At 70.1% G+C, this 115,343-nt stretch carries 98 protein-coding genes, 1 pseudogene and 1 riboswitch (2 of these 100 running past the window's edge); of the genes and pseudogenes, 58 read left to right on the top strand and 41 right to left on the bottom strand.

The features are described 5' to 3' along the window. The 3 genes in view from FHU35_RS20055 to FHU35_RS20045 are tightly spaced (at most 35 nt apart) and all read right to left on the bottom strand, a layout consistent with a single transcriptional unit that may run on beyond the window. Positions 1-69, bottom strand: partial view of a hypothetical protein gene (locus FHU35_RS20055; protein ID WP_145742011.1) — the beginning only. The gene continues 1,935 nt to the left of window position 1, outside the view; 69 of the gene's 2,004 nt are visible here — the first part of the coding sequence; the start codon lies at positions 67-69; its stop codon lies off the left edge, out of view. Continuing rightward, positions 66-755, bottom strand: coding sequence for a TIR domain-containing protein (locus tag FHU35_RS20050; protein WP_186459516.1), 690 nt, complete (start codon positions 753-755; stop codon positions 66-68). Before FHU35_RS20050 ends, FHU35_RS20055 begins: the two co-directional genes overlap by 4 nt. Before the next feature lie 35 nt (positions 756-790). Next, positions 791-1,999: an NsdA family TPR-like regulatory protein gene (locus tag FHU35_RS20045; RefSeq protein ID WP_484336725.1), complete on the bottom strand. Its 1,209-nt coding sequence runs from the start codon at positions 1,997-1,999 to the stop codon at positions 791-793. A 211-nt stretch (positions 2,000-2,210) separates the two neighbouring features. Between FHU35_RS20045 and FHU35_RS20040 the strand changes: the two genes are divergently transcribed. Then, a complete protein-coding gene (locus FHU35_RS20040; RefSeq protein WP_145742005.1) occupies positions 2,211-2,492 on the top strand; it encodes a hypothetical protein in 282 nt (93 codons plus the stop codon). 98 nt (positions 2,493-2,590) lie between these two features. Here the strand turns inward: FHU35_RS20040 and FHU35_RS20035 are convergent, their stop codons facing one another. After that, a complete protein-coding gene (locus FHU35_RS20035; protein ID WP_145742003.1) occupies positions 2,591-3,571 on the bottom strand; it encodes a sugar-binding transcriptional regulator in 981 nt (326 codons plus the stop codon). A gap of 130 nt (positions 3,572-3,701) precedes the next feature. Here FHU35_RS20035 and FHU35_RS20030 point away from each other — a divergent pair, with 130 nt between their 5' ends. The 5 genes from FHU35_RS20030 (at position 3,702) to FHU35_RS20010 (ending at position 8,426) form a co-directional block, all read left to right on the top strand. Further along, a complete protein-coding gene (locus FHU35_RS20030) occupies positions 3,702-4,703 on the top strand; it encodes a zinc-dependent alcohol dehydrogenase family protein (protein WP_145742001.1) in 1,002 nt (333 codons plus the stop codon). Beyond that, positions 4,696-6,054 carry an ABC transporter substrate-binding protein gene (locus tag FHU35_RS20025; RefSeq protein ID WP_145741998.1) on the top strand — a complete coding sequence of 453 codons (1,359 nt, stop codon included), beginning with the start codon at positions 4,696-4,698 and terminating at the stop codon, positions 6,052-6,054. Before FHU35_RS20030 ends, FHU35_RS20025 begins: the two co-directional genes overlap by 8 nt. Continuing rightward, positions 6,051-6,977 (top strand): carbohydrate ABC transporter permease, encoded by a 927-nt coding sequence (locus tag FHU35_RS20020; protein WP_145741996.1) that lies wholly within the window; start codon positions 6,051-6,053, stop codon positions 6,975-6,977. Before FHU35_RS20025 ends, FHU35_RS20020 begins: the two co-directional genes overlap by 4 nt. After that, complete coding sequence (locus FHU35_RS20015; RefSeq protein WP_145741993.1) at positions 6,977-7,798, top strand: carbohydrate ABC transporter permease; 822 nt, start codon at positions 6,977-6,979, stop codon at positions 7,796-7,798. The genes FHU35_RS20020 and FHU35_RS20015 overlap by 1 nt, the downstream gene beginning before the upstream one ends. A gap of 217 nt (positions 7,799-8,015) precedes the next feature. Next, entirely contained in the window at positions 8,016-8,426 is a 411-nt protein-coding gene (locus FHU35_RS20010) for an FHA domain-containing protein (protein ID WP_145741991.1), read from the top strand. 1 nt (position 8,427) lies between these two features. Here the strand turns inward: FHU35_RS20010 and FHU35_RS20005 are convergent, their stop codons facing one another. The 3 genes from FHU35_RS20005 to FHU35_RS30445 all read right to left on the bottom strand — a co-directional run bounded on the left by FHU35_RS20005 (position 8,428) and on the right by FHU35_RS30445 (position 10,956). After that, a complete protein-coding gene (locus tag FHU35_RS20005; RefSeq protein ID WP_145741989.1) occupies positions 8,428-9,300 on the bottom strand; it encodes a universal stress protein in 873 nt (290 codons plus the stop codon). A 39-nt stretch (positions 9,301-9,339) separates the two neighbouring features. Beyond that, positions 9,340-10,671, bottom strand: a complete 1,332-nt coding sequence (locus FHU35_RS20000; protein WP_145741987.1) for an MFS transporter — start codon at positions 10,669-10,671, stop codon at positions 9,340-9,342. Positions 10,672-10,875: 204 nt separating this feature from the next. Beyond that, entirely contained in the window at positions 10,876-10,956 is an 81-nt protein-coding gene (locus FHU35_RS30445) for a putative leader peptide (protein ID WP_425474165.1), read from the bottom strand. Positions 10,957-11,199: 243 nt separating this feature from the next. Between FHU35_RS30445 and FHU35_RS19995 the strand changes: the two genes are divergently transcribed. Beyond that, entirely contained in the window at positions 11,200-12,363 is a 1,164-nt protein-coding gene (locus FHU35_RS19995) for an LLM class flavin-dependent oxidoreductase (RefSeq protein WP_145741985.1), read from the top strand. 115 nt (positions 12,364-12,478) lie between these two features. Here the strand turns inward: FHU35_RS19995 and FHU35_RS29975 are convergent, their stop codons facing one another. Continuing rightward, a complete protein-coding gene (locus tag FHU35_RS29975; RefSeq protein ID WP_246110436.1) occupies positions 12,479-12,874 on the bottom strand; it encodes a hypothetical protein in 396 nt (131 codons plus the stop codon). Between the two features lie 327 nt (positions 12,875-13,201). Here FHU35_RS29975 and FHU35_RS19985 point away from each other — a divergent pair, with 327 nt between their 5' ends. After that, on the top strand, positions 13,202-14,221 hold the full coding sequence (locus FHU35_RS19985) for an LCP family protein (RefSeq protein WP_145741983.1): 1,020 nt from the start codon (positions 13,202-13,204) through the stop codon (positions 14,219-14,221). Positions 14,222-14,284: 63 nt separating this feature from the next. Here FHU35_RS19985 and FHU35_RS19980 read toward each other — a convergent pair whose 3' ends face one another. After that, complete coding sequence (locus FHU35_RS19980) at positions 14,285-15,169, bottom strand: formylglycine-generating enzyme family protein (RefSeq protein ID WP_425474159.1); 885 nt, start codon at positions 15,167-15,169, stop codon at positions 14,285-14,287. A 259-nt stretch (positions 15,170-15,428) separates the two neighbouring features. On the opposite strand from FHU35_RS19980, the gene FHU35_RS19975 reads away from it, so the two are divergent. Further along, on the top strand, positions 15,429-16,820 hold the full coding sequence (locus tag FHU35_RS19975; protein ID WP_145741979.1) for a PepSY-associated TM helix domain-containing protein: 1,392 nt from the start codon (positions 15,429-15,431) through the stop codon (positions 16,818-16,820). Between the two features lie 465 nt (positions 16,821-17,285). Then, complete coding sequence (locus FHU35_RS19970; RefSeq protein ID WP_145741977.1) at positions 17,286-18,734, top strand: DHA2 family efflux MFS transporter permease subunit; 1,449 nt, start codon at positions 17,286-17,288, stop codon at positions 18,732-18,734. A 267-nt stretch (positions 18,735-19,001) separates the two neighbouring features. On the opposite strand, the gene FHU35_RS19960 is transcribed toward FHU35_RS19970, so the two are convergent. Together FHU35_RS19960 and FHU35_RS19955 are read right to left on the bottom strand one after the other, a co-directional pair. Next, a complete protein-coding gene (locus FHU35_RS19960; RefSeq protein WP_145741975.1) occupies positions 19,002-20,471 on the bottom strand; it encodes an FAD-dependent oxidoreductase in 1,470 nt (489 codons plus the stop codon). Between the two features lie 10 nt (positions 20,472-20,481). Continuing rightward, a complete protein-coding gene (locus tag FHU35_RS19955) occupies positions 20,482-21,384 on the bottom strand; it encodes an AurF N-oxygenase family protein (RefSeq protein WP_145741973.1) in 903 nt (300 codons plus the stop codon). A 105-nt stretch (positions 21,385-21,489) separates the two neighbouring features. Here FHU35_RS19955 and FHU35_RS19950 point away from each other — a divergent pair, with 105 nt between their 5' ends. Next, positions 21,490-22,179, top strand: coding sequence for a TetR/AcrR family transcriptional regulator (locus FHU35_RS19950; protein ID WP_246110435.1), 690 nt, complete (start codon positions 21,490-21,492; stop codon positions 22,177-22,179). 4 nt (positions 22,180-22,183) lie between these two features. Here FHU35_RS19950 and FHU35_RS19945 read toward each other — a convergent pair whose 3' ends face one another. The 3 genes from FHU35_RS19945 to FHU35_RS19935 form a co-directional block, all read right to left on the bottom strand. Next, on the bottom strand, positions 22,184-23,083 hold the full coding sequence (locus FHU35_RS19945; RefSeq protein WP_145741968.1) for an AurF N-oxygenase family protein: 900 nt from the start codon (positions 23,081-23,083) through the stop codon (positions 22,184-22,186). Between the two features lie 103 nt (positions 23,084-23,186). Further along, positions 23,187-23,651: a hypothetical protein gene (locus FHU35_RS19940; RefSeq protein ID WP_145741965.1), complete on the bottom strand. Its 465-nt coding sequence runs from the start codon at positions 23,649-23,651 to the stop codon at positions 23,187-23,189. 56 nt (positions 23,652-23,707) lie between these two features. Further along, on the bottom strand, positions 23,708-24,118 hold the full coding sequence (locus FHU35_RS19935; protein WP_145741963.1) for a DUF5997 family protein: 411 nt from the start codon (positions 24,116-24,118) through the stop codon (positions 23,708-23,710). Positions 24,119-24,160: 42 nt separating this feature from the next. On the opposite strand from FHU35_RS19935, the gene FHU35_RS19930 reads away from it, so the two are divergent. Then, on the top strand, positions 24,161-24,880 hold the full coding sequence (locus tag FHU35_RS19930) for a LysR family transcriptional regulator substrate-binding protein (protein WP_145741961.1): 720 nt from the start codon (positions 24,161-24,163) through the stop codon (positions 24,878-24,880). Positions 24,881-24,964: 84 nt separating this feature from the next. Continuing rightward, entirely contained in the window at positions 24,965-25,405 is a 441-nt protein-coding gene (locus tag FHU35_RS19925) for a nitroreductase family deazaflavin-dependent oxidoreductase (protein ID WP_145741959.1), read from the top strand. A 62-nt stretch (positions 25,406-25,467) separates the two neighbouring features. Here FHU35_RS19925 and FHU35_RS19920 read toward each other — a convergent pair whose 3' ends face one another. After that, on the bottom strand, positions 25,468-26,904 hold the full coding sequence (locus FHU35_RS19920) for an amino acid permease (RefSeq protein WP_425474158.1): 1,437 nt from the start codon (positions 26,902-26,904) through the stop codon (positions 25,468-25,470). A 1,155-nt stretch (positions 26,905-28,059) separates the two neighbouring features. Here FHU35_RS19920 and FHU35_RS19915 point away from each other — a divergent pair. Both FHU35_RS19915 and FHU35_RS19910 read left to right on the top strand, forming a co-directional pair. Beyond that, positions 28,060-28,743, top strand: coding sequence for a C39 family peptidase (locus FHU35_RS19915; protein ID WP_186459515.1), 684 nt, complete (start codon positions 28,060-28,062; stop codon positions 28,741-28,743). 165 nt (positions 28,744-28,908) lie between these two features. Continuing rightward, the gene (locus FHU35_RS19910; RefSeq protein ID WP_246110434.1) at positions 28,909-29,976 is read left to right on the top strand and encodes a hypothetical protein; all 1,068 of its coding nucleotides are present in this window, start codon (positions 28,909-28,911) and stop codon (positions 29,974-29,976) included. A gap of 169 nt (positions 29,977-30,145) precedes the next feature. Here the strand turns inward: FHU35_RS19910 and FHU35_RS19905 are convergent, their stop codons facing one another. Continuing rightward, the gene (locus tag FHU35_RS19905) at positions 30,146-30,751 is read right to left on the bottom strand and encodes a glycoside hydrolase family 25 protein (protein WP_145741953.1); all 606 of its coding nucleotides are present in this window, start codon (positions 30,749-30,751) and stop codon (positions 30,146-30,148) included. A gap of 356 nt (positions 30,752-31,107) precedes the next feature. Between FHU35_RS19905 and FHU35_RS19900 the strand changes: the two genes are divergently transcribed. Further along, positions 31,108-31,914 (top strand): SAM-dependent methyltransferase, encoded by an 807-nt coding sequence (locus FHU35_RS19900; RefSeq protein ID WP_145741951.1) that lies wholly within the window; start codon positions 31,108-31,110, stop codon positions 31,912-31,914. A 1-nt stretch (position 31,915) separates the two neighbouring features. On the opposite strand, the gene FHU35_RS19895 is transcribed toward FHU35_RS19900, so the two are convergent. Further along, entirely contained in the window at positions 31,916-32,818 is a 903-nt protein-coding gene (locus FHU35_RS19895) for a hypothetical protein (RefSeq protein ID WP_246110433.1), read from the bottom strand. Between the two features lie 219 nt (positions 32,819-33,037). Here FHU35_RS19895 and FHU35_RS19890 point away from each other — a divergent pair, with 219 nt between their 5' ends. Beyond that, positions 33,038-33,799: an SGNH/GDSL hydrolase family protein gene (locus FHU35_RS19890; RefSeq protein WP_145741949.1), complete on the top strand. Its 762-nt coding sequence runs from the start codon at positions 33,038-33,040 to the stop codon at positions 33,797-33,799. Between the two features lie 12 nt (positions 33,800-33,811). Here FHU35_RS19890 and FHU35_RS19885 read toward each other — a convergent pair whose 3' ends face one another. Continuing rightward, positions 33,812-35,281 (bottom strand): sulfatase family protein, encoded by a 1,470-nt coding sequence (locus FHU35_RS19885; RefSeq protein WP_145741945.1) that lies wholly within the window; start codon positions 35,279-35,281, stop codon positions 33,812-33,814. Between the two features lie 162 nt (positions 35,282-35,443). On the opposite strand from FHU35_RS19885, the gene larA reads away from it, so the two are divergent. Continuing rightward, a complete protein-coding gene (gene larA / locus FHU35_RS19880; RefSeq protein ID WP_145741944.1) occupies positions 35,444-36,733 on the top strand; it encodes a nickel-dependent lactate racemase in 1,290 nt (429 codons plus the stop codon). Between the two features lies 1 nt (position 36,734). Here the strand turns inward: larA and FHU35_RS19875 are convergent, their stop codons facing one another. Together FHU35_RS19875 and FHU35_RS19870 are read right to left on the bottom strand one after the other, a co-directional pair. After that, positions 36,735-37,757 carry a methyltransferase gene (locus FHU35_RS19875; protein ID WP_145741943.1) on the bottom strand — a complete coding sequence of 341 codons (1,023 nt, stop codon included), beginning with the start codon at positions 37,755-37,757 and terminating at the stop codon, positions 36,735-36,737. Positions 37,758-37,848: 91 nt separating this feature from the next. Beyond that, the gene (locus FHU35_RS19870; protein WP_246110432.1) at positions 37,849-39,027 is read right to left on the bottom strand and encodes an acyl-CoA dehydrogenase family protein; all 1,179 of its coding nucleotides are present in this window, start codon (positions 39,025-39,027) and stop codon (positions 37,849-37,851) included. Between the two features lie 120 nt (positions 39,028-39,147). On the opposite strand from FHU35_RS19870, the gene ykgO reads away from it, so the two are divergent. After that, positions 39,148-39,270 (top strand): type B 50S ribosomal protein L36, encoded by a 123-nt coding sequence (ykgO, locus tag FHU35_RS19865; protein WP_145741941.1) that lies wholly within the window; start codon positions 39,148-39,150, stop codon positions 39,268-39,270. A gap of 50 nt (positions 39,271-39,320) precedes the next feature. Here ykgO and FHU35_RS19860 read toward each other — a convergent pair whose 3' ends face one another. Then, a complete protein-coding gene (locus tag FHU35_RS19860) occupies positions 39,321-40,217 on the bottom strand; it encodes an alpha/beta fold hydrolase (RefSeq protein WP_145741939.1) in 897 nt (298 codons plus the stop codon). Between the two features lie 216 nt (positions 40,218-40,433). On the opposite strand from FHU35_RS19860, the gene FHU35_RS19855 reads away from it, so the two are divergent. The 7 genes from FHU35_RS19855 to FHU35_RS19825 all read left to right on the top strand — a co-directional run bounded on the left by FHU35_RS19855 (position 40,434) and on the right by FHU35_RS19825 (position 47,895). Then, a complete protein-coding gene (locus FHU35_RS19855; RefSeq protein ID WP_246110431.1) occupies positions 40,434-41,216 on the top strand; it encodes an enoyl-CoA hydratase/isomerase family protein in 783 nt (260 codons plus the stop codon). A 62-nt stretch (positions 41,217-41,278) separates the two neighbouring features. Then, positions 41,279-42,535 carry an acyl-CoA dehydrogenase family protein gene (locus FHU35_RS19850; RefSeq protein ID WP_145741935.1) on the top strand — a complete coding sequence of 419 codons (1,257 nt, stop codon included), beginning with the start codon at positions 41,279-41,281 and terminating at the stop codon, positions 42,533-42,535. Beyond that, positions 42,532-43,866 carry a phosphotransferase family protein gene (locus tag FHU35_RS19845; protein WP_145741933.1) on the top strand — a complete coding sequence of 445 codons (1,335 nt, stop codon included), beginning with the start codon at positions 42,532-42,534 and terminating at the stop codon, positions 43,864-43,866. Before FHU35_RS19850 ends, FHU35_RS19845 begins: the two co-directional genes overlap by 4 nt. A gap of 15 nt (positions 43,867-43,881) precedes the next feature. Next, complete coding sequence (locus tag FHU35_RS19840; protein ID WP_222429437.1) at positions 43,882-45,537, top strand: class I adenylate-forming enzyme family protein; 1,656 nt, start codon at positions 43,882-43,884, stop codon at positions 45,535-45,537. Then, a complete protein-coding gene (locus FHU35_RS19835) occupies positions 45,534-46,565 on the top strand; it encodes a phosphotransferase family protein (RefSeq protein ID WP_145741931.1) in 1,032 nt (343 codons plus the stop codon). Before FHU35_RS19840 ends, FHU35_RS19835 begins: the two co-directional genes overlap by 4 nt. Positions 46,566-46,808: 243 nt before the next feature. Next, positions 46,809-47,657, top strand: coding sequence for a helix-turn-helix domain-containing protein (locus tag FHU35_RS19830; RefSeq protein WP_186459514.1), 849 nt, complete (start codon positions 46,809-46,811; stop codon positions 47,655-47,657). Then, positions 47,563-47,895: a DUF397 domain-containing protein gene (locus FHU35_RS19825; RefSeq protein WP_145741927.1), complete on the top strand. Its 333-nt coding sequence runs from the start codon at positions 47,563-47,565 to the stop codon at positions 47,893-47,895. The genes FHU35_RS19830 and FHU35_RS19825 overlap by 95 nt, the downstream gene beginning before the upstream one ends. A gap of 108 nt (positions 47,896-48,003) precedes the next feature. Here the strand turns inward: FHU35_RS19825 and FHU35_RS19820 are convergent, their stop codons facing one another. The 4 genes from FHU35_RS19820 to FHU35_RS19805 all read right to left on the bottom strand — a co-directional run bounded on the left by FHU35_RS19820 (position 48,004) and on the right by FHU35_RS19805 (position 52,586). Beyond that, positions 48,004-49,287 carry an esterase-like activity of phytase family protein gene (locus FHU35_RS19820; protein WP_145741925.1) on the bottom strand — a complete coding sequence of 428 codons (1,284 nt, stop codon included), beginning with the start codon at positions 49,285-49,287 and terminating at the stop codon, positions 48,004-48,006. Positions 49,288-49,400: 113 nt separating this feature from the next. Next, positions 49,401-50,858, bottom strand: a complete 1,458-nt coding sequence (locus FHU35_RS19815) for an MDR family MFS transporter (protein ID WP_246110430.1) — start codon at positions 50,856-50,858, stop codon at positions 49,401-49,403. Between the two features lie 58 nt (positions 50,859-50,916). After that, positions 50,917-51,705: an LLM class flavin-dependent oxidoreductase gene (locus FHU35_RS19810; protein ID WP_145741923.1), complete on the bottom strand. Its 789-nt coding sequence runs from the start codon at positions 51,703-51,705 to the stop codon at positions 50,917-50,919. After that, on the bottom strand, positions 51,702-52,586 hold the full coding sequence (locus tag FHU35_RS19805) for an SDR family oxidoreductase (RefSeq protein WP_145741921.1): 885 nt from the start codon (positions 52,584-52,586) through the stop codon (positions 51,702-51,704). The genes FHU35_RS19810 and FHU35_RS19805 overlap by 4 nt, the downstream gene beginning before the upstream one ends. 164 nt (positions 52,587-52,750) lie before the next feature. Between FHU35_RS19805 and FHU35_RS19800 the strand changes: the two genes are divergently transcribed. Continuing rightward, positions 52,751-53,638 (top strand): LysR family transcriptional regulator, encoded by an 888-nt coding sequence (locus FHU35_RS19800; protein ID WP_145741919.1) that lies wholly within the window; start codon positions 52,751-52,753, stop codon positions 53,636-53,638. 8 nt (positions 53,639-53,646) lie between these two features. On the opposite strand, the gene FHU35_RS19795 is transcribed toward FHU35_RS19800, so the two are convergent. Further along, positions 53,647-54,216, bottom strand: a complete 570-nt coding sequence (locus FHU35_RS19795; protein ID WP_246110429.1) for a GNAT family N-acetyltransferase — start codon at positions 54,214-54,216, stop codon at positions 53,647-53,649. A gap of 107 nt (positions 54,217-54,323) precedes the next feature. Then, a riboswitch (cobalamin riboswitch) is annotated at positions 54,324-54,495 on the top strand. 167 nt (positions 54,496-54,662) lie between these two features. Between FHU35_RS19795 and FHU35_RS19790 the strand changes: the two genes are divergently transcribed. The 7 genes from FHU35_RS19790 to FHU35_RS19760 are packed head-to-tail and all read left to right on the top strand — an operon-like array spanning position 54,663 to position 62,726. Further along, positions 54,663-55,439, top strand: a complete 777-nt coding sequence (locus FHU35_RS19790) for a Rossmann-like domain-containing protein (RefSeq protein WP_246110477.1) — start codon at positions 54,663-54,665, stop codon at positions 55,437-55,439. Beyond that, on the top strand, positions 55,436-56,581 hold the full coding sequence (locus tag FHU35_RS19785) for a PLP-dependent cysteine synthase family protein (RefSeq protein ID WP_246110428.1): 1,146 nt from the start codon (positions 55,436-55,438) through the stop codon (positions 56,579-56,581). Before FHU35_RS19790 ends, FHU35_RS19785 begins: the two co-directional genes overlap by 4 nt. After that, positions 56,578-57,867: an MFS transporter gene (locus FHU35_RS19780; RefSeq protein ID WP_222429436.1), complete on the top strand. Its 1,290-nt coding sequence runs from the start codon at positions 56,578-56,580 to the stop codon at positions 57,865-57,867. Before FHU35_RS19785 ends, FHU35_RS19780 begins: the two co-directional genes overlap by 4 nt. Next, entirely contained in the window at positions 57,864-59,399 is a 1,536-nt protein-coding gene (locus FHU35_RS19775) for an ABC transporter substrate-binding protein (protein ID WP_145741917.1), read from the top strand. The genes FHU35_RS19780 and FHU35_RS19775 overlap by 4 nt, the downstream gene beginning before the upstream one ends. Then, positions 59,399-60,346: an ABC transporter permease gene (locus FHU35_RS19770; protein ID WP_145741915.1), complete on the top strand. Its 948-nt coding sequence runs from the start codon at positions 59,399-59,401 to the stop codon at positions 60,344-60,346. The genes FHU35_RS19775 and FHU35_RS19770 overlap by 1 nt, the downstream gene beginning before the upstream one ends. After that, complete coding sequence (locus tag FHU35_RS19765) at positions 60,343-61,140, top strand: ABC transporter permease subunit (RefSeq protein WP_246110427.1); 798 nt, start codon at positions 60,343-60,345, stop codon at positions 61,138-61,140. Before FHU35_RS19770 ends, FHU35_RS19765 begins: the two co-directional genes overlap by 4 nt. After that, positions 61,137-62,726 carry an ABC transporter ATP-binding protein gene (locus tag FHU35_RS19760; protein WP_145741913.1) on the top strand — a complete coding sequence of 530 codons (1,590 nt, stop codon included), beginning with the start codon at positions 61,137-61,139 and terminating at the stop codon, positions 62,724-62,726. Before FHU35_RS19765 ends, FHU35_RS19760 begins: the two co-directional genes overlap by 4 nt. Positions 62,727-62,742: 16 nt before the next feature. Here FHU35_RS19760 and FHU35_RS19755 read toward each other — a convergent pair whose 3' ends face one another. Both FHU35_RS19755 and FHU35_RS19750 read right to left on the bottom strand, forming a co-directional pair. Then, positions 62,743-63,621 carry a universal stress protein gene (locus FHU35_RS19755; RefSeq protein WP_145741911.1) on the bottom strand — a complete coding sequence of 293 codons (879 nt, stop codon included), beginning with the start codon at positions 63,619-63,621 and terminating at the stop codon, positions 62,743-62,745. 90 nt (positions 63,622-63,711) lie between these two features. Beyond that, positions 63,712-64,386 carry a TetR/AcrR family transcriptional regulator gene (locus tag FHU35_RS19750; RefSeq protein ID WP_222429435.1) on the bottom strand — a complete coding sequence of 225 codons (675 nt, stop codon included), beginning with the start codon at positions 64,384-64,386 and terminating at the stop codon, positions 63,712-63,714. Between the two features lie 275 nt (positions 64,387-64,661). Here FHU35_RS19750 and FHU35_RS19745 point away from each other — a divergent pair, with 275 nt between their 5' ends. From FHU35_RS19745 to FHU35_RS19715, 7 genes are all read left to right on the top strand, one after another. Continuing rightward, positions 64,662-65,456 carry an enoyl-CoA hydratase-related protein gene (locus tag FHU35_RS19745; RefSeq protein WP_145741907.1) on the top strand — a complete coding sequence of 265 codons (795 nt, stop codon included), beginning with the start codon at positions 64,662-64,664 and terminating at the stop codon, positions 65,454-65,456. Between the two features lie 31 nt (positions 65,457-65,487). Beyond that, positions 65,488-66,636, top strand: a complete 1,149-nt coding sequence (locus FHU35_RS19740; RefSeq protein ID WP_145741905.1) for an acyl-CoA dehydrogenase family protein — start codon at positions 65,488-65,490, stop codon at positions 66,634-66,636. 54 nt (positions 66,637-66,690) lie between these two features. After that, complete coding sequence (locus FHU35_RS19735; protein WP_145741903.1) at positions 66,691-67,437, top strand: SDR family NAD(P)-dependent oxidoreductase; 747 nt, start codon at positions 66,691-66,693, stop codon at positions 67,435-67,437. Between the two features lie 84 nt (positions 67,438-67,521). Then, a complete protein-coding gene (locus FHU35_RS19730; protein WP_145741901.1) occupies positions 67,522-69,195 on the top strand; it encodes a class I adenylate-forming enzyme family protein in 1,674 nt (557 codons plus the stop codon). Between the two features lie 304 nt (positions 69,196-69,499). After that, positions 69,500-70,837: an MFS transporter gene (locus tag FHU35_RS19725; RefSeq protein WP_246110426.1), complete on the top strand. Its 1,338-nt coding sequence runs from the start codon at positions 69,500-69,502 to the stop codon at positions 70,835-70,837. Continuing rightward, positions 70,834-72,054 carry an aminopeptidase P family protein gene (locus tag FHU35_RS19720; protein WP_145741899.1) on the top strand — a complete coding sequence of 407 codons (1,221 nt, stop codon included), beginning with the start codon at positions 70,834-70,836 and terminating at the stop codon, positions 72,052-72,054. Before FHU35_RS19725 ends, FHU35_RS19720 begins: the two co-directional genes overlap by 4 nt. Before the next feature lie 87 nt (positions 72,055-72,141). Further along, positions 72,142-72,960, top strand: a complete 819-nt coding sequence (locus FHU35_RS19715; RefSeq protein WP_145741897.1) for an IclR family transcriptional regulator — start codon at positions 72,142-72,144, stop codon at positions 72,958-72,960. Here FHU35_RS19715 and FHU35_RS19710 read toward each other — a convergent pair whose 3' ends face one another. Together FHU35_RS19710 and FHU35_RS19705 are read right to left on the bottom strand one after the other, a co-directional pair. Next, complete coding sequence (locus tag FHU35_RS19710; protein WP_145741895.1) at positions 72,961-73,839, bottom strand: polysaccharide deacetylase family protein; 879 nt, start codon at positions 73,837-73,839, stop codon at positions 72,961-72,963. It abuts the gene before it with no gap. A gap of 33 nt (positions 73,840-73,872) precedes the next feature. Then, a complete protein-coding gene (locus FHU35_RS19705; protein ID WP_145741893.1) occupies positions 73,873-75,342 on the bottom strand; it encodes a purine-cytosine permease family protein in 1,470 nt (489 codons plus the stop codon). 112 nt (positions 75,343-75,454) lie between these two features. On the opposite strand from FHU35_RS19705, the gene FHU35_RS19700 reads away from it, so the two are divergent. The 7 genes and pseudogenes from FHU35_RS19700 (at position 75,455) to FHU35_RS19670 (ending at position 81,942) form a co-directional block, all read left to right on the top strand. Further along, a complete protein-coding gene (locus FHU35_RS19700; RefSeq protein ID WP_145741891.1) occupies positions 75,455-76,966 on the top strand; it encodes a PucR family transcriptional regulator in 1,512 nt (503 codons plus the stop codon). A 332-nt stretch (positions 76,967-77,298) separates the two neighbouring features. Next, positions 77,299-77,601, top strand: coding sequence for an urease subunit gamma (locus FHU35_RS19695; protein WP_145741889.1), 303 nt, complete (start codon positions 77,299-77,301; stop codon positions 77,599-77,601). Then, a pseudogene (locus FHU35_RS29970) lies at positions 77,598-77,879 on the top strand (urease subunit beta); the annotation flags it as partial. The gene FHU35_RS19695 and the pseudogene FHU35_RS29970, both read left to right, overlap by 4 nt. Positions 77,880-78,064: 185 nt before the next feature. Beyond that, a complete protein-coding gene (locus FHU35_RS19685; RefSeq protein WP_145741885.1) occupies positions 78,065-79,774 on the top strand; it encodes an urease subunit alpha in 1,710 nt (569 codons plus the stop codon). Between the two features lie 9 nt (positions 79,775-79,783). After that, the gene (locus FHU35_RS19680; protein ID WP_145741883.1) at positions 79,784-80,452 is read left to right on the top strand and encodes an urease accessory protein UreF; all 669 of its coding nucleotides are present in this window, start codon (positions 79,784-79,786) and stop codon (positions 80,450-80,452) included. Further along, entirely contained in the window at positions 80,445-81,143 is a 699-nt protein-coding gene (gene ureG / locus FHU35_RS19675) for an urease accessory protein UreG (protein WP_145741881.1), read from the top strand. The genes FHU35_RS19680 and ureG overlap by 8 nt, the downstream gene beginning before the upstream one ends. A 7-nt stretch (positions 81,144-81,150) precedes the next feature. Beyond that, on the top strand, positions 81,151-81,942 hold the full coding sequence (locus tag FHU35_RS19670; protein WP_145741879.1) for an urease accessory protein UreD: 792 nt from the start codon (positions 81,151-81,153) through the stop codon (positions 81,940-81,942). Here the strand turns inward: FHU35_RS19670 and FHU35_RS19665 are convergent. The 4 genes from FHU35_RS19665 to FHU35_RS19650 form a co-directional block, all read right to left on the bottom strand. After that, positions 81,900-82,604: a DUF1028 domain-containing protein gene (locus FHU35_RS19665; protein WP_145741877.1), complete on the bottom strand. Its 705-nt coding sequence runs from the start codon at positions 82,602-82,604 to the stop codon at positions 81,900-81,902. The genes FHU35_RS19670 and FHU35_RS19665 overlap by 43 nt on opposite strands. 52 nt (positions 82,605-82,656) lie before the next feature. After that, positions 82,657-83,076 carry a GreA/GreB family elongation factor gene (locus tag FHU35_RS19660; protein ID WP_145741875.1) on the bottom strand — a complete coding sequence of 140 codons (420 nt, stop codon included), beginning with the start codon at positions 83,074-83,076 and terminating at the stop codon, positions 82,657-82,659. 455 nt (positions 83,077-83,531) lie between these two features. Further along, positions 83,532-84,773: an amidohydrolase gene (locus FHU35_RS19655; RefSeq protein ID WP_145741873.1), complete on the bottom strand. Its 1,242-nt coding sequence runs from the start codon at positions 84,771-84,773 to the stop codon at positions 83,532-83,534. Positions 84,774-84,856: 83 nt separating this feature from the next. Next, the gene (locus FHU35_RS19650; RefSeq protein WP_145741870.1) at positions 84,857-85,492 is read right to left on the bottom strand and encodes a trimeric intracellular cation channel family protein; all 636 of its coding nucleotides are present in this window, start codon (positions 85,490-85,492) and stop codon (positions 84,857-84,859) included. Positions 85,493-85,780: 288 nt separating this feature from the next. On the opposite strand from FHU35_RS19650, the gene FHU35_RS19645 reads away from it, so the two are divergent. Continuing rightward, the gene (locus FHU35_RS19645) at positions 85,781-86,197 is read left to right on the top strand and encodes a hypothetical protein (RefSeq protein ID WP_145741868.1); all 417 of its coding nucleotides are present in this window, start codon (positions 85,781-85,783) and stop codon (positions 86,195-86,197) included. 217 nt (positions 86,198-86,414) lie between these two features. On the opposite strand, the gene FHU35_RS19640 is transcribed toward FHU35_RS19645, so the two are convergent. Both FHU35_RS19640 and FHU35_RS19635 read right to left on the bottom strand, forming a co-directional pair. Then, on the bottom strand, positions 86,415-86,843 hold the full coding sequence (locus FHU35_RS19640) for a hypothetical protein (RefSeq protein ID WP_222429434.1): 429 nt from the start codon (positions 86,841-86,843) through the stop codon (positions 86,415-86,417). Positions 86,844-86,969: 126 nt separating this feature from the next. Continuing rightward, positions 86,970-87,281 (bottom strand): hypothetical protein, encoded by a 312-nt coding sequence (locus FHU35_RS19635; protein WP_145741866.1) that lies wholly within the window; start codon positions 87,279-87,281, stop codon positions 86,970-86,972. Between the two features lie 229 nt (positions 87,282-87,510). Here FHU35_RS19635 and FHU35_RS19630 point away from each other — a divergent pair, with 229 nt between their 5' ends. Continuing rightward, positions 87,511-88,179: an alpha-ketoglutarate-dependent dioxygenase AlkB family protein gene (locus FHU35_RS19630; RefSeq protein WP_145741864.1), complete on the top strand. Its 669-nt coding sequence runs from the start codon at positions 87,511-87,513 to the stop codon at positions 88,177-88,179. 59 nt (positions 88,180-88,238) lie between these two features. After that, positions 88,239-88,610: a hypothetical protein gene (locus FHU35_RS19625; RefSeq protein WP_145741862.1), complete on the top strand. Its 372-nt coding sequence runs from the start codon at positions 88,239-88,241 to the stop codon at positions 88,608-88,610. A gap of 42 nt (positions 88,611-88,652) precedes the next feature. Here the strand turns inward: FHU35_RS19625 and FHU35_RS19620 are convergent, their stop codons facing one another. Beyond that, positions 88,653-89,207, bottom strand: a complete 555-nt coding sequence (locus FHU35_RS19620; RefSeq protein ID WP_145741861.1) for a hypothetical protein — start codon at positions 89,205-89,207, stop codon at positions 88,653-88,655. Positions 89,208-89,381: 174 nt separating this feature from the next. Between FHU35_RS19620 and FHU35_RS19615 the strand changes: the two genes are divergently transcribed. From FHU35_RS19615 to htpG, 5 genes are all read left to right on the top strand, one after another. Then, the gene (locus FHU35_RS19615) at positions 89,382-89,951 is read left to right on the top strand and encodes a TetR/AcrR family transcriptional regulator (RefSeq protein WP_145742608.1); all 570 of its coding nucleotides are present in this window, start codon (positions 89,382-89,384) and stop codon (positions 89,949-89,951) included. An 863-nt stretch (positions 89,952-90,814) separates the two neighbouring features. Beyond that, positions 90,815-91,510 (top strand): PAS domain-containing protein, encoded by a 696-nt coding sequence (locus FHU35_RS19610; protein ID WP_145741859.1) that lies wholly within the window; start codon positions 90,815-90,817, stop codon positions 91,508-91,510. Between the two features lie 252 nt (positions 91,511-91,762). Then, on the top strand, positions 91,763-94,651 hold the full coding sequence (locus FHU35_RS19605) for an AAA family ATPase (protein WP_145741857.1): 2,889 nt from the start codon (positions 91,763-91,765) through the stop codon (positions 94,649-94,651). Continuing rightward, positions 94,648-97,491: a helix-turn-helix transcriptional regulator gene (locus FHU35_RS19600; protein ID WP_145741854.1), complete on the top strand. Its 2,844-nt coding sequence runs from the start codon at positions 94,648-94,650 to the stop codon at positions 97,489-97,491. Before FHU35_RS19605 ends, FHU35_RS19600 begins: the two co-directional genes overlap by 4 nt. Positions 97,492-97,546: 55 nt before the next feature. Beyond that, positions 97,547-99,445, top strand: a complete 1,899-nt coding sequence (gene htpG, locus FHU35_RS19595) for a molecular chaperone HtpG (protein WP_145741852.1) — start codon at positions 97,547-97,549, stop codon at positions 99,443-99,445. A 51-nt stretch (positions 99,446-99,496) separates the two neighbouring features. Here the strand turns inward: htpG and FHU35_RS19590 are convergent, their stop codons facing one another. Together FHU35_RS19590 and FHU35_RS19585 are read right to left on the bottom strand one after the other, a co-directional pair. Next, the gene (locus FHU35_RS19590) at positions 99,497-99,871 is read right to left on the bottom strand and encodes a DoxX family protein (protein ID WP_145741850.1); all 375 of its coding nucleotides are present in this window, start codon (positions 99,869-99,871) and stop codon (positions 99,497-99,499) included. Next, positions 99,864-100,649, bottom strand: a complete 786-nt coding sequence (locus FHU35_RS19585; protein WP_145741848.1) for a thioesterase II family protein — start codon at positions 100,647-100,649, stop codon at positions 99,864-99,866. The genes FHU35_RS19590 and FHU35_RS19585 overlap by 8 nt, the downstream gene beginning before the upstream one ends. A gap of 241 nt (positions 100,650-100,890) precedes the next feature. Between FHU35_RS19585 and FHU35_RS19580 the strand changes: the two genes are divergently transcribed. Beyond that, complete coding sequence (locus FHU35_RS19580) at positions 100,891-102,213, top strand: HNH endonuclease signature motif containing protein (protein WP_145741845.1); 1,323 nt, start codon at positions 100,891-100,893, stop codon at positions 102,211-102,213. A 115-nt stretch (positions 102,214-102,328) separates the two neighbouring features. Here FHU35_RS19580 and FHU35_RS19575 read toward each other — a convergent pair whose 3' ends face one another. Beyond that, positions 102,329-104,185: an ABC transporter ATP-binding protein gene (locus FHU35_RS19575; protein ID WP_145741843.1), complete on the bottom strand. Its 1,857-nt coding sequence runs from the start codon at positions 104,183-104,185 to the stop codon at positions 102,329-102,331. Continuing rightward, positions 104,169-105,950, bottom strand: a complete 1,782-nt coding sequence (locus FHU35_RS19570) for an ABC transporter ATP-binding protein (protein ID WP_145741841.1) — start codon at positions 105,948-105,950, stop codon at positions 104,169-104,171. Before FHU35_RS19570 ends, FHU35_RS19575 begins: the two co-directional genes overlap by 17 nt. 231 nt (positions 105,951-106,181) lie before the next feature. Between FHU35_RS19570 and FHU35_RS19565 the strand changes: the two genes are divergently transcribed. Next, positions 106,182-115,343: the 5' end (the start) of a type I polyketide synthase gene (locus FHU35_RS19565; RefSeq protein ID WP_246110424.1), read on the top strand. The gene runs 17,907 nt beyond the window's last position; only the first 9,162 of its 27,069 coding nucleotides appear in the window; it begins with the start codon at positions 106,182-106,184; its stop codon lies off the right edge, out of view.

The raw sequence follows: 115,343 nt of genomic DNA, 5'->3' as shown, positions 1-115,343 counted from the left end.
GATCGCGGTGGCCGTCACCTCGTCCTTGAAGTGGGTCTCCGCAGTGGCCTCCTCCGCGTCCTCGCTCACCGGCGGTCGCCCTCCTCCGGCTCTCCGTGGATGTGCTGGTCCCCCGACCCGCTGTGGTGGGTCCCGTGCGTCGGCGCGTGGAAGTGGGTGGTGGACGAACCGCCGAAGGAGATCCCGCCCGAAACATCTCCTCCTTGAAAGAGGTTGCCGCCGACGTCGCCCGCGTTGTGGTTGTGGACCCCGCCGGAGCGCGGTGGTGCTTCGGCGGCGCGGTCGTCCTTGAGCGCGGGCACGAGTTCCACCAGCTTGGTGGCGAGCCGGTTCAGGTCGTCGCGGGCGTTGCGGACGTCGAAGTCCAGCGCGTTGAGGTAGGCGAGCGCTTCCAGCTCCTCGGGCAGGTCGGACGGCTTGAGCTGGGGGAGCCCGCGCCCGCAGTGGACCGGGATGACCAGCGCGCCGGCGCGCATGGCGTTGAGGATCTCGTTCCTGGTGAAGTCGTCCTCCATGGCCAACCGCAGGTTTCCCTCCGCGTCCCGCGCGTGGGCCCAGCCCGCGCCCATCAGCACCAGCAGGACCGAGGTCGTGGACGACGCCCGGTTCAGGACGGTTCGGTAGTCCTCGCCCGGTGCTCCCTTGGCATCGCGGAACACCAGCTCGTCGCCGAAGCGCTCCGACAGGTAGCTCTCGATGTGCGCGGCGGCGAACTCGCCGTCCCCGCTCCGGTAGTTGACGAAGATCTCGGGCACAGCGCGTCTCCTCTTCCTCTCGGGGGTGGGAACGTTCATGCGGTCTGGTGGTGCAGGGAGGCGATCAGAGCGGGCTGCAGCGCTTGGACCGCTGGAACGCGGTGGTGGCGGGCCAGCAGCTGGCTGAGCTTGCGCAGGTCGGTGAGCACGGTCGCCGAGGTGACGGCGTCCACGATCGGCAACGTCTCGGTCGTGAGCGCGCAGGCGTGCTCGATCTCGCCCGCCGTGGCGTGGGCCAGCGCCCGGCGGATGCCGTAGCGGGCGCGGGAGCGCAGCGCCTGTTCCGGCAGCGCGCCGACCTCGCGATCCAGGACTTCGGTGGCCGCGCCGGTGCGGCCGAGGTCGTGCAGGCACCACCCGGCGATCATCGCGACCGGGTCGCTGAGGTTGCTCGCCCCCAGCGTCGGGCCAGGCTCCGGTTGCGCCGCGCTGAGGTGCTCGCCCGCCACGTCGAGGATGCGCATGCAGGTGTCGTAGTCACCGGCCAGCGCGTGGCCCTGGGCCTCGTGCAGAGCGGCCCAGCCGCGGATGCGGTCGGTGATCGCGTTCTGCCTGGCCAGCTGCGCGACCTCGATGGCCTGGCGGGCGTCGTGCCGGTAGATCTCCACCAGCGCGCGGCGCACCAGGGCGTAGGCGCCGAGCCTGCGGTCGCCGCCGGCCTCGGCCAGTTCGACCGACTTGTCGGTCCACCACATCGCCGCCCGGTCGTCCCCGGCCTCCTGCGCCATCCACCCCGCGAACTCCGCGTACCGCGCCGTGAGCGCCAGGATCTCCGGCGCTCGCCGGGGGTGGGCGTTGAGCGCGAGCTCGCGCAGCGAATGGGTCTGGGCGATCAGGCCCGGCAGGACCAGGGACGGACTCGTGGTCTGCCCGAGCTTGCGGAGCTGGTCGAACATCACCTGGAACGGCTCCACGGAACCGGTTCCCGCGACGGCTGCGCGCGTGCCGCCCATCCCGAAGGCCACCGCCGACGCGGCGCCCGCGGTCAGCACGCTCCGGCGGTCCATCGGCTGGAAAGAGCTGCTTCCGCTCGAATCGAGTCGCAACACCCACACCTCATCACCGTTGGTCGTGATTTCGGATGGCGGAGGCGTTTTCGGCGACTGGTCGGGAACGAGTGCGGACAGCTTTCCACCGGCGTCGAGTTCGGCATCGCAGCGACGGGCGAAATCGGGACTCGGTCGTTTGCCGCCGGTTTCGATTTTGCTCAGGTAGCCCTTGCTGTAATGCAGAAGTCCAGCCATCCGGGAGAGCGACAGTCCAGCCTCGGTCCGCAATCGTCGAAGCTCCGCCCCGAACAGTGTGGGCCGCTGGGTCAACTCGTCCTCCGGGTTGCCCGTTTCCCGATTCTCTCGGCGCTGGGAAACGGGTGTTCGGCCAGGCCTACCACGGCACATGGTGGTGGTAGCGGGTCCAGTCAGATCACTGGAGCTCCGCCTGACCATAGGAGAAGTGATGATCACCGACGACCTCTCCCGTGAATTGACACCCGAACAGCGCAGCCCGTCGTCCGAGGTTCTGCTCGGGCGCGCGGCCATGACGCTGGGATTCACCGCGGTCCAGTTGTGGGCGTTCTTCGAGCTCACTCCTTGGGAGCTGTCCGGAACCGCGTTGGTGGCGCTCGTCGTCGTCATGGCCGCCGCATTCCTCGTCGTCGTCGAATCCTGGGAACAGATCTTCAGGAACGCAGCAGCAATGCTGCGCACATCGACGGATCTTGACCGAGAAGCGAGCTGATCGGCGGGCGATTGGTCCGGTTTCCCGTTTCCCGTCGTGCGCTGAACGGGAAACGGGCGCGAAGGGGTGGAGCGAGGCTGGGGGTCTCGCTCCACCCCTTATTTCAGCGGCCGGTCGGTGACCAGTTGCAGGAGCAGGTCGGCCGCTTCGGCATCGGTGATGAGGGTGTTGACGATCCCGGAGCGCAGCACCGCGTCTATGGCGCGGGCCTTCGGCGTGGTGTAGCCGACCGCGATCACCTCGGGGACGTCGCGGAGCTGTTCGTGCGGGATCGCCAGGACGTGGTGGGCCAATCCGGTGGACAGGGCGTTGCCGTCGGCGTCGAAGAGCCGCGCGGCGATCTCGGCGGCGGCACCGCGCTGGCGGATCGACTCGCGTTCAGCGGGGCTCAGCGCGTCGTAGACGGTGGACTCGTTCTCCTGCCAGGCGCCGATGCTCACCACGGCCTTGGTCAGGTGCTGGAACTGCTCGAAGGTCTCGGCGATGCCCGGCTGGTTGCGCAGGATCTCGGTGGTCCGGCGGTCGGGCAGCACCAGCGGGCCGTAGATGGGGTAGGAGTCGCCGCCGCTCGCCGCCGCCACCCGGCCGACCGTCTCCACCGAGCGGTCGCGCATGTCCATTCCCGCTTGCACGCCGCACAGCTGCACGATCGGGCACTTCGGCAGGATTCGGATGGCCTCGGCCATCGCGTTGACCGATCGCGCCCAGGACAGGCCGATGACGTCGCCCGCGACGGTGATCTCGGTGAGCAGCTGCGCCGCCAGAACCCCCACGCGGCGGCGGAGTTCGGGGCGATCGACCTTCGTCTGCGCTCTGTTGAGCACCAGGACCCGCCGCAGGCCGTAGGCCGTCCGGAGGCGTTCGGACTGCTCGACGTCGACCGGGAACGGTAACTCGAACGAGATCTTGATCAGGCCGTTCTCCTGCGCGGATGCCAGGATCCTGGCGACCTTGAAGCGGCTGATGCCGAACTCCTCGGCGATCTCCAGCTTCGAACGTCCGGCCACGTAGAAACGGTGCGCGATGGACGCCGCGGTCATGGTGTCGATCAGTCCGCTTCGTGGCCGAGGGGTGCTCATATGAGCACTATAACGGGAAAACCTCGCGGAAGGTTGACGCACTTAGCACTGAACCTCTTCAATGCGGGTCAAGTTCAGAGCAGAGTACAGCGCAGTTCGCTCATGTGAGCGCTCTTGAGGCGGAGGTTTGATGCGCGCCGCGATCATTGACGAACCCGGTTCGATCCGGGTTGGCGACGTACCGGATCCGGTACCGCGCGAGCGGCAATTGGTGGTGAAGGTCGGTGCCACGGGTATCTGCGGGACCGACGTCCACATCGCCGACGGGCACTTCCCGCCGACGCCCTATCCGATCGTGCCGGGCCACGAGTTCGCCGGTGAGGTCGTCGAGGTCGGTCCGGACGTGCCGGGGGAGTGGAAGGTCGGCGAGCGGGTCGCTGTGGATCCCTCGCTGTTCTGCGGCTACTGCGGACCGTGCCGCAACGGGCACGGAAACCTCTGCGCGAACTGGGGCGCCACCGGCGACACCGTCGACGGAGCGTTTGCCGAGTACGTCGCGGTTCCCTCCGCCAACTGCTACCGGATGCCCGAGGGGCTGAGCTGGCAGCAGGGGGCCCTGGTCGAGCCGGTTTCCTGCGCGGTGCACGGCGTTCGCCAGATCGGCGTCGAATCCGGCGAGAAGTTCCTCGTGATCGGCGCGGGCACGATGGGCCTGCTGATGCAGCAGCTCCTGCAGCGCGCGGGCGCGCAGGTCACCGTCGCCGACCGCAACGCGGCGCGACTGCCGCGCGCGCAGCGCTTGGGCGCCGTCGCCGTAGCGGAGGACGCCGCCGAGCTGGACGCGGACTTCGACGCGGCGGTGGACTGCACCGGTGCGGCGCCGGCCATCGAGACGGCCTTCGACAAGGTGCGTCGAGGCGGCCGGCTGCTGGTCTTCGGCGTCGCCCCTGCGGAGGCGCGGATCTCGCTGTCCCCGTTCCGCATCTACAACGACGAGATCAAGATCGTCGGGTCGATGGCGGTGCTGCACAGCTTCGGCCCGGCGCTGGACCTGATGGCGATGGGCGCGATCGACAGCGGCGAGCTGCTCACCGACGCGCTGCCGCTGGAGGAGTTCGGCAAGGCGCTCGAGCTCATGCGCAGCGGCGCCGGTCTCAAAATCCAGGTCCTGCCCGGAGGTGCGGATGCCTAAGCGTTTGTGGCGCAGCCGAATACGGCTCGCTCTGCTGGCGATGGTCGGCGTACTGCTGACCAGCTGCGCCGGAGCCGGTGCGATCGGTTCCGGCGGGCGAACCCTGGTGATCGCGATCGTCTCCAACCCGCAGATGGAGGACGCGGTCGCGCTCAAGGGCGAGTTCGAGAAGGAGCACCCCGGCATCAAGCTGAAGTTCGTTCAGCTGCCGGAGAACCAGGCCCGCGCGAAGATCACCGCCTCGACCGCCACCCAGGGCGGCGAGTTCGACGTGGCGATGATCAGCAACTACGAGACCCCGCAGTGGGCGGCCAACGGCTGGCTGGAGAACCTGCAGCCCTACATCGAGAAGACGCCGGGCTACGACGCGGACGACTTCATCCCGACCATCCGGGAATCGCTGTCGCACCAGGGTTCGATGTACGCGGTGCCCTTCTACGGCGAATCGTCGTTCCTCACCTACCGCAAGGACCTCTTCCAGCAGGCCGGGCTGGTCATGCCGGAACACCCGACGTGGCAGCAGATCGCCGACTTCGCCGCGAAGCTCGACGATCCCGCGAGCGGGCTCTCCGGCATCTGCCTCCGCGGCAAGCCGGGTTGGGGCGAGAGCCTGGCGCCGTTCTCCACGGTCGCCAACACCTTCGGCGCCCGGTACTTCGACGAGCAGTGGAACCCCCAGCTGACCTCGCCGGAGTTCAAGGCCGCGGCGAACTTCTACGTCAACCTCGTCCGCGAGCACGGTGAGGTCGGTGCCTCCAGCGCCGGGTTCTCCGAGTGCGGCACGCACTACGCGCAGGGGCAGGCCGCGATGTGGTACGACGCCACGGTCATGGCTGGCACCAACGAGGACCCGGCGGAGAGCAAGGTCGTCGGCAAGAACGGCTACGTGTCCGCACCGGTCGAGCGCACCCCCGAGGCGGGCTGGCTCTACACCTGGTCGCTGGCGATGCCCAAGGTCGCCAAGGACAAGGACGCGGCCTGGCAGTTCATGAGCTGGATGACCTCCAAGCAGTTCGTCAAGGACGTCGGCAACACCTTCGGCTGGAACCGGGTTCCGCCGGGCGTGCGCAAGTCGACCTACGAGATCCCGGAGTACCAGCAGGCGGCTTCCGCCTACGCCAAGCCGACCCTGGACGGGATCGACAAGGCGCAGCAGGCCAACACGATGGTGAACCCCGTGCCGTACCCGGGGATCCAGTTCGTCGGCATTCCGGAGTTCCAGGACTTGGGGACCCGGGTCAGCCAGCAGTTGTCGGCGGCCATCGCCGGGCGGGTCACCGTCGACGAGGCCTTGGAGCAGTCCCAGGAGTACGCCGAGTCCGTCGGCGAGTCCTACCGGGAGACCCGATGAGCCAAACGGTGGTCGAAGAAGTCCAGGCACCCGCGGTGCCGAAGAAGAAGGAACAACGGACGTCGGGTCGCTGGCTGCGCCGCGCGCCGCTGCTGCCCGCGCTGCTGTTCACGGTGCTGGTGACGCAGATCCCGTTCCTGATGACGGTGTTCTACTCGTTCCAGTCCTGGAACCTGGTGCGTCCGGGTTCGCGGCACTTCGTGGGTCTGCGCAACTACGTCGACGTCTTCGCCGACAGCCAGTTCCGCGGCGCGCTGCTCAACACCGTGGTGCTGACCGTGGTGTGCGTGCTGGTGTCGATGCTGCTGGGCCTGGGCCTGGCGATCCTGCTGGACCGGAAGTTCACCGGGCGCGGCGTGGTGCGCACCCTGCTGATCACGCCGTTCCTGATCCTGCCCGCGGCCGGTGCGCTGCTGTGGAAGACCACGATGTTCGACCCCACCTACGGGTTGCTGAACTTCGTGTTCGGCGGCGACACCGACTGGCTCGCCGAGTACCCGCTGGCGGCGGTGATGACCCAGGTCATCTGGCAGTGGACGCCGTTCATGATGCTGCTGATCCTGGCGGGCCTGCAGGCCCAGTCCAAGGAGGTGCTGGAGGCCGCCGCGGTCGACGGCGCCGGGCGGTGGCGGACGTTCCTGTCGATCACGCTGCCGCAGCTGGCCCGCTATTTGCAGCTCGCGGGGCTGCTGGGGGCGATCTACATCGTCAACAGCTTCGACGCGATCTTCCTGATGACGCAGGGCGGTCCGGGTACCGCGAGCACCAACCTGCCGTACTACATCTACCAGCGCGCGTTCGAGGGCTTCGACATCGGTCAGTCCTCGGCGATGGGTGTCGTCGTGGTCATCCTGACGCTGATCGTGGCGAACTTCGCGCTGCGCTTGATGTTCCGGACCTTCGGCCTGAGCGAGGTGCGCTGATGACCACCGCGAACCCGATCGGCCGGTGGGCGCTGACCGCGTTCACCTGGGTCGTGGCGATCCTGTTCGTCTTCCCGCTGCTGTGGATGGTGCTGACCTCCTTCAAGGAGGAGGCCGACGCCTACACCGACCCGCCGCGGCTGCTTTTCACGCCGACGCTGACCCAGTTCGCTGGGATCATGGAACGCGGATTCCTCCCGTACCTGGGCAATTCTGCCTTCGTGACGGTGGTGTCGACGCTGCTGGTGCTGCTGCTCGCGGTGCCCGCGGCCTACGCGCTGTCCATCGCCGCGGTGCCAGGAACCCAAGGGGTGCTCGGCTTCTTCCTGTCGACGAAGATGCTCCCGATCGTGGCGGCGATCATCCCGCTGTACGTCATCTCGCAGAACATCGGTCTGCTGGACAACGTCTGGTCGCTGGTCATCCTCTACACGGCGATGAACCTGCCGCTGGCCGTGTGGATGATGCGGTCGTTCTTCCTGGAAGTGCCCAGTGAGATGGTCGAGGCCGCCCGGGTCGACGGCGCACCGCTGCCGGTGCTGCTGTTCCGGGTGATCCTGCCGGTCGTCGCACCCGGCATCGCCGCCACGGCGCTGATCTGCGTGATCTTCTCCTGGACGGAGTTCTTCTACGCGGTCAACCTCACCGCCGCGCAGGCGGGCACGGTGCCGGTCTTCCTGGTCGGCTTCATCACCAGTGAAGGCCTGTACTGGGCGCAGTTGTCGGCGGCGGCGCTGATGGCCTCGCTGCCGGTGATGATCATCGGCTGGGTCGCGCAGAACCACCTGGTGCGCGGTCTGTCGATGGGCGCGGTGAAGTAAGTCCTCCCGCAGGGGCCGCCGGAGCGCCTTCGTGGCGTTTTCCGGCGGCTCGCGGGAAATCTTTCGGAGACTTAGGTCACATGAACGAATCAGGTTCGGTGAATTAAGGACGTTGGTCCTAGCGACGGCGGCCGATCCTTCGGCATTCTGTGTGTAGCCACCCGGTTACGGGCAGGTGCATTCGGAGGTATCACGCTTGTTGGCTAGGGAGACGACGATGGAACAGACCAGGATCGGCACGACCGCATCGAATCCAGTGCAACCGCAAGCCGATGCCGCCCGAGCGTCTGCTCCTCACGAGGTTCCGGCTCCTCGCTCCGCTGACGAGCTCAGCGGCCGGCCCCGGTTGATGATCAACCGCGGGAACGCCGCCGGAAGCGGGTTCGTGCTCCAGTCGGAGCGCACCACCATAGGGCGGGACGCGATATCCGACATAGTCGTCGACGACATCACGGTGTCCAAGCAGCACGCCGAGATCCGGCGTCGCGGCAACGGCTTCGTGCTCGTCGACGGTGGCTCGCTCAACGGCACCTACCTCAACCGCCTGCCCGTCGACATCGCGGAGCTCAACGAGGGCGACGAGATCTGGGTGGGCAAGGCCCGTTTCACCTACCGCACCGGGCTGTGAGTCATCCGGTGACTGCGACGGCGCAGTCCGCGTAGTGCACCAGAGCGTGGCTGGTGGACCCCAGCGTCGTGGAACGCACGATGTGGCGTCCCCGCGCACCGATCACCAGGAGGTCGGCCTTCTCCGCGGCTTGGAGCAGCGCTTCGGTCGGCAGTTCGAGGCTGACCTCCTGGTGCAGCTCCACGTCCGGGTCCGACCGCGCCACGCCCGCCAGGCATTCGGCCAGCAACCGCTGGTTGGCCTCGACGATGTCGGACTCGTGGCGCCAACCCCGGCCCGGGGGCAGCGCGTCCGGTGCCCGCGCGGCATCGGCCAGCAGTGCGGTGAGCGTCGCCGAGTGCCTGCGCGCCGCGTCGTGGGCGAAGGCGATGGTCCCGGCGCAGGACGGTGAGCCGTCGACGCCGACCACCACCCGCCGGAGCGGCCGGTCGGCTTCCGGGCCTCGCACGACCACCACCGGTGTGTGCGAGGTTCGGACCAGTTCGCCTGCGGTGGACCCGAGCAGGACCCGGCGGGTGCGGCTCAGCGGCGGCGGGCCCAGCACCAGCAGCCCCATCTGGTCGGTCTCCTCGCGCAGCACCGACGCCGGGTGCCCCATCTGCACCTTGGTGCGCACCAGCAGGTCCGGGAACATCCGCCGGCACTCGGTGGCCATCGCCGCCAGCTCCTGCTGCGCGCACCCGTGCCGCATCACCGGCTGGTCGCCGGTGGTGTGGGTGCGCGTGAGGTCTTCCAGCGGGATCGGGACCGCCCGGACCAGCAGCAGCGCCCGATCGCGGGAGAGCGCCTCCCGAGCGGCCCAGCGCATCGCGAGCCGCCCGGCGTCGGAGTCGTCCGCTCCGACCGCCACGTCTCGGTGCTCTCGGGTTCCCATCGCGGTCCAGCTCACCACGAGAGCCCGCGGCGGGCATGGTCAGTCCGCCGAGGCCGACGTCAGATCCGCGGGACGCAGGGCGATGGTGGCGGTGAGGCCGATGAGGCCGGTGAGCACCAGGTAGCCGCACGCCAGCCACGGCGAGCCGCCACCGGCGGCGATGAGCGCGGTGATGATCAGCGGGGTCAGGCCCGAGGCGTAGATCCCGGAGAACTGGTAGACGAACGACATCCCGGTGTAGCGGGAGCGCACGGGCGCCAGCTGCGCGTAGAGCGTGCCCTGAGGCGCGTAGAGCAGCGCGTGGACCACGCCCAGCACCAGGACGATGATCAGCCCGGACAGCAGGAGGTCCCGGGTCTGGAAGGCCAGGAACGCGGGGTAGACCGACGCGGCGAACAGGCCCGCGCCGAGGGCGTAGGCGCGACGCGGCGTGATGCGGTCGCTGAGGCGGCCGAAGACCGGCAGCAGCACGGCGAGCACCCCGGAAGCCAGCATCACTGAGATCAGCACGCCGTTGCGAGGCAGGTGCAGCGTCGCGGTGGCGTAGGACAGGAAGAACACGGCCCAGGTGTTGAACGCCGCGCCCTCCGCCCACCGGGAGAGCAGGCCCAGCAGCGTGTTCCGGCGGGTGATCCGGTCGCGGAACAGCTCGACCAGCGGGGCCTTCGCGGCACCTTGCGTTTCCCGCATCTTCTCGAACGCCGGGGTTTCGGCCACGCGGAGCCGGATCACCAATCCGATGAGGACCAGCAGGATGCTCACGCCGAACGCGATCCGCCAGCCGTAACCCAGGAACTGCTCGTCGTCTAGGACGTTGCCCAGGAACGCGAACAGCCCGGTCCCCAGGCCGAGTCCGAGCGCGAGACCCACCTGCGGCCACGCTCCGTACCAGGAGCGCTTGCCGGGCGGCGCGTACTCGACCGCCATCAGCACCGCGCCGGCCCACTCGCCGCCGATCGCCAGGCCCTGGACCACGCGCAGCAGCACCAGCAGCAGCGGAGCGAGCAGACCCACCTGCTCGTAGGTCGGCAGCGCACCCATCGCCGCCGTGGACAGGCCCATCAGCAGCATCGTGCTGACCAGCGTGCGCTTGCGGCCGATCCGGTCGCCGATGTGTCCGAAGAGGACACCGCCGAGCGGGCGGGCGACGAATCCGACGAAGAACGTCACGAACGCCAGCATCGTCGACACGGTGGGGTTGTCGGTGGGGAAGAACAGCTTGTCGAACACCAGGCTGGCGGCGGTGCTGTAGAGGAAGAAGTCGTACCACTCGACGGTCGTGCCCATCAGGCTCGACACGATCACGGTGCGCACGTCCTTGCGGGACACGGCGCGCACGTCAGGAGCAGGCTGCTGCAGGCCCGCGGTCATCACTGCCTCCGGTTGAGGTGCGGGGAGGGGGAGGGGGATCACCCGGTCCGCTCGCCAGGGGTCAGCACCCGCGTGAAATCCGTCGAGCGACGGGACGGGCGAGGATCGAGGACCCCGGGACGCGGTGATCCGATGCGGCGCCCGGTTCTGCGCGTCTGGGAACCCGGGGTTTCGGGCCGGGTCCTGGCGGCCGGGCGTCGGTGTTCAGGAGGCGTGACAGGCCGCGGAGGCCACGCGGAGCAGGTCGACGTGGTGGCGCGAGGTCAGCAGTGCGGGAGCGGGCACGCGGCCGAGCTTCGCCGTCCGGTGCCCGCGCGGTCAAGCGGAGCCGCGAACGTCCACGGGCTGAGACCCCGAGTCCGGTCGTTGACATCGTCCGTCGGGCTGACCAACGATGGCGCTCGTGGAACCTCTGACCCGGCGCCGCCACGTGGACTTCCAGCGCGTGGTCACGCAAGCGTGTCGCAGCTGACTCCTTCCTCGTTCACGTCCCATGAACACGTCCACACCGGACTGTTGGAGAAGCAGATGTCCTTGACGTTCCACTGGTTCTTGCCCACCTACGGCGACAGCCGCTACCTCGTCGGTGGCGGCCACGGCACGCCCACGCACACCGCGGGCGGTGCGCGGCCCGCGACGCTGGGCTACCTGGGGCAGATCGCGCGCAGCGCCGAGCAGCTCGGCTTCGAAGGCGCGCTGACCCCGACCGGCGCGTGGTGCGAGGACGCCTGGCTGTCCACCGCGATGCTCGCCGAGGTCACCGAGCGGCTGAAGTTCCTGGTGGCGTTCCGGCCCGGCCTGCTCTCGCCGACGCTCGGTGCGCAGATGGCCGCCACCTTCCAGCGGCACTCCGGTCAGCGCTTGCTGCTCAACGTCGTCACCGGTGGTGAGAGCCACGAGCAGCGCGCCTACGGCGACTTCCTGGACAAGGAGGCCCGCTACGCCCGCTGCGACGAGTTCCTGGAGGTCGTGCGCGGTCTGTGGCGCGGCGACCGGGTCGACTTCCACGGCGAGCACGTCCGCGTCGAGGGCGCTGAGCTGACCCGGCGGCCCGACCCGGTTCCCGCGGTGTACTTCGGCGGTTCTTCGCCCGCCGCGGGCGATGTCGCCGCCAAGCACGCCGACGTGTACCTGACCTGGGGCGAACCGCCCGCCAAGGTCTCCGAGAAGATCGAGTGGATCCGCAAGCTGGCCGCTGCGCGGGGGCGGACGCCGCGCTTCGGCATCCGGCTGCACGTGATCAGCCGCGACACCAGCGCACAGGCGTGGGCCGAGGCGGAGCGCCTGCTCGACGCGCTGGACCCGTCGGTCATCGAGCAGGTCCAGAAGGGGCTGGGCCGCAGCGAGTCCGAAGGCCAGAAGCGGATGCTGGAGCTGCACGAGGGCGCGACCTCGGAGCTCGAGATCTACCCGAACCTGTGGGCCGGAGTCGGTTTGGTGCGCGGCGGCGCGGGCACCGCCCTGGTGGGCAGCCACGCCGAGGTCGCCGAGCGCATCGAGGAGTACCACGCGCTGGGCATCGACGAGTTCGTCCTCTCCGGGCACCCGCACCTGGAGGAGGCCTACTGGTTCGGCGAGGGCGTCCTGCCGATTCTGGAGCGCAAGGGCCTCTGGCGGCACCCCGCCCGCGCCGAGGCCGAGCCGGCTCCGTCCAGCATTCCCTTCGCGGGAACCCCGGCTGCGACGTCCTGACCCGCGCTGACGGATTTCAATGGAGATCGGGGTTCCGATTTCCATTGAAATCCGTTCTCAGGCGCGGCGTGCCGTTGCGAAAGGCATCGCCGGGTCACCTCGAATTCGAGGGCGGTCAGCGGCGCAGCGATTTGATGATCAGCTGACCGATGACCACGTAGACCAGTGCGGCCAGGCCGTAGTTCAGGACGACGCCGAGCACCGCGTCGTCCGGGGTGAACACGTCGCCGAGGCCGAGCACGAGGGTCTTGGCGAGGACGTAGACGACGGAGACGAACTCGTTGCCCTGGTTCGCGTCGAAGACGACGAACAGCACGTGGAGCAGGAAGATCGTGAGCACCACGCTGACCACGACGCGGACGATGTTCGCGATCCGAGCCGAGGTGTCCTCGCGGCGACGCCGTTCTTCGTAGTAGTCGTCGTGCGGAGGCCGGTCGTGGCCGTGCGGCGGGTACGGGGAGCCCTGGTGGGGCGGGTACGGGCCGTGTCCGTGGGGCGACGGGTAATTCATGGGGTCGGATTATGAGTAGTCGGGAGCGGCCGGAACAACCCCGCACCGACGTGATTCTCAGTCGATATCGCGAAGAATTCCTTCCACTTAAAGCGAATTTTCGTCAGAAATCGCGCAGGCCTGGACTTTCCAGAAGTTGGTCCGATTCAACAATCGAACGGGATCCGGAGAACGTTGTCCCGGCGTGATTTCGGAGTTCTCCATTCGTTGCCGGGAAATGTGGGACAGCTCCTATTCGGACGTCGGGGATTGCTGTCATGCTCGCCCGCCGCAGCAGGTCGGGGATGCGAAAAACCGTGCCGGACAACCTACTTCTTCGGATGGCAGATGAACTACGCTCAGCAACAAATGGTGCACGCGCGGCCACCGCATCACCGGCCCAGGAGGCGTCCTCGCGCGGGCAGGAAGATCCTGATCGTGCTGCTGGTCCTCGTGCTGGCGCTGGCCGGTTTCCTGCTCTACGTGGACTACTCGCTCAAGCGCGAGCCCGCGATCCCCGCCTCGGGTGAGCGCCCCGCCGACGGTCCTGGAACCAACTGGCTGCTCGTCGGTTCCGACAGCCGCGAGGGGCTGGACGCCGACCGCCAGGCCGAGCTCGGCACAGGTGACACCGCCGGTCGTCGCACGGACACCGTCATGCTCGTGCACATCCCGCAGGCAGGCGGCAAACCCACGATGGTCAGCCTCCCGCGCGACTCCTACGTCACGATTCCCGGGCGGGGGAAGGACAAGCTCAACTCCGCCTTCGCCTACGGCGGTCCGCAGCTGCTGGCCCAGACCGTCGAAGCATCGACCGGCGTGCGCGTGGACCACTACGCCGAGATCGGACTCGGCGGTTTCGCCGACATGACCGATGCGATCGGTGGCGTCGACGTCTGCGTCAAGGAACCCATGCAGGACCCGAAGGCCAACCTCGACGTGCAGGCCGGGTGCCAGGAGCTCACCGGCCCGCAGGCGCTGGGTTACGTGCGCACCCGCGCTTCGGCGCGCGGCGACCTCGACCGCGTCGAGCGCCAGCGCGAATTCCTCGCTGCTCTGACCGAGAAGGCCTCGTCCCCGGAGGTCTTCCTCAACCCGATGCGGCTGTTCCCGCTGATCCTCAACACTTCCGGTGCGTTCCTGGTCGACTCGGGCGATCACGTCTGGCACCTCGGGAGCCTGGCGTTCGCCATGAACGGGATCGCGTCCGGTCAGGGCGTGACGACCACGGTCCCGATGTCCGGCTTCGGTGAGACCGATGGGGGTGCGTCGGTCGTGAAGTGGGACAAGGAGAAGGCGGGAACGCTCTTCGGCGCCCTGGCCCAGGACGCCCCGGTGCCGGAGGACGTCATCGTCACGGGGATGTGAATCCGGGGAACCGGCGCCTGATCGGAGGACTCCTTTCCCGGTCAGGCGCCGGTGCCTCGTCCCTCAGGCGTCGGCGGCGCAGCGGAAACCGAGGTTGCCGCTCGCGCTGTCCGGGGTGTTCGACGTCCTCGCCGCGACCCGGTAGCGGTTGCAGTAGGAGTCGTGGCACAGGTACGAACCGCCGCGCATCGCGCGGTTCTCGGAAGCCCCGGTGAAGCGGTCCGCGCACCACTCCCAGACGTTGCCCGACACGTTGTGCAGCCCGAAACCGTTGGGCGCGAACGCCTCCACCGGAGCGGTGCCGACGTGCCCGTCCTCGGCGGTGTTGCGCACCGGGAACTGGCCCTGCCAGATGTTGCAGCGGTGCTCGCCGCCTGGAGTCAGCTCGTCACCCCACGGGTAGCGGGCCTGGTCGAGCCCCCCGCGGGCCGCGTACTCCCACTCGACCTCGCTGGGAAGCCGCTTGCCCGCCCACTTGCAGTAGGCGGCGGCGTCGTGCCACGAGACCTGCACGACGGGGTGGTCCCACCGGCCGTCCAGCTCGCTGCCGGGGCCTTCGGGGCAGCGCCACCAGGCGCCGCTCACCCCGCACCACCACGGCGCCTGCTCCGGACGCGGCGACTCCTTGCGCAGGTGTCCCGGCAGGAACTTCGCGAACACGTAGGACCAGCCGAACCGCTCGGACTCGGTCACGTAACCGGTGTCCGCGACGAACTCCGCGAAGCGCGCGTTGGACACGGCGTGCGGGTCGATGGCGAAGCCGCCGACCCGGACCTCGCGGATCGGTCCCTCGGCGTCGTCGGGGAAGCCGTCGGGGTCCTCGGTTCCCATCCGGAACGCGCCGCCCGGCAGCACGACCATGCCGTCCAGGTCACCGCTGCCCCGGGTGACCTGCTGCTGCGGTCCGGTCGTCGGACCGGACCGCGACGGAGGGCAACAGCCCGTCACTCGCCCACACCTCCCGCACTCGAAACGCTCGCGCCGATCGACGTTACCCGCGCAGGCCCTGGTCCGGTCGCTGAGGACTCCAGGGCCACATCCGTGATCCACCCGCCGGCCGCTCCTGATGCCTCGACGCGGCCACCACCGATGCGCGACGAGCGGGCTGGTGCGCGAGGTGCCGGCGTGACGGCGGTTACTCCCGGGAACCAGCGGTGAGCTTGATCCGACATCTCATCCGACGCACCCACTCGCGGATGGAGATGAGATGAGCACCGAGGCGCCCGCCGCTGCCGAGCAGAGCAGCGGCCCCGCCGGGACGTGGGCTGCGCTGCGGCCGCTGGTACTGCGGCTGCACTTCTACGCCGGACTGCTCATCGCCCCGTTCCTGGTCGTGGCCGCCGCGACCGGGCTGCTCTACGTCTTCACGCCGCAGCTGGAGCAGCTGGTCTACGACCGGGAGCTGCACGTGCCCGCGAACCCGGGCACGACACCGGTCGACGACCAGCTCGCGGCCGCGCGCAGCGCGCATCCCGGTGCCTCCCTGATGGCGATCCGACCGGCGCCCACCGCGACCGACACGACCCAGGTCATCTTCACCGCGCCCGATCTGCCGGAGAGCTTCCGCCGCACGGTGTTCGTCGATCCGCACACCGCGGAAGTCCGCGGAATCCTGGAAACCTACGGCGACGGGCAGGCGCTGCCGCTGCGCACGTGGGTGGACAACCTGCACCGCGGCCTGCACCTGGGCGATTTCGGCAGGCTCTACAGCGAACTGGCCGCGAGCTGGCTCTGGGTGGTGGCCTTGGGAGGCCTGCTGCTGTGGTTCCGGCGTCGCCGCACCTCCCGCAAGCGGCTCCTGGTCCCCGAAATCGGCGCAGGCGGGCGCAAGCGCCTGCTGTCGTGGCACGGCGTCATCGGCACCTGGATCGCGCTGGGTCTGCTGTTCCTGTCGGCGACCGGACTGACCTGGTCGCTCTACGCCGGAGCGAACGTCACCAAACTCCGCGAGGTGATGGCCTGGGAGACGCCGACGGTGTCCACCAGCGCGGTTCCGCCGGAGCACCAGGGACATCAGGGCCACCACGGCCACCACGGCCACGGCGGGCACACCGCGCACACCGGCGGCACCGACGTCGGGCCGGAACGGGTGTTGCGAGCTGCTGAGGCGCAGGGCGTGACCGCGCCGGTCGAGCTGACGCCGCCGACCTCGGGCGGTGCCTACGTCGTGAAGCAGGTGCAGCGGCAGTGGCCGACGCAGCAGGACTCGGTCGCCGTCGACGCCGCGAGCGGGCAGGTCACCGAGACCCTGCGCTTCGCCGACTGGCCGGTGATGGCGAAGCTGGCGCGCTGGGGCGTCGACGCGCACATGGGTCTGCTGTTCGGCCTGGTCAACCAGCTGGTGCTGGCGGCGCTGGTGGTGTCGCTGCTGACCACGATCTTCCTCGGATACCGCATGTGGTGGCGCCGCCGGCCCGCCGGTTCCTTCGGCGCTCCCGTCGCGCGCGGGACCTGGCGGCAGGTACCGCTGCGCGTACTGCTGCCGCTGGGCGCCGCGACGCTCGTGGTGGCGTTCTTCCTCCCGCTGCTGGGGATCTCGCTGCTGGCGTTCCTGGTCCTCGACGCCGCGCTGGGGCGGTGGCGGGCCGCGCGCGGCTGACGCGGAACCGTCGGTGCCGGGGGAGTGATGTTCGTCATCCGCTCCCGCGTCACCGGCCCGCGTTCACGGGTGCGCGATCTCGTCGGCGAAAAATGGTTTGACCAGCGTGGATGATTGAAGGCGTCGCGTGCGTTGAAGCCGGAGGTCCGCGCCTGCGCGGACCGTCGCGACGGACGCTCCTGTCAGGACCGGGCGCTAGGCTGTACGGGAGCTCTTGGGGGATGAGCATGTTCGTGATGGGGGCCGTTCGCGCGGCATCCCGGCACCGGATCATCTGACCCTCGGCCGACGAGGCCGGGCTCGAAGCCGTCGTGGTCCCCACCGTCGAGTGGGTCGACCCGGCACGTGATCCGGGCGCCCACCGCCCGAGCGCGCAGAACGCGACGTCGAATCGTCGGCCGGCACCCCGGTCGGCAGGAACAGCGGCCGGACCAGGCCACACACGAGCGAGGTGCACGACAACCCATGACCGAGACGGCCGCTGTCGCCGAGCCTGACCGGCACGCCAGTCCACCGAGAGCCACCGTGCTGCTCAGCGTGCTGGTCGCCTCGGCGTTCGTGATGATCCTCAACGAGACGATCCTGAGCGTCGCCCTGCGCGACCTCACGGTCGACCTCCACGTCTCCACCACCACCGTTCAGTGGTTGACCAGCGGTTTCCTGCTGACGATGGCGGTGGTCATCCCGATCACCGGGTTCTTGCTGGAGCGCTTCACACCGCGTCAGGTGTTCCTGACCGCGATGACCCTGTTCAGCCTCGGCACCCTGCTGAGCGGACTGGCACCCGGCTTCGGGATGCTGCTGGTGGGTCGCGTCGTGCAGGCGTCCGGCACCGCGGTGATGATCCCGCTGCTGATGACCTCGGCGATGCGGCTGGTCCCGGTGGAGAAGCGCGGCGCCACGATGGGCACGATCACGATCGTCATCGCCGTGGCCCCCGCCGTGGGACCGACCATCGGCGGCGCGGTGCTGGCCTCGCTGGGCTGGCGCTGGATGTTCTGGATCGTGCTGCCGCTGGCGCTGATCGCGGTGGCCGTCGGCGCGGTGTGGATGCGCCTGGACAGCGAGACCCGCGTGGTCCCGCTGGACCTGCTGTCGGTGCTGCTGTCGGCGGCAGGCTTCGGCGGCCTGCTCTACGGGCTGTCGGCGATCGGTGAATCCGGTGGCGGGCACACCGTTCCGCCGTGGGTGCCGCTGGTGGTCGGGGCCGTGTCGCTCGTGGTGTTCGTGGCCAGGCAGCTGCGGCTGCAGCGCGAGGACCGCGCGCTGCTGGACCTGCGGCCCTTCACCTACCGGCCGTTCGTGGTGGCGTTGGTGCTGGCCGCGCTGCTGTTCATGTGCCTGCTGGGCGCGGCGGCCATCCTGCTGCCCCTGTACCTGCAGACGGTGCTCAAGACCAGCACGTTCGTCAGCGGTCTCGCGGTCCTGCCGGGAGGTCTGCTGATGGGTCTGATGGGTCGGCCGGTCGGCCGGCTGTTCGACCGCATCGGACCGCGTCCGCTGGTGATCCCGGGTGCGGCTGCGATGGCGACGGCGCTGTGGCTGTTCGCCACGCTGAGCCCGGATTCGCCGCTGGGAGCGGTGATCGGCTTCCACGTGCTGCTCTCGCTGGGACTGAGCCTGATGATGACGCCGCTGATGACCGCGTCGCTGGGGTCGCTGCCCGACCACCTGTACTCGCACGGCAGCGCGATCCTCGGGACGCTGCAGCAGGTCGCGGGCGCGTTCGGCACGGCGGTGTTCGTCACCGTGTCGTCGCTGTCGTCGGCCAACCCGGCGGGCATCCCCGACGCGGCGGGCCTGCGCACGGCGTTCGTCGTCGCGGGTGTCATCGGCCTCGCGGCCTTCGGCACGGCGCTGTTCATCCGCAAGGTCGACGGAGCGAGCACCACAGCCGCGGCCGCGGCGCACTGACCGCCCAGCACCGAAAGCCGCTGGCACAACTCGAAGACCGCACGGACGAGAGAACCGGGGACGCGTGTTCACCCACGCGTCCCCGGTTCTCTTCGCACTGGGGTGCCCTTCCCGCCTCCGGCAGATCCTTCCTGCCCTCGATCGGGTTCTTCACGTCTCCGATCGGGTGCTTTCTCTCACCAATTCCCAGTTTTAGTCCAAATTGGGCGCCTTTCGTGCCCGAAATGTCCACTCAGTTATGACTAAAACTGGGGTGCTCCAGGGACGTCATCGCCGGGAGCGGAGGAGCTTGTTGAAGGACTTGGCGTTCTTGGGAGCCTCGTGGAGGCGGCCCGCGGTGGCGTCGTCGATGAGGGAATCGATGGTCTCCGACGCGCACCCGCGGTTGGCGCCGATGCCGCCGGCCGCACCGCGTTTCGCCCAGCCGACCACGTAGGTGCCCGGCTGCACCCGGCCGCCGGTGTTCGGGATGACCCCGCTCTCCTCGTCGAACGGCAGTTGTGGGATCCGCACCCCGCGGCTGCCGACCGACCACAGCACCATCCCGGTCTCCACTTCGCGGCTTCCCGGGCCGTCGCCGACGCGCAGCGCGCGGACCTGCGGGTCGCCGACGACCTCGGCCGGGGCCGAGGAGAACCGCAGCACCAGCCGGCGGTCCTCGGCCGGAGGCCGGTCCCAGTCGACGTCCTCGACCGGCAACCCGCGCAGCAGCGCAGCCGTGGAGTCGTGCTCGGCCGAGGTGATCGCCTCCGCCGCGCCGCCGTGACCGTCGATGACGATGCGGTCCTGCAGCCGGTGCTGGATGCCGACCCACTCCGACCGCGTGAAGGCCGCGTGCTCGGGGCCCCGCCGCGCGAGCAGCACGACCTCGCGGACCTTGCTGGTGCGCAGAGCCGCGAGGGCGTGTTCGGCGATGGGGGTGCCGGCCAGCTCGTCGGGATCGCTGAGCAGCAGTCGTGCGGCGTCCAGCGCCACGTTGCCGTTGCCCACGATCACGACCCGTTCCGACGACAGCTCCACGGCGTCGGCGGGGATGTCCGGATGACCGTTGCACCAGCCGACGAACTCGCGCGCGGCCAGCGTCCCGGGCAGGTCCTCGCCGGGCAGTCCGAGCGTGCGGTGGCCGGGCGCGCCCACGGCGTAGACCACCGCGTTGTGGTGCTCGGTCAGCTCCGCGTGGCTGACGTGCCGCCCGACCTCCACGCCGAGGTGCATGCGCACCCGCGGGTGCTTGAAGCTCGTCGCGAAGGTGTGCTCGATCTGCTTGGTGCTCGGGTGATCCGGCGCGACCCCGAACTTGATCAGCCCGCCCGCGGTCGTCATCCGGTCGATCAGCGTGATCTCGGCGTCGGTGGAGCGCAGCAGGGATTGCACCGCGTAGCCGGCCGCGGGGCCGGTGCCCACGACGGCGACGCTCGGCGCCGCCGCGTGCGTGGGCAGCGATCGCGGGAACTGCGGCCGTCCCCAGGAGTGGTCCGCCGGGATCTCGGAGAACCGCTCCCGGTTGATCTCGGCGTGCACGGACAGCTCCCCGGTGAGCTTGTCGATCGGGAACACCGCGTCGACCGGGCACGCATCGGCGCAGGCGCCGCAGCCGATGCAGGCGCGCGGGTCGATGTAGAGCCGATCGGTGGTCCCGAAGTCGGGCTCGTCGGGGGTGGGGTGGATGCAGTTGACCGGGCACACCGAGATGCAGGATGCGTCGGCACAACAGGACTGCGTGATCGCGTAGGTCATCGTCGTGGGCTCAGATCATGTGCACGCGCTTGTAGAGCGCGATCGCCGGACGGGTGAGCAGCCCTGCCTCGTCGAGGAACTCCATGAGGCCGGCGCAACCGTTGCGCATCAGCGACTTCCGGTGCTCGTTGTCGCGCACGGCGGCTGCCGCCCGCTTGCGGTCCATGCCGATGGAGTCGTAGACCTTGGGGCTGACCAGGCTGGAGACGATCACGTAGGCGACCACGGCGATCAGCGCGGCGCTGAAGTGGCGCTGCAGCTTGCTCTTGCCCTGGACGTGCTCCTTGATCTCCTCGCGGGCGAACTTCATGTGCCGGGACTCCTCGACCACGTGGATCTTGGAGCTGGTCTGCACGACGTCGAGGACCCGGTCGTCGCGCATGAAGTCGCGCTGGACGACGTCGAGGACCTCCTCGGCGACCAGGGTTCCGCCGTAGGCGACCTCACCGGTGGCGAGGGTCTTGAAGCCGCGGGCGAGCTCGACGACCAGCTTGCTGGGCAGGTAGGCGGGCACTTCGAGCTTCTGGCAGATGCGCGCGAACATGATGGAGTGTCGGCATTCGTCGGCGATCTCGGTGAGCGCGAACTGGAACTCCGAGTTGGCGGGGTTCTTCACGTACTGATCGCGCAGGATCATCTGCTGCAGGATCATCTCGAACCAGATGCCGGTGCTCATCATGGAGCAGACTTCGTGCCTGGTGAGCGTCACGCGCTGCTGCTCGGTGAGCTCGTCCCACAGCGGCGTGCCGTAGAGGGTGCTCCACTCCGGGCTCAAGCCGTACTGGTCCTCGGGCAAGGGCCCGTCCCAGTCGATCTCGGTGATCGGGTCGTAGGACAACGTCTGCGAGGACTCCAGCAGGCGGCTGGAGAAGTCCTGCTCGGCGCTCTGGCCGGCAACGCCGACGGCGGTCATGGGCGCACCTCCGCAGTGAGTGGTACTCGAAGTAACAGGAACAAACTGTACCCCATATATCCGTGGATGCGGAGTCCCTTTTTCGCAACCGATAGACTCCCGAGGGTGACCGCATCAACGACACGGCAAGTGGACGGCCGGAGCGCCAGGTGGGCCGGATACCGCGAGAAGCGCCGGAAAGAGCTGGTCGATGCGGCGTGCAACGCGATCGCCAAGCACGGCCCCGACGTGTCCGTCGAGCAGATGGCCGAGGAAGCCGGTGTCGCCAGGCCACGGCTGTACAAATACTTCAACGACACCGGCGACCTGGGCGCGGCCATCGCCGAGCGCGTCGCCGAGATGGTCACCGACGAGCTCGCGCCGATGTTCAACCCGAGCGGCACGCCGAGGGAGATGATCCGCGCCGCGATCGGCGCGCACACCAACTGGCTGGCCGAGCACGGCAACCTCTACCGCTACCTGAGCATGAACTCCGCGACCGGCGAGGCCGGGCAGAACGTCATCACCGACGTGAAGACGGTCATCGCCCGCCAGGTCATCGGGCTCTTCCAGCACTTCCTCGACCAGTTCGGGATTCAGCCCCCGGTCATGCAGCCGCTGGCCTTCGGCATCGTCGGGCTCGTCGAGTCCAGCGCGGGCAGCTGGCAGGAGGACCCGGACGGTCTGACGCTCGACGAGCTCACCGACTGGCTCTGCGACTGGACCTGGTGCCTGCTCGACCGCTCGCTGCAGTCCTACGGCATCGAGATGGACCCGGACCTGCCGCTGCTGGAAGGGGATTCGGCCGAGGAATAGGGCCTCAGATCATGTGGACGCGCTTGTAGACCGCGACCGCCGGTCGCGTCAGCAGGCCCGCCTCGTCCAGGAACTCCATGAGACCCGCGCAAGCGTTGCGCAGCATGGACTTCCGGTGCTCGTTGGCCCGCGCCGCGGCGAGCCCGCGCCGGGGTTCGATGCCGACGGCCTTGTAGACCTGCGGGCTGACGAGGTTGGACACGATCACGTAGGCGACCGCGGACACCAGCATCGCGCTGGCGTGGCGCTGCGCGGTGCCGACGCCGCGCATGTGCGCGCGGGTCTCCTCGCGGGCGAACTTCATGTGCCGGGACTCCTCGACCACGTGGATCTTGGAGCTGGTGCGCACGACGTCCAGGACGTTCTCGCCCCGCATCCAGTCGCGCTGCATCACGTCCAGGACCTCTTCGGCGACGAGCGCGCCCGCGTAGGCCACCTCTCCGCCGGCCAGGCTCTTGAAGGCGCGGGCGAACTCGATGACGTTCTTGGGCGGCAGGTAGGCCGGGAGTTCGAGCTTCTGGCAGATGCGCGCGAACATGATGGAGTGTCGGCATTCGTCGGCGATCTCGGTGAGCGCGAACTGGAACTCCGAGTTGGCGGGGTCCTTGACGTACTGATCGCGCAGGATCATCTGCTGCAGGATCATCTCGAACCAGATGCCGGTGCTCATGATCGAGCCGACCTCATGCCTGGTGAGGGTGATCCGCTGCTGCTCGGTGAGCTCGTCCCACAGCGGCGTGCCGTAGAGGGTGCTCCACTTCGGGTTCAGCCCGTACTGGTCATCCGGGAGCGGGCTTTCCCAGTCGATCTCGGTGGTCGGGTCGTAGGACAGCGTCTGCGACGACTCCAGCAGGCGACGGGAGTCCTGCTCCACGCCTTGACCGGCAACATCGACGGCGGTCATCGGGCACCTCCGCACTAGGTGGTACTAGAAGTAACAGGAACACGAACGTACCCCATACATGGCCGTCCTGTCCCCACCTCTTCTCGTGCGGAAGTGGCGCTCGTCAGTTCCCGTGCCGCTCCGCCACCCGCTTGGCGGAGGCCAGGATCCGGCGGACGGCCAGGACGTGCCCTCGCGTCCCGATCACGGCCGTCCGGTACGCCCGGCCCGCCGCTCCCGGGAACAGCGCGCGAGTCTCGGCCCGCAGCAGGCTCGTGCCGTCCTCCAGCTCGTCGACGCGGAAGACCAAGGCGTAGGAGGAGAAGCGGTGCCGTCCCACGAGAGCGAGCTCGCGCGGCCCGGCGGCGACGACGTGGAAACCCGGGATCGTCGATCCCGCCGCGAGCGGTCGGGGGCCGGAGTTCGACGTGTCCTGGCACCCCAGCACCCGCGCCACGGCGCCGGCCCAGGTGGGGGAGAAGGCGTTCTCGCCGACGCGGGTGATCGCGCGCAACGCGGCGGCCGGGGACGCCGCGACGGGGGTGGAGTGCTCGTCGACGTGCGGAAGATCGGAACCGGTTCCGGTCATGCCCGCGACGCTAATCCCGAGAGCCGCATCGCGTCCGGCTCTCGGGCGAAAGCGGGTCAGGAGTTCTCGCGCGCCTTCTGGGCCTTCTCCGCCTTGGCGGCCTTGCGCGCCTGGGCGCGCTCGTCCTCGTGGCGGGCTTCGACGCGGGTGGTGCGCTCCTGCTGGAGCCACTCGGGGTTCTCGTCACGGATCGCGTTGATCTGCTCGGTGGTCAGCGGGTCCGCATAGCCGTTGCGGGTGAGGCCGCTGATCGACACGCCCAGCTTCGCCGCGACCACCGGACGCGGGTGCGGGCCGTTGCGGCGGAGGTCGCGCAGCCACTCCGGCGGCTCGGCCTGCAGCGCGTTGAGCTCGTCGCGCGAGACGACGCCCTCCTGGAAGTCGGCGGGGGTGGCCTCCAGCAGGACACCGAGCTTCTTGGCCGCCGTGGCGGGCTTCATCGTCTGGACGGATTTGCGCGACGTCATCCGACCAGCGTAACCGGCGACTCCGGCCGGTAGTCTGGGCAGGTGACAGAGTCGGCCCCGTCCTTCGATCTCGCCTACGTCCCGGGCGTCACGCCCGACAAGTGGGCGCGCAAGTGGCAGGAGCGCGAACCGCTGGTTCCGCTCAACCTCGTCCCGGTGCCGGACGAGGGCGCGAGCGAGCTGGTGCGCGACGGTGAGGCCGACGCCGCGCTGCTGCGGCTCCCGATCGATCGCACCGGCCTGCACGCGATTCCGCTCTACACCGAGCAGACGGTGGTCGTGGTGCCCAAGGACCACGTGGTCGCCGCGGCCGACGAGGTCACCTCCGAGGACCTGGCCGACGACGTGGTGCTGCACCCGCTCGACGACAGCCTCGACTGGCAGCGCCCGCCGGGACAGCCGGCGGTCGAGCGCCCCGCCACCACCGGTGACGCGATCGTGCTGGTCGCGGCCGGGGTCGGCGTGCTGGTCGTGCCGCAGTCACTGGCCCGGTTGCACCACCGCAAGGACCTCACCTACCGGCCGATCACCGATGCCCCCGAATCCACCGTGGCGCTGACCTGGACCGACGACGAGACCAGCGATCTGATGGAGCAGTTCATCGGGATCGTTCGCGGCCGCACCGTCAACAGCACGCGGGGCAAGCAGCAGCCCGAGCCTGCCAAGGCGAAGAAGAAGGCTCCCGCCAAGAGCCAGGTGCGCAAGCCCGGCATTCGCCGCGGTCCGGCACCCGGCAAGGGGCGCACACCTCGTCGCCGGTGACCCCGGTCGGGTGACCGGCGGAATGCGTCCTGGACGACCGGCGTTGTCCTGAGCACGTCCCGACTGTGCGATGGAGGTACGACGATGCCGTTGACCGGCGAGTACGCCCCGAGCCCCACCGATTTCGTGCGCGACCAGGTCGAGACCTACGAGAGATCGGGCGGTACCGAGGGCACGACGATCCACGGCCTTCCCGTGGTCGTGCTGACTACGAAGGGCGCCAGGTCCGGCAAGATCCGCAAGACCCCGGTGATGCGCGTCGAGCACGACGGGCGCTACGCGGTGGTCGCCTCGCTGGGTGGCGCACCGCAGAACCCCGTCTGGTACCACAACATTCGCGCGAACCCGACCGTCGAGCTGCAGGACGGGCCGGTGCGCAAGGACTACGCGGCCCGCGAGCTCAGCGGCGAGGAGCGCGAGCTGTGGTGGGATCGCGCCGTGGCGGCGTTCCCGAACTACGCGGAGTACCAGACCAAGACCGACCGCACCATCCCGGTCGTCCTGCTGGAGCCCGTCGAGTCCTGATCTGAAGCGGGAGAACGGCTTCCGGGGATCCGTTCCCGGAAGCCGTTCTCGTCACGCGCTGATCACGAACCGGTGGTGGCCATCGGCTCGGAGTTCGCGCGCTTCTTGCGGCCGCGCGTGATCAGCCACCAGCTCAGCGCGATCACCGCGACGATGGCGGGGATCGAGAGGAACGCGATCCGCTCGGGGCCGTCGGAGAAGCCCATCAGAGCGATCACCATGGCCAGGAACGCCAGCGTGATCCAGCTCGTGTACGGCGCACCCGGCATCCGGTAGCTCGGCCGCTCGATCTCGCCGCGCAATGCCCTGGTGCGCAAGCGCATCTGGCAGATCACCAGCGTCGCCCAGGTGGCGACCACCCCCAGCGAGGCGATCGCCGTGGCGATCTCGAACGCCTGCTCCGGGACGATGCCGTTGAGGATGACGCCGAGGACGAAAGCACCTGCGGTGAAGAGGATTCCGCCGTAGGGGGCGCGGTGCTTGTTCATCTTCGCCGCGAACTTCGGTGCCTCGCCGTCGTTCGCCAGCGCCCGCAGGATCCGGCCGGTCGAGTACAGACCCGAGTTGCACGAGGACAGGGCGGCGGTGAGCACCACGGCGTTCATCAGGTCGCCGACGCCGGGGACGCCCAGGCGGGAGAACACGGTGACGAACGGGCTCTCGTCGGCGTTGAAGACCGTCCACGGGAGCAGCATCGCCAGCAGCAGCACGGAACCGACGTAGAAGATCGCGATCCGCCACACGACGCCGTTGATGGCCTTGGGCAGCACCTTGTGCGGGTCCTTGGCCTCACCCGCGGTGATGCCGACCATCTCGATCGCCGAGTAGGCGAAGACCACCGACTGCATGGCCATCAAGGTGACGCCGAAGCCGGCGGGGAAGAAGCCGCCGTGCGAGGTGAGGTTGGCCGGTCCTGCCGGTGCCCCGCCGATGTCGGTGGCGGTGAACACCAGGCCCAGGCCCACGACCAGGAACACCAGGATCGCCACGACCTTGACCAGCGAGAACCAGAACTCCAGCTCGCCGAAGAGCTTCACGGACACGAGGTTGACCGCCAGCAGCACGGCGAGCGCGATCAACGCGGTGATCCACTGCGGCAGGTCGGGCAACCAGCGGTGCACGTAGATCGCGACCGCGGTGATCTCGGCGATGCCGGTCATCGCCCAGTTCAGCCAGTACATCCAGCCGGAGGCGAAACCTGCCCAGGGGCCGATGAACTCGCGGGCGTACTCCACGAAGCTGCCTGCGACCGGGCGGTACAGCACCAGTTCACCGAGGGCGCGCATGACGAAGAACCCGGCCAGGCCGCACAGCGCGTAGGCGATCACCAACGACGGGCCGGCCGTGGCGAGCTTGCCTCCTGCGCCCAGGAAGAGCCCGACGCCGATCGCGCCGCCGATAGCGATCATCTGCACCTGGCGGTTGCCGAGCGATTTCGAATAGCCCTCGGCGTCGGTCGTGGGCGCAGGATCCTGCCCCGACCGCAACGATGAATCCACGAAAATCAAGTCCTTTCGTGACCAGGACATGCCGGAGAAAAGCGACGTCCAGGCGTTTTTCGTGCCGGTGCTAGGTCATCCGGCGGGGCGATACTAGTCACCGGGAATCTGCATCCGCGTTGCGCACGAGTCATTTCTGCGTGGCGGCGAACCCCCTTTCACAGAACCCACGCGCGGTGGCGCAGGTCTGGTCGTCCCTGGTGGACGGTTGTTTCGGCGATTCGGTGAAAGATCGACTCCGCCGTCCAGCTGCGTGCCGCATCGGCGTTCGTCCTCATCGCGTGCCCGGCAAATGGGAATTTCCCGCGCGCAATCCCCGCGCACCAAAGGGAAGAAACGGACGAACAGGTTCACTGTGGATCAATTCGGGGTGTTCCGAATTGCTCTCGGAGCGCATTCGCTTCGTCACCACGAGCGCATCCCGGTGCGCGGGCGGACGTTGCTCACGCGCGGTGCTCGGAGAAGCCTGCCGGGACGTCTGCGCCATCGTCGCCGGGGGCCGTGACCGTCGGTCACTCGGAGCTGTCATCGGCCCGGCCCGGGGTGACCCTCGCGCACCGTCATCACGCGTCGTGGCGGCCCGCGGCGAGTCGGCCGGCCAGGCCTGCGAGAGGGGGTGGCCGCGGTCACTCGACGTCGTCCGCAGCGGCCGCGACCGCCTCACGCGGAGGCGCGGACCCGGGCGGAACACGCGGCGGAAAAGTGACGCTGGTCACCGAGTCGACAACGAGTATTCGACTGATTACTCGCCGGGAACATTATTCGGCCACGCTGCGTCAATTGCCGGTTCGCATTTCGCTACGCAGTTATCGCATTGCGTGCCCGGCCGTTCACGGACAGTTTTTCAGCGGCGAAGTCGATCGCTTCGGCGTGATCGTCCGTTGTGCCTGTGACCTGGGGAGACGATCAGGTGACGCGGAGTGAGATGGTGGTGCGGGCCTCATTAGATTGCTCCATTCAGCCCATTAAAGGATCGTCGCTTGGCGTAAGGATATGAAGTTGTAATGATCCCGCCTTGAAACGGAGACCTAGATGCCCCGGCTCGCAGTTGCGGTTGTCCCCGTCGGATTGGCCGCAGCACTGGGCCTCGGTGCATTGGCAAGCGCCGAAACATCGACCCCGCACAGCGTTGACGCTGCCACGCAACCGGTTGGTGTGCAGAGCCCCGCCCCCGCCGCCCTGTCCCCGGCAATCCCCGAAGCCCACGCCCCCGTTGCTCTGAGCCCCGCCGCTGTCCCCGCAGCGCCGGCCGCCCCGAAGGCCGACAAGGCTGAGCACAAGGGTGAGAAGAAGCCCGCGGAGGTCAAGCCGCGGGAAGCCTCCAAGACCCTGCCGGTCAACTACGAGAAGCAGCTGACCGGTTACTGGTGCGGCCCCGCCGCCACGCGCATCGCCATGTCGAGCAAGACCGGGGACCTGCCTTCCCAGGCCGAGCTGGCCAAGGCCCTGCGCACCACTGAGAACGGAACCGACCACGTCGGTCAGGTCGCGGACGGCCTGAACAAGCTGCTGGCCCCGACCGGCGCGCACTACGTGGCCAAGGACCTCAGCGAGCGTGAGCAGTCCCCGGAGATGAGCAAGGAGCTGTGGAACGACACGGTTCGCAGCATCGACGACGGCAAGGCCATGGTCGCCAACATCGTGGCCGAGCCCGGCAACCAGCCGCCCGGGTACCCGTCGAGCCAGACGATCTACCACTACGTGTCCGTCGTCGGGTACGACGCCGAGCACAAGAACGTCAAGATCGCCGACCCGGCCAACTTCGGTGGCAACAAGGAGTACTGGCTGAGCCTCGACCAGCTGACCTCGCTGGTGAAGCAGCGCGGTTACGTGTCCTGATCAGTCGGTCCCCAGGCCTCCCCGCCTGGTCCGATGCGAAAAACATCGCTGCGGCGGTCTCCGGAAGCGGAGGCCGCCGCAGCGATTTTTGCGCACCGGGCAGGACAACCTCGTCGTGGTTCACGGCGTCTGCTGGGTGGTGCGACCAATCGGAGGGGGAAGACCGTGCTGAAGAGGACTGCGATCATCACCGCGCTCACCGCGGCGAGCGCGCTGGTGGGAGGCGTCGCGAGTGCCCAGGAGACGTGGACGTCGGAGCCGTTCCCGCAACGGCCGGACGTCTCCTCGATCATCTCCACCGCATCGAGCGGCAACGGCGAGACCTGGGCGTTCGGCTCGTTCGGTCAGGCAGGCGGCACCTCGTCGACCTCCCAGGCCTACCGCCGCGGCGCCGACGGGAGCTGGGCGGAGGTCCCGGTGCCCTCCGTCGGCCGGCTGGTGTCCTCGGCCGTGGTCGGTCCGAACGACGCGTGGACGATCGGCTGGGGGTACAAGAACACCGCGGGTGCCCTGCTGCACTGGGACGGTGCCGCGTGGAACGAGGTCCCGGTGGAGGTCCCGGGGGCGACCCGGGTGCGGCCCGACGACGTCACCGTGGCCGGCGACGAGGTCTGGAGCATCGGTAAGGGATTCGCCGACGGCCAGGAATCCCGGCAGTACAGCTTCGCCAAGCGCTGGGACGGGGCTTCCTGGCAGGACCTGCCGCTGCCGGCATCGGCCCAGGACGCCGCGGTGAACGCGATCGGCGGCAGCCCGGACGACCTGTGGATCGTGGGCACGAGGGGATCCGCCCCGCTCTCGTGGCACTGGGACGGAACTGCGTGGACCGAGGTGCCCGTGCCCCCGGTCGAGATGCCCGAGGGCGCCTACTTCCGGGTGGACGACGTGGCCGCTCACGCGCCGGACGACGTGTGGGTCTCGGCCGCCGCCCACGTCTACGACCAGCCCGAGCGGACCGAACCCGTTCTGCTGCACTGGAACGGCGCGGAGTGGAGCGAAGCGCCCGACCCGGACGCGGGTGTGCCCGGCGAGTTCGTCCACGCCGAGGGCGCGCTCTGGAACCTCGCCGACTCCGGTCCGCTGCGCTACGACGGCACCACCTGGCAGGCCGTCGCCGGACCGGCCGAAGGTGCTCCGCTCACCGGAGCGGAGGTCGACGGCCACCTGCTCGGCATCGGCAACGCCGGGTCCGACATCAACTCGGCGCCGTTCGCCTCGATCCACAACGGCTGAGGCGTTCTGCCCGCGGCACCCGACCGGAACTTCCGGGCGGGTGCCGTTCTGCTTCCCGGGGTGGGGGAAGTTCTCATGAAAACGTCCCCCACCCCAGGAAACGGGGTGCGAGACGAGAACGCCCTCGCCACCGGTCTTGGTGGCGAGGGCATCCGGCCGGAGGTGCGGGTCAGAGGATGAACGCCGCCTGGGTGTAGCCGCCGACGGTGGCGTTGCGGTCGACACCGGCGGGGATGCCGGGGACCTGGCCCGCGTCGCTGTGCTGGTGCAGCGCGAGGCGCGGGTGCGACCAACCGGGGTTGCCCGGGTCGCCGTTGTAGCGGGCGATCCACAGCAGAACGTCGTCGCCGGCCCACAGGTTCGGGTCGATGATGTTCTGGAACCAGTTCAGGCTCGCGTACACCAGCACGCCGCGGACGCCGGTGGCGATGCGCAGCAGCCGGATGAACTCGGGGATGAAGGTGTTCGGATCGGCGATCTCGGAATCCTCCATGTCGAGCATCGGCCACATGTTGCCCGGCTCCTTGAGGCCGTGCTGGCCCATCCACCAGGCGAAGTGCCCGACCTGCGGGTCGATGGCCCCGGGGCGGGCGAAGTGGTAACCGCCGGTGGCGATGCCCGCGCCGCGCGCTCCGCCCACGTGGGCTCCGGCGGCGTCGTCGACCCAGGTCTGCCCTTCGGTCAGCTTCATGCTCGCGAAGGTGATGTTGTTGCCGCGGACCGCAGCCCAGTCGTCGACGGCGTTGTGGTGGCTGATGTCGATTCCGTAGTCCATGGGGCCCCTCAATCCTGTTGTGCTCGGGTTGCGCAACGCTCGCGAGGGCACCGCCGGTGTTCCCCAGGCCGGACGGTCGGCTGCGCTGGTGATCAACCCAGGTTGGGCACACGGTCTCAAGAACGGATCGCCCTGTGGGGTGAACGCCTGGAATTCCCACGTATGGAGCACCCGGACGGCGCAGTCGCGATTGGTGCTCCTGCGATCGGTCGCTGCGGCCGCCCGGCGCAGCCGCGGCTGCGGGCCGTCGGCAGGCGGCGCGAACGCGGTTATCGTGACCTTCGTGGTGCGCTGGACGCGTGGACCGGGCTGTTGATCTTTGACACGATCCGGCTGGAGTCTTCGGGAGGGGCGGTATGAGCGACGGCGTTCAAGACCTGCGCACGGACGTGGCGCACGGCGCGCGGATCTACGACTACATCCTGGGCGGCAAGGACAACTACGCCGTCGACCGCGCGGCCGCGGAGGCGTCCCAGCAGGTCTGGCCCGCGCTGCCGGTGCACATGCGCGCCAACCGCGAGTTCATGCACCGCGCAGGCCGGTTCCTGGCCACCGAATGCGGCGTCGAGCAGTTCCTGGACATCGGCACGGGCATCCCGACCCGGCCGAACCTGCACGAGGTCGTCCACGAGGTGACGCCGGAAGCCAGCGTCGTCTACACCGACAACGACCCGATCGTGCTCGCCCACGCTCGCGCGCTCATGTCGCGCTCAGGTCAGGGCAGCACGGCCTACGTCGACGCCGACCTGCGCGATCCCGACACGATCCTCGACTCGCGGGAGTTCCGGGACACCCTGGACCCGAGCCGGCCGATCGGTCTGATGCTGATCGCGGTCGTGCACTTTATCGAGGAGGACGACGAGGCGCTCGACGTCGTGCGCCGCATCGTCGACGTGCTGCCGTCGGGCAGCTACGTGGCCGCCACGATCGCCACCGACGACTACGCCCCCGAGCTGCTGGCGGAGGTCCGCCGCGCGTACCGCGAACACGGTGAGACGCTGAAGTTCCGGACGTACGCGACCGCTCAGCGCTTCTTCTCCGGCCTCGATCTCGTCGACCCCGGTGTCGTCCAGATGCACAAGTGGCGGCCCGACGACCCCGCATCGCTCGAGGTCCCCGAGGCCGACATCGCCATGTACGCGGGGATCGCCCGCAAGCCCTGAGTCAGCTCCTGGTCGGCCTGTTGCCGAGCTGCTGCGTCGGGGGTTCCGCCGGGGTCAGCGCCCGGTTCTGCGTGGGCTGCTGGGCGCCGTCGGTCCGGCCCGCGCTCGGCGGCACCGCCGGCGTGAGCTGGGTCTGCTGGGAGGCGTTGATCTGGGCGGCCTTGCTCTGCGGCGGGCCGGCCTGAGCCGCGGTGCCGTTGGTCTGCGTGCCCTGGGGCGCCGGAGCGGACAAGCTCGTGCTCACGATGCGCTGCAGGTTCCGGTGCGCGTTGTTGAGCTCGTGGCGCATCCCGTGGACCTGCTTGGTGAGCGTGTCGCCTTCGGTGAGCGTGTTGGTCTCGACGGCGCGCAGCAGCACGCCGAGCTGGCCGTGCAGCCGCTGGTGCACCTCGGCGAAGGTGGCGACCTGCTGCTGCATCTCCAGCGGCGGCTGAGTGCGGGCGATCGCCTTGATCATGGTGTCCTGCCAGCGCTGACCGGCCTGGCGGTAGTGCCGGTCGGCTGCGGTGCGGTAGTGCGGGGCGACCTGCGTGTCCAGGGACATGCGGATGAGCTCGTGGCAGCTGTTGACCAGCTCCCGAGCGGCGGTGGTCAGCGCGTAGGCCCACTCCCACTGCTCGGCCTGCGTGCTGGCGTGGCGTTCCTCGCGGGCCTCGTCGAGCTGGCTGCGGGACAGCTTCACCTGCTCCCAGGCGCGCTCGGCCTGCTCGGTCGCGGTGGTGGCGGCGTGGTTGGCCTTCTCCGCGTTGGCCTCGACCGCCGCCGTCATGCGGCGCACGGTCTCGGAGCGCCGAGTGGTTTCCTCAGCGGTCTTCCGGGCAGACCACAGCAGCCAGCCGGAGACCCCGGCGGCCACCAGCGCCAGGACGGCCGGGATCCACGTCACCCATACCTCGGTCCCCATGGGTGTGACGATGACACACACGCGCTTACGCCGGTTGGCCGCATGAGCAAAAACTCCCGACGACTACCCGCCGTCGCGAGAGGTGACTCTGCGAAACCGCCGACCGGCCGCGGGGCCTCGGTCGCGCGTCGGTGAAACCCGGTACGGTCCGCGTCCTTTCGCCCCTCGAGTGGTTTGCTGTGCCACGAGGACGATGTCGACCACGCAGGGAGGCGAGGCATGTACGTGCGGTACGTGGCGATCGGGGACAGCCAGACCGAGGGCGTGGGGGACGGCGACGACCGGCGCGGCCTGCGCGGCTGGGCGGATCGGCTCGCCGAGAAGCTGGCGGGGCTCGATCCCGACTTCCGCTACGCCAACCTGGCCGTGCGCGGACGGCTCATCGGCGAGGTGCGCGCCCAGCAGCTCGGGCCCGCTCTGGAGCTCGAGCCCGACCTGGTCACCGTCGTCGCAGGTCTCAACGACGTGCTGAGCAGCCAGTACGACGCCGATGCGGTCGCCGCGCACCTGGAGGAGATGGTCAGCGCTCTGCGCGAGGCGGGAGCGCACGTCGCCACCGTGACCTACCCGGACATCGGCGAGATCGCCCCGATGGCGCGGGCGCGCCAGCCCAGGCTGACCGAGTTCAACGCCCGGATCCGCGAGATCGCCGCGAAGCACGGTGCCGCCGTCGTGGAGGCGGACCAGCACCCGGTCTGCGCCGACCGGCGGATCTGGAGCGGCGATCGCCTGCACCTCAACCCCGCGGGGCACGCGCTGCTGGCCGACGGCTTCGGGCACGCGCTCGGACTGCCCGGCGCGGACGAGTCCTGGAGCGACCCGCTTCCGCCGCTGCCCGCGCCCGGTCCGGTGCGGACGGTCGTCGCCGAGCTCCGCTGGGCGGCGGTGTTCCTGGCGCCGTGGCTCTGGCGGAGGATCACCGGCCGCTCCTCCGGAGACGGACGAATCGCCAAACGTGCCTCTCTGCAGAAGATTTCGTGACGAAGGGGACGTTCATCCCACAGTGGCCGATGTGGTGCACTCCGCGCTGCCGCGGCAGGTGGCGAGCTCGGTGAGGGTGCGATGGAGCTCGTCACGGCGCTGCGGGGGCAGGCTCTCGTAGGTGTTGGTGAGCTGGAACGGGTCGGCCCTGTCGTCGTAGAACTCCCGCTCGCCGGTGGCGTACTCGACGTAGGTGCCCCCGGCTGTCCGGATCGCGGTGTAGGTCGGTGGGACCCCGTCGGGCCGTTCCTGGTGGTCGGGATCCTTCCGGGAGGCGCGCGGTTCGTGGTGCTCGACGAGCGCCACGTTCCTGCCGGTGCCGGGCTCACCGCGCAGCAGCGCCGCGAAGCCGACCCCGTCGATTCCGGGATTCGGTGGCGCACCGGCGATTTCGGCGAACGTCGGGCGCAGATCGATGTTCTGCACCGAGTCCGGAACCTCGCGTCCGGCCGGAACGCCGGGGCCGGTCGCGACCAGCGGGACTCGCACGTCGGTGTCGAACGCGGTCTGCTTGCCCTCGGGCAGCGCGTGCTCGCCGAGGTGGAACCCGTTGTCCGAGGTGAAGATGACGTGCGTGCGCTGAGCCTGTCCCGTCTCGGCGAGCGTGCGCCGGAACCCTCCGAGCATGTCGTCCACCGCCAGCAAGGATTGCGCGCGCTTGCGGAACTTCGCGTCCGCAGCGGCGATCTTCCCGGCGGGAAGCGGCGGGAGCCCGCGCAGCCAGGCCGGTTTGTCCGAGCGGTCCGGTTCGTCGAAGGCGGGAGTGCGCGGGGCGGTCAGCCCGGGGAACGCGTCGGCGTGCCGGGGCGCGGGGGTCGAGGGGCCGTGCGGCGCGAACGGCGCGACCTCCAGGAAGAACGGCGTGCCGCGGGCGGCGTTGGTGCGGATGAAGTCGTTGCCGCGCTTGGCCAGCACGTCGGTCAGGTAGTCGCCGGGCCGGTGGCCGTGCGAGCGCACCTGGCCGTTGACGTTGAGCTTGTAGTCGTACTCGGGATAACCGTTGCCCGCCACGGCCCACTCGTCCCAGCCCGGCGGCACGAACGGTCCGTCCCCGCCCAACGCCTTCCCCGGCTGGTAGCCGTTGAGGTACTTGCCCATGAACCCGGTCCGGTACCCGGCCTGCTGCAACTGGGTGCCCACGGTGTCGCGCTCGTCGCGCCGGTGGAACACCGCGAACCCGCCGTCCGGTGGCTCGTTGGTGAACACGCCGGTGTTGTGCGGGTACTTCCCGGACAGCAGCGACGCCCGCGACGGGCAGCACAGCGAGTCGGTGACGGTGAAGTTCGAGAACGTCACGCCCTCCCGCTGCATCCGCTGCACCTGCGGCATGAACCGCACCAGGCCCTGGTCCATGTCGTCGACGAGGACGAACACGATGTTCGGTCGCCCGGGGTCGCTCACCGGTTGAGGCGGGGGAGCGGTGCACCCGGCCAAGATCACGCCGATGGCGGCCGCGAACACGGCCAGCCGCGGACGCGGCATGTCGATCACCCTCCCACGACGGCGGCAGGCCACAGCATGCCCGCCGAAGCGCTCTCGACCAAGGCGATGACCGGAATTGGACCGTCGCGGGCCGGGCCGAACTCCCGGTGCGCCGTTCGCGAGGTCAGGATGGGGGGAACCCGAGTGGACCTGGAGCGAGGAATGACGAAGACGGTGTCGGTCGAGCTGGCCTACGGCAGGACGGGGCTCACGGTCGAGCTGCCGTCCGATCGCACGACCGTGGTCGCGCCCGCTCAGCCGGCGGCGGCGCCCGACGCGGCGGCGGCGCTGCGCGACGCGCTCGCCGAGCCGGTGGCCGGACCTCCGCTGCGGGAACGGGTGCGCCCGGGCCAGCGGATCGCGGTGTCGATCTGCGACGCCACCCGTCCGCAGCCCAGGGAAGCGATGGTCCGGGCGCTCCTGGCGGAGCTGGAGGGCATCGCCGGACCGGACGACTTCACGCTGCTCGTGGCGACCGGGACGCACCGGGGCAACACCGACGAGGAGCTGCGCGGGATGCTCGGCGACGAGTTGGTCGACACCCTCCGCATCATCAACCACGACGCCCGGGACCCCGAGGTGCTCCGCCCGGTGGGGACTTTCGGCGACGGGGTGCAGGTGCTGCTCAACCGGCACTGGGTGGAGGCCGACGTCCGGATCACCACCGGATTCGTCGAACCGCACTTCTTCGCCGGTTTCAGCGGTGGGCCCAAGCTCGTCGCCCCCGGACTCGCGGGCCTGGACACCGTGCTCACGCTGCACGACGCGGCGCGCATCGCCAGCGAGCGGGCGACCTGGGCGGTGTGCGAGGGCAATCCCGTGCACGACGACGTCCGCGCCATCGCGGCCGGAACAGGCGTCGACTTCGCCTTCGACGTCGTGCTCGACCGCGAGCAGCGGATCGTCGAAGCGTTCGGCGGGGACCTGCTGCCGATGCACGCCGCCGCGCGCGAGGTGGTCCGCGAGCTGTCCATGCAGCCGGTCCCGCAGCGCTACGACGTCGTGGTGACCACCAACTCGGGATATCCGCTCGACCAGAACGTCTACCAGGCGGTCAAGGGCATGTCGGCGGCCGCGACCGTCGTCAAGCCCGGCGGGCTGATCATCTGCGCGGCCGAGTGCAGCGACGGGTTCCCCGATCACGGCTCGTTCCGCGAGGTCCTCGCATCGGAACCGACGCCCGAAGCGCTGCTGCGGGCGATCTCCGGGCGCGCCGAGCCGGTTCCGGACCAGTGGCAGGTGCAGATCCTCGCCCGGGTGCTCACCACTGCTCGCGTCGGCGTGCACACCACCGAGCTCACCGACGAGCAGCTGCGCACCGCCCACCTCTACCGGGTCGACGACATCACCACCGCCGTCGCCGACGAGCTCGCGGCCCGCGGTCCGGAAGCCCGCGTGTGCGTCCTGCCCGAAGGCCCGCAGACCATCCCGTACGTCTCGGACCAGGCCTGAGTCAGGACGCGAGCGCGGCCTCGACGATGCCCGCCGCGGTCCCGGTGCGCACGTGCCGGATCGTGCGCAGCCCGGCTTCGGCGAGCAGCTCGCCGTACTCGGCGGCGGTGCGCTCGCGGCCGTGGGTGAGGGTGGCCATGACCAGGTCGAGCCGCTTGCCGAGATGTGGTTCGTCGTCGTCCGGCAGGACCTTCTCGACGATCAGCAGGCGGCTGTCACCGGTCATCGCCCGCGCGCACGAGCGCAGCACGCGCACGCAGGTCTCGTCGTCCCAGTCGTGCAGGACGCGCGAGAGCAGGTAGGCGTCCGCTCCCGGCGGCAGCGTTGCGAGGAAGTCGCCTTCGACGACCTCGCACCGCGCGGAGAACCCCGCCGCCGCGATGGTGCGCCGCGCCTGCTCGGTGACCCCGGGCAGGTCCACCAGGACCCCGCGCAGACGCGGGTGCTCGCGGAGCACTTCCAGCAGCACGGTGCCGATCCCGCCGCCCACGTCGACGAGTCGCTCGAAGGACGAGAAGTCGTAGGCCCGGGCGACGGCCGCGGCCTCGCCGCCGTTGGTGGCGACCATCATGCGGTTGAACCGGGCAGCCTCGTCGGGTCGTTCCGACATCAGGTCGAAGAACGGTTTCCCGCAAGCGATCTCGGGTCCCGTCCGCCCCTCGGCCACCCGTTGCGGGAGCACCCGCAACGCGCTCCAGAACAGCTCGCCCTGCATGGTCAGCACCAGGTCCCTGGTGCCGGACGGGTGCCCGTCCTGCAGCGTGCGACCGGATTCGGTGAGCGCGAACCGCTGGTGCGGGCCGGTTTCCGCGCCGGGCACGGTGCGGAGCAGGCCGGTGGTCGCCACGGCGCGCAGCACCTGGTGCAGCGGTTCCGGCTCGACGTCCACCCGCGCCGCGAGGTCCGCGCAGGACATCGGAGCCGCTGCGAGCACGTCGGCGATCCCGAGCTCGGCGACCACGAACATCGCCCGGGCGAGGAAGGTCGCGTGCATCGTGTCGAGCACGACCGGGGGCGTTCGCAAGGGGTCTCCTGTCGGTGTCGGACGGCTGTCAGCGGGGACGGCTTCGGTGGCGATGATTCCCCGGTAGCCGCCAATGCGCGCTCCGGGGCGTTCAGACCATGTCGCTGATGTTCGGTTCCACGCCCAGCAAGGCGCGTCCGAAGATCTCGGAGCACGTCGCCGGGTTGGCCACCGCGTGCCGGGACGCCGCGTGGATGTCGCGCACGTGCGCCTGCAGCGGGCTCGATTCCGAGAACGCCGCTGCGCCGTGCGCGGTGACCAGATCGTCGACTGCCTGCCTGCACAGCTGCACGGCGTGACCGGTGTGCTGCCGGATCCTGGCGCGGGTCAGGTGGTCGGGGAAGGTGCCCGACTCGGCGTGGCCGTCGACGACGGCTGCGGAGTTCTCCGCGATCAGCCGGGCGACGTCGATCTTCGTCGACGCGTCGGCGACCGCCAGCTGGAACGCCGTGGAGTCGCGCTGCCGCTCGTAGTGGGTGAAGGCGATGCCCTTGACGCCGGATTCCGCGACGACGTGCTCCAGCACGGCGGAGGCGATGCCGAGGCAGGGCGCGATCATGTAGGTGGCCAGCGTCGGCATGACCGCGGCGCGGTAGCGGGTTTCGCTCGGCGCACCGGCGGGGTAGCGGCCGTGGACGGCGGCGTGCAGCGGCAGGACCCGGTGCTCCGGCACGAACAGCTCCGCCGCGCTGAGCAGGTTGCTGCCGGTGCCCCGCATCCCGGTGGTGAACCAGGTGTCCTCGACGGTCAGCTCCGCCATCGGCACCAGCGCCAGCGCCTTCTCGCCGTCGTGGCCGGGGAAGCCGATCATCGCCCACTGCGAGTGCAGGCAACCGGAGGCCGGCGCCCAGCGGCCGGTCAGCACCCAGCCGCCGTCGACGGGCCGCGCCTCGGCCCTCGGCGCGAGGACCGTGCACGCGAGGTTGTCGGGGCCGTCGACGTAGAGGTCCTCCTGCGCGCGGGCGGGGAAGATCCCGCTGATGAAGGCTCCCGAACCGAGGATCATCACCACCCAGCCGGCGGAGGGGTCGGCTTTGGAGACTTCGCAGGTCGCGTCGATCGCGGTGCGCAGCGAGCACTCCCCGCCGCCGAACCGCGCCGGGACCAGGGCCCGCATCAGTCCCGTCTCGGTGAGGCAGGAGACCGTCTCGTCGCTGAGGCGGCGCAGCCGGTCGTTCGCCTCGCGGTGACGCTCGAGCACCGGCCGAGCCGCCGTGACCAGGCCCAGCAGGTCCGGGGTTGCGGCCGCGTCGGCGCCCTGCTCCTGCACGGAGCCGATGCTACCGCCGCAGGTGATCTCGGAGCGCTGCCTTTTCCAGGACGACAGATGACAATGGTTACCATTATCGATAGTGTGGAGTCCGTCGTCCCGTCCGGAGGTGGAGGAAACGTGAAGGTGCGCAAGTCGTTGAGGTCGTTGAAGTCGAAGCCGGGCGCGCAGGTGATCCGGCGGCACGGCAAAACCTTCGTGATCAACAAGAAGAACCCGAGGTACAAGGCCCGGCAGGGCTGAAGTGGGTCACGGCGCGACTAGATGAGGTTGGTCGACGCGGGGCTGGTGCCCTAAGCGGGTCCTGCGGACCGGAGCACGTCGCGGACCGCATCGGCCACGGCGTCGGCTCCTGCCCAGAGTGCGGTCGAGTGTCCGGCGTCGTCCAGTCGGCGCACCTCGGCGCGGGGGAGAGTGGCGGCGAGGTCGCAGTAGAGCCGGTGCTTGGCCAGTCCGCGTTCGGCGGCCGGTTTCCGAGCTTCTGGCGGTACCAGCTCGTCGGCCACTGGATCGGGGCCCATGGCGGACAGGAAGATCGTCGGCAGGTCCGGGTCAGGCCCCGCCTGTCGCACCTCGTCGAACACGCGCGGCAGGTTCAGCGGTTCCAGCGAGGAGTTGCGGTAACCGTCGCGGCTGAACCCGCGTTCCAGCAGCGGCTCTCGGATCTCGGCGGGCCACTCTGCCATGGCTCGCTCGAACGCGGCGCGGTAGCGGGCGCGGACCGGGTCCAGGTGCTCGTCTCCGGGGAGTGCGTCGGGGTTCAGGGCGTCGAGGCGCTTCGCCTCGGCTTCCGGGAGGTAGCCGGTGATGTCCTCGTGCGTCGGATCGAGCAACACGAGGCCGGCGACCTCCCCGGCGAAGCGCTTCGCGTGCAGCCGCGCGTGCAGGCCGCCGAGCGAGTGCCCGACCAGCACGAAAGGTCCGGGGGCTCGCGCCGTCCGCAGCAGTTCGCGCAGGTCGTCGCTCACCTGCGTTCCGCTGCGCGGGAGCTCCACGGCATCGCTCCACCCGAGCCCGAGCCTGTCGTAGCTCACGGCCGTGGCGAACTCGGCGACGAGGGCGTGCGCCTTCCAGCAGTGCGCCCCGGACATCCCGCCCCCGGGGAGGAACACCACGCTCGGGCCGCTTCCCGAGCGGTGCACCGGCATCGCTCCGCTGGAGATCTCCACGCGCTCCCCGAACGGGGTCACGTCCCGCTCCTCCCGTGGAAAGCTGGTCCTGCCGAATCCTCCCACGCGGCGAAGGGCCAGGGCACAGGCTCGCCGAAGTTGCCCGGGGGTGCGCGTGTCCGGAGTGTTGTCCCCGCATGGGGTGGTCGCGGATGGTTCTGTTCTGGTGTTCCGGGTGCTAACTTAGCGACCGCTCAGTACGTGGAGTTCTCGTTCGGCGAGGAGCGTATGAACACAGTGGACAGTGACACCGTTCTGGTGGAGCGGCGTGGGCACGTGCTGACGCTGACTCTGAACCGGCCGCACCGGAAGAACGCCATCGACGTCGCGACCTGGGACGCGCTCTACGAGGCGATCCGCGACGCCGAGCGGGACGAATCCGTGCGGGTGGTGGTGCTGACCGGTGCGGGAGGTGACTTCTGCGCCGGTGCGGACCTCGTCGCCGGCCGGGGCGGGCACCCGCTCGCCCGGATGCACCGGGTCAACGACGTGGCGCTGGCGCTGCACGAGCTCTCCAAGCCGGTGATCGCCAAGGTGCGCGGCGTGGCCGTGGGTGCTGGCTGGAACCTGGCGCTGGGCTGCGACCTGGTGGTCTCGACCCCGGAGGCGCGCTACTCGCAGATCTTCGCCAAGCGCGGCCTGTCGCTGGACTTCGGCGGGTCCTGGCTGCTGCCGCGCGTCGTCGGGCTGCAGCAGGCCAAACGGCTGGCGCTGCTCGGCGAGATCATCAGCGGTGAGCAGGCGCTCGAGCTCGGGCTGGTGACCTGGGTGAAGGACGACGGCGAGCTGGACGGCTTCGTCGACGAGCTCGCCGACGAGATCGCCGCCGGGCCGCCCGTCGCGCTCTCGCAGAGCAAAGCGATGCTCAACGCCGCTGGTCAGCAGACCTTCCGGGAGGCGCTGGAATCCGAGGCGCGAGCCCAGAGCGTCAACTTCGCGACCGCCGACGCCCCGGCGGCGTTCAAGGCCTTCGCCAACAAGACCGAACCGGAGTTCACCGGCGAATGGCTGGTCGACTGAACTCCTCTTGTGCCACCGAAGCCGTGTGCTTAAGGTCACTGAACGGGCGCTAAGGAGGCGGCATGGACTTCTCGATGCCCGGCGAGCTCGTCGCTCTGCTCGGTGAGCTCGACGAGTTCATCGACTCGGAGATCGTCCCGCTGCAACGGCAGGACGACAACGAGCGCTTCTTCGACCACCGGCGCGAGTTCGCCCGCACCGACTTCGAGGCGGGCGGAACACCGCGGCCGGAGTGGGAAGACCTCCTGCGCGAGATGGCGCGTCGCGCCGATGCGGCCGGGTGGCTGCGCTACGGGCTGCCCGGCGAGGTCGGCGGCGGTGGCGGCGGGAACTTCGAGATGGCGGTGATCCGCGAGCACCTCGCGGCGAAAGGCCTTGGTCTGCACAACGATCTGCAGAACGAAGCCTCGGTGGTCGGCAACTTCCCGGTCGTGCACATGATGCTGGAGTTCGGGACCGCCTCCCAGCGCGAGGAGTTCCTGCAGCCGATGCTCACCGGTGGTGCCCGGCTCGGATTCGGGCTCACCGAACCCGACCACGGCAGCGACGCCACCTGGTTGGAGACCACGGCGGTCCGCGACGGCGACGACTGGATCCTCAACGGCGGCAAGCGGTTCAACTCCGGGATGCACTCCGCCACGCACGACGTGATCTTCGCGCGCACCTCCGGCGAACCGGGTGATGCGCGAGGCATCACCGCGTTCATCGTGCCGACCGACACCCCGGGCTTCTCGGTGGACTTCCACTGGTGGACCTTCAACATGCCCACCGATCACGCCGAGGTGTCGTTGCACGACGTGCGGGTGCCCGCTTCGGCGATGTTCGGCGAGGAGGGCAGGGGCCTGGAGCTGGCGCAGTGCTTCGTCCACGAGAACCGCATCCGCCAGGCTGCTTCGGGCGTCGGCGCGGCCCAGTTCTGCGTCGACCGGAGCGTCGACTACGCCCGCCAGCGCATCACCTTCGGTTCACCGCTGGCCAGCAGGCAGGCGATCCAGTGGCCGCTGGTGGAGCTGCAGACGGAGGCCGAGCTGGTGCGCGGCCTGGTCCGCAAGACGGCCTGGGAGATGGACCGGCGGCCGAACTTCGAGATCAGCGACAAGGTCTCGATGTGCAACTACCGGGCCAACCGGCTGGTGTGCGACGCGGCGGACCGAGCGATCCAGGTGCACGGAGGCCTCGGGTACACCCGGCACACGCCGTTCGAGCACATCTACCGGCACCACCGCCGCTACCGGATCACCGAAGGCGCCGAAGAGGTGCAGATGCGCAAGGTCGCGGGCTACCTCTTCGGTTTCGCCGGGCCAGGGAAGCGCGCATGAGCGCTGCGGAACTCGACGAGCTCCTGGCCCGCCGGCTGAGCGAGATCCAGGGGACGCCGGTGCGGGTGACGCGGTTGGGGAGGGCCAGCGGCGGGGCGAGCCGGGAGACGTGGTTCGTCGAGCTCGACCGGCCGCCGCACGAGCTGGTGCTGCGTCGCGACCCGGTAGGCCTGGCCCGGCCGGAGGTGATGGCCCGCGAGGCGGTGGTGCTCGAAGCCGCGGAGAGAGCGGGGGTTCCGGTGCCGCACGTCGTCGACCACAGCACCGACGCATCGGTGCTCGGATCGCCCTACGTGCTCACCGGGCACGTCGACGGCGAGACGATCCCGCGACGCCTGCTGCGCGAGGAGAAGTACGCCGCCGCCCGCGAGGGCTTGGCGCGCGAGCTGGGCCGAGCCGCTGCGCGGATCCACCAGATCCCGGTGCCCGCGGGGATGCCGGATCACGATCCGCTGGAAGCGCTCATCGCCGACTACGACGCCCTCGGCGATCCGATCCCGGCGCTGGAGATCGCCTTCCGCTGGCTGCGGGAACACCGCCCAGAACGCTCCGGAAACGCGCTGGTGCACGGGGACTTCCGCAACGGCAACCTCATCGTCGACGAGACCGGACTGCGGGCCGTGCTGGACTGGGAGCTCGTGCACGCCGGTGACCCGATGGAAGACCTGGGCTGGCTGTGCACCACCGCCTGGCGGTTCGGATCACCGCTGCCGGTAGGGGGTTTCGGCCCGATCGACGAGATGCTCGACGGCTACGCCGAAATCGCGGGCGTGCGGCCGGATCCGGATGTGGTGCGCTGGTGGGAGATCTGCGGCGCCGCCAAGTGGGGCGTGATCTGCCGTTCCCAGGCCGAGCAGCATCTCAGCGGTGCCCACCCGTCGATGGAGCTCGCCGCGATCGGACGCAGGGTCTGCGAGCAGGAGCTCGACCTGCTGAGGGCGTTGGGAGTGCCGAGACCACCGACCCAGGAGCAGGCCGAAGCCGCGCCGGATGACCTGCACGGACGCCCGTCGGCCGCCGAACTCGTCGCCGCGACCCGGGATTTCGTCCGCGACGAGGTGCAGGCCGGTGCCGAAGGCCGGATGCGCTTCCAGTCGCTGGTGGCCGTCAACGTGCTGTCCACAGTGGAACGCGAGTTGCGGTTCGGTGCCGAGCAGCGACGACGGCATCAGGAGCAGCTGGCGGAGCTCGGCTTCGCCGATCGTGCGGCGCTGGCCGCCGCGCTCCGGTCGGGCGAGGCGGACCCGCAGGACGAAGGAGTGGCCGCGCTGCTGTGGTCGGAGGTGCTGGACCGGCTCGCGGTCGCCAATCCGAAGCACGCCGAGCGATGAGGAGGAGAGGCAACGGTGTCTGACGAGCTGCGCGAACGTCTGCTGGACGAACTCACCGGACCCGGCGGCGATTTCGAGATGACCGATGCCGTGGTCCGCGGCATCGCGATGCGCGTCTACGCGAAACCGCTGCGGACCCTGCGAGACGCGGCGCTGGTCAGCGCGTTCCACGGCGACGCGGACTTCCTCGTCTACGAGGACTACCGCTGCACCTTCACCGAGCACCAGCGGATCGTCGCCGGACTGGCCAGGGTCCTGCGCGAGGAGTACGGGCTGACCAGCGGGGACCGGGTCGCCATCGCGATGCGCAACTTCCCGGAGTGGGTGCCGATCTTCTGGGCGACCCAGGTCGCCGGGCTGGTGGCCGTCCCGCTCAATGCCTGGTGGTCGGAGGACGAGCTGCGCTACGGCATGACCGACAGCGGCGCGAAGCTGGTCTTCGCCGACCCGGAGCGCACTGCGCTGCTCGACCGCGAGGTCCCGGTCGTCGAGGTGCGCGGCGGTGAACCCGGTGACGGCGTGCGGGCCTGGGCGGAACTGCTGGCAGGGCTCCCGGAGGACGCGTCGCCGCCGGAGGTCGTCATCGAACCGGACGACGACTCCACGATCCTCTACACCTCGGGCACCACCGGCCGCCCCAAGGGCGCGGTCGCCACGCACCGCAATCACGTCACCAACCTCCTCAACACGGTCGTCAGCAGGAAGATCGGCACGGCCATCACCAACGGCGGCGCCCTCACCGATCCCGACCCGAACGATCCGCAACCCGGTGTGCTGCTGACGTTCCCGATGTTCCACATCGCCGGGATCACGGTGCTGTGCTTCGCCACGCTCGCGGGAGCGAAGCTCGCCACGATGTACCGCTGGGACCGCGAGCAGGCCGCGGAGCTGATCCGCGACCACGCGCTCACCAGTGCCGCCGGGGTGCCCACGGTGATGCGCGACCTGGTCGAGAACGATGACCTCGTGCGGGGTCTGGACGGCGTCACGATGGGCGGTGCGCCCATCCCGCCTGACCTGGTGGAGCGCATCGGCGGGCTCGGCAGCAGCGCGTCGAGCGGGTACGGGCTGACCGAGACGACGTCCACGGTCGTCGGCAACTCAGGCGATGACTACCAGGAGCGCTCGAACAGCGTCGGGAAACCCGTCCCGGGAGCCGAGATTCGCGTCGTCGACCCGGCGACCGGGGACGACCTCGCCGACGGTGAGATCGGGGAGCTGTGGTTCCGCGGTCCGAACGTGGTGCGCGGCTACTGGAACCTGCCCGAGGCCACCGCGGAGTCCTTCGTCGACGGGTGGTTCCGCACCGGCGACCTCGGATACGTGGACGACGACTGGGTGTACGTGGTGGACCGGCTCAAGGACGTGGTGATCCGGGGCGGCGAGAACGTCTACTGCGCCGAGGTCGAAGCCGCGTTGCACGAGCACCCGGCGATCGCCGACGTCGCCGTGATCGGGCTCCCGCACCCCACCTTGGGCGAGGAGGTCGCCGCGGTGGTGAACCTCAAAACTCCTGCGGACGTGGAGGAACTGCGCGCGTACGTGCGGGAGCGGTTGGCGGGGTTCAAGGTGCCCGCTCACGTCGTGGTGCGGGAGGATCCGCTGCCGCGCACGCCGACGGGCAAGGTCCTCAAGCGGAGGCTCCGCGAGCAGATCGTCCAGCAGGGGTGAGTGCGGTGGAACTGCCCGGCATCGAACTCTCGTCGGTCAGCCGCTGGCTGGCCGAGCGCGGCGTCCCGACGCCGGTGGAGTTCTCGCTGGTCTCCGGCGGCAGGTCCAACCTCACCTACCGGGTCAGCGACGCCGACGGGGTGGTGCGCGCGCTGCGCCGGCCGCCGACCGGGGGAGTGCTGAGCACGGCCCACGACATGAGCCGCGAATGGCGCTTCCTCTCCGCGCTGCACGGCACAGGAGTCCCCGTCCCCGAGCCGTTCGCCTACTGCGAGGACACCGACGTCACCGGCGCCTCGTTCTACGTGATGGACTTCGTCGACGGCACGGTCCTGGCCGACCGCGCTTCCGCCGCGCCGCTGTCGCGCGCGGCTCGGCACCGCGCGGGCACGGCGACGGTCGAGTGCATGGCCGCGCTGCACAACCTCGCCCCGGACGAGGTCGGCCTCGGCGACGCGGCCCGCCGCGACGGCTACCTGCGGCGGCAACTCCAGCGCTGGCAGAAGCAGGTCCACGCCTCAGGAGCCCCGGACCTCGCACTGCTGGACCAGGTGCACGACGCACTGCTGGCCCACGTCCCGGAACAGGTCACCGGAATCGTGCACGGCGACTTCCGCCCAGGAAACCTCTCCTACGACCGCGACGGAGAGGTCCTCGCGGTCCTCGACTGGGAGCTGGCCACCTTGGGCGAACCGCTAGCGGACCTGGGCTGGCTCATCGCCACCTGGGAAGAACCCGGCGACGACCTCCCCGCAGTCACCCCCGGCCCCACGGCGGAAGACGGCTTCCCGACCCGCGACGACCTGGTCGCCCGCTACGCCGAACTGACCAGCAGGGACCTCACGAACCTGCCGTTCTACGTGGCGTTCCAGCGCTGGCGCTCCTGCTGCATCACCGCCGGAGTCCGAGCCCGCTACCAAGCCGGCCACATGGCCGACGACGGCTACGACGCAGAAGCCCGAGCCGACACAGAACAACGCCAAGCCCACCTCGCCTGGCAAGCGGTCAAAGACCTCGGCCTGACGTAGTCGGCCGGTTCGGCACCATCCACCAGCTCTCGCGGATGTCCCTCGCTCGGCATAGAAACGCGGTGATGCAGTCGGGGCGCTCGTGGGCGGAGGCCAGCACTCCCGTGGTTACTGGGAGTGAGGCATGGCTGGGTTGGGTTTGGTGGGTTGTATCTGGTGGCTGATTTGCCTCCGATTGCCTTACGTGCCGGGTGGGCAAGTGCCGATCGTGTTCGCGTTGATGGCCTTGGTCAGGAGGGCGGAGTGAGCGATCGGGTGGGTGTTCCGGCTCGGGTGCGGCGGGTGTCGAGTGAGTTGCGGGAGCTTCGGCTGCGGAATGGTCTGGGTGCGGAGGAGGTCTCGTCGGCGCTGGGGATGTCGATGAGCAAGTTGTCGCGGATGGAGACCGGGCAGCGGGGGCTCCAGGTCGATGATGTGGCGGCTCTGCTCGGTCTCTACCGGGTGCGCGCGGAGCGGCGTGTGGAACTGCTGGGGTTGGTGCGCGAGGCCACGAAACCCAACTGGTGGCGCGTGGGGGACCGACGACTTGCGCAACTCGACGGGCTGGTCGCGTTCGAGAGCTCGGCGTCGGCATTCCGGAACTACGAGACGATCCTGATCCCCGGTCTCGTGCAGACGCCGGAGTACATGGTGGCGGTCGCCGAAGCCGCCGGTCGCGGCTACACCGCGGATGAAGTCGACCGCCTGGTGAGAGCCAAGGCCGACAGGCAGAACATCCTGCGCACACGGCCGCACCAGCAGTTCGAGTTCGTGATCGAACAGCATGCGCTCGAACGCGGCACGGGTGGGCCGGGCGTCATGTACCGGCAACTGCGGCACTTGAGCTCGATCCTGAGTCGCGAGAACGTCGACATCCGAGTGCTTCCCGCAGAGCTGGGGGCGCATGCCGGGATGGCGGGCTCGTTCGTGATACTCGAATTCGAGACCCACCAGGACCTGGTGTACTTCGAAAATCGGGGTGCGAGCGCATACCTCGAAGAGTCGCGTTACATCACAGATGCCAAGGAAGTCCTTGTCAACCTGCGTAACCTTGCTTTGTCACCACGTGAATCGGCGGCGCTCATCACCGAGTTCGCCGACAGGATGGCGTGAAGGGAGACAGCGCGTGTCCGCAGACGATCTCCGGTGGAAGAAGAGCAGCAAGAGCGAGCCCGAGCGCAACTGCGTTGAGGTCGCGTTCGCGGGGGAGTCCGTATGTGCTCGGGACTCGAAGACTCCAGAAACGGGACACCTCTCCTTCGGCGCATCCAACTGGAGGACCTTCCTGCACGGGATCCGGCAGGGTCGTTTCGACCGGGGCGAACGCTACCGGGCCTACCTGCGGGCATAGAAACGCGAACAGAACTTCCTTCTTCTCGATGAAACGCCAGGTCGGTAACCGGGCAGACGCGGGGTGGTGGGGAAGTTCGCATGAGAACTTTCCCACTCCCAGCGCCCGTCAGTCGTCCAGCTTGGTCGTGTCGATCTTGAGGAATTCGCCGTCGTCCTGGGTGCCGTCGGGGAGGGTTTTGGGCTTGAGCTGGTAGGGCGGGGTGTCGTTGCTGACGCCGTCGATACCGAAATCGCTGTCGTTGCTGATGACGACCGTGCGGCCGCCGTCGCGGACCGCTACGCCCTCGATCTTGTCGTGGTTGAAGACGCCGGTTTCGGTGATGAGGGCGTCGAGGTCGAGGAACAGGTCTTTCGCCACCGGTTTGATCCCGGCTTCGTCGAGGGCCTTCTCGGCGTCGGCGGTGTTCTTCGCGCCGACGTGGGATTCGATGCTCTTGCCGTCGACGTCGCGTCCCTGGACGTCCGTGGCGTCGGAGAGGTCGATCTTGAACAGCTTCTTGTGCGCGCCGGGACCGAGGTCGCCGTCCCGCTCGTCGACGATGAACTCCGTGTTGCTCAGGGCGGTGATCTCGCTGACCGCGCCCTTCGTGTCCTTCGGGTCATCGAGCAGGTAGGCGTACTCGTGGGTGGCCTTGGTCGCGAGGTCGTAGGTGACGATGCGGGTGACGGTCACCTCGTCCTGCTCGTCGGTGAGGTCGGGCTGCTGGAGCGCCGACTGCATCATCCCGACCAGTGTGCGGCCGTCCGGCGTGACGGTCAGGCCTTCCATTCCCTGGTTGGGCGCGCGGTTGGCCAGCTCGGCGGGCAGGCCGCCGTTGAACGGCGAGACGCGCTCGATGGCGCGCCCGTCGGGGCCGAAGTGGGTGATGAACGGGCCGTACTCGTCGGAGATCCAGAACGTCTCGTCCGGCAGCGCGACCAGCCCCTCCGGGTCGTAACCGTTCGGGTCCGGTGCGAGGGTCTTGCCGTCGCGGTCGACGATCGTTTCGCCGGTGTTCGCCTCGCTGTTGAGACGTCCCGAGTAGGGCGTGCCGTCGGCGGCCCGCAGCGGGATCGTGCCCTGGAGCTCGGCCTTGCCGTCGGTGAGCTTGAAACGCCCGATCGCGGGTGTGAATTCGGGGATCGGCTCGACCTTCACGTCGTTCGGTCCGTCCACGTTCGGGCCGCGATCGGTGATGCCGTAGTACTCGTCCGGCGTGCCCGGGACCGGGAACAGCGACGACCCGTACGCCCCACCGGAGATCTTCACCCCGTCGATCGTCGCCAGCGGCGGCAGGTCGCTCCGGAACAGCTCGACGGCATCGCGGTCGTCACGAGCGAGGGCGACTCCGGTCGTCACCAGCGCCGCGACCAGCGCGGCCGACACCGAAGCGACAGCAAGACGATTCATGCCGGGGAGTCTTTCCCCAGAAAATGAACGGAACCGTGAACGTCCGGACAATCATCGGCGACGAGTGGGGTGGAGCTGGAGAGCCGTGACGAAGGGCGTGTCGTTCCCGGCCCTCAGACCGTTGTGGTCGCTTCGTCCGAGTGCTCGGTCTTCGCGGATTGCTTGCGGGGGTGGTCCGCCGGCATGAGGTAGGCCAGGACCGCCAGAGCTGCTGCGGTGAGCAGGAGGAGGGCGAAGACGGTGTGCACTGCGGACATCAGGCCTGGGCCCGCTGGGGTTCCGTCGGGGCCGACCGTGGTGAGGGCGTTGACGACGGCGCCGCAGACCGCTACGCCGATGGCCGAGCCCAGCGAGCGGGCGAACATGTTGACGCCGGTGACCGCGCCGCGCTCGGTGAACTCGGCGGCGGACTGGGAGGCGATGAGGGTCGGCACCGCCGTCAAACCCATCCCCACGCCGACGACGAACGTGAACATCCCGATCATGATCACCGTCGACTGCTCGCCCAGCAGCAGCGTCAGGGCGGTGCCCACGACCACGAAGGCCGAACCGATCATCGACGTGTGCCGGAACCCGAGCGCGAGGTACACCCGGCCGGCGTTCGTCGCGGCCAGCGGCCAGCCGACGGTCATCGCGGCCAGGGCGAAACCGGCGATCAGCGGGCCGACTCCGAGGACCCCTTGCGCGTAGATCGGCACGTAGGTGGACAGGCCGAGCACGATGACCCCCACCAGCAGCGCCACGGCCGTGGGCACGCCCACGACGCGGCGTCGCAGCAGGCGCAGGTTGAGGATCGGGTGCGTCGAGCGCAGGGCGTGCGCGGCGAAGGCCGCCAGCATCAGCGCGGAGGCGATGAAGATCAGCACCGACGGCACCGAGACCCACGCCCAGCTGGTCCCGCCTTCGAGCAGGCCCAGCAGGACGAGCGTGCTGCCCCCGGCCAGCAGCGCCGCACCGAGGTAGTCGATCGGCTCGCGGTCGCCTTCGCGCGCGGACTCGTGGTACTTCAGGACCAGCATCGCCGCCGCCGCGAAGCACAGCGGCAGGTTGATCCAGAAGATCCAGCGCCAGCTGACGAACTCGCTGAACACCCCGCCCAGCGTGGGGCCCACGACCGACGAGATCGCCCACACCGACGCCAGGTAGCCCTGCGTCTTCGCCCGCTCCTGGAGCGTGTAGATGTCCGCGGCGATGGTCAGCGACACGGGCATGACCGCGCCCGCGCCGAGGCCCTGCAGCACCCGGCCGCCGATCAGCGCGGGCATCGACCACGCCGCGCCGCACAGCACCGAACCGGCCAGGAAGAAGCCCACGCCCGCGAGCATCAGCCGCTTGCGGCCGAGCACGTCGGCGAGCCTGCCGAACAGCGGAGTGCTCACCGCCTGGGCGAGCAGGTAGGCCGAGAACAACCACGGCACCTGGGAGAAGCTGCCGAGGTCCCGGGCGATCGTGGCCGAGGCGGTGGCGATGATCGTCGCGTCCAGCGCCACCAGCGCTGTCGAGAGCATCAGGGCGAGCAGGATGGGGCCGCGCGCGGAGCGCAACCCCACGCCGGAAGTGGAAGCGGGCACGACTACATAAGACACCGGGGCGCGACAATATTCCAGGACGAGGCGACATTCGCCACGTTCACCGAGATGCGTTGCCGCGATTGGGAAAATCGTGATCAACCGGCCCTCGCCCGACCACTGCGGGGGCGAGCCATTCGAGCTCGTCGGTCCCGTCCGCCAGCCCGCTGCCGGTGGGCATCAGGATGACGTGGTCGGCCCCTGCCTCCCGGTGCGCGCGGACCCCGTCGGCGACCTCCTGCGGGTCGTCGCCGACGGCCATGCCGACGACCAGGAGCTTCTCGGGCCCGAGGGCCTGCCGGGTTCGGGTGGTGAACTCCGGTGACTGCATGACGGGCAGGGTGCCGTCGGCCAGTTCCGCTCCCAGCGCCGTCATCCTCGGCCCCATCGCTCCCACGATGCGCGGGTACTCGGCCTCGGGCGCAGGCAGGTCGGCGGGCGCGGACATCCGGCTCAGGTAGTCGCGCAACGTCGTGACGGGGGAACCGAAATCGCGGCCCACCGCAGCGGCCTGCTGCGGGTACCCCACGCCCAGTCCGAGGACGAAGCGTCCGGGATGCGCCTGGGCGAGGGTGGCGGCAGCGGCGTGGGCGGTCTGCGGTTCGCGCACCCAGATGTTGGCGATCCCGGTGCCGAACACGACCTCGTCCGTCCCCGCGAGCAGGGCCCCGACCTGCGCGAACGCGTCCTTGCCGAGCGCCTCGTTGACCCAGATCGCCGAGTACCCGGCCTTCTCCAGCCGTCGTGCGGATGCGCGCTGCGCGGGGATCGGTGGCATCTCGGTGAACGGGACCGGCAGGTACGTTCCGACCGGTCCCAGCGCGCGGCGGGCGGTGTCCACGGAATTCATGAGAAGTAGTGCTCCTGTTCGAGGTCTTCCAGCAGGCCCGGTTCCTCCGGCTTCCAGCCGAACCGCTCGATGGTCGCCTCGGCGGAGGCGCTGTGGTCGCCGGCGAGGATCATGCCCAGGAATCCGAAGTGCTCGGCGGCTTCCTCGGCGGGAACGGAGGCCACCGGCAGCCCGAGTCGTCGTCCGATGGCGGCGGCGATCTCGCGGTGGGGGAGGGCTCCGTCGCCGAGCGCGTGCAGCCTCGCTCCGGCCGGTGCCGCGTCGAGGGCTCGCAGGTACAGGCGCGCGGCGTCGTGCAGGTGGACCGCGGAGAAGCGGGTCGCTCCGTCGCCCACGTATCCCGAGAACCCCGACCTGCGGGCGGTGCGGATCATCACCGGGACGAAACCGCTCTCGTCCTCCGGGCCGTGCACCGAGCGCGGTAGCCGGAGGATCGAGACGCGAACGCCGTGATCGACGTAGGACAGCGCGAGCTCCTCGGTCGCGAACCTGCCCGCCGCGATCGAGTCCAGCGGGGGCACGGTCTCCTCGGTCGCTCCGTCGCCAGGAGTGCCCGAGGTGACCAGCAGCGGCTTGTCCGAGCCGGTGAGGGCTTCGCACAGCGCTTCGACGGCGCGCCGGTCGGTGGCCACGGCGCCCTCGAAGTCGGTGAAGTCGTGGATGAAGGCGGTGTGGATCACCGCGTCCGCCCAGGTGGCACCCTCGCGCAGGCTGTCGAGGTCGGTGAGCGAACCGCGCTGCACGGCCACGCCGGCCTCGGTCAGCTTCGCCGCCGCCGAGTCCGAGCGCGCCAGCCCCAGCACCTCGTGCCCGGCGCGGTGCAGTTCGCGGACGACAGCGGTGCCGACCATCCCGGTCGCACCTGTCACGAATACCCGCATGGTCCGCTCCTCTCCGATGGGTTCCCTCTACCGCTCCAGGCTGCGCCGGGGCATCGGCGCGGGTCCAAGTCCCGTTCCGAAATCCGTCATGCTGTTCAGGCATCACCCCTGGTCGGTGAGATGAACGCGCCCCACTGGCGAGATGCCGGGGATACCCTGGCTGCATGACCGAAGCCGACCTCGACCTGCGCCTGGTGCGGTACTTCGCCGTGGTGGCCGAGCACCGGCACTTCGGCCGGGCAGCCGAACAGCTCCGCATCGCCCAGCCCTCGCTGTCTCGGCAGGTCCGCAGGCTGGAGCAGCAGCTCGGAGCGCGCCTGCTCGACCGGACGCCTCGCGGGACCGCGCTGACCGAGGCCGGGGAGGTCTTCCTGCCGCGCGCCAAGTCGCTGCTGCGCTCGGCGTCCCGAGCCGCGGCGGAGGCCCGCGCGGTCGCCCGCCCGAACCGGATCGTCATCGGCTACGGCAACGGTCTCATCGTCACCCAGGCCGCGCAGGCGATGCGCCGGTCGCACCCGGACGCCGAGGTGCACACCAGGCACATCGATTTCAGCCAGCCGCACGCGGCTCTGCTGGACCGCGAGGTGGACGCCGTCGTCGCCCGGTTGCCCTTCCCCACAAGCGGTTTGCGGGTGACGCTCCTCTACCAGGAGCCGAGAGCGCTGGTGGTCTCCCGCGAGCACCGGTTGGCGGGCGAGGACTCCGTCACCCTCGACGACATCGCGGACGAGCCGATGCCGCGATTCCCCGGGACCGACCCGGCGTGGACGGCGTACTGGCGCCTGGAGCCCCGCCCCGACGGCAGCAAGGCACCCGAAGGTCCGGCCATCAACGCGCTGGAGGAGAAGTTCGAGGTCGTCGCCGCGGGCCAGGCGGTCGTGGTGACGGTTCGCGCGGCCGCTCGGATGCGTCCCGACCTCGTGGCGATCCCGATCGAGGGCGTCGAGCCGAGCCACGTCGTTTTGGCTACCAGAGCGGGCGAGCGCAGCCGCCTGGTGGCCGACTTCGCGCGCCTGGCCGAGCAGCACATCACCGAAGCACCGGACGTCTGAACGCGCGGTCAGGTGGAGGGGAGGTCCCTTGGTGGTACCGGGATCTCGAAGTGGATGGTGGGGCTGAAGTCGCCGGCACCGCGAGCGTCGCAGACCTCCTTGGCCACGCTGCGCCAGAACGGTTCCGCGCCTGCGATCGCCGGGTTGGTGTGCAGGTAGATCGTGTCGTAGCGGCCGGTTTCGGCGACGAACTCGCAGGACTTCTCGACCAGAGCCCGGGCGATCCCGCGGCGCTGGTGCTCCTCGCGGACGTAGGTGCGGAAGATCTGCGCCGTGGTGGGAGTTCCGTACCGCTCGGCGATCCACTGTGGATGCGGCGGGCTCTGGGGTCCGCTCGCCCGCACCGAGGCGGTGCCGACCACCTCGGTGCCGAGAACAGCGACGAACAGCGCGTGGCCCGGGGTTTCGAAGTACGCGCGGTGCATGTCGATGACGTCGGCGTGCCACTCGGGAACGTAGCCGTGACCCATGACGCGGTAGAAGGTGTCGAACATCAACGTTCGCGCGCTCTCGACGTCCTCGTGGCGCGCACGCCTGATCACGTACTCCCCGCCCGCGAGAGCCTCGTGCGGTGACATGCTCCACCTCCGACGTCTGGACCAGCGATTTCAATCCTTGATGCTAGCAATGTGCAACAGCCATCACATGGCGGTCCCTTGACTCCGCGCGGGCAGGCTGAAAGGTTGAAAAGAATTCATGCGACGGTGCGCAGGAAGCCGGTGAGAATCCGGCACGGTCCCGCCACTGTGAATGGGGAGTCGACTCCGCGAGCGCCACTGCCGGAAACCCGGTGGGAAGGCCTGGAGGAGATGCCGATCCATGAGTCAGGAGACTCGTTCCGTCGTGCCGAGTCAACGGGGTCGCGGAGCCCCGGAGGAGGTACCCGGTGCACCCGGATCAGTGTGTCGTCCACTCGCAGATAGGCCCGTTGAGGCGAACGCCCGCCGCGCTCCGAATCGCGTAGGCCATGCGGAGAAGTGGTCAGTTCCCTCGTGAGCACGGGACTCCCACGTCGTTGGAACGCGTGATCGCCGAGCTGCGCGGGTCCGCCGAGCCGGGCGCGACGGTCTCGGTCGCGTTCCTGACGGTGCAGGCGGCGCAGCACTCCGGCAGGCGCAACGGTTACGTGAACACGGTGCTGAGCGTGCGGGTGGGCTCCGCGGTGGGCTCCTGCGCGGCCGAGCCGGGCGCGCTCGACGACGAGGTGGTCCGCGAGATCGTCGGTGGTGACGTCGCCGAACTGCTGGAGCACCCGTCCAGGGAGGTGCGCGTGGCGGTGCTCGACGCCTGCCTGGCCGACGCCGTCCCGCACGCGCAGCACCCGCGTTCGCGCGCGGTGCGGATCCCGGCGGGCACGTCGCTGGAGAAGTCGATGGCGCGCGCCCGCGCCGTCGCGGAACTCGTGCCGGTGCCCGCGGGCTCCCGCGTCGCCGTGATCGGCGTGGTCAACTCGCTGCTCGCGGCCCTGCGGGAACGCGGGATCGACTGCGTTCCCTGCGATCTCAAGGGCGGCCGCACCGAGCTCGGCGACGAGATCCTCGCCGACCACCAGGTGGCGATCGACGGTGCCGACGCGGTTCTGGCCTCGGGCATGGTGCTGGGCAACGGCACGCTCGACGACGTCGTCGGACGCTGCCACCTGCGGCAGCTCCCGCTGGTGGTGTTCGCGCAGACCGGAAGCGCGGTCTTCCGCGAGATGCTGGGACGCGAGATCACCGCGCTGTCGGCGGAGCCCTACCCGTTCTTCTGGCTCAGCGGGGACGACACCGGCATCCACCTCTACGAGGGAGGGCACCGGTGATCCCCGTGCAGGAGGTGGCCGACGACGTCGAGCCCGCCGGAGACGGTGCGGGTGGCCGCAGGTGCGAGTCGCTGCTCGACCTCGTCGGCAACACCCCGGTGCTGCGCGTGTCCACGCCGCTTCCCCAGCAGCACCCCGGTTTCTGGGCCAAGTTGGAATCCGTCGGCCCGGCGACGATGAAGGCGCGCGCAGCGCTGTCGATGCTGCGCGGCGCACGAGCTCGCGGCGAGCTCCGGCCGGGCGAGGCGGTGGTCGAGTCCAGCAGCGGCACCCTCGCGGTCGGGCTGGCCTACGTGGGAGCCGCGCTGGGGCACCCGGTGGTCATCGTCGCCGACAGCGAGCTCGACGCGATGACCCGAACCCTGTTGCGCGCCCACGGTGCTCGCGTGGAGATCGTGTCCCGGCCGCACCCGGTCGGCGGGTGGCAACGGGCGCGGTTGGAGCGGGTGCGCGAGCTGCTCGACGAGCTGCCCGGCGCGTACTGGCCCGACCAGTACAACAACCCGGACAACCCGGCCGGGTACCGGGCGCTGGGCCGGGAGCTCACCGAGCAGTTCGAGCGGCTGGACGCCGTGGTCTGCAGCGTCGGAACCGGCGGTCACAGCGCGGGAATCGCCGCCGCGCTGCGGGAGCGGTGGCCCGAGGTGCGCATCGTGGGCGTCGACTCGCCCGGATCCAGCGTGTTCGGGCAGCCCTCCGGGCGTCGCCTGATGCGCGGTCTCGGCAGCAGCATCCACCCGGACAACGTCGCCTACGGGCAGTTCGACGAGGTGCACTGGGTCGGACCCGCCGAAGCGGCCGACGCGTGCAGGCGGCTGGCCGCGGGGTGCTTCGTCACCGGTGGCTGGAGCACCGGCGCCGCAGCGATGGTCGCGGCGTGGTGCGCGAACGACCTCGGAACCGACCGCGTAGCAGCGGTTTTCCCGGACGGTCCGAACCGGTACTGGGAATCGGTCTACGACGACGACTTCTGCAGGCAGCACGGTCTGGTACCGGTCGCCACCCATCCGTCCGAAGTGGAGACCGTGGCCGAATCGGCGGGACTGCCGTGGGCTCGATGTCGCGCGGTCGCCGACCCGTGCGGCCGACGGGACGCGGACCGAGCGCCGTGCCCGGTGTGTGAGGAGGAGACGACCCCGTGACGAGCAGGACCGCTTTCCGGCAGCTTTCCGTGCCGGCGAGGCTCTTGGTGGTCAACCAGTTCGGCATCAACGTGGGCTTCTACATGCTGCTGCCGTTCCTCGCCTCGTACATGAGCCACGACCTCGGCTACAGCGCCGCCGTCGTCGGTCTCGTGCTGGGCGTGCGCAATCTCAGCCAGCAGGGCATGTTCCTGCTCGGGGGCACCGCCGCCGACCGGCTCGGCTGCCGCCCGATGATCATCCTCGGGTGCGCCTTGCGGGTCGTGGCGTTCGGACTCTTCGCGTTCCTGACCTCGTTGCCCGGACTGGTCGTGGCCGTGGTGCTGACCGGACTCGCCGGCGCGTTCTTCAACCCGGCCGTGCGGACCTACCTGATGCACGAGGCGGGGGAGCGCCGGGCCGAGGCGTTCTCGGTGTTCAACGTGTTCGCTCACGCGGGCACGCTGGTCGGGCCGCTGCTCGGCGCGGCGCTGCTGGCGGTCGACTTCCGCCTGGTCGCGCTGGTGGCGTGCCTGGCGTTCGCGCTGCTCACGGTCGCGCAGGTTCTCGTGCTGCCGCGCAAGGAGGTCGAGCCGCAGAGCAGCGGCGTGCTCGACAGCTGGCGCGAGGTGGTCACCAACCGGCGCTTCCTGGCCTTCACGCTGGCGCTCTCGGCGTACTTCGGCCTCTACAACCAGCTCTACCTGACGCTCCCGCTGGAAGCGCAGCGCGTGTCCGGCCTGTCCTGGGCGATCACCGCGGTGTTCGTGGTCTCCACGGTCATCGGCGTCTTCGGGCAGGTCCGGATCACCGACTGGTGCCGCGCCCGCTGGTCGGCGGGCCGTTCCGCGGCGATCGGGCTGGCGTGCATGGGCCTGTCGTTCGTCCCGCTGCTGGCCGCGGCGCCGCTGCTGCCGACGCGAGACGTGGGTGACACCGGTGGCGCGGTGCTGCCGGCCGTCGTGCCGGTCCTGGTGACGACCGTGCTGTTCACCGTCGGCCAGGCGATCACGAACCCGTTCGCCATGGAACTGCTGCCGATCGTGGGCAGCGAGCGCCTGGCCGGGACCTACTACGGCTTCTACTACCTGGTGTCCAGCCTGGTGGCCGCCGGTGTCAGCTGGCTCGTCGGTGCGCTGCTCGACGGCTTCACCAGCCCCGAGCTGCGCTGGGCTCCCTGGCTCGTGCTGTGCGCGGTGGGTGTGGCCGGGGCGCTGGGCACCGGGCTGATGGAACGCCGCGGTCTGCTCGCCCGAGCCGATCGTGACCGGAGCGACCAGGAAGAAGCGGAAGGAACGAGAGCATGAGCGAACCGGGTGACCGCGCGCGGTGGAGCCGCAGGCGGCTGCTGACCACCGCGATCGGCGCGGCGGCGGCCCTGCCGCTCGCCGGGTGCGCGGGCGGTGCCGCCAGAGGTGACCGGCTCCGGGCCGCGTTCCCGACGTCGGGCGCCAAGGAGTCGCTGGACCCGCACACCAGCTCGCTGTTCGTCGACCAGGCCCGCGCGAAGGCGCTGTTCGACACGCTGGTGACCTACGGCGACGACATGAGCGTCCTCCCGCACCTCGCGGAGTCCTGGGAACCCGACGGCACCGGCACCCGGTGGCTGATCCGGCTGCGCGGAGCGCGGTTCCACGACGGCCGCCCGGTCACCGCCGAGGACGTGCTCTACAGCTACCGACGCATCGCCGACCCGGCGACGTCCGCGACCGCCGCCAAGCAGTTCGCCACCGTGGACTTCGCTGCGAGCCGCGCGCGTTCGGCCACCGAGCTCGAAATCGTGCTGAGCGCACCGAACTTCGAGTTCCCGTCCGCGTGGGGAGCCCCGGGTGCGGAGATCGTCCCAGCGGGATCGACGGACTTCCGCGCCCCCGTCGGATCGGGGCCGTTCCGCTTCCACGACTTCCATCCCGGATCGAGCGCGGTGTTCACGCGGTTCGACGGTCACTGGGCCGGTGCGCCGGAGCTCGCCGGGCTGGAGTTCGTCCCCGTCAACGAGGAATCGGCCCGGGTCTCGGCGCTGCTGTCCGGCCAGGTGCACTACGCCCACGACATCGGGGCGAACGCGGCCCGCAGGCTCGAAGGCGACCAGCGGGCGCAGCTGCTGTCCGCGGCGCGCAGCACCATGCAAGCCGTGGCGTTCAAGGTCGACCGCCCGCCGTTCCACGATCCTCGCGTGCTCCAGGCGGCGCTGCTCGGAGTGGATCGCCGGGCCCTCGTTGACGTCGCGCTCAGCGGCAAGGGCGAGGTGGGCAACGACCTGTTCGGCAAGGGGCTCCGCCACTACGCGACGGAGGTCGGGCAGCGCACGCGCGACGTGGGCCGGGCCGCCGCGCTGCTGCGCGAGGCGGGAGCCGACGGGCTCCAGTTCGAGCTGCTGACCAGTGGCGCGGACCCGTACTTCGAGCCGGCGGCGACCCTGATCGCTCAGCAGCTCGGCGATGTCGGCCTCCGCGCCACGCCGCGGGTGCGCCCGTCGGAGACCTACTTCTCCGACATCAAGGACCAGGGCGTCGCCGCGCTCACCAGGACAGCGGCCCTGCCGGTGGCGACCTTCCTGGAGCAGCGGATGATCCGGGGCAGCGGGAACAACAACTACACGCGGTTCCAGTCGCCCGAGTTCGACGCGCTGTTCAGCGCGGCTCTCGCGACCGCCGACGAAGCCCAGCGGAGCCGGCTGCTCGCCGAGGCGCAGCAGATGGCCCACGAGCGCAGCGGACTGATGGTGTGGGGCTTCAGCAACTGGAACGTGGCCGTCGCTCCGGGCGTCCGGGGCCTGCGGGCCGCTCCGCCGAATTCGCTGGACTGGGCGCGGTTCGACCACGCCGTCCTGGGCTGATGCTCAAGTTCGCCCTGCTGCGCCTGTCCACCGGGGTCCTGCAGATCGCCGCGGTGGCCGTGGCGGTCCACGTGCTGACCTCGTGGCTCCCGGGCGACACCGCCGTGGTCGTGCTGGGCGAGAACGCCACCGAGCAGCAGGTGGCGGCGCTGCGGCACCAGCTCGGTCTCGACGAGCCGCCCGCGCAGCGGTTCCTCGACTGGATCGGCGGGCTGCTGAGCGGCGACCTAGGGACGTCGCTGCTGACCGGGCGAGCGGTGTCCGACGAGATCGGCCGCGGCCTGGCCAGCACGGCGGTGCTCGCGGCGCTCGCGCTGGCCGTGGTGCTGCCGCTGGCGGCGCTGATCGGGGTGTCCAGCGGTGTCCGGCCGGGTTCGCGCACCGACCGCGCGCTGAACGCGGTGATCGTCGCGCTCAACGCGGTCCCGGAATTCGCGCTGGGGATGGTGCTGGTGGCGCTGTTCGCGCTGCAGCTCGGCTGGTTGCCCGCGACGGGCGCAGGGCTCTCCGGGCTCTCGCTGGCCGATCAACCCGCGGTGCTGGTGCTGCCGGTGACCGTGCTCGTGTGCAAGCAGCTGTGCGCGCTGACCCGGCAGGTCCGGGTCGGCGTGGCGGAGGCGACGCACGCCGGATATGCCACCCACCTGCGGATGCTCGGGCTTCCGGAGCGGAACGTGCTGCTGCGGCACGTGCTGCCGAACGGGTGCGCTCCTGCCGTGCAGCAGCTGGCCCGCACCGTCGACGGGCTGCTCGGCGGGGTCGTCGTGGTGGAGGCGCTGTTCGGGCTCGACGGCGTGGGGTCGGGGTTCGTCGACGCCGTCAAAGCCCGCGACTTGCCGGTCGTTCAGGGCTACGCCCTGGTGTTCGTGCTGACGACCGTGCTGGTGAACATCGCCGCCGACGTCGCCGCGCGCCGGTTGGTGCCGCAGCGGGAGGTGAGGGCGTGAAGCGCGTGCGAGCCGTGATCGCGTGGCTGCTCGTCGGGATCCCGCTCGGCGTGGCGGTGCTGGGACCGGTGCTGGCCGGTTCGACGCGTTCGGAGGCCGGTCCGCTGATGCCGCCGGACGGAGCGCACCCGCTGGGCACCGACGTGCTCGGCCGGGACGTGCTTGCGCTCGTGCTCACCGGCGGCCGAACGGTCGTGCTGCTGACGGGTGTGGCGCTCCTGCTGGCCTACCTGGTGAGCGTGCCGATCGGACTGGTGTTGGCGGGGCAGTCGCGGCGGTGGGTCGAGGAAACCGCGTTGCACGGGCTGGACGTGCTGCTCGCGCTGCCCGGACTGCTGGTGCTGCTGGTGCTGGCCGCGACGGGCAGGCAGGGTGCGGTCGGACTCGTGGCGGCGGTCGTCGTGCTGCAGCTGCCCGCGATCGTGCGCCTGACCCGCAGCGCGGCGATCGCGCCGGGCTGCCGGACGGTGGTGGAGAGCATGGTCCTGCAAGGCGAACCGTGGTGGCGGATCCACCTGCTGCACACCGGTCGAGCGGTGCTCGGGCCGGTCGCGGTGGACGCCGGGAGCCGGTTGATCCTGGTGCTGCAGCTGATGGCGTCGGCGAACTTCCTCGGTCTGGGGCTGGCCTCGTCGGCCAGCGACTGGGCCGTGCTGGTGGAGCGCAACCGGGAGGCCCTGTTCCTGCAACCCCTCGCCGTCCTGGTGCCCGCGTTCCTGCTGGTGGCCCTGTGCATCGGCATCAACGTGGCGATCGACCGGACAGTGGCGCGACGTGAGGTGGTGTCGACGTGACCGAGCCGATCCTCTCCGCGCGCGGACTCCGCGCCACCGCCGGTGAGCACGTGCTGCTCGACGGGATCGACCTGGATCTCCGGCCCGGGACCGCGCTCGCCGTCATCGGTCGGTCGGGCGCGGGCAAGACGACGCTCGGGTGGGCGCTGCAGGGCGAATCCCCGCCCGGCATCGCGCTTTCCGGCGAGGTCCGGCTGCATGGCACCGAGCTGCTGGAGCTCACCGACGGGCAGCGGCGCGGCGCTCGCGCCGGCACGACCTCGGTGCTGCCGCAGCACCCGGCCGCGGTGCTCAACCCGATGCGGCGCATCGGCAAGGTGCTGCGCGAGCTGGCGACCCTGCGCCACCCGCGCCGCGCCGAGCAGGACGAGGCCGTTCGGGGCGCACTGGCCACCGCACGGCTGGACCCGGAACCGGCTCTGCTGCGCCGCTTTCCGCACCAGCTCTCCGGCGGTCAGCAGCAGCGCGTCGCGCTCGCCCAGGCGTTGATCACCGAACCGGGCATCGTCATCCTCGACGAACCCACCACCGGGGCCGACACCCTCACCAAGTCCGAGACCGCCGACATGCTGGAGGACTTGGCCGCCAGGGGAACGGCCCTGGTCCTGCTGACCCACGACCTGCCGCTCGCGCGGCGCCTGGCGCACGACACCCTCGTGCTGCACGAGGGCCGGATCGTCGAGAGCGGGCCCGGAACTCGCCCGCTGCACGCGCCCGCGCACGCGCGCTCCAGGGAAATCCTCGCGGCGGAACCGGTCCTGACCGCTGACTCCGGGCAGGCGCGTCACCGGCCGGACCCGGTGTTGCGCGCGGAAGGGCTGGGGCACCGCGCGAAGGACGGCGCGCCTCTGCTCACCGGCGTGGAGCTGGCGGTCCGGCCGGGCTGGTGCGCGGCGATCGTGGGCCCCTCCGGTGCGGGCAAGACCACCCTCGCCCGCTGCCTCGCCGGACTGACCCGCCCGGACGCCGGTCGGGTTCTGCTCGGTGAGGCCGAACTGGCGCCGACCGCGCGCCAACGGCCGCGCGAGCACCGCCGCCAGGTGCAGCACGTCCACCAGGACGCCCGCGCCGCCTTCGACCCGCACCGCCCGGTGATCCAGCAGGTCGCCAGGACCGCGGAGCTGCTGAGGAACGTCCCCCGCGGCGAGGCGCTGGCGGAGGCGGAGGAAGCGCTGGCCGACCTCGGCATGGATCCGGTGCAAGCCCGGCGGGGACCTGCGGGACTCTCCGGCGGTCAGCTCCAGCGCGCGGCGGTCGCGCGCGGTCTGCTGGCCCACCCGTCGGTGCTGATCTGCGACGAGATCACCTCGGCGCTGGACGTGATCAACCAGTCCGAGCTGTTCCGCGCGCTGGAGGCAGCGAAGTCCACGCTGGACGTGGGAATCCTGTTGATCAGCCACGACTTCGCGGCGGTCTCGGAGCTGGCCGACGAGGTTCACCTGATGCAGGACGGATGCCTCGTCGAGTCGGCCACCCCGCACGAGCTGCTCACCACTCCGCGCTCGCGCACCGCACGAGCACTGGTTGCCGCCGCGCGCGAGCACCATCAACCGCCCGCTGAACGAGGCGATCCGCAGCCGCGCTGAACCGGTTCGCCGAGCCTCAAGGCCGTTCGGGTTCCAGGGGTACGACGAGGACATCGCACGGGGCCTTCTGCATCGCCTGCTCGCTGACGCTGCCCATGAACGCGTGTCTCAGGTTCGATCGGCGTTCCGCGCCGACCACGAGCAGATCGGCGTCCTGGAGGGCGGACAGCGTCGAGATCAGCGCCTGCGCCTGCGTCGCTTCGACGACGACCTCGTCCGGCGGGGGGAGCAGTTCGCCGGCGAGTCGCTCGATCTCCGGGCGTGCCGTCGCGAGCTGACCGTCGCGCAGCTCACCGACGGCCTCGTCGTCGGCTCCGCCCAGCCGGAGCATGTTCTCGCCGAGCACCGTCACGCCGTGCACCAGCACGCGCCTCGCGTCGGGGACCAGGGCGATACCGCGCCCGACGGCTTGGAAGGAGCGTCGGGTGGCGTCCACGGCCAGGACCGCGGTCGAATACTCGGAGGTTTCTTCGCGTTTCGCCAGCAGCACGGGCACCGAGATCGCGGCGAGGAGCGCTTTCGCCGTGGAACCGAGGAAGAGCTTCCGCAGCCAGTGCGTTCCGCGCGCTCCGGTGACGACCAGGTCCGCGTCGAGCTCTTCGGCGGCCTGCGAGATCGCGGCGCTCGGCTCACCGGTGGCCAGGAGCGGAACGGCCGGCACCCGAGTGCCTCGGGTCATGTCCCGCAATCGGCGCTCGGCCTCGCTCAGGACGGCGTCGCTCGCGCCGAGCGGGGCCGCGTGGACGAGCGTGACCTGCGCGCCGTGGAACCGGGCGAGGTCGAACGCGCGCTGCACTGCCAGATCAGCGGCGCTGGAGAAGTCGGTCGCCACGAGGATCGAACGGACCGCGGCGGTCTCGGAACGCGCGAGATCACCACGCGAGTTTCCCGACATGCCACAAGGCTCCCACGACGATCGCGCAGCGGCATCCCGGATTTCGGGTGATCGTCGAAAAAAGCTGGACCGCAGCGGTTTCCGGCCGGATCAGGTCGGTGCGACCAGGTGCCGGTAGTCGTCGCGGTGCTCGGGCGCGAGCAGGGCGCCCAACATGAGCGCGGTCTGCTTCGCGACGTAGTCGTGGAACTGCAGGGTCCGCTCGAGGTGCCAGTGCTTGAGCGCCCACCCGTGGGCCATGAGCAGGAAGTCGTGGGTCACCAGCTCGACGTCGACGTCCACGAAACGACCGCCGGCGACCCCGTCCCGGATCGCCGATCGGAGCGGATCGCTGGTGGCGATCTCCATGTCCTTGATCTTGTTCCGGCCCTCGGTGCTCAGGCTCCCGCTCTCCCGGTAGGTCAGCACGGCGGCGTGCCGGTGCTCGTCGATCACCTCGCAGTGCGCCCGGAACGCCGCGGCCACCTGCTCCACCGGGTCGTCGCCCGCGGCCTCCACCGCGGCGGGCACCTGCCCGGCGAACGCTTCGAGGACGTTGACGATCACCGCCAGCAGCAGTTCGTCCTTGTTGCCGAAGTACCGGTAGATCAGGCCGACGCTGACCGCAGCCTCGTCGGCGAGCGCCTGCATCGAGACCCCGTGAAAACCGTTGCGCTCCATGAGTCGCGCTGCAGCCGTGAGCAACTGCCGGCTGCGCCACTCGGTGCGGACGGCGCGAGCGGCCTCGTTGGGATCTTGCGGCTCCGGACGGGCGGAGGTGGTCACATCGGTCTCCCTGGTCGCAGGTGAACGTCCGTTCATCCGTGATGACGCCATGTTCACAGAGGGGGCGGCGGCCGGTTCCCGGGGGCTTCCACTGCTCGTCGGACGAGGCGGGAGCCCCTCGGTTCCCGGACCGCTCCTTGACACCCTGCCACAGACTGAACCACTATTCACACGCAGTGAATGAACGTTCATTTCTACTGAACATCCGTTCGTCTATTCGTCGGCACGTGTTGCGCCGCAGGTCAGCGAGTTGCAGCGGTGAGGAGAACAGCCAGATGAGCAGCTACGAGGACATCCAGTACGCGGTGGAAGGCTCTGCCGCGGTGGTGACGATCAACCGGCCCGACCGCTACAACTCCTTCCGGGGGAAGACCGTCGAGGAGCTGATCGCCGCGTTCCGGTCCGCCTGGGCCGATTCCCGGGTCCGGGTCGTGATCCTCACCGGCACCGGCGAGAAGGCGTTCTGCACCGGCGGCGACGTCAAGCAGCGCGCCGAGACCGGTGACTACGGGCCCACCGAGAGCGGCATGTTCGAGATCGGCAACCTGCACAAGCTCATCCGCGACATCCCGAAGCCGGTCATCGCGGCCGTCAACGGTCTGGCCATCGGCGGCGGGCACGTGCTGCACGTGCTGTGCGACCTCACGATCGCCGCCGAGACCGCGAAGTTCGGTCAGGCGGGCCCGCGAGTGGGGTCGTTCGACGCGGGATTCGGCTCGGCATTCCTGGCGCGGATCGTGGGCGAGAAGCGGGCGCGGGAGATCTGGTTCCTGTGCCGCCAGTACGACGCCGCCACGGCCGAGCGGTGGGGCCTGGTCAACGCCGTCGTCCCGGGGGACCGGCTGGTGGACGAGGCGAAGCGGTGGGCGGAGGAGATCGCGGTGCTGAGCCCCACCGCCATCAAGTTCCTCAAGCAGTCCTTCAACGCCGACACCGAGCACCAGGCGGGGCTGAGCAACATGGCCATGTCCGCGCTCAGCGTCTTCGGCGAGACCGGCGAGGCGCAGGAGGGGGCCACGGCGTTCGCCGAGAAGCGCAAGCCCGACTTCAGCGAGTACGCGGCCCTCTGACCACAGCGACATCTCGACGGGGAGCGCGGCGATGGACTTCACGCTGTCTTCTGACCAGCAGCGGTACCGCGACGAAGCGCGCCGCTACGCGGAACAACGGCTCGCCCCGGCCTACGGGACGCGCGAGGAGAAGGGCCTGATCGAACCGGAGGTCCGGCGGGAGATGGGCGAGCGAGGCTTCATCGCTCCGGAACTCCCCGCCGAGCTCGGTGGCCGGGGGTGCGATCGGGTCACCACCGGGATCCTCGCCGAGGAGATCGCGCGCGGTGACTTCTCGGTGTCCTACCTGCAGGTCGTCGGATCCCTCGTGGGCCAGATCCTGGCGGGCAGCGCCGACCGGGACGTCGCGGCCGAGTGGGTGCCCAAGATCTGCGCGGGGGAGGAGATCGTCGGCATCGGCCTCACCGAACCGCACGCCGGCTCCGACGCGGGCATGCCTCGTCTGCAGGCGCGGCGCTCCGGCGGCGACTACGTCCTGAGCGGGGTGAAGTCGCTGTCGTTCTGCCACTCCGCCGCGGCGGCCGTGGTCTTCGCGCGCATCGGTGATCAGCAGGCGCGCGGCAAGGGGATCAGCGCCTTCCTCGTCCCGCTGGACCGGGAAGGCGTTGTCCGCGAGCCGTATCCGGACATGGGCACGAAGGCGGTCGGGCGCGGCGCCGTGCACCTCGACGAGGTGCGGATCCCCGCGAGCCACCTGCTCGGCGAGGAGGGCGAGGGCTTCACGCAGGTGATGCGGGGTTTCGACTTCAGCCGTGCGCTGATCGGCCTGCAGTGCGTGGGCGTCGCGCAGCTGACCGCGGACGAGACCTGGCGCTACGTGAGCGAGCGGGAGGCGTTCGACCAGCCCTTGAGCAAGTTCCAGGGCGTCTCGTTCCCGTTGGCGGAGGCCGAGACGATGCTCACGGCGGCCAGATTGCTGTGCTACCAGACACTTTCGCTGAAGGATCAGGGGTTGCCGCACACCGAGCAGGCCGCGATGTGCAAGTGGTGGGCGCCGAAGACCGCCTTCGACGTCGTGCAGAACTGCTTGCTGCTGCACGGCCAGTACGGCTACCGCACCGATCTGCCCGTCGAGCAGCGCCTCCGGGACGTGCTGGGACTGCAGATCGGCGACGGGACCGCGCAGATCATGAAGCTCATCATCGCCAGGCAGAAGCTCGGGCGCGCCAAGGCGCCGTGAGCCGATCCGGGCCATCAGATCGAGGACATCCGGCGAGTGCGGGAAGGGAAGAGCATGGGACGACTGGAGGAGAAGGTCGCGGTGGTGACCGGCGCAGGTCGCGGGATCGGCCGCGCGATCGCCGAGAAGCTCGCCGAGGAGGGGGCCGAGGTCGTCGTCTCCGACGTCGACGAGACCACGGCCGCGTCCACCGCCGAGGCGATCGGCGGAGGGGCGATCGGGCTCCACGCCGACGTGACGTCCAAGGAGTCCGTGGAGGCCATGATCGGCCGGACCCGCGACCGGTTCGGCCGGGTCGACGTCCTGGTCAACAACGCGGGCTGGGACAAGGCGGGCCCGTTCATCGACAGCGACGAGGCGGATTGGGACCGGGTCGTCGCGATCAACCTCTTCGGCATGCTGCACACGACCAAGGCGGTGCTGCCCACGATGGTCGAGCAGGGCGGCGGCGCGATCGTCAACCTCGGGTCCGACGCCGGGCGGGTGGGTTCGTCAGGGGAAGCCGTCTACTCGGCGGCCAAGGGCGGGGTGATCGCGTTCACCAAGACGCTCGCGCGTGAGGTCGCCAGGAACCAGATCAACGTGAACTGCGTGTGCCCCGGGCCCACCGACACCGAGCTGTTCGCCTCGATCGGTGGCGACAGCCCGAAGCTCCGCGAAGCGCTGACCAAGGCGATCCCGCTGCGCCGCCTCGGCGACCCGCAGGACCTCGCGAACGCGGTGGCGTTCCTCGCCTCCGGCGAGGCCGGCTACATCACCGGCCAGACCGTCAGCGTCAGCGGCGGCCTGACGATGAGCTGAAAGCGGTTCTGCTCGAAGGAGTCCCGTCGGCCGATCAGGCCGATGTGGACTTCGTCCGCTCGGCCTCAACGAGGAGGAACAAGCATGAGCACCTACGATCCCGCGGCGTACAAGAGGTTCTTCGAGAACGAGTTCACCTACTACGCCGGATTCCGCCGCAACACGCACCGGTTCGCCGATTCGGTGGCGATCCAGTGCCCGCTGACCGGAACGAGCTGGACCTACGCCGAGTTGGGGGACCGCGTGGATCGGCTGGCCGCCGGGCTCGCCCGCGCCGGCGTCCAGCCCGGCGACCTGGTGGTGTACCAGCTGTTCAACGGGCTGGAGTTCGCGCAGCTCTACCTCGCCACGCAGGCGTGTGGAGCCGTAGGTGCGCCGATCAACTTCCGCCTCTCGCCCGGCGAAACCGCGTACATCCTCGACGACAGCCGGCCGCGCGTCTACCTCTACGACACGATGCTCGCCGAGGTCGCTCGGGGAGCCGTGGAGCGCGCGACGCACCGGCCCGAGCTGGTGGTGGCGGTCGGCGACGGCGAACCTCTGCCCACCGACGGCGGATTCGCCTCGGTGCGGTTCGAGGACCTCCTGGCGCCGGCGGGGGAGAAGCCCCCGGCGGTGTCGCGCACGGTCTACGAGGAGAGCACCAGGCTCTACACCTCGGGCACCACCGGGATGCCCAAGGGCGTTCCGCTCAACAGCGTGGTCGAGGTCTTCAGCGCGCACGACGTGATCATGCACTTCCTGCTGACCCCGGAAGACCGCACGCTGAACATGACGCCCTGGTTCCACCGGGGTGGTCTGTACGCGGGCGGGCCGAACCCCGCGTTCTACCTGGGCGCCCAGGTGGTGCCGATGCGGACGTTCGACGCGGCCTCGTGCCTGGACCACGTGGAACGCTTCGGGCTGACCTTCCTCATCGGCGCGCCCACCAACCTGGCGATGCTGGCGCAGGTCCAGGCCGAGCAGCCGAGGGACCTCTCGACGCTGCGCGGGATCGTCACCATGGGTGCGCCGCTGGAGCGCGAGGCGGCGTTGCACTACCAGGACGTCCTCTGCCCCCGGATCTTCAACGGGTACGGCACCACCGAGGCGTTCTGGAACAGCTTCCTGCGCCCCTCGGACCTGCCCGAGCACGCCGGCAGCGCCGGTCGGGCGTGCACGGACGACGACATCGCGGTGGTGCAGGTGCTCGGCGACCGGCTGGCCGAACCGGACGAGACGGTCGCCAAGGACGGCTCCGAGGTCGGCGAGGTGATCGTCCGGTCCCCGAAGTGCGGTTACGCCTACTTCAACGCGCCGGAGCAGGACGCCGCGAAGTTCAAGGACGGCTGGCTCTACAACGGCGACCTGGCCACCTGGGACGCCCAGGAGTACGTGACGATCGTCGGCCGGAAGGACGACATGATCGTCTCCGGGGGCGAGAACGTGCATCCCGTGCAGGTCGAGGAAGTCCTCAACGAACACCCGGGCATCGCCGACTCGATGGTCGTGGGGATCCCCCACGAGCGCTGGGGCCGGCTCGTGGTCGCCTACGTGGTGCCCGCCCAGGACGACCTGTCCGCCGCCGAGTGCGAGCGGCACTGCCGCCGCCACCCGATGCTCGCCGCGTACAAGCGCCCGAGGGCGTACCGGCTGGTCGACGAGCTGCCGATGACGGCCACGGGCAAGAAGGTCCACTACAAGGCTCGGCAGCAGGCCGAGGAGGAGTACGCGCAGGGCTTGTTCGAGGCGCCCGGTGCGGTGCAGGCGGTCGAGTGAGCTCGCGGTTGCGCGAGATGCAACTACGTTGGGCTACTTCCTGATGACGGACTCCTCCGCGGCCGCGCGGTGAGCAGGAGTTCCTTCTCCGGATAAGGAGGTTTCGCGTTCGATCAGACCCGCTCGCCCCCTGGGTGGATGTTGACAGGGTCAACCCCGGTGCCTACGTTGCCTGAAATGCAACAGTGTTGCTCGTGACGAACCACGGTGGACGCGAGCGACCGCGCCGGTGCGCACCCGCATCGCCGACTCGACCGACGGGGGAGTGGGCACAGTGCCCGAGAACACGTCCGATCCAGGGAGCGTGACACCTGCGCCGTCGACGATGCGCCGAGTGGTCAGCGCGAGCTTCATCGGCAACCTCGTCGAGTGGTTCGACTACGCCGTGTACGGCTACCTCGCCACCACCATCGCGGGCGTCTTCTTCCTGGGCACCTCGCCCACCGCCGGGCTGCTGGCGACCTTCAGCGTCTTCGCGTCGTCGTTCATCATCCGGCCGATCGGCGGACTCTTCTGGGGCTACTTCGGCGACCGGGTCGGGCGGCGCAACGCGCTGTCGCTGTCGATCCTGATCATGTCCGCCGCCACCTTCGTGATCGCCCTGCTGCCCGGTCACGCGCAGGTCGGCATCGCCGCTCCGCTCCTGCTGCTGGCGACCCGGCTGGTGCAGGGGTTCTCGGCGGCCGGTGAGTACGCGGGAGCCTCGGCCTTCCTGTACGAGTACGCGCCCCGGAAGCGACGAGGCCTGTGCACCAGCGTCGTGCCCGCGAGCACCGCCTGCGGGCTCCTGCTCGGCTCGCTGGTGGTCACGGCGCTGACCTCGACGCTCTCCGACGAGGCCATGTCGTCCTGGGGATGGCGCGTTCCGTTCCTGCTCGCGGCACCGCTGGGGCTGATCGGCCGCTACATCCGGCTCAAGCTCGAAGACACCCCCGAGTACCGGGAGCTGGAAGGGCAGCAGTCGGCGGTGCAGGCCCCGCTGCGAGACGTCTTCGCGCGCAACAAGGCCCGCCTGCTGATCGCGTTCGGGGCCACCAGCCTCAACGCGGTCGGGTTCTACGTGCTCCTCAGCTACATGCCGACCTACCTGACGACCGAGCTCGGCCTCGACGAGGTGAGCTCCTCGGTCTCGACCGCCGTCACGCTCGTGATCTACATCGGCGCGGTGCTGCTCATGGGCCACGCGTCCGACCGGGTCGGCCGCCCGATGATGCTGACCACCGCGGGAGTGCTGTTCGCGGTGCTGTCGATCCCGGTCTTCCTGCTGCTGGGGACGAGCGGTGTCGTCGGCGTGGTGCTCATCCACGCGGCGCTGGGCATCATCCTGAGCACGAACGACGGGACGCTCCCGGCCTTCCTGGCCGAGCTGTTCCCGACGCACGTCCGCTACAGCGGTTTCGCGTTCAGCTTCAACACGGCCAACGCGCTGTTCGGGGGGACGGCGCCGTTCGTGGCCACCTCCCTGATCCACGTGAGCGGTGACCCGGTCGCTCCCGCGTGGTACCTCGCCGCAGCCGGGGTCGCCGCGGTGCTGGTCATGCGCGCCGCGCGTCACGTCCCACCCGGTGCGGACCCGCGAGGGCCGGACCGCGGACCCGCACAGCAGATCAGCACTGATCAGGAGAAAGGACCGGCTCGATGAGCATGGAACGCCTCAAGAACATCCACAACGGACAACGCGTCGCCCCGACGTTCTCCGCGGCGGAGATGCAGCGGCGGGTGGACGCGCTGCGCGAGCACATGGCCGGGAACGGCGTGGACGCGGTGGTGTTCACCAGCTACCACAACATCAACTACTACAGCGACTTCCTCTACACCGCTTTCGGGCGGAACTACGCGCTGGTGGTCACCGCCAACAGCCACGTCACCGTCTCGGCCAACATCGACGCGGGACAGCCGTGGCGACGCAGCTTCGGGGACAACATCGTCTACACCGACTGGCAGCGCGACAACTTCGAGCACGCCATCGCCTCGGTGCTCTCCGATGCCGGCGTCACCTCGGGCCGGCTCGGCGTCGAGGACGACGAGATGGCGCCCGCGCTGCGCGCCCGGATCACCGGGACGCTGCCCGGTTTCGAGCTCGTCGACGTCTCCGCGGCGGCCATGGCGCAGCGCATGGTGAAGTCGGTGGAGGAGATCGCGCTGATCAAGGAGGGCGCGCGCATCGCCGACCTGGGCGGAGCCGCCGTGACCGCCGCGGTCGCCGAAGGAGTGCCCGAGTACGAGGTGGCGCTGGCCGGGACCCAGGCGATGGTCCGGGAGATCGCGCGCACCTTCCCGGACGCGGAACTGCGCGACACCTGGGTGTGGTTCCAGTCCGGCGTGAACACCGACGGCGCCCACAACTGGCCCACCTCGCGGAAGGTCCGGCGCGGCGACCTGCTGAGCCTGAACTGCTTCCCGATGATCGCCGGCTACTACACCGCGCTGGAACGCACCCTGGTCTTCGGCGAGGCCGACGCGGCGCAGCTGCGGTACTGGGAGGTCAACACCGCGGTGCACGGACGCGGCCTGCAGCTCATCCGGCCGGGTGCGGTCTGCGGTGACATCGCCGCCGAGCTCAACAAGATCTACGACGAGCAGGGCCTGCTGCAGTCCCGCACCTTCGGCTACGGCCACTCCTTCGGCGTCCTGTCGCACTACTACGGCCGCGAAGCCGGTCTGGAGCTGCGGGAGGACATCACCACCGTGCTCGAACCGGGGATGGTCGTGTCCATGGAGCCGATGATCACCATCCCGGAAGGCCAGGAAGGAGCGGGCGGGTACCGCGAGCATGACATCCTCGTGGTCACCGAGAACGGTGCTGAGAACATCACCCGTTTCCCCTACGGCCCCGACCACAACATCATCTCCGCCTGACGGCGCAACGACGGGCCGCGCCGGTGACCGATCTGGTCGCCGGCGCGGCCCGCAGCCGCGAGCGATGTGCGGTGGTGCAGGAGAACCATGACCGACAACGACGAGATCGACCGGCAGGAAGCCAGGAGCGCTTCCTCGATGCTGCACAACGGCTTCCGCGTCCTGCACGCGTTCTCGGTGGACGAACCGGCGCTCGGGGTCACCGAGATCGCTCGCCGGGTCGACCTGCACAAGAGCACGGTGTCCCGGCTGCTCGGCCAGCTGGAGCAGATGGACCTCGTCCAGCGCGACCCGGACAGCGGGCGGTTCCGGCTCGGTTCCGGTCTCATCGGTCTCGCCGGACCCCTGCTGGCCAACCTCGACGTCCGCCGGCTGGCCTACCCCTCGCTGGAACGGCTCACCGAACGCACCGGGGAGACCAGCGCCCTGGTCGTCTGGAGCGGCCACGAGTCCATCTCGGTCGAGCAGGTCCCGAGCCCGAAGCAGGTCAAGCACACCACCCCGATCGGAACCCGCTACACCACCGCGGCGAGCGCGTCGGTTCAGGTCTTCCTCGCCGAGCTGGCCGAGGGCCGCGCCAGGGACCTGCTGGAACGGGGACTGCTGCGCCCGGCGACGAACGACGACGCCGAGGTCGACGCCTACCTCGAACGGCTCGCCGAGGTGCGCCGTCGCGGAGTGGCCATCAACGCCGGTGAATCGCACGTGGAAGAGGTCGGGATCAGCGCGCCCGTGCGCGACCACCGCGGCCAGGTCGTGGCCGCGCTGCTGCTGTCGGCACCGAGCTTCCGCGTCTCCGCCCAGCTGCGCGAGGAGCTGGCGCGAGCGGTGCGCGAGACCGCCGCGGAGATCTCCGCCCGGCTGGGCGGGCGCGGCGACACCGACGTGGCGCCGCCGCGCCCCTGATCACAGCGGCACGTCCTGCAGCGGCTCGTGCGTGCGGGCCGGGCCGCACTCGGGCCGCGCGTGCGCGGCGATCTCGGCCAGCGAGGTCACCCACATCCCGTCGAGCGACTTCAGGAGCTCCAAAAGCTTGTCGAGGACGTGGGCCTTGGTCGGGCGGCCCGACAGGAACGGGTGCGCGGTCAGCACGAAGCACCCGCCCTCGGCGTGGCGCGTCGTGGCCTCCAGCGACCACATCTCCAGCGCCTTCATCGGGCTCTCGATGACCCCGCTGCCCGTCCAGCCGGGGAAGAACGCGAACTGCTCCCAGTCATCCAGCGACCAGTCCACCGGGATCTCGACCAGCTCCGCCGAACCCGGACCCGACGTGGTCATCAGGTACGGGACGTCGTCGTCGAGCAAGCTGGAGTCGTAGGTGAAACCGCGCTCCGCCAACAGCTTCGGGGTGTGCCAGTTCATCTCCCACCAGGGCGCGCGGTACCCGGTCGGCCGGACACCGGCGACGCGGTCGAGCGCGTCGAGCCCCCGGTCCAGGTACTCGGCTTCGGCGGCCTCGGAGAGACCGCGCATCGACTCGTGGATGTAGCCGTGGTGGGCCACCTCGTGGCCGTCGTCGACGATGGCCCGCACGGTGTCGGGGTAGCACTCGGCCGTGTAGCCGGGGACGAAGAAGGTCGCCCGCACGTCCTGGCGGCGGAGCACCTGCAGCAGCCGCGGCACGCCCACCCGGGGCCCGTAGGACTGGTGGCCCATCAGGGACATCCGGTTCACCGAGGACGGGTCCTGCACCAGCGCGCAGGATTCGGCGTCCACGTCGAACGTCAGCGCCGCAGCGGCGCGCACGCCGCGCTGCCAGGGGAACGATCCGGGAGTCTCGGACATCTTCACCTCGTTGCACATCGGGAATGACACCGCTCAGGAAGGGGAGGGATCGCGCACGTCGCCCCGGCTCGCCGCGTCCGGCAGGTACCGGCGGTGCATCCGCGGGCCGGTCGCGGCGTAGATCGCCGCGGAGACCGCGCCGCCGGCCAGCCAGGACAGGTCGATGCCGCCCATCGCACCGGCGATCGGCCCCTGGAAGACCTCCAGCACGCCGTGCATGAACAGCCAGGTGGCCACCACTCCGGAACCGAAGGCGAACAGCGCGGCCCAGTTGAAGTCCGGCAGCCGCCCGGTGCCCACGGGCCCGAACAACCGGGCGGTGTCGGCGGTCCCGCGCTCCAGGACGAAGAAGTGGACGAGCATGATCCCGGCCCAGGAGGCCACCCAGGCCACGAGGGACACCAGCCAGGAGTCCAGCACGGACGCGAGATCGCCGTGGAAGACGAACAGCGCCACGCACAGCATCGCGAACACGCCCACGACCGTGCTCAGCGTGCGGCGGGACGCCTTGATGTCCAACGCCTGCGCGGCGACGCCGAAGGTGTAGATGTTGAGGATGTTGGTGGCGATCGGGCCGTGGATCACCAGGAACAGCACCGGCACGGCCAGCGATCCGTAGTTGTCCACGATCAGACGTCCGGGATCGGCCTCGCCGTTCTTGGTGGCCAGTGACGCGCCGAGCACGCCGAGCCAGACAACGGGAAGGAACTGCCCCAGCGTGCTGGCGAGGTAGAGGCGGCGACGCGGCACCTCGGTGCTGACGAACCGCGAGTAGTCGGCGGCGTAGGTGAACCACGTGATGCCCCAGCCGATCCCGATCGCGGTCATCACCGCCGTCATCGCGCTGAGCCGGTCGATGCCGGTCAGGACCTCGCCCGGCGGGCCCGCGTAGCTCCAGTCGATCTCCAGCTGGGTCCACGCGACCAGCGACATCAGCACCAGCACCGCGATCGTCGGGGGCACGGTCCAGCGCTCGAACCCGGCGATGGCGCGGTAGCCGAACCAGGAGATGACCACCTGGGCGAGCATGATCGCCGCGGCCACCAGGAGCTTGGCGGCGTGGTTCTGCGCGTTCGGGTCGACCAGCCCGAGCTCGCCTAGCAGCGCCATGACCAGGTCCAGGATGATCCAGGTGTTGACCGCGCACCACCCCACCGCGAGCAGCGCCTGGATGGCCGCGGGCAGGTACGCCCCCCGGCGGCCGAACGCCGCCCGGGACAGCACCATCCCGGTCGCGCCCGTGCGCTGGCCCAGCAGCACGAACAGGCCGAACAGGGCCATGCCGATCAAGTTGCCCGCGATGAGCACGATCAACGTGTCGGACAGCCCGAGCCCCAGCTCGATGCCCAGCGCGCCGAGGACCCAGTTGATCGGGGCGATGTTCGCACCGGCCCAGATCCAGAACTGGCCGGAGACCCTGCGCGTCCTCGCGTCCTCCGGAATGGGCTGGAGGGATTCTTCGAGGTCACCTCTCGCGGGGTCGTCCGTTGCCGAGTTCTTCATCGGGTCTCCCTCCGGGCTGTCCTAAGGCGTTCGCCCATGCTTGTTGCCGGGGGAGGCGGGGGACAAGGTACGTTCCGTAAATCAATTCCCGATCCCTGGTGGACGATCTGTCATGCAGATGACCCTCGACGAGGTGCTCCGTCACCCCAGCGTGCAAGGCGGTGACCCGGTGCTCCTGGTCGGAGCCGGGTGCGGCTCGCGCAGCGTCCGGTGGGTGCACTCCAGCGAGGTCATCGACATCGCGCCGCTGCTCCGAGGCGGCGAGCTGCTGCTCACCGGTGGGGTGGTGCTCTCGGGAGCGGGACCGGCACGTCAGCGCTCCTACGTCCGGGAGCTGGCGGCCCGCGGGGTCGCGGCGCTCGCGGTGGAGACGGCCAGCACCGGCACCGGAGTGCCCGACGCGGTGATCGACGAGTGCGCGAAGCAGGGGTTCCCGCTGATCCGGTTCGACCGGCCGGTTCCCTTCGTGCAGATCACCGAGGACGTCAACGGGCTGCTCATCAACGATTCCGTGCACCGGCTGCGGCTGGCCGACTCCCTCTCCGACGTGCTGTCGGCCCAGCTGACCTCGGGAGCCGGCCTGCAGCAGCTCACCGGAGCGCTCGCGGAGATCACCGGGGCCGTGGTCGTGGTGCGGGACCGGTCGGGTGCGGTGCTCTCGCGAGCGCCCGGGCCGGGTCAGGACGAGTCCGGCGAGTCCGTGACGCGGCGCGCCACCCTCACCGTGCACGGCATCAGCACCGCGCAGCTGGAGGTGCTGGCGGGCCCCGGCGTCGACCCGCTCGTGCTGGAGGCGGCCCTGCACCGGGCTCCGCAGGCGTTCGCGCTCGCGTTGCTGCGGGAACAGCCGCCCACGCCCCGGATGCGTGCGACTCGCGCGCTGTTCCACCAGCTCCGCGACCCGGCCGGCGCGCAGGCCGATCTCGACGTCCTCATCACCAATTCCGGCTTGAAGGGCGCTGATTCGTTCGTCGCCGTCGTCACCGGCCAGGTCGACGCGGGGGTGCGCGAGAGCCTGGAGCAGGCGTTGCAGCGCAACGGCCGGCAAGCGGTCGGCCAGGCGGACGACCACGAGTACCTGGCGCTGGTCGCGCTCGAGCCGCGCCACCCCGAACGTTCCCGGCGAGGTCTGATCCAGGACGTGCGCCAGCTCGGTGCCCAGGCGCCCGAGACCCCGGTCGTCGGGGTGGGGCCGCTGGTCACCGGCAGCGGCGGGATCCGGCACGCGGTCGTCGAAGCACGTCGCTGCCTGCAGCTGGAGGTCGCCGAGCGCGAGGCGACCGGGGTGGTCGACGCGGCCGCCTGGTCGCTGCACCGGCTCGTGCACCAGCTCGACTCCGACGAAGTCCTGCGCCGGTACATCCGCGAGCAGCTCGGAGCGGTGCTCGACGAGCCGAGCGAGGTCCGGGACCGCTTGCTGCGGACGCTGGAGGTCTTCTTCGACTGCGCGGCCAACAAGACCCGTGCCGCCGAACGCCTCCACGTGCGCAGGCAGACGCTCTACCAACGGCTGGAGAAGCTCTCCGCCTGCCTCGGAGCCGACGTGACCGATCCCGAGAAGCTCGGCGATCTGCACGTCGCGGTCCGTCTGCACAACGTGCTGGCCGGCGGCGAGACCGGCTGAATTCAGCAGGAGCTGTTCCGTTCGGGGCCGTGTTGCGGAGTTTTTAAATCCGATCGCGCGAGTGGTAAAACTTTGTTTCGGTTCTTGCGTTCCCCTCCTCCGGGTGCGAAAAATGCGGGATGTGGCGAGAGTCGCCAAACGAATTCAAGCGGACGAATTTCTTCAAGTGGCGTCCTGCTGGACTGAAAGCTGTTCCGGCCCAGTCGATGTGAGTCTCTGAACTGCAGGTTCGCTGTTCTCGATCAACAATTCCGCTGCTCCCGGCTCGTTGTGCGAACGATTCCGCTGTGGCCTACAGTCGGGCGCGAAACGCAGGGACGCGAGGTGTGTTCATGAATCTCACTCCGTCTGACACGGAGAAGCTGTTGTTGAGCGTCGCCGGAATGATCGCCCGCGATCGGCGGGAGCGCGGTGTTCTGCTCAACCACCCGGAATCGGTCGCGCTGCTGTCCTGCTGGGCGATCGAGCGCGCCCGCGAAGGGTTCAGCGTCGATGCGCTGATGAACGAGGGCAGACGCGTGCTCACGCGTGACGAGGTGATGGAGGGCGTTCCCGAGATGCTTCCCGACGTCCAGGTCGAAGCGACGTTCCCGGACGGGCGCAAGCTCGTCACGATCACGGACCCGATCTCGTGATCCCCGGCGAGGTCCGCGTCCGCGACACCCCCATCGAGCTCAACGCGGGACGCGAGAAGCGAACGCTGCTGGTGGTCAACGACGGTGACCGGCCGATCCAGGTCGGGGCCCACCTGCACTTCCCGGACGCCAACCCGGCGCTGACCTTCGACCGCGACGCCGTCCGCGGATACCGGCTCGACGCCCCGGCGGGCACGTCGGTGCGCTTCGAACCCGGGGTCAGCAGGCTCGTCGAGCTGGTGGCCCTCGGCGGAACCGGGCACGTGCCCGGCCTTCAGATCCGGGAGCGCGAAATGCCCACTCACGCCAGGGAACCCAGGAAGGTCGTGCCCTACGGGACGCCGGGTTCCGAACCCGAGATGCCCGACACGGCTTCCCCGCCCGCGCGGGCCAGGGTCACCGACGAACCGGCCACCGACGAGCGCGAACCCGGTTCCGACCAGCAGCGAACGGAGGAGGGACGTTGAGCGAGATCGGTCGTCGCGAGTACGCGAAGCTCTACGGGCCGACCACGGGGGATCAGGTGCGGCTCGGTGACACCGACCTGTGGATCGAGATCGAGCAGGACTTCTGCGTCGGTGGCGACGAAGCCGTGTTCGGTGGTGGCAAGAGCATCCGCGAATCCGGTGCGCAGGGCATGACCACGCGGGCGGAGGGCGCTCCGGACCTGGTCATCACCAACGTCATCGTGCTCGACCACTGGGGCGTCGTCCGAGGCGACGTCGGCGTCCGCGACGGGCGCATCGTCGCGGTCGGCAAGTCCGGGAACCCGGACGTGATGGACGGCGTGCACCCCGACCTGCGCATCGGGCCGACCACCGACGTCATCGCGGGCGACCGCAAGATCCTGACGGCCGGCGCCGTGGACACCCACGTCCACTTCCTCACCGAGGCCGAGATGGCCGAAGCCCTGGCCACCGGCACCACGACCGTCATCGGCGGCGGTACCGGACCGACCGAGGGCTCGAAGGCCACGACCGTCACCCCCGGCTCGTGGTCGCTGGCCATGATGCACCGGGCGCTCGACCACCTGCCGCTGAACGTCATCCTGTTCGGCAAGGGCAGCACGGTCAGCGCCGAAGGCCTCGCCGAGCAGGCGCTGGCCGGGGCCGGCGGGTACAAGGTGCACGAGGACTGGGGCGCGACCCCGGCGGCCATCGACTCGGCCCTGCGCGCCGCCGACGAGTTCGGCCTGCAGGTCGCGCTGCACGCCGACAGCCTCAACGAAACCGGCTACGTGCAGCACACCCTCGACGCCATCGACGGCCGAGGCATCCACGCGTTCCACTCCGAGGGCGCCGGTGGCGGGCACGCGCCCGACATCATCGTCGTCGCAGGGGAACCCAACGTGCTGCCCGCCTCGACGAACCCGACGCTGCCGCACACCGTCAACACCGTCACCGAGCACCTGGACATGCTCCTGGTGTGCCACCACCTCAACCCGCAGGTCCCCGAAGACCTGGCGTTCGCCGAATCGCGCATCCGCGCGTCGACGATGGCTGCCGAGGACGTCCTGCAGGACATCGGGGCGATGTCGATCACCTCGTCCGACGCGCAGGCCATGGGGCGCATCGGTGAAGTCGTGTGCCGCACCTGGCAGGTCGCGCACGTGATGAAGAACCAGCGCGGGTCGCTGGGCTCGTCGCTGCCCGCCGACAACGAACGCGCCCGGCGCTACGTCGCCAAGTACACGATCTGCCCCGCGGTCGCGCACGGCATCGACCACGAGATCGGTTCCGTGGAACCGGGAAAGCTGGCCGACCTCGTGCTGTGGGACCCGGCGTTCTTCGGCATCCGGCCGTTCACCGTGATCAAGGGCGGTGCCGCCGTGTGGGGTGCGCTCGGCGACCCCAACGCCACGATCCCGACGCCGCAGCCGGTCATGATGCGCCCGGCGCTGCCCCACGCACCGGGGTCGGCACCGCACCTGTCGGTGAGCTTCGTGGCGCAAGCGGCGCTGGACAACGGCCTCGCCGACCAGCTCGGCCTGCGCCGCAGGCTGGCCGCCGTGCGCCCCACCCGCGGCGTCACCAAGCACGACCTGCCGAACAACACCGCGCTGCCCCGGATCGAGGTGGACCCGGAAACCTTCGACATCAGCATCGATGGCGAGCGCGTCCGCCCGAACCCCGTCGCGACGGTGCCACTGGCCCAGCGCTACTCGCTGTTCTGAGGAGCGCCGATGGACCCCGACCTGGGAGCCATGCTCCTGGCGGACGCTCGGCTCCCCACCGGCGGACACGCGCACTCGGCGGGGCTCGAACCGGCGCTCGCGGCCGGGATCGGCCCCGCGGAGGTTCCCGACTACCTCCGCGCACGGCTGCGCTCGGTCGCGCTGGTCGACGCCTCGGCCGCGGTCCTGACCCTGCGCGCCGCAGGCGAGCAGCACGTGCGGCTCGACGAGATCCACGACGCGCTGCTCGCGCGCACCCCGACCGAACCGGTGCGCGCGGCCTCGGCGCTGCTCGGCAGGGGACTGGTCAGGTTGGCCGAGCGGTGGTGGCCGGACCATCCGGCCGTGGCCGCCCTCGACGCGATCGGCCCGGCGCCGCAGCGCCCGGTGGCGCTGGGCGTCGTGGCGGCGGCCATGGGAATGGACGCCGCCCGCGTCGCGCGGGCGTGCCTGTACGAGGACTCCCAGACGGTCGCGGCGGCGGCGCTCAAGCTGCTGCCCGTCGATCCGGTCGACACCGCGCGCTGGGTCTGGGAATCGAGCGCGGTCATCGGCGAATCGGTGGAGATCGCCACCGCCGTCACCTGCCCGGCCGAGCTGCCCGCGGTGACCGCACCACTGGCGGAGCACTGGGCTCTGCAACACGAGAACCGCACGAGGAGGATCTTCGTTGCCTGAACACCAACACCACCGCACCGCTGCGTCCCGGCCGCTGAGGCTGGGCATCGCCGGACCGGTCGGCACCGGCAAGAGCACTCTGATCGCCACGCTGTGCGCGCAGCTCGCCGACGAGCTGGAGCTCGCGGTGGTCACCAACGACATCTACACCGACGAGGACGCCCGAATGCTGCGCGCGGCAGGGGTTCTGCCGGTGGAGCGGATTCGCGCGGTGGAGACCGGAGCCTGCCCGCACACGGCGATCCGCGACGACGTCACCGCCAACCTCATCGCCGTGGAGGACCTGGAGCACGCCTTCGCACCGCTGGACGTCGTGCTCGTGGAGAGCGGCGGGGACAACCTGACGGCGACGTTCAGCCCCGCCCTGGTCGACGCCCAGATCTTCTGCATCGACGTGGCCGGCGGTGGCGACGTCGCGCGCAAGGGAGGTCCCGGCATCGAGCGCGCCGACCTGCTGGTGATCAACAAGACCGACCTCGCGGCCCACGTGGACGTCGACGTCGCCCGGATGATCGAGGACGCCGCATCGGTGCGCTCGGGTCTGCCCACGCTCGCCCTGTCCCGCGCGGATCAGGCGTCCGTCGGCGACCTGTGCAAGTGGGTGCACCACCTCGTGGCCGAGCACCGCAGTGGAGCGCGCACCGCCGTCGATCCGGGACCGATGGCTCCGCACGTCCACCGGCACGGGTGAGCGGAGGATGGCTGCGGTGTCGGTCGAGCTGGTCGGCGGAGTCGCGCGCGCCGAAGTCCTGCGCGCGGGGGAGTTCCTGCGCCCCCGCCTGCTCGGGATCGACGGCCCGCACGTGCGCATCGCGCTCGTCGGCGTGTGCGCGTCCCTGCTCGCCGGGGACGACCTGCGGATCGAGGTCCGGGTGGGCCGCGGTGTGCACCTCGAACTCGTCGAACCCGCGGGCCTCGTCGCCTACGACGCCCGGGGCGGCCACCAGCGCTGGGCGGCCGACGTGCGCGTCGAAACCGGCGGGTCGCTCGTCTGGGCCGCCGCGCCGATGGTGATCGCGGGTGGCGCCGACGTCCAGCGGAGCACGGTGCTCGAACTGGACGAAGGCGCGCGCGTCCTGGTCTCCGAAACCCTGGTGCTCGGGCGCAGCGGAGAAGAGGGCGGCGGGCTGCGCTCGACGCTGCGGTGCGCTCTGGACCGCCGGGACCTCCTGGTCGAGGAGCTCGACCTGCGCTCTCCCGAACTGCGCAGCGCGCCCGGCATCCTCGGTGATCGCCGGGTGCTCGCCACGGTCGCGCTGCTCGGCGCACGTCCGGACGACCTGTCCTCCCCGCCGGAAACAGCCCTCGCCGGGCCCGGTTCGATCGCTCGCGCGCTCGCCGCGCACGCGCACGAGGCCGACGCGGCACTGCGGGGCACGTGGGATCGCTGGCGGGGAGTGGTCGCGCGTCCAGGTGGGAACGACCGGCGAGCGGGGTGCGTGGTGCCTCAGCGGCCCGGGGTGTCCTCCGCCGCGTCGAGCAGTTTGTGAAACCTGCCGTTCGGGTTGCTCCTGGTCGGGAGCGCTTCGACGAACGGCAGCAGCTCCCGCTTCGCGACCTCGTAGATCCGGCGCAGCTCGGTCACCGGCTCCGGGTGGTCGTCCACCCGCAGGTCCAGGTGGGGGTAGGGCTCACCGGTGTTCACCCGCAGGGCGGCGCTCTGCTTGCCGCGACGGTCCCCGCCCGCCCGCTGACCTGCTTCGAGCGACTGGATCAGGCGAGCGTGCAGCGGTTCGCCCTCGGTTCCGGTGAACCGATCTGCCATGGCCTCAACGGTTCTCGCGTCGACGAGCATGTTCCCCGCGACGGCGAAACCCGGACCCGTCCGGTGCCCGCTCCACGGGTGCGTCTCGGCGCCGGTGTGCGCGGCGGAACCGCCACGGGCGTCCACCACGGCCACCTGACGGGAGTCCGCTCCGGGATCGGAGTCGAGCAGTTCGCGCAAGGTCTCCTCCGCGGAGCGGGTTCGGAGGAGTTCCAAGCCGTCGATGCCGAGCAGCGGGTTGATCAACGCCTGGGTCGCGACCGCGCCCGCGTTCGCGTCGGCGAACACCGAAAGCGCCCCGATGGCGGGCATTCGCGTGCTGACCGCGACTCCTGCGCACCCGGCGGAGGGGTCGTAGGCGGCGATCGAGAAGGTACCCACGTGCACGGCGGCGCTCTCCTGCGTTGATCCGTTGCTCACTGCGCGGTACGCCCGCCGATCACGACCGGTGGGGCACCGCCCGCACGAGGGTGACCCGCTCGGTCCCGCCGTTGGGGACCTCGTAGGTCCGCTCGTCGCCCTGCCTGGCGCCGGTCAGCGCGGTGCCGAGAGGGGACTCCGGCGAGTAGACGGTGAGCTCGTCGGAGTCGGCGCCGTCGCGGGTGCCGAGCAGGAACGTCTCGGTCTCGCCGTCGTCGAACCGGACGGTCAGCAGCATTCCGGGCTCGGCGACGCCGTCGTCCGGAGGTGTCTCGCCGACCACGGCGTTGTTCAGCAGATCCCTGATCTGCCCGATCCGGGTGCGCCGGTGGCTCTCGTCCTCGATCTCGCCGGAGCGCTGCGCGAGCAGCTCGGTGAGCTCGGCGCGCAGCCGGTCGTGCGAATCCTGCGTCATCCAGCGGCCTTGCGTGGTGGTCATGGGCTTCCTCTTGTCGGTCTTCTCGGCTGGTCGCCTGTTCCGGAACGCCGAAGTGAGGCGTCGGCAGCGCGGGTGGGACGAGTGCGGCACGTGGCGCTCGCGTCGGCGGTCCAGACGCGGAGTGGCAATCGGAGCATCCGGCCGGTTCATCCGGCGGGGCGCGAGGACTGCGACGTCAGCTCGCGCGCGCTCGCCGCTCGGCCGGGTGGGTGGTCAGCGTCGGCGACGTGCTGGTCTGAGCCAGGGGGCCGCGCGGTCGGCTGGATGTGGGTCGATCACCGTCGGACCACGACGGGTGTCTGCGATGCCGCAACCCATGACCAGCCCTCCCGTGATGTGACGTCACCGTTCAAGGCCGATCGTGGCAGAGGTCGCAACCGACGGCGCTGTGGAAATCGAACAAATCGGCAAGCCGAACTTGTGCGATTCCTCCATCACCCTGAGCCTCTCCGGGATCACAGCCAGGTGAGGGCGGCGACGACGAGCGCTTGGGTCCCGGTGGTCAGCGTCGGCTGGATCACCGGGGCGAAGGTGGCCGAGTGGTTGGCCGGGATGTCCTGGGCGACGCGGCCGGCCTTCGAGGCGCGGTCGAACTCCTCCGGGTCGATCCCGCCGATGCCCCAGTAGGTGTAGGGGATGTCGAACTCGGTGGCGAGATTGCTGAAGTCCTCGCTGGCGGCCCACTGGCCGAGCGAACCCGCTCGATCGCCGAAGAAGTCGGCGAACGTGCCGGCGACCGAGTCGGTGGTAGCGGGGTCGTTGTCGGTGACGGGGAGGCGCTCGAACATCTCGAACTCGGGTTCACGCGGCGATTTCGACGCCTGGCACTCGGCGATGGTGATCCGCTCGACCGCGTCGATCACCGCGGAGCGGGTCTGCTCGCTGTAGGTGCGGACGTTGAGCTGGATCTCGGCGCGGTCGGGGATGATGTTGCTCTTCGTGCCCGCCCGGATGCTGCCGACGGTGAGCACGGCGGGCTCACCGGGCGCGACCTCGCGGGCGACTACCGTCTGGAGCCGCACCACGATCATGGCGGCCAGCACGACGGGATCCACGGCCGACTGCGGCATCGACCCGTGCGCACCCCGCCCGTGGACGGTGATGCGCATGCTGTCGGCGGCGGCGAGCGTGGGACCGGATTGGGTGGCGACCTCGCCTGCTCGCATCGGCACCACGTGCTGCGCGAGGGCGACGCGAGGTCGGGGGATCAGTGAGAAGAGACCGTCGTCGACCATCCCGCTCGCACCGTCGCCCACCTCCTCGGCGGGCTGGAACAGCGCGATCAGCGTGCCCTTCCACTGCTCGGTGGCCGAGGCCATCAGCTGCGCCGCGCCGAGCAGGCACGTGACGTGCACGTCGTGACCGCAGGCGTGCATCACGGGTGTGCCGTCGTCGGCGGTGGCGGTGCTGGCGTAGGGCAGCTCGGTCGCCTCTTTGACGGGCAACGCGTCCATGTCGGCTCGGAGCAGGACCGCGGGTCCGTCGCCGTTGGCCAGCACCCCGACCACGCCGGTTCCGCCCACCTGCTCGTGGACCTCGTAGCCGGATTCTCGGAGCCGGTCGGCCACCAGCGACGCGGTCCGGGACTCCTGGTGCGACAGCTCGGGGTGGGCGTGCAGGTCCCGGTAGAAGTCCTCCTGCCAGTCCAGCGCGGACTTCAGGTCGGTCAGCACTGCGCGGGCCCGTTGCGTGTCCATACCGATCATCCTCCTCATCACCGGTCGCGGTCCGGAGAACGCATCTCAGGATGAGTGCGGGGCGGTGGGATCGCAGAGGCCGACTACTCCTCCGGTTCCTCGCGGCGCGGGGTGCTGGGGACGTGCAGGCTGTAGCGGACGCCGAGCATCCTGATGGCGAAGACCACCGCCGCGGTGAGGAGCGCGACCGTGACCCCGTAGACCTCCAGGCGCACGGCCAGGACCGTCAGCGCGGCTCCCACCAGAGCGGGAACGGCGTAGAAATCACTGGTCAGAACGTTGGGAACCCGCTTGATGGCGATGTCGCGCAGCGTTCCGCCGCCGACCGCGGTGAGCGCTCCGAGGAGGACGGCCTGCACGGGTCCCAGCCCGTAGACGAGTGCCTTGCTGGCACCGGTCACGCAGAACACCGCCAGACCCGCCGCGTCGAAGAGGGTGATCAGCTTGGTGAACCGCTCCAGCTCGACGCTGATGAAGAACGCCACGAGCGCACCGCCCGCGGCCACGCCCAGGTAGATCACATCGCTGAACGTCGCGGGCGGCAGCGAGCCGATGAGGATGTCCCGGAGGATCCCGCCGCCGAGCGCCGTCATCATGCCCAGCGTGAGGACGCCGACGAGATCCAGCCGCACCATCCGCACCGCGGTCAGCGCACCGTTGAGGCCGAACGCGAACGTGCCCGTCAGGTCGAGCGCCAGCAGCAGCGGCGGTTGAGACATGGCCCCAGTCTGCCGGGGCCCGCCCGGGGAACGCGCCCCGACACCCCGTCGTCGCCGGGGCATCGAGCCGCTTCGACTCGAACCCGGAGAGCGCTTTGTCGAGAGGGTGCGGTGTGCGGGCCGAAGGACGAGTGCTGCGCCCGCTCGAAGCAGTCGCGCAGCGTGGGGCGGAAGTTCGGGTCACTCGATGACCCGCTCGGTACGCGTGGCTCTCCGTTTGAAGGATGAGTCCTGGATCTTGGGGGTACGGTTGCGGGGTCAGAGGTTCTCCCAGCGAGAGGAGCGGGCATGTCGAAGGACGCTCCTTCTGAGTGGGCACGTGCCGTCCTGAACAGCACGCTGGCTGCGCTTGGCAGGCTTGCCGAACGCGCTGGCGGCAAGCTGGAAGCAACTGTGTTGGCAGCATGGCTTGATGGCGAGTTCGCCTACATCGTGTACCGAAAAACCGGACAGCGAGGGACGTTCGGCTACTGGTACGACACCCACGAGGGCTACACTGGCCCGCTTCAGAGCGATCCTGGCGCAGTCGGTTACGAGTACGCGTTGCTGGCGATTCATGAGCCGCACGGGGATGCCCCGGAATCGGACATAGAACGTGGTCGCATCACCTGGTGGGATACGCCTGGCGAAGGTACGACGGTGTGGCCCGACGACCTCCCACCCGCAGGCGTGTACCCCTTTCTCGTTTCACCCCAAAGTTTTTGATGATATTGAGGTGAGTTGCGCGCGGGCCCATCCGGCACCGTACCAACGGAAGTCGTTGTACTACCGCCACATTCGACTACCATCGCCTGACTCCGCTCCCACCGTTCATTCGCTGTCCTGGTAGGAAAGCGAACGTTGGGAGCGGGTGGGGGTCGATAAGCTGCGGCCGTAGGTGTTTCCTGCACCGTGCTGTCGAGAGCCTGGTGCTGGGCCGGGCTCAGCCGGCGCGCTTCCGGGCTGCGAGCAGGACGGTCGCGGCGAGGACGATGACACCGATCGCCTCGACGACGATCGCGGTCGGTGCCAGCTGGTAGCTCAGACTCGACCGCATCCCGAACAGCGAGAGCGGACTCAGCGCGATCAGCAGCGCCAGCAACGTTCCCAGCACGAACAGCAGACCCAGCACGCTCACCTGCACCAAGCGGTCACGAACGACGATCACGGCGACGGCCAGCGCGATCGACCCGACCGCGTTCAGCACGAACAACACCCCGAGAAGGCCTCCGGTGCCGGTGAGCACGAGGAACAGGTGGATCCCGCCCATCGCGAGCAGGAAGAGCGCGCTCAGCACTCGCCAGGGCATCAACGTCCGCGCGTCCTCGGTCCCGACCGGAGGCGCACTCCCCGCACGACGCTCAGATGACATGTTCGGACACCTGCCTTCTGGTGCACGACACCTGGAATCCCGGCGCTCACGTGCCCCACACCACTGCAGCACACGGCACCGAGCACCGCACGGGCCTTTCGCCCCACCAGCCCCGGAGGCGAGGCGTCATTCGAAAGCCGCGTGCACGGTCAGAGCGCTGACGACGATCAAGATGATCGCGAGCAGCAACCAACCTGCCTTGGCGAGCTGCCGGCGCGGATCGACCTCGGCTGCCGCGCGGCTGCGGTGATCGAGGGATTCCATCCGGAGCACGCAGGCGAAGGCAGCGGACCAGAGCACGGCGGCGGGCAGGAATGCCGCGGGGTGCGCGAAACCGGCGATGACCAGCCCTGCGCACATCGGGACGAAGCACGCGAACCACAGCGCTCGCCGCCAGCGGCGTTGGAGGGGATCCGGAGGCGGTGTGGACTGAGGCACCTCGACGTCCTTCCCGTCTCGCGAGTGCGTCGCTCCAGGAGATCAGACGATCGCCGAAGCCCGGGATCCGCCCGCAGCAGTGCTCTTCGGTGCGGGAACCCGCCGGACGTTCGTCATCCGGGGTTCGTGGTGGGCAGGTGTGGCGTCACCTGGCGTCGACGCCACACGCTCTCGGGGGAGACTGTCGAGTTGAACGCCCGGCTTTCGCTGCGGAGAGGGGGAGCATTCGATGAACAGCCTGTTCGACGACGCCGAGCTGGGTCTGGGGTCTGCGCTGCCGGAGGGGGCGCACCACGTTCCCGGCTTCCTCACCCTCGAGCAGCAGCGCTGGATCGTCGGGCAGTTCCACCGGTGGACCAGAGGTCCGGTGCCCATGCGCGGGGCCAAGGTCGGTGGCCACGAGATGAGCGTCAAGACGGTGTGCCTGGGCTGGCACTGGCGGCCCTACGAGTACACGCGGGCGGCGGTCGACGTGAACGGCAACCAGGTCCTCGCCTTCCCCGACTGGATGGTCCGCCTGGGCAGGCGAGCGCTCGTGCAGGCGGCCGGGGACCCGCGCGCGGGGGAGGACTACACGCCGGACACCGCGCTGGTGAACTACTACGCCGAGTCCGCGCGGATGGGGATGCACCAGGACAAGGACGAACGCTCCCGAGCTCCGGTGGTGTCGCTGTCGATCGGTGACACCTGCACGTTCCGCTTCGGCAACACCGAGACCCGGAACCGTCCGTACCAGGACATCGACCTGACCTCCGGCGATCTGTTCGTCTTCGGCGGACCTTCCCGCCTCGCCTACCACGGTGTCCCGAAGGTCCACCCCGGGACAGCACCCGCGGGCTGCGGCCTCGACACCGGCCGCATCAACATCACCATGCGAGTCACAGGTCTGACCGGCTGAGGACCGAGCTTCCAGCGAATGGAGCACCGGGTTCACCGGGGTTGCGGTGCCGGGAGGAGGTGGGCAGCGGGCACCGTGTTCTCGTGACTGCGATTGAGCGTCGTCAGGATCCGACCTCGTTGTTGCTCAAGCGGATGTCCGAGCGCGAGTGCGCGCGCTTCCGCAACCGAAACCTTCGGCAGCGTGGCGCCAACCGCCGCGTTCACGAGGTCGAGCTTCGTGACTGGGTCGGCGGTCTGAAGCTCCCGGCTCCAGCCTGTCACCAGCCGTTGGACGGGTTCGCGCTGGCTGGGAAGTCCGAAGCGGTTGCGGCGCCGGTCGATTGCACGAAGTGCCTGTCGCGCAACCCCGATCCGTTCGCGCCGCTGACGGTGATCGACGGCGGGCAGCTGGCCTTGGACCTGCGGGAGCCCGATGGCGTCGAGGGGTGACTCGTCCCGCCGCGATCGCAGCGGGACGAGGACGTGCGGCGGTCAGGCGCGCTTGAGGCGCAGCGCGGAGATGAGGAAGAAGACGCCGCCGAAGGTCGCGTAGCCGGCCACGCTCGCCAGGGACGGGTTCGGCCCGGACGCCATGGTGATGAACGAGGCCCCGGCCACGGCCGAGATGCTGCCGCTGAGGATCATCGGCAGCTGCCCGCCCATCCTGCGGCGGCTGATGGCCACGGCCAGCTGGACGAGTCCGGAGACGATCGCCCACGCACCCCACGCGCGCAGAACCATCGGCGCACCGGAAGCGCAGGCGGCGGCCACCCCGGCGGTGGCGAGGAGGCTGATCGCGATGTTCACCCGCAGGCCCAGAGCCGATCCGCCGGAACCCGGCGACCGGGCGTCCACGATCGCCGCCGCGACGTCGAACAGCGGGTAGAGGACGAGCAGGGTGATGCTCACCGGTCCGAGAGCCGATCCGGTGAGGAACAGGAGCGCGGCCCAGACCAGGGCGAATCCGAACCGTGCGAAGTAGAGGCGTCGCAGCGCGGGCGCGCGCCCGGCGGTGGATGCGGAGGTGGGCTGGGCAAGGGTGGTCATGGTGATCCTCTCGGAGGGCGCGACCGCGCCGAAGAAAGAACGTTCGTTCTCTCTGTGGAAGCGTGGCCCGAGGACGCGGTAGTGTCAAGAACGAACGTTCTCCCTCGCGACGAGGTGCAGGCTCGTTCCCGGCGGGAACGGCCGTCGAGGGCCCGGCAGGAGGTGGGTGAGGAGTTGTCCGAGGCGCGGTCCCGGCTGCTCGAGACGGCGAGCAGGCTGTTCTACACCGAAGGGCTTCACTCCGTCGGCGTCGACCGGATCGTCTCCGAGGCGTCCGTGACGCGGGCGACGCTGTACCGGCACTTCTCGGGCAAGGACGACCTGGTCGTCGCCTACCTGACCGAAGCCGACCGTGCGATTCGCGCCCGGACCGACGAGGTCCGGGCCCGAGGCGGGTCCCCGAGGGCGATCGTGCGCGGGGTCGCGAAGTCGATCGCCGACGACATCCGGTCCTCGGGGTTCCGGGGATGCGCGTTCCTCAACGCCGCGGCTGAGTACCCCGATCCGGCCCACCCGGTGCACGTCGCCGTCGTCGACCACCGGCAGTGGTTCCTGCGTACCGTCACCGAACTCCTGGCCGAGACCGGCGAGTCGGATCCGGAACCGGCGGCGAGGCACTTCGTCATGCTCCGCGACGGTGCGATGGCGGCGGGATGCCTCACCGACCCGGCCCCGGTCTGCGACACCTTCCTCCTCGGTGTGGAAGGCCTTCTGAAGTACCGGGATTCCCCGGTCGCGACCTGATTCGCCGCATCGATCGGGCTGGCCGCCGGTCCCGCGTCGCGGGCCGGACCGGCCGAGGTCGTGGGCATCGACACGGCGGGCTCGGCGCGAGCCGCACGCTGTCCTGCACCGGCGGCCGGAGCGTCGAGGTGCCGGGAAGTCCCTAGAACACGGCGCGAGGGCTCGGCGCGAGCGCGGGGAGCGCGCATCATCGAGTCGGTCGGGGGCCGGATGATCGTGCTCGCGAATTCTCGGGTGACGAGTTCCGACAATTCGCGATGGCGCCGAAAAGGGGATCATTTCCCGCGCGATTGTTCACGGCGCTGAATTGATCGAGGTCGCCGGTTGTCACGGCGAGGCAACGATTCGTCCCAGCGCCAAAATATATTGAACCCAATAAGGAACCCTTATGATCGCAGCGGATTATATGGTAATTCTGTGAATTATGGGAAATTGAAGTCGCTCAGATGAGCGTGAACGGTGATCGGCTCATTTGAGCAATTGCGGAGGGTGTTCGGAGTTGTCCGCGTCGCCCCCACGGAATGCGTCCGACTGAATGCTCTCCGTGGAGGCTGATTCTGTGGGACCTGCGTGGCACGCGTGCGCCATCCTCCCTCTCCGGACGGTGGTCCGAATGCCGCAAGGTGGGGAGCCCGTGAGGGTGAGCGGCGTTCTGTTCACGCTGGGTACGGACGTGGCGTTCGCGGCATTCCGCTGCATGTCCGAACTGTCCGTTGCGGGAACCACAACATTAGGCGGCCACCTCCTCGCCGCGTTGACCTCATAAGAGCGCGCTTCATACGATCGGGGGTGTCTCCGTGCGGGGACAAACAGATCTTCCCGGCAGTCGGGATTCCTCGGGATTCGAGAGAGGTACACCGTCAATGCCCACAGTTGCCGCAGATTCTCGCCTCTTCGACAAAGCGGTTGGCGATGAGTTGAGAAATGACATCGCCGACGTGGACGTGTTCCAGTCACTGCTGGAGCGATCGGGTCTTCACTTGGCGAGCGTGGATCTGCAGATGCGGATCACCCAAGCCAACGACGCGTTCGTAGAACAATTCGGTCAGCCTCCGGAGTCGGTGGTGGGACGCAGCCTCGGCGAGCTGCTCCACCCCGGGGTGCGCGAGCCGATCAGCCGGAACTTCGAGCGGTTGCTCGAGGGCCGGAGCCAGCGCTTCACGGAGTACTTCGTGGGCGTCGGCCCTGAGCAGGCCGCCTTCACGGGTGAGATCACCGGGATCGCCGTGCGCGGCTCGTCCTCGGGTGAGCTGACGCAGTTCGTGGTCTTGCTCTCGCCGGAGCAGCGCAACCGGGCCAACGTGGTCGTGGCGGACCGCAAGCGCGTCCTGTCCGAGCTCAACGCCCGGATCCTCGAAGGCATCGCCACCGGTGAGTCGACGGTGCGGTTGGCGTCCCGGCTGTTCCTGAGCCGGCAGGGCGTCGAGTACCACGTCGGCGCGATGCTCAAGAAGCTCAAGGCGCCCAACCGTGCCGCGCTGGTCTCCCGCGCCTACAGCCTCGGCCTGCTGAGCGTGGGGAGCTGGCCTCCGCGCGTGCCGCGGGATTACGTGAAGTAGGCGCAGCCGAACCGCGGGCACGGCCGCGATCGTCCGATGTGGACGACGTGGGTGAGTCGGTCCGGATCCGGACCGCGAACCCGCGAACGCGGCTACCGCAGGGGAACTAGGGATTTCGCTAGTTTCCGGAGTTGATCAGTGCTTGCGCTCCCGTGGTGGCCGGTGGTGGACTGCCCTCGTCTACTGGCGGGTGCACCCTGCAAGCGCGGCTGGGAATCCCTGGTCAGGACGTGTGAGTCGGGGTGAGTTGGGATGCGGGGTGACCAAGAGCGCATCGCGAACCGGATCCAGCCCTTGGCCGGCCGGTCTCGTGAGCGCGCCGTGCTCGCCGAGGCGCTCGCGGACGCACGTTCCGGCCGCGCCCGATGCGTCGTCGTCCGGGGGCCGGGTGGAGTCGGCAAGAGTCGGCTGCTGAGCGAGGTCACGCGGCACGAGCACGCGCGCACCTGCACCGTTCTGCACGTGAGCTGCCCGGACGTCACCTCCCCGCTGCGCTACGACGCGGTGCGGGCGCTCTTCGAACCGCTGGGGCTCGGCGCCGACGACGTCTCCGACTCCGCGGTCCGGGTGCTCTTCCCAGGACGGCGAGCCGGGGCTCCGCACGGCAACGACCACGAGACGCTGTCCGGGCTGCGCAGCCTGGCGGCGAACCTGATGGCCAGCGCTCCGCTGGTGCTCGTCGTCGACGACGCCCACCGGTGCGACGAGGGTTCGTTGCGCTGGCTGGACTTCCTGCTCCGGCGCGCCGCCGACCTGCCCCTGCTGATCCTGCTCGGCCACCGCTGCGACGACGTCGACGACACCGTGCGCAGAGCGCTCTCCCGCATCGTCGGGCAGCGCGCGAGCAGCGTGATCCAGCTGGCGCCGCTGACCAGGGACGAGGTCGGCGACATCGTGGCGACGGTGTTCTCCGCGCCACCGGACAGCTCGTTCGTCGACGCCTGCGCGCGAGCCTCGGGCGGCAACCCGTCCCTGCTGCACCGGTTGCTCGACGACGTCCGCAACGCCGGGATCGGGCCCGATGCGGCCGGAGTCCTCTCGGTCGAAGCGGCCGAGAAGGGCGTGCTGGCCGCTTCGGTGCTCAACCGGCTGGCCGGACAACCGCGTCGAGTCTTCGACGTCGCCGCCGCGCTGGCGCTCCTCGGCCCGGGAGCGGGCGCGGAATCCGTGGCCGCGCTGGCCGCAGCGACCAGGTGGCAGGTCGGCGAAGCGCTCGACGTGCTGCGCGGCTGCGACATCGTCGCCGAGTCCGGGATGGACTTCGCGCACGCGTCGATCCGGGACGCCGTGCTCGACGCGGTGCCGGTGTCCGAAGCGGATCGCCTGCGGGCGGCGCGCATCCTCAACGATGCCGGGCGTCCCGCCGTCGAGGTCGCCCAGCACCTGCTCGCGCTGACGGAGTTGAACCAGCAGTGGATGGCCGGTGTCCTGCGCGACGCCGCGGCCCTGTCCGAGCAGCGCGGCGAGCTCGAAATCGCCGTGCGGTACCTGCGACGGGTTCTCGACGTCGAGACCTCCGGCCCCCAGCGCATCCGCGTCCGGGGCGACCTCGGCCGGGTGCTCGCGCAGCTCGACCCCTACGCGGCGCTGCCGATCATGCGCGAACTGCTCGACCGGGTCGCCGACCCGGACGCCTACGTCTCGTTCGTCCTGAACTTCGCCATGACCGCCGTCACCGCGCAACGCCACCCGGAGGCGGTCCGGGTTCTGGCCGAAGTCTTGGCGATGCTCGCGACGAAGGACAGGGGAAATGCCTCGCCCGCCCACCGCGAGCTGTGCCTGTCCCTCGAGTCGATGCTGATGATCGTCGGCAGCGCCGAGAAGTCGACCTTCAGCGTCGTGCGGGACCGAATCGAGCGACGGCCGCTGCCCGCAGGCAGCACACCCGCGGAACGCCGGACGCTCGCCGCCATCGCCTTCGTGCACTCGCTGCGCTGCGAGCCCTCCGCGCAGGTGGTGGCGCACGCGCGCACGGCCCTGAGCTTCCAGACCAGCGACGCCGACCCCTGGAGCGAGCGGTGCGCGCTGTTCGCCCTGCACCTGGCCGACGTCACCGACGACCTGCTGCCCGCCGCCCAGCGCTCGCTGGACCTGGTCGAGAGCATGGGCGCGAGCTGGGACTACTCGTACTCGCTGTCCTGCTACGCCCGAGTCCTGCTGCACTTCGGCGACGTCCGGGAAGCCGCCGAGCAGGCGCAGACCGCTGCGAAGATCTGCGCGCAGACCCGCGGCGCCGACTCGACATCAGCTCAGTTCACCGCCTGGGCGAGCGCGCTGGCCGAGCTCGGGCAGGTCGAGCAGGCCGACGAGGTCCTCGACAGGATCGACCGGGAGTGGTTCGAGGAAGCGACCCTCGAATGGCACTACTTCCTGCACACCAGGGCACGCGTGCGCTGGATCCGGGGCGACCGGACTGCCGCGCTCGAACTGCTGCTGCGATGCGGGAGGAGCATGACCGACGCGGGCATCCTCAACCCGGTCTTCGCGCCGTGGCGCACCGACGCGGCCTGGTTGCTCGTGGGCCTCGGACGTCGAGCGGAGGCCGTGGAACTCGTCGAGCAGGACGCGGAAGCCGTGCACCGCTGGGGCACCGCGCGGGCCATCGGACGGCACCTGATGGCGCGCGGAGCCGTCGCCGAGAACCCTTCGCGCGCAGTGGACTCGCTCACCGAGGCGGTCCAGGTCCTCTCCGGATCCCCCGCGTGGTTGGACGAGGCGAGGGCGCACCACCGGCTCGGGGAATTCTTGCTGCGCACCGACGACACCCGGGGAGCCCGCAAGCACCTGCGCCGGTGCATCGACCTCGCCACGCTCTGCGGCTCCCGGCCCATCGCCGAGAGCGCGCGGGCGCTCGTCGTTACCGCCGGAGGCAGGGTCGGGCAGCCGCTGCGGTCGCCGGTCGACCTGCTCACCGGCAGCGAGCTGCGGGTGGCGACAATGGCCGCCGCCGGTGCCAGCAACAGGGCGATCGCCGAGGCGCTGTTCGTCACGCTGCGCACCGTCGAAGCTCACCTGACCAACGCCTACCGGAAGCTGCGCGTGTCCAAGCGAGCAGAACTGGCGGCCGTGCTCGGCGGTGCCCGAACACGGCTCCAGCACGACGAGGACGAGGACGAAGCGACGTTCGCCGGAAGACCATGACGCCGAGCCAGGGGGCGATGCAGATGACCGCGACGCACGTGCCGTTCGGTTCCGCGCCGGGTCTCGGGTGGCGCGGAGCAGGGCCGCCGAGCCCGCCGCGCGTCACGGCCCGGGACGTGCCGTGCCCGGCGCTGCTGGAACGCGACCACGAGCTCGGCCACGTCGGCCACGTCCTGGAGGCCGCCCGCGCCGGGAACGGATCATTGCTGTTCATCGGTGGTTCGCTCGGCATCGGGAAGTCGGAACTGCTGAACGCCTGCGCCCAGCGCGCCCGCCGGGCGGGCCTGCGCGTGCTGCGCGCCTCCTGCGCGGAGCAGGAGCGCGACTTCGAGTTCGGCGTCGTCCAGCAGCTGCTGGACCCCGCGCTGTTCTCGGCCGCCGGGCAGCGCGAACCCGCGTCGGTGGCGCGCCACGACGTGCATCCCCTCATCGCGGAGATGAGCGCCGAGCAGCCGCTGCTGATCGTGGTCGACGACCTGCACGCGGCCGACACCGCGTCTCTCGCATGCCTGAGCTACCTGGGCAGGCGGGTGAGCAGACATCCGGTCGCGATCGTCGTGACCGTCCTCGACGGCGATCCCGGCGCGGAGCGCCTGCCGGTTCGCGAGATCAGGGAATCCGCAACGCACACCCTGAGCCCCGCACCGCTGTCGACCGCAGCGGTGCGCGCCCTGGTGCGCGGGGAGCTCGGGGATGAGGCCGATGACGAACTCGTGGCGGCCTGCGGGGAGAGCTCGGCGGGCAACCCGCTGTTCCTGATGTCGATGCTGTCGGAGGTCAAGGCCACCGGGTGGTCGACCGGAGCCGTGCGGCGACCGGCCGGGCTGCGGGAGAGGCTGGTGTCCTGCCTGAGCAGCCAGCCCACGCCGGTGCACCGGCTGATCCAGACCACGGCCGTGCTCGGGGAGAGCGCCGACACCGAACTGGTCGGCAGAGTCGCCGGTCTCGACGAGTGCCAGCACGTGCGGGCCGTGCGGGTGGTGCGTCAGCTGGGCTTGCTCAACTCCGAATCCTGCCTCGGGCCGGCGCGATTGGTCGTGCGGGCCGCAGCGGAGGAGCTGACGGCGGGCGAGGACCTGGACGAAGTGCACCTGCGCGCGGCGCAGTGGCTCCACCAGCAGGGCCACGCGGAGAGGGAGATCGCCAGATACCTCGTCGAAGTGGCGGCGCCGCTCGACGACTGGGCGCTGCGCGTGCTCCGGGAAGCCGTGCAGGCCGAATTGGAGTGCGGGAAGCCGGAAACCGCCGCGTCCTACTTGCGAAGAGCGCTCCTCGACAGCCCCCCGAACGGAGAGGATCGCGGACGCATGCTGGTCGAACTGGCCACCGCGGAGCGGTCGTTCGATCCGTCGGCCTCGGTTCGCCACATCTCCCAGTCGGTCTCGATGCTCACCTCGGCCCACGACCGGGCGGAGGCGCTCTCGCGACTGTCACCGATGGTACTGGCCACCTCGCCGGCGCCCATCACCGAGATGATCAGGGAAGTGTCCGGGGAATTCGAGGCGCAGGAGCGCGTTCCGGGGGATCAGGCGCTGCGCCTGGAAGCCCGCCGGCGGTACCTCGCGATGGAAGACCCCTTGGGTCTCGCGGACAACGTCCGCCGGCTGCGGGCCCTCGGCCCGAACCCGCCCGTGAACACCGCGGCCGAGCGCGAACTCCTGGTCGTGCTGCTGTACGCGGCCACGGTGGCCTCGGAGATCGGGGCGGCCGAGGTGGCCCGCCTGGCGCACCGCGTCATCGAACGCGAACCCGCCCAGCCCGGCCACGTCCACACAGGACTCGCGCTGCTGGCCAACGTCCTCGTCGGTGCCGACGCGCCGGGGAAGCTGTCGTCGTGGCTCGATCGCGCTCGGGGGCAGCAGCAGAGCCAGGGCGACGTCGTGGCGCGGACGTTGCTGTGCACCGAGACGGGTCTCGTGCTGATGTCCACCGGAAAGCTCGACGAGGCGCTGGCAGTCACCCGCGAGGCGATCGACCTGGGCGGCCTCGGCTGGGACCACGGCAATTCCGCGACGCTGCTCACCGTCGCCTTCCTCACGCTGGAGACCGCCGACCGCGACCTGATGCATCGAGTGCTGGAAAGCGGTGGAGCCACCGGGAACAACGTGTGCGTCACGGCGGCGCTGCGCCTGCTCAAGGGCTCGGTCGCCACCGACCGCCGCGAACTCGGCCCCGAGCTCCAGCGGATCCTCGACCTCGGTCAGCAGCTGGACCGCTGGGGGATGCGCAACCCCGCGCTGTGCCCGTGGCGAAGCCTGGCCGCGATGATGCACCACCGGCTCGGCGACGTCGACGAGGCCCACAAGCTCATCGAGCAGGAGCTGGAACTGGCGCAGAACTGGGGCGCGCACGTCGCGGTCGGGCGGGCCCTGCGCAGCTACGCCATGCTCAGCGACAGCGGGAAGGACATCCGGCTGCTCCAGGGGGCGATCTCGGTGCTCAGCGAATCCGCCAACCGGATCGAACTGGCCCGAGCACACCTGCTCCTCGGGCGGCGGTTGCGCGCCGCAGGACGGTCCGGAACCGAGAAGCACCTCCAGGAAGCGCGCGGCATCGCCCTCGAGTGCGGGGTCCAGCGGCTGATCGACCGCACCACGGCCGAGCTGGGCGGGCAGGCATCGGCGACGCCGTCGAGGGCGGGCCTGCTGACTCCGTCCGAACGCCAGGTGGCGATGCTGGCCCGAACCGGTCGCACGAACGAGGAGATCGCGCGCGAAGCGCGCATCACCTCCCGCACCGTGGAGAAGCACCTGACGAAGATCTACCGGAAGCTGGGCGTCGCGGGCAGGGCGGAGCTCTTCGACGCGCTCCAGCACCCGCAGAACCCGGTTTCGGGCTGAAACCGGCGCAACCCCGTCGCATCACCGAGTGATACGACCCGCTGAGAGGAGTCCCTTGACCGCACGGGCGGAAACCCACGAGTTCCAGGCGGAAACGCAGCAGCTTCTGCAGCTGGTGGTGCATTCGATCTACTCCAACAAGGACGTGTTCCTGCGCGAGCTGATCTCGAACGCCGCCGACGCCCTGGACAAGCTGCGATTGGCCTCGTTCGCCAACAAGGACCTGCAGGTCGACACCTCCGACCTGCACGTCGAGATCGCGATCGACCCCGAGCAGCGCACCTTGACGGTGCGGGACAACGGCATCGGCATGTCGCGCGCCGAGGTCGTCGACCTGATCGGCACCATCGCGAAGTCGGGCACGGCCGAACTGCTGGCCAAGGTCCGCGACTCCCAGGACTCCGCGGCGGAGCTCATCGGGCAGTTCGGCGTCGGCTTCTACTCCAGCTTCATGGTCGCCGACCGGGTCGGCCTCACGACCCGGCGCGCCGGCGAGGACGAGGCCACGCGCTGGGAGTCCGACGGCAGCGGCACCTACACCGTCGAGACCGTTCCCGATGCAGCGCAGGGCACCTCGGTGACGCTGTGGCTGAAACCCGAGGAGGCCGACGACAACCTCTTCGACTACACCTCCGAGCACAAGATCCGGGAACTCGTCCGGCGGTACTCCGACTTCATCACCTGGCCGATCCGCATGGAGGTGGAGCGCGCCGACGACGAGGGCGAAACCCGTCGCGAGACCGACACGCTCAACTCGATGAAGGCGCTGTGGGCACGTCCTCGCGACGAGATCTCCGACGAGGAGTACGCGGAGTTCTACCAGCACATCAGCCGGGACCGGCGCGAACCGCTCGAGGTCGTCGCGGTCCAGGCCGAGGGGACCTTCGAGTACAAGGCGCTGCTGTTCATCCCCTCGCACGCACCGGGTGACCTGTTCGCCGAAGACCACCGGCAGGGCGTGCAGCTCTACGTGAAGCGCGTGTTCGTGATGGACGAGTGCGAGGCGCTGGTCCCGCCCTACCTGCGGTTCATCAAGGGCGTCGTCGACGCTCAGGACCTGTCGCTCAACATCTCGCGGGAGATCCTGCAGCAGGACAGGCAGATCAACCTGATGCGCCGCCGACTGACCAAGAAGGTGCTGTCGACGGTGAAGACGATGATGAGCGAGAACCCCGAGCGCTACGCGACGGTGTGGCGGGAGTTCGGCGCGGTCCTCAAGGAAGGGATCCTCAGCGACCCCGACAACCGCGACACCATCGTGGAGATCGCCTCCTTCGCCTCCACGCGCGATCCCGAGAAGCCGACCACGCTGCGCGAGTACGTCGAGCGCATGGGCGAGGGCCAGCGCGACATCTACTACATGACCGGCGCGTCCCGCTCGGTCATCGAGAGCTCGCCGCACATCGAGGCGTTCCGGGCCAAGGGGTACGAGGTGCTGCTGCTGACCGATCCCGTCGACGAGGTGTGGGTCGACGTCGTTCCCGAGTTCGACGGCACGCCGCTGCGGTCGATCGCGAAGGGCGAGCTGGACCTGGACGCCGACGGGGACGAGGATGCCGAGCCCGAGCAGCGCCACGAGGAGTTCGCGGAGCTGCTGTCGTGGATGAGCGACCTGCTGGCCGATCAGGTGAAGGAGGTCCGGCTGTCCTCGCGGCTGACGACCTCGCCGGCGTGCCTGGTCAGCGGTGCGCACGAGATGACGCCCACGATGGAGAAGCTCTACCGCGCGATGGGGCAGGAGCTGCCGTCGACCAAGCGCGTCCTCGAGCTCAACCCCGGACATCCGCTGGTGGAGGGCCTGCGCAAGGCGCGCGGTGATCGCGGGGAGGCCGCGGAGCTCGCCGAGACCGTCGAGCTCCTGCACGGCACGGCGCTGCTCGCGGAGGGTGGCGATCTCACCGATCCCGCCCGCTTCACGCGCCTGCTCGCCGACCACCTGGCCCGGGAGCTGTAGTGGGACCGAACCGCACCTCCGGGTCGGTGGTCCGGAGGTGCGGTTCGGAGATCAGGACGCGGCGCGAAGCCCGGTCCAGCGGGCGCGGGCGACCACGCCGAGCAGGACGCCCAGCACGACCGTCACCGCGGCGATCGGGGGGAAGGTCAGGAGGTTGGTGATGGTGGCGCCGACCATGACCGCGACGAGCCCGAGCGCAGCCGGTGCGGTCAACCTCGGGACGAGCAGCCCGATCGCGCCGGCGATCTCGGCCGCGCCGGTGACGTACCGCAGCCACTGACCGACACCCACGGCGTCGAACGTGGCCACCATCGTGGGGTCACCGAGGAACTTCGGGACCGCGGCGGCGACGAACACCAGCGCCAGCACCACCTGCAGCACCCACAGCAGTGCGTTCCCGACCCGGCTGCGCTTCTCCTCAACCACGCTGACCCACCTCGATCGACTCCGCGACCGCGAGCTCGGTCTCGATCTCGCGGTTGACCTCGACCAGGTGCTCGGTGAGGAAGAAGTGCCCGCCGGAGAACTCCCTGAGCCGGAATTCGCCCTCGGTGTGCTGCTCCCAGGCCTCCGCTTCCTCCCGCGTCGTCTTCGGGTCCTCGTCGCCGGTCAGGACGACGATGGGTGCGCGCACCGTCCGGTCCGGCTCGCAGCGGTAGGTCTCGACGGCGCGGTAGTCGTTGCGGATGGCGGGCATGGCCATCCGCAACAGCTCCTCGTCGCCGAAGACCGCCGTGTCGGTGCCGTTGAGCTTCTTGAGCTCCTCGATGACCCCGTTGTCGTCGCGCTTGTGCACCTCCTCGTCGCGGCGGGTCGCCGGTGCGCGCCTGCCGGAGGCGATCACCGAGCGCGGCGCGCGGGTTCCTCGCTGCTCGAGCCGGTGGGCGGTCTCGAAGGCCAGGACCGCGCCCATGCTGTGCCCGAAGAAGACCGTGGGTTTGTCGCTGAGCGCGGCGATCTCTTTCGCCAGCAGGTCGGCGAGCGTTTCGATGTCCTCGACGCACGGCTCGTGCCGCCGGTCCTGGCGGCCCGGGTACTGCAGCGAGACGACGTCGGTGCCGGGGGAGAACCGCGGCGCCAACGGGTGGAAGAAGCTGGCCGAGCCGCCCGCGTGCGGGAAGCAGACGAGCCGCGTCGTGCTCGTCGCCGATGGCCGGTACCGGCGGATCCACTCCGTGGTCGCATCATCCTTGGTGGTGTTCAACTCGGTGGCCGGTCCTTTCGGTCGCTGCCTTTCCGGCTACGAGTCAACCTCAGGAGCTCCTCGCGAATCCCTAGTCTTCGTCTTCCAGCCACGTCCTTCCGATGTTTGGGGGAAGGAGTGGCACCGGGTAGCGAAACTGCGTTTCTGTGGGGGAGTTTCGACGGTCTTCTGGTGTGGATCACTCGATCTAGTGATCGGTTTTCGCTCGTGTTTTCGAAGGCTTGGGTGCATCATTTAGTACATGAGTTCGAGGACGCCTGTGGGGGCCGCGGTGGCGACGGCCAGGGCCGCGCTCGCCGCGGTCCTGGCGTCCGCACCGCATACCAGTGATGCCGAGTTGACCGAATCTATCGTGGATGCCGAATCTCTTGTGCGTCTTGTTCAGTCGTTTCAGGCGAGTTTGGTGGCGGAGGCGGATCGGCGTGCGTTGGGGCGTGTGCAGGGGGCGCGGGATACCGCAACGTGGTTGCAGGACCGGTTGAAACTCGACCCCGGACAGGCACGAGCCCGGGTGGAAGTCGCCCGGGCCTCCGATGGGCCGAGTCGGAAAGCCTTGTCGGACGGTGTGATCAGTCTGGACCACGCGCGGGTCATCGCCACTTGTCTGCGGAAGCTGCCTGCGTCGGCTGCCGGTGATGTGGCGAAGGTGGAGCGGGTGTTGACCGAGCGGGCACGGTGGTGTCGGCCGGGTGATCTGCGGCGGTTGGCCGATGGGGTGAACGCGACCTACGACCGCGACACCGCAGTCCGGGACGAACAGGCTCAGTATGAGTCTCGGGAGTTGCACTACGTCACCACCGACGATGGCATGGTGATGATCAAGGCCCGGCTGGACAAAGAGACCGGGCAGAAGTTCATCGCCGCTCTCCGGCCGGTGTCGAAACCCTGCCCCGCCACCAATGGCCAGCCCGATCCCCGGACTCCTGCGCAGCGCCACGCTGACGGTCTGGCCACGCTGGTGGATCTGGCGTTGGGATCGGACCGGATGCCGCGTGTGGGTGGGCAGCGGGTGCAGGTTCAGGTCACGGTCGATTACGACGACCTGGTGCGCAGCCTCGATCCGGACGCTGAGGGTGTGGTGCCGGGGGTTTTCGCTGACGGGGTACCGATCACGACCGACAACGTACGTCGCCTGGCCTGCGACGCGGGCATTCTGCCCATCGTGTTGGGTGGTGACGGGGTTGCGGTGGATTACGGGCGGGAGGAACGCACCGCGCCCCCGGCACAACGCGCCGCACTCTTCCGACGAGATGGAGTGTGTGCGTTTCCCGGGTGTGAGCATCCGCCTGGAACCTCACAAGCACACCACATCCGCCACTGGCTCGACGGCGGAACCACCGACCTCACCAACATGGTCATGCTATGCGCCTTCCACCACCGCACCCTCCACCACGACCACTGGAACATCACCATGCAGGAAAGGCGGCCCGTGTTCACCCCACCCGCCCACGTGGACCCGCAACGCACACCACTACCCGGCGGCACCGCGACAACCGCGGTTCACCAACGAATGATCCGGGATTTGGTCCCGAAACCGCGGGAGCCAGAACCCACCCACAACTAGCCAAACCCGGGACCCGGCCACGCCCTGTGGCCGGTCACCCCGGCACGCCCTCAGGGCACTGCTCTTTGACAACTCAAGAGAGAAGCACTGCCCGGGTCGCCACCTGAGGTGCGGGTCATGAGGCGTACATGCGGGAGTAGTGGCCGTTGGCGGCGAGGAGCTGTTGGTGGGTGCCGCGTTCGACGACGCGGCCCGAGTCCATCACCAGGATCATGTCCGCGTGGCGGATGGTGGAGAGGCGGTGGGCGATGACGAAGCTCGTGCGGCCCGCGCGCAGCGAGGCCATCGCTTGCTGGATGAGGACTTCGGTGCGGGAGTCGACCGAGCTGGTCGCCTCGTCCAGGAGCAGGATCGAGGGCTCCGCCAGGAACGCTCTGGCCAGGGTGATGAGTTGGCGTTCGCCTGCGCTCACGGTGGAGGACTCGTCGTCCAGGACCGTGTCGTAACCGTCGGGCAGCGAGCGGACGAAGCGGTCCACGCACATGGCGCGTGCCGCGTTGACGACCTCCTGGCGGGTCGCTCCGGGACGTCCGTAGGCGATGTTGTCGGCGATGGTGCCGGCGAACAGCCACGAGTCCTGCGAGACCAGGCCGATCCGCGAGCGGAGGTCTTCGCGGGTCATGTCGGCGACGTCGACCCCGTCCAGCAGGATGCGGCCGCGGTCGACCTCGTAGAAGCGCAGCAGCAGATTGCCCAGCGTTGACTTGCCCGCGCCGGTCGGGCCGACGATGGCGATGAGCTCGCCCGGCACCGCGCTCAACGACAGGTTCTCGATCAGCGGGGCGTCTGGTGTGTAGCGGAAGGACACCTGCTGGAAGTCGACCCGCCCGCGCACCCTCCTCGGTCGCACGGGCCTCGGCGGGGCGGGCCGCTGCTCGGGTTCGTCGAGGACCTCGAAGACCCGTCGCGCGGAGGCCATGCCGGACTGGAGCTGGGCGGAGAAGTTGGCCATGTCGATGATGGGTTGAGTGAACATGCTGGAGTACTGCATGAACGACTGCACGCTGCCGATCGACATCGAACCGCTGGCGACCAGCAGCGCGCCGACCACGGCCACCATCACGTAGTTCAGGTCGGTGACGAACCGCGTGACCGGGCCGATCAAGCCGGACAGCGTCTGCGAGCGGGACGAGGCGAGGTAGAGCGCTTCGTTGTGCTCGTCGAAGGTGCGCTCGGCCAGTTCGCCGCGACCGAAGGCCACCACGGTCGAATGCCCGGTGTAGGTCTCCTCGACGTAGCCGTTGAGGGAGCCGGTGCGCTGCCACCGCTCGGCGAACCTCGGCCGCGCGCGCCTGCTGATCGTCAGCGCCGCCGCAGCGGCCACCAGCACGCTCACCAGCACCAGGCCCGCGAGCAGCGGCGAGAGCAGCACCATGACCGTCATGACGCCGACCACCGCGAAGATCGAGTTGACCATGTGGCCGAGGGTCTGCTGCAGGGTGCGCTGGAGGTTGTCCACGTCGTTGGTGACCCGGCTCAGCACCTCGCCGCGCGAGGTGCGGTCGAAGTAGCCCAGCGGCAGCCGGGTCAGCTTCGCGCTCACCCGCTCCCTCAGCACGAACATGGTGTGCTGCGCGATGAACGCGACGACGCGTCCCTGCACCAGCATGCACAACCCGCTGGCGAGGTAGAGGACGAGGATGATCACCAGGAGCTGGGCCAGCGCCTGGAAGTTCACGCCTTGCCCGGGGACGATGTCGGCGGTGCTGAGCACGTTCGCCAGGGCTTCATCACCCCTGGCGCGCATCCCGGCGATCACCTCCTCCTTGGACGCTCCCGGCGGCAGGCCGCGGCTGACCACCCCCGCGAAGGCCATGTCCGTCGCGTTGCCGACCAGCTTGGGGCCGGCGAGGTTGAACACCGTCGCCCCGGTGCCCAGCACCAGCACCAGCACCAGGCGGACCCGGTACGGCCGCAGCATGGCGAGCAGACGCAGGATCGTGGACGAGGACGCCTCAGCTGTGCTGGCCATGCAGCACCCCTCGGATGGTTCGGTGGCCGCGGCTCGGGATCTCCTGCGGAATCCCTTGGGAGTAGGCGATTTCCTGGTAGGTCCGGTTGTAGTACAGCAGTTGCGCGTGGGTGCCCGCGCCGACCACGCGGCCCTGGTCGAGGACCACGATCCGGTCGGCGTGCTGCACGGCGCTGAGCCGCTGCGCCACGATGATCATCGTCGCCTCCGGCACGTCGCGGGCCAGCGCGGCCCGCAGCCGAGCTTCGGTCCTGCGGTCCAGCGCCGAGAAGCTGTCGTCGAGCAGGTAGATCTCCGGGCGCAGCACGAGCGCCCGGGCGATCGCGAGCCGTTGTCGCTGCCCGCCGGAGAGGTTCGAACCGCCCTGCGAGACCGGTGCGTCGAGCATCCCGGGAAGCTGCTCGACGAACTCTCCCGCCTGGGCGATGTCCAGGGCGTGCCACAGGTCGTGGTCGTGCGCACCGGGAGCGCCGTAGCGGAGGTTCGAGCCGATGGTGCCGCTGAACAGGTGCGGTTCCTGCGGAACGATGCCGATGACGCGGTGCAGCGAATCGGGGGAGAAGGAGCGGACGTCGATCCCGTTGACGTGAACGCTGCCGCTGGTCGGGTCGAACAGCCGCAGCGCGAGGTTGAGCAGGGTCGTCTTGCCGCTGCCGGTGCTGCCGACGATCGCCACCGTCTGACCCCCCTCGGCGACGAGATCGATGTTGTGCAGGACCGGTTTTGGTGCACCCGGGTACTGGAACCCGGCGGCCTGGATCGTCAGGCGTCCGCGCCGCCGCGCGCCGTGGACCGGGTTCGGGTGCGTCGGGACGCTCGTTCCGACGTCCAGCACCTCCTGGACGCGCCGAACCGAGACGGCGGCACGCGGCAGGTCGGCGAAGACGATGGTGGCCATGATGATCGCGGTGATGATCAGCGTCACGTAGCCCAGCAGGGCCGCGATCGAACCGACCTGGGCCTGACCGGCATCGATGCGACCGGTGGCGAACCAGATGATCGGCAGCGTCGCGGTGTTCATGAGCACCATGACCACCACCGGGACCGTCGCCATCATGCGGCCGACCTTCAGCCCGACGCCGAACAGCTCGGAGTTCGCCCCGCTGAACCGGGCGCGCTCGTGGTCGTCGCGGACGAACGCGCGGACGATGCGGATGCCGGTGATCTGCTCGCGCAGCAGGCGGTTGATGTTCTCGACGGCTCGCTGCATCCGGGCGTAGGTGGGGCTGATCCGCACCAGGATCACCGTCAACCCGGTCACCAGCACCACGACCAGGGCGACGATGATCAGCGACAGCGAGACGTCCTGCAGCAGCGCCATCACCACGCCGCCGACGCAGGTGATCACGGCGGCGACGGCGATGTCGAGGAGCGTGACGACCAGCGCCTGCACCTGCTGGACGTCGTTGACGGTGCGAGTGATCAGCGACGGCGCGCCGAACCGCCCGACTTCGCGGGCCGAAACCCCCATGACGCGGCGGAAGACCCGGGAGCGCAGGTCCCGCCCGAGCGCGGCCGACACGCGCGCGCCGACGGCCGCCGCCGCGCCCGCGGCCAGGATCTGCACCAGCGCCACCACCACCATGACGGTGCCGATGTAGCGGATGTAGTTCAGGTCGCCGCGCACGATGCCCCGGTCGACCACGAGCGAGAAGAAGGCCGGCTGCAGCAGCGTGGCCATCGTCTTCGCGATCTGCAGAACCAGCAGCAGCGCGAGCGCCCGCCGGTACGGCCGCAGATGGGTGTCCAAGAAGGCGATCAGCAAGCGGCACTCTCCGGTGGCGGTCAGTGGGCCGTCCGCCAGTCGACCTCAGCGCGAGCTCGGTAATCCCTAGACTTCGCGTCCCTCTCGTGCCCCGCCCGGAGCGACCGCAGGAACCGACGACACGAAGAACTAGGGGTTTCTGAGCTGCTGTTGCACAACACTTCCCGGCGGGTCGTTCCTCCTGCGTGATCGCGTCCAGGCCGGTGGGCCGTCGGAACGGGCGTCGTCGAGATGGGTTTGGTGGAGATGGACAACGAGCAGAAGCTCCGGGATTACCTGCGGCGGGCCAGTTCGGACCTCCAGCGGACCCGGCGGCGGTTGCGCGATGTGGAGGCCGCTGCGCAGGAACCCATCGCCGTCGTCGGCATCGGCTGCCGCTACCCCGGAGGAATCACCGGCCCGGAAGAGCTGTGGCGGATGGTCGCCGCCGGCGAGCACGGCGTCGGGGAGTTCCCGGACGACCGCGGCTGGGACCCGGAGATGCTGGCGATGTCGGCCACCGACCGAGGTGGATTCCTCAGCGGCGCCGGGGACTTCGATGCCGACTTCTTCGGCATCTCGCCCCGCGAAGCGCTCGGCATGAACCCGCAGCAGCGCGTGGTGCTGGAGGTGACCTGGGAGGCGCTGGAACGCTCCGGGATCGACCCGCACTCCATCAAGGGCACCGAGACCGCCGTGTTCGTCGGTGCGATGAACCAGGACTACCAGCTCGCACCCGGCGAGGGCGGCGAGGGAACGGCCCTGCTGGGCAGCTCGCAGAGCGTCATCTCCGGCCGGATCGCCTACACCCTCGGGCTCGTCGGCCCGGCGGTCACGCTGGACACGGCGTGCTCGTCGTCGCTCGCGGCCATGCACATGGCCACGCACGCGTTGCGCAACGGCGAGTGCTCCATGGCCCTCGCAGGCGGCGTCACCGTCATGTCGAACCCCGCGACCTTCATCGAGTTCAGCCGCCAGGGCGGTTTGTCGTCGGACGGTCGCTGCCGCTCGTTCGCCGACAGCGCGGACGGGACCGGCTGGGCCGAGGGCGCCGGTGTGCTGGTGCTGGAACGGTTGTCCGACGCGCAGCGCAACGGCCACGACGTCCTCGCCGTGCTGCGCGGATCCGCGGTGAACCAGGACGGCGCCTCCAACGGTCTCACCGCGCCCAACGGGCCCTCGCAGCAGCGCGTCATCCAGCAGGCGCTGGTCAACGCGCGACTGACCGCCGACCAGATCGACGCCGTGGACGCGCACGGCACCGGAACCACCCTCGGCGACCCCGTCGAGGCCCAGGCGTTGCTGGCCACCTACGGCCGCAACCGCGACGAGCACCGGCCGCTGCTGCTCGGCTCCGTGAAGTCCAACATCAGTCACACGCAGGCCGCCGCCGGTGTTGCGGGCGTGATCAAGATGATCATGGCGATGCGCAACGGGGTGGTGCCCCGGACCCTTCTGGTCGACGAGCCGTCCTCGCACGTCGACTGGTCCGCCGGTGCTGTGCGGCTGGTCACCGAGAACACGCCGTGGCCGGAGACCGGTGAACCGCGCCGCGCCGCGGTGTCCTCGTTCGGCCTCAGCGGGACGAATGCGCACACGATCATCGAACAGGCGCCGGTCGTCGATCCCGAACCCGAGCAGGACCCGATCCCGGTGTCGACGGTGCCGGTGCTGGTGTCCGGGCGCACCCGCGCGGCGCTGCAGGAGCAGGCCGCACGTCTGTCCGCAGTGGAGGGTTCTCCGCTCGATGTCGCCTATTCTCTCGCGACCACGAGGTCGAGCTTCGAGCAGCGGGCCGTCGTGCTCGCCGACGACGTCACCTCCTTGCGGACCGCCCTCGAGGGGCTCGCGCGCGGCGAAGCGGGACCGCGCGTCGTGCAGGCCGTCGCGCAGGGGCGGGGGAAGCTGGCGCACCTGTTCACCGGTCAGGGCGCGCAGCGCCCGGGCATGGGACGTGAGCTCCACGCGCGGTTCCCCGCCTTCGCCGAAGCGCTGGACGAGGTGCTCGACCACCTCGACCCCGCGGTCCGGGACGTGATGTGGGGCGAGGACGGCGATGCGCTGGCGCGCACGGAATTCGCCCAGCCCGCGCTGTTCGCGATCGAGGTCGCGCTGCACCGGCTCTTCGAATCGTGCGGAATCACAACGGATTTCGTCGCCGGGCACTCGATCGGCGAGATCAGCGCCGCGCACGTCGCTGGAGTCTTCTCGCTCGAGGACGCCGCCAAGCTGGTCACCGCGCGCGGCCGCCTCATCCAGGCGTTGCCGCCGGGAGGGGCGATGCTGGCCGTCGCCGCGGCGGAAGCCGACGTGCTGCCGCACCTCACCGACGAGACCTCGATCGCCGCCATCAACAGCCCGAACTCGCTCGTGGTCTCGGGCACCGAGGACGCGATCGACGCCATCGAGACCGCTTTCACCGCCGAGGGACGCAAGACCAGCCGGTTGCACGTCTCGCACGCCTTCCACTCCCCGCTGGTGGAACCCGCGCTCGAAGGCTTCCGCGCGGTCCTGGACGAGATCTCGCTGGAGGCGCCGCAGATCCCGCTGGTGTCGACGGTGACCGGTGAGCAGGTGCGGTTGGAGCAGGTCACCTCCGTCGACTACTGGGTCGACCAGGTGCGCCGGACCGTGCGCTTCGCCGACGGCGTGCGGTGGATGCACGAGCACGGGGTCTCCACGTTCCTCGAACTCGGCCCGGACGGCGTGCTCTCGGCGATGGCGCAGGAATGCGTGGACACCGTCGCCGTGCCCGCGCTGCGGTCCGGTCGGCCGGAGGTCGACACCCTCACCGCCGCGCTGGCGGGCGTGCACGTGCGCGGCGTCCCGGTGAGCTGGGCCGAGTGCTTCGCCGGCACGGGTGCCCGCCGCGTCGACCTGCCCACCTACGCCTTCCAGCGAAAGCGCTTCTGGCCCAAGGGCGGTGCGTTCGGCTTCAACGATCCGAGGGCCGCAGGGCTCGGCAGCGCGCAGCACCCGCTGCTGTCGGCCGCCGTGTCGCTCGCCGACTCCGACGGTGTCCTGCTCACCGGGAGGCTGGCGCGGCAGTCGCACCCGTGGCTGGTGGACCACGCGGTCAACGGTGCGGTGCTGCTGCCGGGAACCGCGTTCGTGGAACTCGCGATCCGCGCCGGCGACGAGGTCGGATGCGATCGCGTCGACGAGCTCACCCTCACCGCGCCGCTGGTGCTGCCCGAGCGCGGCGGCGTGCAGGTGCAGCTGTGGATCGGCAAGCCCGACGCCACGGGCCGGCGGTCGGTGACGATCTATTCGCGGCCGGAGACCGAGGACGAGCAGCCGTGGACCCAGCACGCCGGCGGCACGCTGGCGGTGGGCGAGACCGCGGCATCGTTCGACGCCGGTACCTGGCCGCCCGCCGGTGCGGAGCCGCTGGACGTCGAGGGCTGCTACGAGCGCTTCGCGGAGCGGGGTTTCGAGTACGGCCCGGCGTTCCGCGGACTGCGCGCCGCCTGGCGCGGTGCCGACGGCGCGGTGTTCGCCGAGGTCGAGCTGCCCGAGGACGTCGAGACGTCCGAGTTCGGTCTGCACCCGGCGCTGCTGGACTCCGCGCTGCACGCCGCGCAGCTCGCCGGGCTGGGCGAGGCGGGCGTGCCGTTCTCGTGGGAAGGCGTGTCGCTGCACGCCACCGGCGCCTCCGCGCTGCGGGTGCGCCTGGCGCTGGCCGACGACGGAGCCTTGACGGTCGTAGCGGCCGATGGGGCGGGAGCGCCGCTGATCTCGGTGGACTCACTCGTCCTGCGGCCTGCTGCCGGAACCGCGCCCGTCACCGCGTCCGGTGTGGACCGCGACTCGTTGTTCCGCATCGATCACGTCCGGGTCGCGGCCACCGGTGAGAGTCCGGCTTTCGGGGTGCTCGGCGAGGACGTGCTCGGCCTGGGCGGGGTCGCTCCCGAGGACGCCGAGGTCCTGGTCGTGCCGGTCGCGGGCGGCGATGACGTCGTCGCCTCGGCGCACGCTTCGGCCGAGCGCTCGTTGGAGCTGCTCCAGGAGCACCGGGCCGAGAAGGTCGTGTTCGTCACGAGGGCCGGAGAGCTCGCCTCCTCGGCCACGTGGGGGCTGGTGCGCTCCGCGCAGTCGGAGCACCCCGGCAGCTTCGGCCTGGTGGAGATCGATTCCACCGAGGCCTCTCGCGCGGCCCTGCCGCAGGCGCTGGGCTCCGACGAACCGCAGCTGCTGCTGCACGACGGTGAGCTGCGGGCCCCGCGCCTCGTCCGCGCGGCACCGGCACCGGAGCCCGCGGCCTGGGACGGCACGGTCCTGATCACCGGTGGCACCGGCGGCCTGGGCGCGCTCGTCGCACGGCACCTGGTCACCGAGCACGGGGTGCGGGACCTCCTGCTGGTGAGCCGCCGCGGTAACGCAGGCGAGCTGCCCGCCGAGCTCACCGATCTGGGCGCGCGGGTGCAGGTCGCCGCCTGCGACGTCGCCGACCGGGAAGCGCTGGCGGAACTGCTCGCCCAGCACGAGGTGGGTGCGGTCGTGCACGCCGCCGGTGTGCTCGACGACGGTGTGATCGACGCGCTCACCCCCGAGCGCCTGCACACCGTGCTGCGACCGAAGGTCGACGCCGCGTGGAACCTGCACGAGCTGACCGGAGATCTCTCCGCGTTCGTCCTCTTCTCCTCGGCCGCCGGTGCTTTCGGCAACGCAGGGCAGGCCAACTACGCCTCCGGCAACGTCTTCCTCGACGCCCTGGCCCGGCACCGGCACGCCGAGGGCCTGCCCGCGGTGTCGCTGGCCTGGGGCGCGTGGGAGCAGGAAGGCATGCTCTCGCCCGTCGAAGCCGAACGCATGGCCCGCGTGGGCATGCCGCCGCTGCCGGTCGCCGAAGGCCTCCGGCTCTTCGACTCCGCGATCGCCGCTGACGAGCCCGTCGTCGTGCCGGCCAAGCTGGACCTGGCCACCATGCGCACCCGCGGTGAGGTCCCCGCGCTGCTGCGCGGTCTCATCCGCACCCGCACGCGTCGGCAGGCCGCCGGGTCGCAGACCGCCGACACCCTGGTCCAGCGCCTGGCCGCGCTGTCCGAGGAAGATCGTCAGGACGCCGTGCTGGAGCTGGTGCGCGGCCGGATCGCGGCGGTGCTCGGCCACGCCGGTGGTGCGGAGATCGAACCGGAACGCCAGTTCCAGGACCTCGGTTTCGACTCGCTGACCGCCGTGGAGCTGCGCAACCAGCTCACCGCCGTCACCGGACTGCGGCTCCCGGCGACGATGGTGTTCGACTACCCGACTCCGGCGGCTCTCGCCGGCCACCTGCTCGGTGAGCTCCTCGGCGAGCAGGTCCAGGCGCAGGTGGTCCCCGGCGCGCGCACGCCCGACGAGGACGACCCGATCGTGCTGGTGGGGATGGGCTGCCGCTACCCGGGCGGGGTCGACTCGCCGGACGCGCTGTGGCGGCTGATCGACGAGGGCGGCGACGCGGTGTCGGGGCTGCCGACCAACCGGGGTTGGGACCTCGAACGGCTCTACCACCCGGACCCCGACCACCCGGGCACTTCCTACGCGCGCTTCGGCGGATTCCTGCACGACGCGGGGGAGTTCGACGCCGGGTTCTTCGGGATGTCCCCGCGCGAGGCGCTGGCGACCGACGCGCAGCAACGGCTGCTGCTGGAGGTCGTCTGGGAAGCCGTCGAGCACGCCGGGATTGACCCCCGTTCGCTGCGCGGAAGTCCGACCGGCATGTTCGCCGGTGTCATGTACAGCGACTACGGTGCCGGGCTCGGCGGAGGCGATTTCGAGGGCTTCCAGGGCAGCGGCACTTCGCCGAGCGTGGTCTCCGGCCGTGTCTCCTACACCCTGGGTCTGGAAGGCCCCGCGGTCACGGTCGACACCGCCTGCTCGTCGTCACTGGTGGCCATGCACTGGGCGATGCAGGCGCTGCGCGCCGGGGAGTGCTCGCTGGCGCTCGCCGGTGGCGTGACGGTGATGTCGACGCCCACCGCGCTCATCGAGTTCTCCCGGCAGCGCGGGCTGTCCCCGGACGGGCGCTGCAAGGCGTTCTCGGACACCGCCGACGGCGTCGGCTGGTCGGAGGGCGTCGGCGTGGTCGTGCTGGAGCGGTTGTCCGACGCGCGCCGCAACGGTCACCGGGTGCTCGGCGTGGTGCGCGGTTCGGCGGTGAACCAGGACGGCGCGTCCAACGGTCTGATGGCGCCCAACGGTCCCGCGCAGCAGCGCGTGATCCGCTCCGCGCTCGCGAGCGCCAACCTCGGTCCGTCCGATGTGGACGTCGTCGAGGCGCACGGTACCGGGACCTCGCTCGGTGACCCGATCGAGGCGCAGGCGCTGCTGGCGACCTACGGCCAGGACCGCGACGAGGCGCTGCTGCTCGGCTCGGTGAAGTCGAACATGGGTCACACGCAGGCCGCCGCGGGTGTTGCCGGGGTCATCAAGGTCGTGCAGGCGATGCGGCACGGCGTGCTGCCCAAGACGCTGCACGTCACCGAGCCGTCCTCGCGCGTGGACTGGTCCGAGGGCGCCGTGGAGGTGCTCGCCGAGAGCACCGCATGGCCGCAGCACGATCGACCGCGGCGTGCCGGGATCTCGTCGTTCGGCATCAGCGGTACCAACGCCCACCTGATCATCGAGCAGCCGCCGAAGGAACGCGTTCCGGACTCCGGGCCGGAGGAGCCGGGCGCGGTGCCGGTGCTGCTGTCGGCCCGGACGCGGCACGCGGTGCGCGCGCAGGCCGCGCGGCTGCGGTCTCACCTCGACGCGAACCCGCAGGCCCGACTGACCGACCTGGCCCACTCGCTGGCCACCTCGCGGACCGCCTTCGAGCAGCGGGCGGCGATCGTCGCGGAGGACCGCGACTCGCTGCTGCGGTCGCTGGACGCGCTGGCCGCCGACCGCCCTGATCCCGCCGTGATCACCGGCGATGCCGAGACCGGTCGGCTCGCGTTCCTGTTCTCGGGTCAGGGTGCGCAGCGCCTCGGCATGGGTCGCGCGCTCCACGCGCAGCACCCGGTGTTCGCCGAAGCGCTGGAGGAAGTGCTGGCGCATCTCGATCCCGCGGTGCGCGAGCTGATGTGGGGTGACGACCAGGAGCTGCTGAACCAGACCGGGATCGCCCAGCCCGCGCTGTTCGCGGTCGAGGTGGCGCTGTTCCGGCTGGTGCGCTCGTGGAACGTCAAGCCTTCGGCGCTGGCCGGGCATTCGGTCGGTGAGATCGCGGCGGCTCATGTGGCGGGTGTGCTGTCGCTGGAGGACGCCTGCACCTTGGTGTCGGCGCGGGCGTCGCTGATGCAGGCGTTGCCTGAAGGCGGCGCGATGGTGGCGGTGCAGGCTTCCGAGGCCGAGGTGTTTCCGCTGCTGTCCGGCGGTGTGTCGATCGCGGCTGTCAACGGGCCCGAGTCCGTGGTGCTGTCGGGTGTCGAGAGCGAGGTGCTGGAGCTCGCCCAGCGCTGGAAGTCGCAGCGGCTCAAGGTGTCCCACGCGTTCCACTCGCCGTTGATGGACCCGATGCTGGAGGACTTCCGGGCGGTCGTGGAGGGGTTGACCTTCCGCGAACCGGAGATCCCCGTCGTCTCCTCGGGTGACGTGACCTCGCCGGAGCACTGGGTGCGGCACGTCCGGGACGCCGTGCGGTTCGACGACGGCGTGGTCGCGCTGCGCGACTCGGGAGTCACGACGTTCCTGGAGATCGGCCCCGGCGGCGCCCTGTCCGCCCTGGTCGACGAGTGCGTCCCGCTGCTGCGCGAGGACCGCGACGAACCGGCGGCCCTGGTCACCGCGCTCGCCCGGCTGCACGTCCACGGCGTGCGCGTGGACTGGTCCGCGCACTTCGCCGGCGCGCGCAGGGTCGACCTGCCCACCTACGCGTTCCAGCACGAGCACTACTGGCCGGTGGCCACCGGCGCGCCCGTCGCCGACGGGCAGGTGGACCCGGCGGACACGCGGCTGTGGGCGGCGATCGAGCGCGGGGACGCGGCCGAGCTGGCGTCGATGCTGGGGCTGGACCTCGAGGACCGCTCGCAGCTGGACTCCCTGATCCCCGCGCTGTCGTCGTGGCGCAAGGGCAACCAGGACAAGACGCGACTCGACGCCTGGCGCTACCGGGTGCTGTGGGCGCCGTTGCGCGCCACGGGAACTCCGGTGCTGGAGGGCACCTGGCTGCTGCTGACCTCCACCGGTGCCGGCGACGAGCTCGTGGAACCGGTGAGGGCAGCGCTGAGCGCAGCAGGCGCGGAGGTGTCGGTGGTACCGCTGGACGAGGCGTGCCTCGACGCGGTGGTGCTGGCCGAGCGGCTTCCCGACTGCACCGGCGCCGTGTCGCTGGTCGCGCTCGACGAGCGGCCGAGCGCCGAACACCCCGCGCTGTCGGTGGGTCTCGGGCTCACCCTGGCGCTCACTCGAACACTGGAAGCTCCACTGTGGACGGCGACGCGCGGTGCGGTGAGCACCGGTACCGCCGACGAGATCACCTCCCTCGCCCAGGCCGCGGTCTGGGGATTCGGCCGTGTCGCCGCGCTGGAAGACCCCCAGCGCTGGGCCGGCCTGCTCGACCTGCCGGAGGTGCTGGACGAGCGAGCGGCGCAGCGGTTCGTGGCGGTGGTCGCCGGTATCGGTCGCGACCGCGCCGAGGACCAGGTCGCGGTGCGCTCCACCGGCCTGCTCGGCAGGCGGCTCGTGCGCCGCACCGTGGACGCCCTGCCGCACTCCCACACCGGTCGCGGGACCGTCCTGATCACCGGCGGAACCGGGGCGCTCGGCGCCGAAACCGCCCGCTGGCTCGCGCGGTGCGGGGTCGAGCGGCTCGTGCTCACCAGCCGCCGGGGCGCCGAGGCGCCGGGTGCGGCCGAGCTGATCGACCAGCTGCGGGAGCTCGGGCCGCGCGTGGAGGTCGTCGCCTGCGACGTCGCCGACCGCGACGCCGTCGCCGCGCTGCTCGACCGGATCCCGGACCTGACCGGCGTGGTGCACGCCGCAGGCGTCGGTCAGTCGGCGCCGCTGGCGCAGACCTCGCACGCCGAGTTCGTCGACGTGCTGTCGGCGAAGGTGCTCGGCGCGATCACCCTGGACGAGCTGCTCGCCGACCGCGAGCTCGACCTGTTCGCGCTGTTCGGATCCATCGCCGGTGTGTGGGGCAGCGGTGGTCAGAGCGCCTACGCGGCGGGGAACGCGCTGCTGGACGCCCTCGCCGAGCAGCGCCGGGCGCGGGGCCTGACCGCGACCTCGGTGGCCTGGGGTCCCTGGGCCGAGTCCGGCATGGCGACGCACGAGGCCGTGGCCGAGGACCTGTCCCGCCGCGGTCTGACGCCCCTGCCGCCGCAACTGGCGATCGCCGAGCTCAACCGCGCGGTCGTGCAGGGCGATGCGAACGTCACGATCGCCGACGTGGACTGGGAGAACTTCCACCCCGTCTTCACCTCCTCACGTCCCAGCCCGCTGTTG

The sequence above is a fragment of the Saccharopolyspora dendranthemae genome, assembly GCF_007829955.1.
In the GTDB taxonomy this organism is placed as follows: domain Bacteria; phylum Actinomycetota; class Actinomycetes; order Mycobacteriales; family Pseudonocardiaceae; genus Saccharopolyspora; species Saccharopolyspora dendranthemae.
The sequence above is the reverse complement of the archived record's forward strand: the minus strand, read 5'-3'. Positions and strand labels throughout refer to the sequence as shown.

Coding starts and splice junctions, on each gene's coding strand:
- FHU35_RS20045 (WP_484336725.1), bottom strand. CDS start 1,999: ATGGCTGGACTTCTGCATTACAGCAAGGGCTACCTGAGCAAAATCGAA.
- FHU35_RS20040 (WP_145742005.1), top strand. CDS start 2,211: ATGATCACCGACGACCTCTCCCGTGAATTGACACCCGAACAGCGCAGC.
- FHU35_RS20035 (WP_145742003.1), bottom strand. CDS start 3,571: ATGAGCACCCCTCGGCCACGAAGCGGACTGATCGACACCATGACCGCG.
- FHU35_RS20030 (WP_145742001.1), top strand. CDS start 3,702: ATGCGCGCCGCGATCATTGACGAACCCGGTTCGATCCGGGTTGGCGAC.
- FHU35_RS20025 (WP_145741998.1), top strand. CDS start 4,696: ATGCCTAAGCGTTTGTGGCGCAGCCGAATACGGCTCGCTCTGCTGGCG.
- FHU35_RS20020 (WP_145741996.1), top strand. CDS start 6,051: ATGAGCCAAACGGTGGTCGAAGAAGTCCAGGCACCCGCGGTGCCGAAG.
- FHU35_RS20015 (WP_145741993.1), top strand. CDS start 6,977: ATGACCACCGCGAACCCGATCGGCCGGTGGGCGCTGACCGCGTTCACC.
- FHU35_RS20010 (WP_145741991.1), top strand. CDS start 8,016: ATGGAACAGACCAGGATCGGCACGACCGCATCGAATCCAGTGCAACCG.
- FHU35_RS20005 (WP_145741989.1), bottom strand. CDS start 9,300: ATGGGAACCCGAGAGCACCGAGACGTGGCGGTCGGAGCGGACGACTCC.
- FHU35_RS20000 (WP_145741987.1), bottom strand. CDS start 10,671: ATGACCGCGGGCCTGCAGCAGCCTGCTCCTGACGTGCGCGCCGTGTCC.
- FHU35_RS19995 (WP_145741985.1), top strand. CDS start 11,200: ATGTCCTTGACGTTCCACTGGTTCTTGCCCACCTACGGCGACAGCCGC.
- FHU35_RS29975 (WP_246110436.1), bottom strand. CDS start 12,874: ATGAATTACCCGTCGCCCCACGGACACGGCCCGTACCCGCCCCACCAG.
- FHU35_RS19985 (WP_145741983.1), top strand. CDS start 13,202: ATGAACTACGCTCAGCAACAAATGGTGCACGCGCGGCCACCGCATCAC.
- FHU35_RS19975 (WP_145741979.1), top strand. CDS start 15,429: ATGAGCACCGAGGCGCCCGCCGCTGCCGAGCAGAGCAGCGGCCCCGCC.
- FHU35_RS19970 (WP_145741977.1), top strand. CDS start 17,286: ATGACCGAGACGGCCGCTGTCGCCGAGCCTGACCGGCACGCCAGTCCA.
- FHU35_RS19960 (WP_145741975.1), bottom strand. CDS start 20,471: ATGACCTACGCGATCACGCAGTCCTGTTGTGCCGACGCATCCTGCATC.
- FHU35_RS19955 (WP_145741973.1), bottom strand. CDS start 21,384: ATGACCGCCGTCGGCGTTGCCGGCCAGAGCGCCGAGCAGGACTTCTCC.
- FHU35_RS19945 (WP_145741968.1), bottom strand. CDS start 23,083: ATGACCGCCGTCGATGTTGCCGGTCAAGGCGTGGAGCAGGACTCCCGT.
- FHU35_RS19940 (WP_145741965.1), bottom strand. CDS start 23,651: ATGACCGGAACCGGTTCCGATCTTCCGCACGTCGACGAGCACTCCACC.
- FHU35_RS19935 (WP_145741963.1), bottom strand. CDS start 24,118: ATGACGTCGCGCAAATCCGTCCAGACGATGAAGCCCGCCACGGCGGCC.
- FHU35_RS19925 (WP_145741959.1), top strand. CDS start 24,965: ATGCCGTTGACCGGCGAGTACGCCCCGAGCCCCACCGATTTCGTGCGC.
- FHU35_RS19905 (WP_145741953.1), bottom strand. CDS start 30,751: ATGGACTACGGAATCGACATCAGCCACCACAACGCCGTCGACGACTGG.
- FHU35_RS19900 (WP_145741951.1), top strand. CDS start 31,108: ATGAGCGACGGCGTTCAAGACCTGCGCACGGACGTGGCGCACGGCGCG.
- FHU35_RS19895 (WP_246110433.1), bottom strand. CDS start 32,818: ATGGGGACCGAGGTATGGGTGACGTGGATCCCGGCCGTCCTGGCGCTG.
- FHU35_RS19890 (WP_145741949.1), top strand. CDS start 33,038: ATGTACGTGCGGTACGTGGCGATCGGGGACAGCCAGACCGAGGGCGTG.
- FHU35_RS19885 (WP_145741945.1), bottom strand. CDS start 35,281: ATGCCGCGTCCGCGGCTGGCCGTGTTCGCGGCCGCCATCGGCGTGATC.
- larA (WP_145741944.1), top strand. CDS start 35,444: ATGACGAAGACGGTGTCGGTCGAGCTGGCCTACGGCAGGACGGGGCTC.
- FHU35_RS19850 (WP_145741935.1), top strand. CDS start 41,279: ATGGACTTCTCGATGCCCGGCGAGCTCGTCGCTCTGCTCGGTGAGCTC.
- FHU35_RS19845 (WP_145741933.1), top strand. CDS start 42,532: ATGAGCGCTGCGGAACTCGACGAGCTCCTGGCCCGCCGGCTGAGCGAG.
- FHU35_RS19825 (WP_145741927.1), top strand. CDS start 47,563: ATGCCAAGGAAGTCCTTGTCAACCTGCGTAACCTTGCTTTGTCACCAC.
- FHU35_RS19820 (WP_145741925.1), bottom strand. CDS start 49,287: ATGAATCGTCTTGCTGTCGCTTCGGTGTCGGCCGCGCTGGTCGCGGCG.
- FHU35_RS19810 (WP_145741923.1), bottom strand. CDS start 51,705: ATGAATTCCGTGGACACCGCCCGCCGCGCGCTGGGACCGGTCGGAACG.
- FHU35_RS19805 (WP_145741921.1), bottom strand. CDS start 52,586: ATGCGGGTATTCGTGACAGGTGCGACCGGGATGGTCGGCACCGCTGTC.
- FHU35_RS19800 (WP_145741919.1), top strand. CDS start 52,751: ATGACCGAAGCCGACCTCGACCTGCGCCTGGTGCGGTACTTCGCCGTG.
- FHU35_RS19795 (WP_246110429.1), bottom strand. CDS start 54,216: ATGTCACCGCACGAGGCTCTCGCGGGCGGGGAGTACGTGATCAGGCGT.
- FHU35_RS19775 (WP_145741917.1), top strand. CDS start 57,864: ATGAGCGAACCGGGTGACCGCGCGCGGTGGAGCCGCAGGCGGCTGCTG.
- FHU35_RS19770 (WP_145741915.1), top strand. CDS start 59,399: ATGCTCAAGTTCGCCCTGCTGCGCCTGTCCACCGGGGTCCTGCAGATC.
- FHU35_RS19755 (WP_145741911.1), bottom strand. CDS start 63,621: ATGTCGGGAAACTCGCGTGGTGATCTCGCGCGTTCCGAGACCGCCGCG.
- FHU35_RS19745 (WP_145741907.1), top strand. CDS start 64,662: ATGAGCAGCTACGAGGACATCCAGTACGCGGTGGAAGGCTCTGCCGCG.
- FHU35_RS19740 (WP_145741905.1), top strand. CDS start 65,488: ATGGACTTCACGCTGTCTTCTGACCAGCAGCGGTACCGCGACGAAGCG.
- FHU35_RS19735 (WP_145741903.1), top strand. CDS start 66,691: ATGGGACGACTGGAGGAGAAGGTCGCGGTGGTGACCGGCGCAGGTCGC.
- FHU35_RS19730 (WP_145741901.1), top strand. CDS start 67,522: ATGAGCACCTACGATCCCGCGGCGTACAAGAGGTTCTTCGAGAACGAG.
- FHU35_RS19720 (WP_145741899.1), top strand. CDS start 70,834: ATGAGCATGGAACGCCTCAAGAACATCCACAACGGACAACGCGTCGCC.
- FHU35_RS19715 (WP_145741897.1), top strand. CDS start 72,142: ATGACCGACAACGACGAGATCGACCGGCAGGAAGCCAGGAGCGCTTCC.
- FHU35_RS19710 (WP_145741895.1), bottom strand. CDS start 73,839: ATGTCCGAGACTCCCGGATCGTTCCCCTGGCAGCGCGGCGTGCGCGCC.
- FHU35_RS19705 (WP_145741893.1), bottom strand. CDS start 75,342: ATGAAGAACTCGGCAACGGACGACCCCGCGAGAGGTGACCTCGAAGAA.
- FHU35_RS19700 (WP_145741891.1), top strand. CDS start 75,455: ATGCAGATGACCCTCGACGAGGTGCTCCGTCACCCCAGCGTGCAAGGC.
- FHU35_RS19695 (WP_145741889.1), top strand. CDS start 77,299: ATGAATCTCACTCCGTCTGACACGGAGAAGCTGTTGTTGAGCGTCGCC.
- FHU35_RS19680 (WP_145741883.1), top strand. CDS start 79,784: ATGGACCCCGACCTGGGAGCCATGCTCCTGGCGGACGCTCGGCTCCCC.
- FHU35_RS19670 (WP_145741879.1), top strand. CDS start 81,151: ATGGCTGCGGTGTCGGTCGAGCTGGTCGGCGGAGTCGCGCGCGCCGAA.
- FHU35_RS19660 (WP_145741875.1), bottom strand. CDS start 83,076: ATGACCACCACGCAAGGCCGCTGGATGACGCAGGATTCGCACGACCGG.
- FHU35_RS19655 (WP_145741873.1), bottom strand. CDS start 84,773: ATGGACACGCAACGGGCCCGCGCAGTGCTGACCGACCTGAAGTCCGCG.
- FHU35_RS19650 (WP_145741870.1), bottom strand. CDS start 85,492: ATGTCTCAACCGCCGCTGCTGCTGGCGCTCGACCTGACGGGCACGTTC.
- FHU35_RS19645 (WP_145741868.1), top strand. CDS start 85,781: ATGTCGAAGGACGCTCCTTCTGAGTGGGCACGTGCCGTCCTGAACAGC.
- FHU35_RS19640 (WP_222429434.1), bottom strand. CDS start 86,843: ATGTCATCTGAGCGTCGTGCGGGGAGTGCGCCTCCGGTCGGGACCGAG.
- FHU35_RS19630 (WP_145741864.1), top strand. CDS start 87,511: ATGAACAGCCTGTTCGACGACGCCGAGCTGGGTCTGGGGTCTGCGCTG.
- FHU35_RS19620 (WP_145741861.1), bottom strand. CDS start 89,207: ATGACCACCCTTGCCCAGCCCACCTCCGCATCCACCGCCGGGCGCGCG.
- FHU35_RS19610 (WP_145741859.1), top strand. CDS start 90,815: ATGCCCACAGTTGCCGCAGATTCTCGCCTCTTCGACAAAGCGGTTGGC.
- FHU35_RS19605 (WP_145741857.1), top strand. CDS start 91,763: ATGCGGGGTGACCAAGAGCGCATCGCGAACCGGATCCAGCCCTTGGCC.
- FHU35_RS19600 (WP_145741854.1), top strand. CDS start 94,648: ATGACGCCGAGCCAGGGGGCGATGCAGATGACCGCGACGCACGTGCCG.
- FHU35_RS19580 (WP_145741845.1), top strand. CDS start 100,891: ATGAGTTCGAGGACGCCTGTGGGGGCCGCGGTGGCGACGGCCAGGGCC.
- FHU35_RS19575 (WP_145741843.1), bottom strand. CDS start 104,185: ATGGCCAGCACAGCTGAGGCGTCCTCGTCCACGATCCTGCGTCTGCTC.